General features: G+C 67.4%; 103 protein-coding genes, 1 tRNA gene and 4 pseudogenes (2 of these 108 cut by a window edge). 44 read left to right on the top strand and 64 right to left on the bottom strand.

Translation table 11 applies throughout. The annotated features are described in order from the left end of the window. A protein-coding gene (locus tag MXA07_RS01530) for a DUF7344 domain-containing protein (protein ID WP_247730290.1) crosses the window boundary here: on the top strand, positions 1-150 show its final stretch. 192 nt of this gene lie to the left of the window's left edge; 150 of the gene's 342 nt are visible here — the last part of the coding sequence; its start codon lies beyond the left edge, outside the window; it ends in the stop codon at positions 148-150. A 556-nt stretch (positions 151-706) separates the two neighbouring features. Here MXA07_RS01530 and MXA07_RS01525 read toward each other — a convergent pair. The 3 genes from MXA07_RS01525 to MXA07_RS01515 form a co-directional block, all read right to left on the bottom strand. Then, positions 707-1,564 carry a ribose-phosphate diphosphokinase gene (locus MXA07_RS01525; protein ID WP_247730289.1) on the bottom strand — a complete coding sequence of 286 codons (858 nt, stop codon included), beginning with the start codon at positions 1,562-1,564 and terminating at the stop codon, positions 707-709. A gap of 101 nt (positions 1,565-1,665) precedes the next feature. Further along, positions 1,666-2,208 carry a hypothetical protein gene (locus tag MXA07_RS01520; protein WP_247730288.1) on the bottom strand — a complete coding sequence of 181 codons (543 nt, stop codon included), beginning with the start codon at positions 2,206-2,208 and terminating at the stop codon, positions 1,666-1,668. Between the two features lie 90 nt (positions 2,209-2,298). Beyond that, entirely contained in the window at positions 2,299-3,501 is a 1,203-nt protein-coding gene (locus tag MXA07_RS01515; RefSeq protein ID WP_247730287.1) for an HVO_0234 family beta-propeller protein, read from the bottom strand. 114 nt (positions 3,502-3,615) lie between these two features. On the opposite strand from MXA07_RS01515, the gene glmM reads away from it, so the two are divergent. The 3 genes from glmM (at position 3,616) to MXA07_RS01500 (ending at position 9,300) form a co-directional block, all read left to right on the top strand. After that, positions 3,616-4,977: a phosphoglucosamine mutase gene (glmM, locus tag MXA07_RS01510; RefSeq protein WP_247730286.1), complete on the top strand. Its 1,362-nt coding sequence runs from the start codon at positions 3,616-3,618 to the stop codon at positions 4,975-4,977. Positions 4,978-5,484: 507 nt separating this feature from the next. Beyond that, a complete protein-coding gene (locus MXA07_RS01505) occupies positions 5,485-8,016 on the top strand; it encodes a carbohydrate-binding protein (protein ID WP_247730285.1) in 2,532 nt (843 codons plus the stop codon). A 258-nt stretch (positions 8,017-8,274) separates the two neighbouring features. Then, on the top strand, positions 8,275-9,300 hold the full coding sequence (locus MXA07_RS01500; RefSeq protein WP_247730284.1) for a DUF7972 family membrane protein: 1,026 nt from the start codon (positions 8,275-8,277) through the stop codon (positions 9,298-9,300). Between the two features lie 42 nt (positions 9,301-9,342). Here MXA07_RS01500 and MXA07_RS01495 read toward each other — a convergent pair whose 3' ends face one another. Both MXA07_RS01495 and MXA07_RS01490 read right to left on the bottom strand, forming a co-directional pair. Further along, positions 9,343-9,852, bottom strand: a complete 510-nt coding sequence (locus tag MXA07_RS01495) for an HPP family protein (RefSeq protein ID WP_247730283.1) — start codon at positions 9,850-9,852, stop codon at positions 9,343-9,345. Positions 9,853-9,952: 100 nt separating this feature from the next. Then, on the bottom strand, positions 9,953-10,909 hold the full coding sequence (locus MXA07_RS01490) for an SDR family NAD(P)-dependent oxidoreductase (RefSeq protein WP_247730282.1): 957 nt from the start codon (positions 10,907-10,909) through the stop codon (positions 9,953-9,955). Between the two features lie 163 nt (positions 10,910-11,072). On the opposite strand from MXA07_RS01490, the gene MXA07_RS01485 reads away from it, so the two are divergent. The 4 genes from MXA07_RS01485 (at position 11,073) to MXA07_RS01465 (ending at position 13,410) form a co-directional block, all read left to right on the top strand. After that, a complete protein-coding gene (locus tag MXA07_RS01485; RefSeq protein WP_247730281.1) occupies positions 11,073-11,399 on the top strand; it encodes a DUF7317 family protein in 327 nt (108 codons plus the stop codon). Beyond that, positions 11,399-11,902: a PIN domain-containing protein gene (locus tag MXA07_RS01480; protein WP_484496859.1), complete on the top strand. Its 504-nt coding sequence runs from the start codon at positions 11,399-11,401 to the stop codon at positions 11,900-11,902. Before MXA07_RS01485 ends, MXA07_RS01480 begins: the two co-directional genes overlap by 1 nt. An 870-nt stretch (positions 11,903-12,772) precedes the next feature. Further along, positions 12,773-13,018 carry an antitoxin VapB family protein gene (locus MXA07_RS01470; protein WP_247730278.1) on the top strand — a complete coding sequence of 82 codons (246 nt, stop codon included), beginning with the start codon at positions 12,773-12,775 and terminating at the stop codon, positions 13,016-13,018. Continuing rightward, complete coding sequence (locus MXA07_RS01465; protein ID WP_247730277.1) at positions 13,015-13,410, top strand: PIN domain-containing protein; 396 nt, start codon at positions 13,015-13,017, stop codon at positions 13,408-13,410. Before MXA07_RS01470 ends, MXA07_RS01465 begins: the two co-directional genes overlap by 4 nt. Before the next feature lie 44 nt (positions 13,411-13,454). Here MXA07_RS01465 and MXA07_RS01460 read toward each other — a convergent pair whose 3' ends face one another. The 6 genes from MXA07_RS01460 to MXA07_RS01435 form a co-directional block, all read right to left on the bottom strand. Next, complete coding sequence (locus MXA07_RS01460; RefSeq protein ID WP_247730276.1) at positions 13,455-13,874, bottom strand: universal stress protein; 420 nt, start codon at positions 13,872-13,874, stop codon at positions 13,455-13,457. 63 nt (positions 13,875-13,937) lie between these two features. Beyond that, positions 13,938-15,149 (bottom strand): DUF7118 family protein, encoded by a 1,212-nt coding sequence (locus tag MXA07_RS01455; protein ID WP_247730275.1) that lies wholly within the window; start codon positions 15,147-15,149, stop codon positions 13,938-13,940. Between the two features lies 1 nt (position 15,150). Then, positions 15,151-15,516 (bottom strand): phosphoribosyl-AMP cyclohydrolase, encoded by a 366-nt coding sequence (hisI, locus tag MXA07_RS01450; RefSeq protein WP_247730274.1) that lies wholly within the window; start codon positions 15,514-15,516, stop codon positions 15,151-15,153. 296 nt (positions 15,517-15,812) lie between these two features. After that, the gene (locus tag MXA07_RS01445) at positions 15,813-16,889 is read right to left on the bottom strand and encodes an aminopeptidase (protein ID WP_247730273.1); all 1,077 of its coding nucleotides are present in this window, start codon (positions 16,887-16,889) and stop codon (positions 15,813-15,815) included. Between the two features lie 495 nt (positions 16,890-17,384). Beyond that, positions 17,385-17,458: transfer RNA gene (locus tag MXA07_RS01440), tRNA-Lys, on the bottom strand. After that, entirely contained in the window at positions 17,449-18,213 is a 765-nt protein-coding gene (locus tag MXA07_RS01435; RefSeq protein WP_247730272.1) for a DUF7119 family protein, read from the bottom strand. Before MXA07_RS01435 ends, MXA07_RS01440 begins: the two co-directional genes overlap by 10 nt. Positions 18,214-18,339: 126 nt before the next feature. Here MXA07_RS01435 and MXA07_RS01430 point away from each other — a divergent pair, with 126 nt between their 5' ends. Continuing rightward, the gene (locus MXA07_RS01430; RefSeq protein WP_247730271.1) at positions 18,340-18,810 is read left to right on the top strand and encodes a hypothetical protein; all 471 of its coding nucleotides are present in this window, start codon (positions 18,340-18,342) and stop codon (positions 18,808-18,810) included. A gap of 196 nt (positions 18,811-19,006) precedes the next feature. Here the strand turns inward: MXA07_RS01430 and MXA07_RS01425 are convergent, their stop codons facing one another. Further along, the gene (locus MXA07_RS01425) at positions 19,007-20,635 is read right to left on the bottom strand and encodes a tryptophan--tRNA ligase (protein WP_247730270.1); all 1,629 of its coding nucleotides are present in this window, start codon (positions 20,633-20,635) and stop codon (positions 19,007-19,009) included. Positions 20,636-20,792: 157 nt separating this feature from the next. On the opposite strand from MXA07_RS01425, the gene MXA07_RS01420 reads away from it, so the two are divergent. Beyond that, entirely contained in the window at positions 20,793-22,442 is a 1,650-nt protein-coding gene (locus MXA07_RS01420) for a hypothetical protein (RefSeq protein ID WP_247730269.1), read from the top strand. Positions 22,443-22,486: 44 nt separating this feature from the next. On the opposite strand, the gene MXA07_RS01415 is transcribed toward MXA07_RS01420, so the two are convergent. Then, complete coding sequence (locus tag MXA07_RS01415) at positions 22,487-22,750, bottom strand: hypothetical protein (protein WP_247730268.1); 264 nt, start codon at positions 22,748-22,750, stop codon at positions 22,487-22,489. Between the two features lie 413 nt (positions 22,751-23,163). On the opposite strand from MXA07_RS01415, the gene MXA07_RS01410 reads away from it, so the two are divergent. Next, the gene (locus tag MXA07_RS01410; protein WP_247730267.1) at positions 23,164-23,580 is read left to right on the top strand and encodes a thiol-disulfide oxidoreductase DCC family protein; all 417 of its coding nucleotides are present in this window, start codon (positions 23,164-23,166) and stop codon (positions 23,578-23,580) included. Positions 23,581-23,629: 49 nt separating this feature from the next. On the opposite strand, the gene MXA07_RS01405 is transcribed toward MXA07_RS01410, so the two are convergent. From MXA07_RS01405 to MXA07_RS01395, 3 genes are read right to left on the bottom strand one after another with little or no spacing between them, the layout of a single operon-like run. Then, complete coding sequence (locus MXA07_RS01405) at positions 23,630-24,214, bottom strand: hypothetical protein (protein WP_247730266.1); 585 nt, start codon at positions 24,212-24,214, stop codon at positions 23,630-23,632. A gap of 5 nt (positions 24,215-24,219) precedes the next feature. Then, positions 24,220-25,128 carry a hypothetical protein gene (locus MXA07_RS01400; protein WP_247730265.1) on the bottom strand — a complete coding sequence of 303 codons (909 nt, stop codon included), beginning with the start codon at positions 25,126-25,128 and terminating at the stop codon, positions 24,220-24,222. Beyond that, positions 25,115-25,693 (bottom strand): hypothetical protein, encoded by a 579-nt coding sequence (locus MXA07_RS01395; RefSeq protein WP_247730264.1) that lies wholly within the window; start codon positions 25,691-25,693, stop codon positions 25,115-25,117. Before MXA07_RS01395 ends, MXA07_RS01400 begins: the two co-directional genes overlap by 14 nt. Positions 25,694-25,810: 117 nt before the next feature. Between MXA07_RS01395 and MXA07_RS01390 the strand changes: the two are divergent. Further along, positions 25,811-26,137 (top strand): annotated as a pseudogene (locus MXA07_RS01390) (thiol-disulfide oxidoreductase DCC family protein); the annotation flags it as partial. A 347-nt stretch (positions 26,138-26,484) separates the two neighbouring features. Here the strand turns inward: MXA07_RS01390 and MXA07_RS01385 are convergent. Then, entirely contained in the window at positions 26,485-26,637 is a 153-nt protein-coding gene (locus MXA07_RS01385) for a hypothetical protein (protein WP_247730263.1), read from the bottom strand. 94 nt (positions 26,638-26,731) lie between these two features. Here MXA07_RS01385 and MXA07_RS01380 point away from each other — a divergent pair, with 94 nt between their 5' ends. Further along, on the top strand, positions 26,732-26,884 hold the full coding sequence (locus MXA07_RS01380) for a hypothetical protein (RefSeq protein WP_247730262.1): 153 nt from the start codon (positions 26,732-26,734) through the stop codon (positions 26,882-26,884). After that, the gene (locus MXA07_RS01375; RefSeq protein WP_247730261.1) at positions 26,881-27,270 is read left to right on the top strand and encodes a type II toxin-antitoxin system VapC family toxin; all 390 of its coding nucleotides are present in this window, start codon (positions 26,881-26,883) and stop codon (positions 27,268-27,270) included. The genes MXA07_RS01380 and MXA07_RS01375 overlap by 4 nt, the downstream gene beginning before the upstream one ends. A gap of 49 nt (positions 27,271-27,319) precedes the next feature. Here the strand turns inward: MXA07_RS01375 and MXA07_RS01370 are convergent, their stop codons facing one another. The 4 genes from MXA07_RS01370 to MXA07_RS01355 form a co-directional block, all read right to left on the bottom strand. After that, a complete protein-coding gene (locus MXA07_RS01370) occupies positions 27,320-29,395 on the bottom strand; it encodes a helix-hairpin-helix domain-containing protein (protein ID WP_247730260.1) in 2,076 nt (691 codons plus the stop codon). Between the two features lie 659 nt (positions 29,396-30,054). After that, positions 30,055-30,828 (bottom strand): methyltransferase domain-containing protein, encoded by a 774-nt coding sequence (locus tag MXA07_RS01365; RefSeq protein WP_247731690.1) that lies wholly within the window; start codon positions 30,826-30,828, stop codon positions 30,055-30,057. Positions 30,829-30,834: 6 nt separating this feature from the next. Then, entirely contained in the window at positions 30,835-31,440 is a 606-nt protein-coding gene (locus MXA07_RS01360; RefSeq protein WP_247730259.1) for an OsmC family protein, read from the bottom strand. 117 nt (positions 31,441-31,557) lie between these two features. Next, positions 31,558-32,382, bottom strand: a complete 825-nt coding sequence (locus MXA07_RS01355) for a helix-turn-helix transcriptional regulator (protein WP_247730258.1) — start codon at positions 32,380-32,382, stop codon at positions 31,558-31,560. 244 nt (positions 32,383-32,626) lie between these two features. Between MXA07_RS01355 and MXA07_RS01350 the strand changes: the two genes are divergently transcribed. Then, entirely contained in the window at positions 32,627-32,902 is a 276-nt protein-coding gene (locus MXA07_RS01350; protein WP_247730257.1) for a HalOD1 output domain-containing protein, read from the top strand. Between the two features lie 36 nt (positions 32,903-32,938). On the opposite strand, the gene MXA07_RS01345 is transcribed toward MXA07_RS01350, so the two are convergent. Then, the gene (locus MXA07_RS01345) at positions 32,939-33,754 is read right to left on the bottom strand and encodes a TrmB family transcriptional regulator (protein WP_247730256.1); all 816 of its coding nucleotides are present in this window, start codon (positions 33,752-33,754) and stop codon (positions 32,939-32,941) included. Positions 33,755-34,146: 392 nt separating this feature from the next. Further along, entirely contained in the window at positions 34,147-34,446 is a 300-nt protein-coding gene (locus MXA07_RS01340; protein WP_247730255.1) for a DUF7344 domain-containing protein, read from the bottom strand. A gap of 205 nt (positions 34,447-34,651) precedes the next feature. On the opposite strand from MXA07_RS01340, the gene MXA07_RS01335 reads away from it, so the two are divergent. Then, positions 34,652-35,689 carry an ABC transporter substrate-binding protein gene (locus MXA07_RS01335; RefSeq protein WP_247730254.1) on the top strand — a complete coding sequence of 346 codons (1,038 nt, stop codon included), beginning with the start codon at positions 34,652-34,654 and terminating at the stop codon, positions 35,687-35,689. 76 nt (positions 35,690-35,765) lie between these two features. Next, positions 35,766-36,050: a HalOD1 output domain-containing protein gene (locus MXA07_RS01330; protein ID WP_247730253.1), complete on the top strand. Its 285-nt coding sequence runs from the start codon at positions 35,766-35,768 to the stop codon at positions 36,048-36,050. Between the two features lie 31 nt (positions 36,051-36,081). Here the strand turns inward: MXA07_RS01330 and MXA07_RS01325 are convergent, their stop codons facing one another. Beyond that, on the bottom strand, positions 36,082-36,999 hold the full coding sequence (locus tag MXA07_RS01325; RefSeq protein ID WP_247730252.1) for a HesA/MoeB/ThiF family protein: 918 nt from the start codon (positions 36,997-36,999) through the stop codon (positions 36,082-36,084). Positions 37,000-37,190: 191 nt separating this feature from the next. Here MXA07_RS01325 and MXA07_RS01320 point away from each other — a divergent pair, with 191 nt between their 5' ends. The 4 genes from MXA07_RS01320 to MXA07_RS01305 all read left to right on the top strand — a co-directional run bounded on the left by MXA07_RS01320 (position 37,191) and on the right by MXA07_RS01305 (position 41,068). After that, entirely contained in the window at positions 37,191-37,373 is a 183-nt protein-coding gene (locus tag MXA07_RS01320; protein ID WP_247730251.1) for an HVO_0416 family zinc finger protein, read from the top strand. 185 nt (positions 37,374-37,558) lie between these two features. Next, the gene (locus MXA07_RS01315) at positions 37,559-37,717 is read left to right on the top strand and encodes a DUF7563 family protein (protein ID WP_247730250.1); all 159 of its coding nucleotides are present in this window, start codon (positions 37,559-37,561) and stop codon (positions 37,715-37,717) included. A 331-nt stretch (positions 37,718-38,048) separates the two neighbouring features. Beyond that, positions 38,049-39,926 (top strand): UvrD-helicase domain-containing protein, encoded by a 1,878-nt coding sequence (locus tag MXA07_RS01310; protein ID WP_247730249.1) that lies wholly within the window; start codon positions 38,049-38,051, stop codon positions 39,924-39,926. After that, positions 39,923-41,068, top strand: coding sequence for a M24 family metallopeptidase (locus MXA07_RS01305; RefSeq protein ID WP_247730248.1), 1,146 nt, complete (start codon positions 39,923-39,925; stop codon positions 41,066-41,068). Before MXA07_RS01310 ends, MXA07_RS01305 begins: the two co-directional genes overlap by 4 nt. A gap of 48 nt (positions 41,069-41,116) precedes the next feature. Here the strand turns inward: MXA07_RS01305 and MXA07_RS01300 are convergent, their stop codons facing one another. Beyond that, a complete protein-coding gene (locus tag MXA07_RS01300; RefSeq protein ID WP_247730247.1) occupies positions 41,117-41,362 on the bottom strand; it encodes a DUF7533 family protein in 246 nt (81 codons plus the stop codon). A 164-nt stretch (positions 41,363-41,526) separates the two neighbouring features. On the opposite strand from MXA07_RS01300, the gene MXA07_RS01295 reads away from it, so the two are divergent. Beyond that, positions 41,527-42,159 (top strand): riboflavin synthase, encoded by a 633-nt coding sequence (locus tag MXA07_RS01295; RefSeq protein ID WP_247730246.1) that lies wholly within the window; start codon positions 41,527-41,529, stop codon positions 42,157-42,159. A gap of 30 nt (positions 42,160-42,189) precedes the next feature. Here MXA07_RS01295 and MXA07_RS01290 read toward each other — a convergent pair whose 3' ends face one another. Next, a complete protein-coding gene (locus tag MXA07_RS01290; protein ID WP_247730245.1) occupies positions 42,190-42,849 on the bottom strand; it encodes a DUF6517 family protein in 660 nt (219 codons plus the stop codon). A 221-nt stretch (positions 42,850-43,070) separates the two neighbouring features. Between MXA07_RS01290 and MXA07_RS01285 the strand changes: the two genes are divergently transcribed. The 3 genes from MXA07_RS01285 to MXA07_RS01275 all read left to right on the top strand — a co-directional run bounded on the left by MXA07_RS01285 (position 43,071) and on the right by MXA07_RS01275 (position 46,824). After that, positions 43,071-44,588, top strand: a complete 1,518-nt coding sequence (locus MXA07_RS01285) for a ribonuclease FAU-1 family protein (RefSeq protein WP_247730244.1) — start codon at positions 43,071-43,073, stop codon at positions 44,586-44,588. An 80-nt stretch (positions 44,589-44,668) separates the two neighbouring features. After that, the gene (locus MXA07_RS01280; protein WP_247730243.1) at positions 44,669-45,466 is read left to right on the top strand and encodes an ABC transporter ATP-binding protein; all 798 of its coding nucleotides are present in this window, start codon (positions 44,669-44,671) and stop codon (positions 45,464-45,466) included. Beyond that, complete coding sequence (locus MXA07_RS01275) at positions 45,463-46,824, top strand: ABC transporter permease (RefSeq protein WP_247730242.1); 1,362 nt, start codon at positions 45,463-45,465, stop codon at positions 46,822-46,824. Before MXA07_RS01280 ends, MXA07_RS01275 begins: the two co-directional genes overlap by 4 nt. A 43-nt stretch (positions 46,825-46,867) precedes the next feature. Here the strand turns inward: MXA07_RS01275 and MXA07_RS01270 are convergent, their stop codons facing one another. Continuing rightward, entirely contained in the window at positions 46,868-47,527 is a 660-nt protein-coding gene (locus tag MXA07_RS01270) for an NUDIX hydrolase (RefSeq protein WP_247730241.1), read from the bottom strand. A gap of 139 nt (positions 47,528-47,666) precedes the next feature. Here MXA07_RS01270 and MXA07_RS01265 point away from each other — a divergent pair, with 139 nt between their 5' ends. Continuing rightward, on the top strand, positions 47,667-48,617 hold the full coding sequence (locus tag MXA07_RS01265; RefSeq protein WP_247730240.1) for an acyltransferase: 951 nt from the start codon (positions 47,667-47,669) through the stop codon (positions 48,615-48,617). A 190-nt stretch (positions 48,618-48,807) separates the two neighbouring features. Further along, entirely contained in the window at positions 48,808-49,119 is a 312-nt protein-coding gene (locus tag MXA07_RS01260; protein ID WP_247730239.1) for a DUF7577 domain-containing protein, read from the top strand. A gap of 12 nt (positions 49,120-49,131) precedes the next feature. Here the strand turns inward: MXA07_RS01260 and MXA07_RS01255 are convergent, their stop codons facing one another. The 4 genes from MXA07_RS01255 to MXA07_RS01240 form a co-directional block, all read right to left on the bottom strand. Then, complete coding sequence (locus tag MXA07_RS01255) at positions 49,132-49,869, bottom strand: hypothetical protein (protein WP_247730238.1); 738 nt, start codon at positions 49,867-49,869, stop codon at positions 49,132-49,134. 129 nt (positions 49,870-49,998) lie between these two features. Beyond that, positions 49,999-51,186, bottom strand: coding sequence for a cupredoxin domain-containing protein (locus tag MXA07_RS01250; protein ID WP_247730237.1), 1,188 nt, complete (start codon positions 51,184-51,186; stop codon positions 49,999-50,001). Positions 51,187-51,451: 265 nt separating this feature from the next. Further along, positions 51,452-52,306 (bottom strand): ATP phosphoribosyltransferase, encoded by an 855-nt coding sequence (gene hisG / locus MXA07_RS01245; protein ID WP_247730236.1) that lies wholly within the window; start codon positions 52,304-52,306, stop codon positions 51,452-51,454. A 93-nt stretch (positions 52,307-52,399) separates the two neighbouring features. Further along, on the bottom strand, positions 52,400-52,666 hold the full coding sequence (locus MXA07_RS01240) for a hypothetical protein (protein ID WP_247730235.1): 267 nt from the start codon (positions 52,664-52,666) through the stop codon (positions 52,400-52,402). A 156-nt stretch (positions 52,667-52,822) separates the two neighbouring features. Between MXA07_RS01240 and MXA07_RS01235 the strand changes: the two genes are divergently transcribed. Together MXA07_RS01235 and MXA07_RS01230 are read left to right on the top strand one after the other, a co-directional pair. Further along, on the top strand, positions 52,823-53,368 hold the full coding sequence (locus tag MXA07_RS01235) for a DUF7342 family protein (RefSeq protein ID WP_247730234.1): 546 nt from the start codon (positions 52,823-52,825) through the stop codon (positions 53,366-53,368). Continuing rightward, positions 53,358-53,810: a toxin-antitoxin system TumE family protein gene (locus MXA07_RS01230; protein WP_247730233.1), complete on the top strand. Its 453-nt coding sequence runs from the start codon at positions 53,358-53,360 to the stop codon at positions 53,808-53,810. The genes MXA07_RS01235 and MXA07_RS01230 overlap by 11 nt, the downstream gene beginning before the upstream one ends. Before the next feature lie 3 nt (positions 53,811-53,813). Here the strand turns inward: MXA07_RS01230 and MXA07_RS01225 are convergent, their stop codons facing one another. Next, positions 53,814-55,022, bottom strand: a complete 1,209-nt coding sequence (locus MXA07_RS01225) for a stage II sporulation protein M (RefSeq protein ID WP_247730232.1) — start codon at positions 55,020-55,022, stop codon at positions 53,814-53,816. Between the two features lie 199 nt (positions 55,023-55,221). Here MXA07_RS01225 and MXA07_RS01220 point away from each other — a divergent pair. Further along, positions 55,222-55,472, top strand: a pseudogene (locus tag MXA07_RS01220) (IS5/IS1182 family transposase); the annotation flags it as partial. Between the two features lie 138 nt (positions 55,473-55,610). Here MXA07_RS01220 and MXA07_RS01215 read toward each other — a convergent pair. Continuing rightward, positions 55,611-56,486 (bottom strand): DUF4382 domain-containing protein, encoded by an 876-nt coding sequence (locus MXA07_RS01215; protein ID WP_247730231.1) that lies wholly within the window; start codon positions 56,484-56,486, stop codon positions 55,611-55,613. Between the two features lie 258 nt (positions 56,487-56,744). Here MXA07_RS01215 and MXA07_RS01210 point away from each other — a divergent pair, with 258 nt between their 5' ends. Then, entirely contained in the window at positions 56,745-58,037 is a 1,293-nt protein-coding gene (locus MXA07_RS01210; protein WP_247730230.1) for an amidohydrolase, read from the top strand. A gap of 183 nt (positions 58,038-58,220) precedes the next feature. After that, a complete protein-coding gene (locus MXA07_RS01205) occupies positions 58,221-59,156 on the top strand; it encodes a hypothetical protein (RefSeq protein WP_247730229.1) in 936 nt (311 codons plus the stop codon). A 193-nt stretch (positions 59,157-59,349) separates the two neighbouring features. On the opposite strand, the gene MXA07_RS01200 is transcribed toward MXA07_RS01205, so the two are convergent. Next, complete coding sequence (locus MXA07_RS01200) at positions 59,350-60,006, bottom strand: helix-turn-helix domain-containing protein (protein WP_247730228.1); 657 nt, start codon at positions 60,004-60,006, stop codon at positions 59,350-59,352. Positions 60,007-60,090: 84 nt separating this feature from the next. On the opposite strand from MXA07_RS01200, the gene MXA07_RS01195 reads away from it, so the two are divergent. After that, the gene (locus MXA07_RS01195) at positions 60,091-61,407 is read left to right on the top strand and encodes an FAD-dependent oxidoreductase (protein ID WP_247730227.1); all 1,317 of its coding nucleotides are present in this window, start codon (positions 60,091-60,093) and stop codon (positions 61,405-61,407) included. Positions 61,408-61,434: 27 nt separating this feature from the next. Here the strand turns inward: MXA07_RS01195 and MXA07_RS01190 are convergent, their stop codons facing one another. From MXA07_RS01190 to MXA07_RS01180, 3 genes are all read right to left on the bottom strand, one after another. Then, a complete protein-coding gene (locus MXA07_RS01190) occupies positions 61,435-63,939 on the bottom strand; it encodes an OmpL47-type beta-barrel domain-containing protein (protein WP_247730226.1) in 2,505 nt (834 codons plus the stop codon). A gap of 158 nt (positions 63,940-64,097) precedes the next feature. Next, on the bottom strand, positions 64,098-68,759 hold the full coding sequence (locus MXA07_RS01185) for a S8 family serine peptidase (protein ID WP_247730225.1): 4,662 nt from the start codon (positions 68,757-68,759) through the stop codon (positions 64,098-64,100). A gap of 106 nt (positions 68,760-68,865) precedes the next feature. Then, positions 68,866-73,059, bottom strand: coding sequence for a carboxypeptidase regulatory-like domain-containing protein (locus MXA07_RS01180; RefSeq protein WP_247730224.1), 4,194 nt, complete (start codon positions 73,057-73,059; stop codon positions 68,866-68,868). Between the two features lie 1,350 nt (positions 73,060-74,409). Between MXA07_RS01180 and MXA07_RS01175 the strand changes: the two genes are divergently transcribed. Next, on the top strand, positions 74,410-75,588 hold the full coding sequence (locus tag MXA07_RS01175; RefSeq protein WP_247730223.1) for a sensor histidine kinase: 1,179 nt from the start codon (positions 74,410-74,412) through the stop codon (positions 75,586-75,588). Between the two features lie 267 nt (positions 75,589-75,855). Here MXA07_RS01175 and MXA07_RS01170 read toward each other — a convergent pair whose 3' ends face one another. Together MXA07_RS01170 and MXA07_RS01165 are read right to left on the bottom strand one after the other, a co-directional pair. Then, complete coding sequence (locus tag MXA07_RS01170) at positions 75,856-76,134, bottom strand: DUF378 domain-containing protein (protein WP_247730222.1); 279 nt, start codon at positions 76,132-76,134, stop codon at positions 75,856-75,858. Between the two features lie 91 nt (positions 76,135-76,225). Further along, positions 76,226-76,432 (bottom strand): hypothetical protein, encoded by a 207-nt coding sequence (locus tag MXA07_RS01165; RefSeq protein ID WP_247730221.1) that lies wholly within the window; start codon positions 76,430-76,432, stop codon positions 76,226-76,228. A 167-nt stretch (positions 76,433-76,599) separates the two neighbouring features. On the opposite strand from MXA07_RS01165, the gene MXA07_RS01160 reads away from it, so the two are divergent. Further along, positions 76,600-77,730: an ORC1-type DNA replication protein gene (locus tag MXA07_RS01160; protein ID WP_247730220.1), complete on the top strand. Its 1,131-nt coding sequence runs from the start codon at positions 76,600-76,602 to the stop codon at positions 77,728-77,730. Positions 77,731-77,777: 47 nt separating this feature from the next. Here the strand turns inward: MXA07_RS01160 and MXA07_RS01155 are convergent, their stop codons facing one another. From MXA07_RS01155 to MXA07_RS01115, 9 genes are all read right to left on the bottom strand, one after another. Next, on the bottom strand, positions 77,778-78,638 hold the full coding sequence (locus MXA07_RS01155) for a DUF2182 domain-containing protein (RefSeq protein ID WP_247730219.1): 861 nt from the start codon (positions 78,636-78,638) through the stop codon (positions 77,778-77,780). A 101-nt stretch (positions 78,639-78,739) separates the two neighbouring features. Continuing rightward, the gene (locus MXA07_RS01150) at positions 78,740-80,068 is read right to left on the bottom strand and encodes a beta propeller repeat protein (protein WP_247730218.1); all 1,329 of its coding nucleotides are present in this window, start codon (positions 80,066-80,068) and stop codon (positions 78,740-78,742) included. Beyond that, positions 80,065-81,342 carry a Glu/Leu/Phe/Val family dehydrogenase gene (locus MXA07_RS01145; RefSeq protein WP_247730217.1) on the bottom strand — a complete coding sequence of 426 codons (1,278 nt, stop codon included), beginning with the start codon at positions 81,340-81,342 and terminating at the stop codon, positions 80,065-80,067. Before MXA07_RS01145 ends, MXA07_RS01150 begins: the two co-directional genes overlap by 4 nt. Before the next feature lie 56 nt (positions 81,343-81,398). Next, positions 81,399-81,761, bottom strand: coding sequence for a helix-turn-helix transcriptional regulator (locus MXA07_RS01140; protein ID WP_247730216.1), 363 nt, complete (start codon positions 81,759-81,761; stop codon positions 81,399-81,401). 80 nt (positions 81,762-81,841) lie between these two features. Further along, positions 81,842-82,168: a hypothetical protein gene (locus MXA07_RS01135; RefSeq protein WP_247730215.1), complete on the bottom strand. Its 327-nt coding sequence runs from the start codon at positions 82,166-82,168 to the stop codon at positions 81,842-81,844. Between the two features lie 155 nt (positions 82,169-82,323). Beyond that, a complete protein-coding gene (locus tag MXA07_RS01130) occupies positions 82,324-83,925 on the bottom strand; it encodes a cytochrome c oxidase subunit I (protein ID WP_247730214.1) in 1,602 nt (533 codons plus the stop codon). Further along, positions 83,922-85,376, bottom strand: a complete 1,455-nt coding sequence (locus MXA07_RS01125) for a transporter (RefSeq protein WP_247730213.1) — start codon at positions 85,374-85,376, stop codon at positions 83,922-83,924. The genes MXA07_RS01130 and MXA07_RS01125 overlap by 4 nt, the downstream gene beginning before the upstream one ends. A 165-nt stretch (positions 85,377-85,541) precedes the next feature. Next, a complete protein-coding gene (locus MXA07_RS01120) occupies positions 85,542-87,179 on the bottom strand; it encodes a permease (RefSeq protein WP_247730212.1) in 1,638 nt (545 codons plus the stop codon). A 267-nt stretch (positions 87,180-87,446) separates the two neighbouring features. Further along, positions 87,447-87,890 carry a hypothetical protein gene (locus MXA07_RS01115; RefSeq protein WP_247730211.1) on the bottom strand — a complete coding sequence of 148 codons (444 nt, stop codon included), beginning with the start codon at positions 87,888-87,890 and terminating at the stop codon, positions 87,447-87,449. Between the two features lie 203 nt (positions 87,891-88,093). Here MXA07_RS01115 and MXA07_RS01110 point away from each other — a divergent pair, with 203 nt between their 5' ends. Genes MXA07_RS01110 through MXA07_RS01090 form a run of 5 tightly spaced genes read left to right on the top strand, consistent with a single transcriptional unit; the run spans position 88,094 to position 93,093 of the window. Further along, a complete protein-coding gene (locus MXA07_RS01110; protein WP_247730210.1) occupies positions 88,094-88,660 on the top strand; it encodes a hypothetical protein in 567 nt (188 codons plus the stop codon). After that, positions 88,657-89,703: a TIGR00341 family protein gene (locus MXA07_RS01105; protein ID WP_247730209.1), complete on the top strand. Its 1,047-nt coding sequence runs from the start codon at positions 88,657-88,659 to the stop codon at positions 89,701-89,703. Before MXA07_RS01110 ends, MXA07_RS01105 begins: the two co-directional genes overlap by 4 nt. A gap of 25 nt (positions 89,704-89,728) precedes the next feature. Beyond that, positions 89,729-91,240 carry a DUF7972 family membrane protein gene (locus MXA07_RS01100; protein WP_247730208.1) on the top strand — a complete coding sequence of 504 codons (1,512 nt, stop codon included), beginning with the start codon at positions 89,729-89,731 and terminating at the stop codon, positions 91,238-91,240. Next, entirely contained in the window at positions 91,237-92,211 is a 975-nt protein-coding gene (locus MXA07_RS01095) for a WD40/YVTN/BNR-like repeat-containing protein (protein ID WP_247730207.1), read from the top strand. The genes MXA07_RS01100 and MXA07_RS01095 overlap by 4 nt, the downstream gene beginning before the upstream one ends. A 3-nt stretch (positions 92,212-92,214) precedes the next feature. Then, positions 92,215-93,093, top strand: coding sequence for a cytochrome c oxidase subunit II (locus MXA07_RS01090; protein ID WP_247730206.1), 879 nt, complete (start codon positions 92,215-92,217; stop codon positions 93,091-93,093). Positions 93,094-93,298: 205 nt separating this feature from the next. Here MXA07_RS01090 and MXA07_RS01085 read toward each other — a convergent pair whose 3' ends face one another. Then, positions 93,299-93,475, bottom strand: a complete 177-nt coding sequence (locus MXA07_RS01085; protein WP_247730205.1) for a hypothetical protein — start codon at positions 93,473-93,475, stop codon at positions 93,299-93,301. Between the two features lie 142 nt (positions 93,476-93,617). Between MXA07_RS01085 and MXA07_RS01080 the strand changes: the two genes are divergently transcribed. Continuing rightward, the gene (locus MXA07_RS01080) at positions 93,618-94,127 is read left to right on the top strand and encodes a universal stress protein (RefSeq protein WP_247730204.1); all 510 of its coding nucleotides are present in this window, start codon (positions 93,618-93,620) and stop codon (positions 94,125-94,127) included. A gap of 151 nt (positions 94,128-94,278) precedes the next feature. On the opposite strand, the gene MXA07_RS01075 is transcribed toward MXA07_RS01080, so the two are convergent. Beyond that, positions 94,279-94,551: a DUF7553 family protein gene (locus tag MXA07_RS01075; RefSeq protein ID WP_247730203.1), complete on the bottom strand. Its 273-nt coding sequence runs from the start codon at positions 94,549-94,551 to the stop codon at positions 94,279-94,281. 107 nt (positions 94,552-94,658) lie between these two features. Continuing rightward, positions 94,659-95,144 (bottom strand): hypothetical protein, encoded by a 486-nt coding sequence (locus tag MXA07_RS01070; protein WP_247730202.1) that lies wholly within the window; start codon positions 95,142-95,144, stop codon positions 94,659-94,661. A 188-nt stretch (positions 95,145-95,332) separates the two neighbouring features. Between MXA07_RS01070 and uvrB the strand changes: the two genes are divergently transcribed. Both uvrB and MXA07_RS01060 read left to right on the top strand, forming a co-directional pair. After that, positions 95,333-97,399: an excinuclease ABC subunit UvrB gene (gene uvrB, locus MXA07_RS01065; RefSeq protein ID WP_247730201.1), complete on the top strand. Its 2,067-nt coding sequence runs from the start codon at positions 95,333-95,335 to the stop codon at positions 97,397-97,399. Between the two features lie 151 nt (positions 97,400-97,550). Next, on the top strand, positions 97,551-98,015 hold the full coding sequence (locus tag MXA07_RS01060) for a hypothetical protein (RefSeq protein WP_247730200.1): 465 nt from the start codon (positions 97,551-97,553) through the stop codon (positions 98,013-98,015). A gap of 256 nt (positions 98,016-98,271) precedes the next feature. On the opposite strand, the gene MXA07_RS01055 is transcribed toward MXA07_RS01060, so the two are convergent. The 12 genes and pseudogenes from MXA07_RS01055 to MXA07_RS01000 all read right to left on the bottom strand — a co-directional run bounded on the left by MXA07_RS01055 (position 98,272) and on the right by MXA07_RS01000 (position 110,048). Beyond that, the gene (locus tag MXA07_RS01055) at positions 98,272-98,979 is read right to left on the bottom strand and encodes a class I SAM-dependent methyltransferase (protein WP_247730199.1); all 708 of its coding nucleotides are present in this window, start codon (positions 98,977-98,979) and stop codon (positions 98,272-98,274) included. Positions 98,980-99,204: 225 nt separating this feature from the next. Continuing rightward, complete coding sequence (locus tag MXA07_RS01050; protein WP_247730198.1) at positions 99,205-100,140, bottom strand: hypothetical protein; 936 nt, start codon at positions 100,138-100,140, stop codon at positions 99,205-99,207. Between the two features lie 229 nt (positions 100,141-100,369). Continuing rightward, positions 100,370-100,666, bottom strand: a pseudogene (locus MXA07_RS01045) (DUF5615 family PIN-like protein); the annotation flags it as partial. A 51-nt stretch (positions 100,667-100,717) separates the two neighbouring features. After that, positions 100,718-101,011, bottom strand: a complete 294-nt coding sequence (locus tag MXA07_RS01040; RefSeq protein WP_247730197.1) for a DUF433 domain-containing protein — start codon at positions 101,009-101,011, stop codon at positions 100,718-100,720. An 87-nt stretch (positions 101,012-101,098) separates the two neighbouring features. Beyond that, the gene (locus tag MXA07_RS01035; RefSeq protein ID WP_247730196.1) at positions 101,099-102,328 is read right to left on the bottom strand and encodes a putative manganese transporter; all 1,230 of its coding nucleotides are present in this window, start codon (positions 102,326-102,328) and stop codon (positions 101,099-101,101) included. 364 nt (positions 102,329-102,692) lie between these two features. Further along, positions 102,693-104,405, bottom strand: a complete 1,713-nt coding sequence (locus tag MXA07_RS01030) for a Na+/H+ antiporter NhaC family protein (protein WP_247730195.1) — start codon at positions 104,403-104,405, stop codon at positions 102,693-102,695. A 319-nt stretch (positions 104,406-104,724) separates the two neighbouring features. Beyond that, positions 104,725-105,250, bottom strand: a pseudogene (locus MXA07_RS18255) (PLP-dependent transferase); the annotation flags it as partial. 53 nt (positions 105,251-105,303) lie between these two features. After that, complete coding sequence (locus MXA07_RS01020; RefSeq protein WP_247731688.1) at positions 105,304-105,786, bottom strand: GNAT family N-acetyltransferase; 483 nt, start codon at positions 105,784-105,786, stop codon at positions 105,304-105,306. Positions 105,787-106,022: 236 nt separating this feature from the next. After that, on the bottom strand, positions 106,023-106,541 hold the full coding sequence (locus MXA07_RS01015; RefSeq protein ID WP_247730194.1) for a hypothetical protein: 519 nt from the start codon (positions 106,539-106,541) through the stop codon (positions 106,023-106,025). 214 nt (positions 106,542-106,755) lie between these two features. Beyond that, positions 106,756-108,159: an outer membrane protein assembly factor BamB family protein gene (locus MXA07_RS01010; protein WP_247730193.1), complete on the bottom strand. Its 1,404-nt coding sequence runs from the start codon at positions 108,157-108,159 to the stop codon at positions 106,756-106,758. 5 nt (positions 108,160-108,164) lie between these two features. Further along, on the bottom strand, positions 108,165-109,505 hold the full coding sequence (locus MXA07_RS01005) for a hypothetical protein (RefSeq protein WP_247730192.1): 1,341 nt from the start codon (positions 109,503-109,505) through the stop codon (positions 108,165-108,167). A gap of 246 nt (positions 109,506-109,751) precedes the next feature. After that, on the bottom strand, positions 109,752-110,048 hold the full coding sequence (locus MXA07_RS01000; protein WP_247730191.1) for an SUI1 family translation initiation factor: 297 nt from the start codon (positions 110,046-110,048) through the stop codon (positions 109,752-109,754). A gap of 556 nt (positions 110,049-110,604) precedes the next feature. Between MXA07_RS01000 and MXA07_RS00995 the strand changes: the two genes are divergently transcribed. Then, positions 110,605-111,705 carry a hypothetical protein gene (locus tag MXA07_RS00995; RefSeq protein WP_247730190.1) on the top strand — a complete coding sequence of 367 codons (1,101 nt, stop codon included), beginning with the start codon at positions 110,605-110,607 and terminating at the stop codon, positions 111,703-111,705. Positions 111,706-111,777: 72 nt separating this feature from the next. On the opposite strand, the gene MXA07_RS00990 is transcribed toward MXA07_RS00995, so the two are convergent. Beyond that, positions 111,778-111,997, bottom strand: partial view of a hypothetical protein gene (locus MXA07_RS00990; RefSeq protein ID WP_247730189.1) — the 3' portion only. Its footprint extends 122 nt past the window's final position; 220 of the gene's 342 nt are visible here — the last part of the coding sequence; its start codon lies beyond the right edge, outside the window — the gene reads right to left on this strand; its stop codon occupies positions 111,778-111,780.

Raw genomic sequence — 111,997 nt, 5'->3', positions numbered from 1 at the left:
CCGGACGCCGACCCGGACCGGATCGCGATCGAACTCCACCACGTCCACCTCCCGAAGCTGGCCGACGCGGGCGTCATCGAGTACGACCCGACGGCCCGACTGGTCGCGGTCCCGGACGAGTCGATCGAATCGATCCGCGACGGGGCGTAGCCGCTGCGATGGGTGATCACCGGGGACTGCCGTCGTCCGACGTCCGAACGGCGCGGCGACGAGATCGTCGACAGCAGCGCTGACGGCCGTTCCGCCGCGTCGAGAATCGAAGTAGCCCTCGGTTACGACCGATCACCACCCCGGTATGGGCGGGTGCGAACCCGGCCGTGTTCGCACTCTACCGATTCCGATCGAATACCGTCCGGCGAGCGGAATCACCACGCGGTCTGTCGTCCCGGACCGCTCACCGTCCGCGACCGGTCCGAATCCCGAGGTCATCGAACGAGGGCGTTCGTTCGACCGGTTCGCTGCAGCGAGGACAGTCGTCCATCTCCTCCGAGATGTACGTCTCCCCGCACGAGTGACACGTAAAGAGCGAAGTCGACGTGGCGTTCCCGTCGGCGCACCCGCCGCCGTCGAGCGGTGGCGTTTGCGGCGAAACGTAGTCCCGGATTCCATCGATCAAGCGAGATACCATCAGTGTGCAGTGTCCGTCCACAATGGACGTCCCCATAAACGCACGGTCCGGTCGCGGTCCGTGCGCCGCCGCGCCCGCTCACTCGAGCGCGTCCGCCAGGATCGGCGCGACGGAGACGGCGCTCGCGGGCCCCTCGATCGTATCCGTGCCGTAGATCGCTTCGACGCCGGCGCGCGAGAGGCGGGTGTAGGCCGCGCCGGCGAGCAGCGGGTGGACGCAGCCGACGAACGTGCGGGCGGCGCCGCGCGATTCGAGGACGGCGACGGCCTCGCTCATCGTCCCGCCGGTGGCGATGATGTCGTCGACGACGACCACGTCGCGATCGGCCACGGCGACGTCGCTCGGGGCGATCTCGACCTCGGTCCCCGAGCGACGGGTCTTCTCGAAGTAGTCGACGGTCCCGCCGCCGTGGGCGTCGCGGACGGCCTCGGCGATGTCGACCGCGCCCGCGTCGGGGGAGAGGAAGACGGGGTCGTCGAGGTCGGCCGGCAGCGGCTCCGCGAGGGCGGGCGCCGCGTCCACGGCCGTCGCGGGCGGGTCGAAGAAGTCGCAGACGGCCCGCTCGTGGGGGTTCACCGTCAGGACCCGGTCGGTCCCCGTCGAGACGGCGCGGGCGACGGCGCGCGCCGACACGGGCTGGCCGGCCTCGAACGCCCGATCCTGTCGGGCGTAGCCCATGTACGGCAGGACCGTGACGACCTCACCGACGCCGGCTTCGCGCGCGGCGTCCTGCAACTGGAGGAGTTCGAGGTGGTCGTCGCTCGAGACGGTCGCGGCCACGATCACCGCGCGCTCGACCGACGCGAGCCCGTCCTCGATCGCGGCGAGGAGTTCGCCGTCCGGAAAGTGCGACACCGAGACGTCCGCGAGCGGTTCGGACAGCGCCGCGGCGAGGCTCGCGGCGAGGGACTGCGAGGAAGAGCCACTGACGATCATACCCGACATCTGCGGCGGCGGGTACGAACCGGTTTCGGTTGTGGGACGCGATCGGTTGGTTGGAGTCGAGGCCGGCTCCGAGACGACCCGGACTCCGACGCCTACTCGGCGCAGTAGCCGCCGGTCGTGTCGCCGGCGACGTTGAGCGAGCCGGACGCGTCGATCACGACGACGAGGTTGACGCAGGCCGGGTCGTTCCACTGGTCCGGTCGGACGTCGCGGAACTGGCCGCCGTCCATTCGGACGCGGACCATGAACGGCTCGCCGCTGTCCGGCCACTCCCGTTCGAGCGTCGTCGTGCTGGGACCCGCTTCGAGGATCGGTTCCGGCCACGTCCGCGTCTCGCCGCCGATCTCGACCATGACGGAGAGTTCGTGTTCCTGCTCGTGGAGGTTGTGAATCGAAATGTCGCCGAGGACGGTCCCCGCCGGCTCGGGCGACTCGTCGCTCCCGTCGTCGTCGCCGCTATCGTCGCCATCTCCGCTACCCTCGCCGTCGGTCGTGTTCCCGTCGGTGCCGTCCTCGCCGTCGCTCCCGTCGGACGTCCCCTCGTCCGGCTCGTCGCCGCCGAGACAGCCGGCGACGGCGCCGACGCTCGCGGCGCCGGCGACGCCGAGCAGCCGTCTTCGTGTCGGTCGGGTCATACCCGGCAATTCGTCTAGGGTGGGATAACACTTTGTCAGACATTCATCGGAGAAGCATCACGAGGCGGTCGGTCCCGATTCCCGCGTCGATCACGCGGTCGGCGCGTCGACCGACCGCGGGTCGACGATGCCGAGCGGGTGGCTCCGGGCGTCGATCGAGTCGGCGTCCGCATCGCGACAATCGAGCACGAGTATCGACCCGTCGGCCGCGAGCGCCCAGACGTGGCCCGACGCGACGCTCGTCAGGTCGACGACGGGCGCCTCGGCGGTCGCGACGGGAGTCCACGACTCGCTATCGGTCGTCGACCCCTCGGTCGCGGCGTACAGTTCGCGCCCGCTGGCCAGGACCGCCGACGCACCGACCGTCGGCGCCCCGTTCCGCCCCGTCGCGGCCGACGACGCGGACTCGACGCGAGTGACGGCATCGACCGGTCCGTCGAACCGTCGCAGCCAGCCGTTTCCGAGGGCGTAGAGGCCCGCGGTCGTTCCAACCAGCGGCGCGTCGGCGCTCGCCACCGTCCGGACCGCCTCGAGGCCGGCCGGGCGGAGCGAGTCCCCGCCGAGTCGGTAGACGCCGCGGTCGGTTCCGACGAGGGGCGGGGCGACGGCCGTGACCCGCTCGCCGTCGGAATCGCCCGCCGTCTCCGGGTTATCGTGCGCGTCGATCGTCGCCGACTCCGGGGCGTCACCCGTTTTCCAGTCGTCGGGCGTGTCGATCGACTCCCAGCTTTCGGGATCGTCGCCCGGCTCCCGGTCACCGTTCGTCACCGACCCAGGGCGCTCGTATTCGAGTCGCCGAAGTTCACCCGCCGGCGAGGCGGCGACGATCCCGTTCGGTCCGATCCCGACGGCGACGGCGGGCCCGAAGCCGGTCGCCGCCAGCGCCGGGTCGGTCGGCGAATCACCGGCGTCCCCGTCCGGAGCGGCGGCTCGGTCCGAAGCGGGAGTCCCGACCACGACGTCGTCGGCCGTCGCGACGACGAGCAGCGATCGGGCGGATCCGGACGCCGACTCGGGGGCCGATTCCGAAGCATCGGCCGCCGTCCTCGCGTCGGCCGACCCCCCGTCCACCGTCGTCGCGGCGGTCGGATCGCCGGCCGCCCTCGCCCCGTCAACCGTCGGCCCGGTCCGTGTGAGTGCAACGTCGCGGGCCGGGCGGCGATCGACGAGCGAGAACTCGCCGACGCTCGTCCCGGTGACGCGAACCGCGACGAGGCCGGTTTCGCACGCGACGTAACCCGTCCGCGCGCCGACGCGGTCGTCGTAGACGCGCTTCTCGGAGAGCGTCTGCATGGGGGAAGCGTCGGCCAGCCGGGAGGAAAGTGTTCCCAATCGAGGTCGACCGGCCGCGAGCGGCGGGGAACCGTGTCGGAATTTCTTTGGGGTGGGCGGTCGGAGTATCCGGTAATGGACGTATTCGGGTCGAGCGGGGCTCGCGGCGTGGCGAACGAGGAGCTGACGCCGGCGTTCGTCCTACGGGTGGCGAAAGCCGCCGGCACGGCCTGGGACGTCCCCCGCGTCGCCATCGCGCGCGACACCCGGAAGACCGGCCGGATGCTCGTCGACGCGGCGACGAGCGGACTGGCGAGCGTCGGGACGGACGTAGATCGGCTGGGGATCGTCCCGACGCCGGGCGCCCAGGCCTACGCCGAGCGCGAGGGCGTCCCGGCCATCGTCGTCACCGCCTCGCACAACCCGCCGGAGTACAACGGCGTGAAGCTGATCGGCGCCGACGGCGTCGAACTCGCGGTGACCGACCTGGAGCGCATCGAGGAGACGCTACTCGCGGAGGCGTTCGTCGACGCGCCCTGGGACGAGATCGGTCGCGTCCGCGAGGTCGACGGCGCCCGCCGACGCTACGTCGAGGCGGTGCGCTCGGCCGTCGATCGCGAGCGGATCGCCGACGCCGACCTCACCGTCGCCCTCGACCCCGGCCACGGCGCCGGCTCGCTGACCAACCCGGAACTCTTCCGGTCGCTGGGCTGTCGCGTCGTCACCGTCAACGCCCAGCCCGACGGCCGCTTCCCGGGTCGCGATCCGGAACCGGTCGCGGAGAACCTCGGGGATCTGGGCCGGCTGGTGCGGGCGGCCGACGCCGACGTCGGTATCGCCCACGACGGCGACGCCGATCGCGCCATCTTCTTCGACGAATCCGGAACGTACCTCGAAGGCGACGCCACCTTCGCCGCCCTCGCCGCGGCGGAACTCGAGGCGGGCGACGCGCTCGTCTCGGCGGTCAACGTCTCCCAGCGCCTGGTCGACGTCGCGACCGAGGTCGGCGCCGACGTCGAACTCACGCCGATCGGCTCGACCAACATCATCACGCGCATCCGCGACCTGCAGCGGGCCGGCCGACACGTCCCGATCGCGGGCGAGGGCAACGGGGGGATCTTCTTTCCCGACTACCGCCTGGCCCGCGACGGCGCCTACATCGCCGCGCGCTTTCTCGAACTCGTCGTCGAGACGCCGCCGAGCGACCTCGTCGCGCCCTACGACGGCTACGCCAACGTCCGTCGGAACGTCGAGTACGACTCGTCAGCCGAACGCGACGCCATGCTCGACGCCGCGGCCAACCACGCCCGCACCGCCGACGCCGAACTCAACACCCGCGACGGCTACCGCCTCGACTACGGCGACGCCTGGGTCCTCGCTCGCCCCTCGGGCACCGAACCGCTGGTCCGCATCTACGCCGAGGCGCGCGACGCCGACCGCGCGGCGTCGCTCGCCGACGAGCTCTACGACGTGTTGGTCGCCGCCGTCGACGGGTAAGGCGAGGCGGTTCGTCTCGCTCACCGCCTCCGGATCGCGAACGAATCGCGGGTAGCCGCGGGCGACACCGCCGCAGCCCGCATCCCGACGCGCGAACGAGACGCATCGCACGCCGGTCGACGTCGGCATCGCGTACCCGGTTGCTGTCCGCCAGAAACACGGATCGATCAGCGTCGGTCACCGGTCCGGTTCCGCGAGTCGACGACCCGGGGGTCGCCCGTTCGAGGGAATTCTAGACGGAATTTGGAGATAATTTCTACAAATATTGAAAAATACTCTTCAATTGATTTCTCTTCTTCTCCCGCGTATGGAACCCAGACTTCAGCAGACGAGGCCCGGCGGTCCCGGCTGCCGCCGATCGACCGCATCGTCGAATCGTCGAACGACCGGCTCGCCGTGGGACGAACCCGTTCGTCCGCGGAACGTCGAGCCCTCTGCGAGCGTCGAGGAATCGGCTCCTGAACGCGCGCCCACCGGCCGCGAGGTATCGGCCGACTCCCAACAACCATGAAACGCGCACACACGCTCGCGGCCGGCATCGGGCTCGCGATCGCCCTGGTCCTCGGTACGGTCGCAGTCGGTGCGCTGACCGTCGGCGCCGCGGACGTCCGGGAGGACCGCGATCCCGAGGTCTCGCTATCGGGATCCGGCGACATCACGGACGAGGGATCCTATGACCTCGCGAGGCTTCAGTTCGAACTGACGGCCGAGACGGCAGCCGACGATCCCGTCCTCGAGCTCGACGTCCCCGACGGCGCCGAGATCTGGTCGGTCAACGGCATCGGCAACGCGCGGGGCCAGGTGGAGTACGACGAGGAGGCGGGTCGGGTACACCTGCCGAACGTCGAGGCGGGTGAGTCGGCGGCGGTCTCGATCAAGTCCTACTCCGAGGACGCCGGCGAGTACGAGTTCGCCGCGGAGGCGCTCGTCGAAGGCGAGGTCCGCGACGTCGCGAGCGCCGACCTCGCCGTCTACGACCTGGCGGTGGGTGCCGGTGCTGGCGAGGTGTATGCCGGCGAGGAGGCGACGATCGAGGCGAACGTCTCCGGGATGGCGGGCGTCGACGACCCCGAGCTCTGGCTCAATGTGCCCGACGACACCGAGTTCGTCTCGGCCGACGGGCCCGGCGAGGGCGAGCTCTTCGGGGCCGACGAGGGCCGGACCAACAGCGCGGAGTACCGCTGGGCGTTCTCCGGATTCGAGACCAACGACACGCGCGAGGTCGAGATGACGGTCCGGGCCGACGAGCCGATCGAGCGGGACATCGCGAGATACTCCACGGCGTCCGCGGTCGTCGACGGGGAGCTGGCGGAGTACAACCACTCGATCCTGCACGTCCGTCCCGAGCGCCCCGACACGGCACTGGCCCTCGAGACGTCCCAGGGGCCCTCCTACGAGGACGTCGAGGCGGGCGAGCAGGCGTGGATCGAGTTCGAGGTCCGGGGCGGCGAGCGAGTCGCCGAGCCCGAGGTCGACGTGGAGCTAGACGAGGATCTGAAGCTGCTCGACGAGCGGAGCTACGATGGCACCTTCCACGAGGATGAGGTGCGCTGGGCGTTCCACGAAGTCGACCTGGGCGAGTACCGCGACGGCCGGCTCTACGTGACCGCCGACCGGGCGGGCGAGTACGAGTTCAGCGCCGACGCGATCGCGGATGGCGAGGTGGTGGACGAGACGAGCGGGACGGTGTCCTTCGAACCCAACTCGTCCACCCCCGCGCCCGAAGACGCGCTGTCGATCGACGCGACCGGCGACACCGTCGAGGTCGGCGAGGAGGCGACGGTGACCGTCGCGCTGTCGAGCCTCGCCGACGTCGTCGGCCCCGAGGCCGACGTGGCGGTAGCCGACGGGCTCGAGGTCGTCGATGTCTCCGCCAAAGCCCAGTACGACGGCGATCTCGACCGATGGCGCTACGTGACGATCGACCAGGGCGAGACGCTCGCTGCCGAACTCACCGTGGTGGCGGACGAGCCCGGCGAGTACGAGGTCGGCACCGACGCGCTGGTCCGGGGCGACCCGGTCGAGAGCGCGAACGCGACGGTCAACGTCCGCGAGGAGGGGACGGTCCCGGACGAGGCGCTCTCCGTCGACGTCTCCGTCCCCGAGCACTACGAGCGCGGGGAGGGAGCGATCACCTTCGAGGTGAGTGCGACCGAGGACGTCGCCGACGCGACGGTGACCGCCGAGCTCACCGAGGACCTCCAGATCCTCGACGTCGGCGGCGACGGCACGTTCGACGAGGACGCCCGCGAGTGGGAGCTCACCCAGTTGACGGCCGGCGAGACGGCCAGCACCGAGGTCACCGTCTGGAACAGGGACCGGGGCGACATTCCGGTGGGAGCGACCGCCGCCGTCGACGGTAACCCGGTCGACGCGAGCGCGTCCGTGCTCCGGACCGGTCCGAACGCCCCGCCACAGGAGCGCCTCAGCGCGGCGGCTGGTGCTGGCGAGGCCGTGGTCGGCGAAGAGACGACCGTTATCCTGGAGCTCCGCGGCGAGACCGACGTGGGCAGCCCCGCGATGGTCGTCGAGATGCCCGAGAACCTCCAGGTCGTCGACGTCGACGCCGACGGCACCTTCCACGAGGAGGAGCTGTGGTGGCGCGGGACGAGCGTCGACGCACGCGAGACTATCTTCGCCGAGTTGACCGTGATCCCCGAAGAGCCCGGCGACCACGAGATCGAGGCGACCGCCGTCTGGCTGCCGCCGACCGGTGACATCGAGGACGGCGTCCCCGCGGACAACGCCAGCGCGTCGGTCCCGGCAGACGACTCCTCCGCGATGCTCACGGTCACCGAGGACGACGGCGGGGAGCTCGACTACCCCGCCTGGGACGAGAGGGTGATGTACTTTACCGGCGACCGGGTCGTCCACGACGGCGACGCCTGGGAGGCCAGCTCGTGGACCCGCGGCGACGAGCCCGGCGCGTCCCGGGAGAGCCCCTGGGAGCGCATCGAGGACGAGTCAGCGGGCGGCGACGACTGGTCCGAGGGCGAGTACCCTGCCGTGGGACACGTCCCCCTCGTACGAGCCCGGTGACCGGGTGGCCCACGACCGCGATGGCTGGGAGGCGCTCGAACCGTCGGTGACCGCCGTACTCGAAGCCGCCGCGGACTACGCCGAGCGCCGACCCACTCGTCGGGGACGTCTACGAGTCGCCGATCGCGGCGACGGATGGGCGTGCGAGCGATCGGACGGTTCGGATCCGCTCGTTCGGTACCGAGTCGCCACGCGCCGGCGTCACAGCGCGTGCGAGCGGAACGTGGGCTTATTCGCCGACGCGTTGAGGCGGTTCGTGTGTCGGCCGATCAGCCGATCGACGACGCGACGACTCGCAGCGATCTGGTTCATGAGCGCCTTCGCGAGTCACCGCTGCGCCGGTGGGTTCTCCTCGACGGGAATCGCTACGTCCTCGCGGGGATCCTCTCGGTCGCGGTGTTCGCGACGACGCTCGGACTCGGCCTCGCCGGGTACGTTCCGGTTGCCGACCCCGATACGGCGACCACCCTCGTCGCCGCCATCGTCGGCGGGACGCTCCCGTTCATCACCATCGTCCTCGCGATCAACCAGCTCGTCCTCTCGCAGGAACTCGGCTGGCCCGGCGACCTGGCCGAGCGGTTCGACGGCATGGCCGACTTCCGGCGGACGGTCGAGGGCGTGACGGACGACCCCGTGAGCCCGGCCGCGCCCGCCGACTTCCTCCAGCACCTGGTCGAGGCCGTCGACGACCGGGCGAACGCGCTCCGGCCTGTCGCTGAGGGGGGCGACGCCGGTCCGGCCGCCGACCCGCTCGGTAACCTCGTCGAGTCGGTCACCGAGGAGAGCGCGATCGTCATCGAGGCGCTCGAGGAGGCCGACTTCGGCACGTTCGACGCGCTCTCGGCCGTCCTCGGCCACTTCAACGGCGCACACCGTCACGCGGCCCGGACGATCGGGGCCCACCACGCGGACGACCTCCCCGCTACGACCGTCGAGACGCTCGAGGAGCTGATCGACGTCCTCGGCCACCTCGCGGTCGCCCGCCAGGCGTTCAAGACGATGTACATGCAACACGAGCTGGCCCACCTCTCGAAACTCCTGCTGTACGTCGGCTTTCCGACGCTGTTCGGCGGCGGGCTGTTCATGATGAGCTATCCGGAACTCATCGCGACCGTCGACGACCGAACCGGCCTCGTGCTGCTCGTCAGCGCCGTGGTGACGCTCGTCTTCCTGCCCTTCATCGTGCTGCTGGTCTACACGTTCCGGATCGCGACGATCGCGAGTCGCACCGCCGACTTCGGGCCGTTCGTCCCGCGGGTCGATTTCGAGGAAGGTGAGGAGTGACGGTGAGGAGAGGCGACGGGTCGCGCGTGCAGTCCGGGCCGTTCAGCCGAGCCACGACGGGCCGTACACCTCGCCGAGGCGCTCGGTCGCGAGCAGGAGGTGGTGGGCGAGCACGAGGACGATCACCGCCGCGACGATGACGGCCCCCTCGACTGGCGTCGAGAGCAGGCCGAGCGCGACGATGAGCGTGGTCGCGCAGGCGGGCGGGTGCCGGGTGTCCGTCGCGAGCATCCCGCCCGCGGTGAGCGTCGTCGCCACGACGGCGCTTGCGCCCAGGCGAAGCCCCGCGATCGATCCTGGCGCCGGCGTGCTCGTCATGTCGACGCCGCCCGACAGGAGGGTGTAGGCGATCAATCCGGCGACGACCCCGATGACGTGCCCGCCGATCACCCGCCGCGGACTCGCCGCGTCGCCCCGCTGGAAGAGCGCGAGGACGAACGCCGACGGCCCGAGACTCGGAAAGAGCATCGGAAGTCCGGAGAGCCACGCGAGCACCGCCGTCGTCGACAGCAGGAGGCTCGTGTGCACCGTCGTCCCCACCCGGTCGTCCATTGCCCTGTCGTGGCCGCTACGCCGGCATAGACCCGGCGGTTTGGGCCGGGTCGGCGTCTCGATCGGCGGGCGTGGGACGTGGGCGAGTTGGCGCGGGTACTCAAACCCACTCCGGCGAGACGTCGACGAGGTCGGCGCAGGTGTTCCAGAGGGCGAGCCGGTACGTCGGATCGCGAACGCGCGAATCGGGTTCGGCCCGTTCGGTCCCGTCGAAGTACGCGCCCGTGACGTCGCCGGCGTCGTCGACGAGGGTGACGATGGGCGTCGCGCCGTCGGCCACGCTCGTCCCGACGAACGGCAGCCAGTTCGCGAGGGTGACGATCGTGCCGAGGGGAAACCCCACGTCGCGGTAGAGGCCGCTGCCGGGAACGAACCCCGGGTGGAACGCGTTGACCGGTATCTCCGGGACGCGCTCGGCGAGTTCGACCGCGAAACAGCAGTTCGCGAGTTTGGAGCGGGCGTAGGCGTCGAAGGCCTCGTAGTCGTCGGTGCAGGTCAACTGCGCGGTGTCGAGCCGCGGGGCGGCCTCGCCATCGGCCGCCAGCCCGTCGGCTCGCTCACCGTTCGACGGGCCGCCGTCGCTCGCCCGTTCGGCGATCTGCAGGTCACCCCGGGCGTGGATCGCCGAGGCGGTGACGACGATCCGACCGTGGGGCGCGGCCCGGACGCGATCCAGCAGTTCGTGAGCGAGGAGGTACGGCGCGAGCTGATTGACGGCGAAGGTCAGCTCGACGCCGCCCCAGCCCTCGGCACACTCGGACCGGCTGAGGGCCGCGTTCAGGACGAGCGCGTCGAGTTCGTCGACCCGGTCGCGGACCGCGTCGGCCAGGGCGCGAACGCCCGCGGGATCGGCGAAGTCGGCGCGGATGAAGGCGGCCTCGTTCCCCGCGTCTCGGATGTCCCCGACGAGATCCTCGCCGCGCTCGCGATTTCTCCCGTGGACGAGGACGTCCCAGCCGCGAGCCGCGAGGCGTTTCGCGGCGTTCGCACCGATCCCGGCCGTCGCACCCGTGATCAGGACCGTCGGCGGGGCCCCGGATGCTGGCTCGTCGGTCATTGGCGCGTCGTTGTGGCGGGCGGTGGGTATGTCTTGTTGCAGGCGCCGGTCACCGGTGCTGGAACTACCGCTTCGTCCGTGTGGACGGCGGTGTGAAGAGGTGCGTTACTGCGCCACCGTGCCCTAATTCATATTATATGAACGCCACCCAGGGAGTGTAACGATGTCCCGAACCACCGCTACCATCCCCGAGGACCTGACCGACCTCATGGAGGGTGCCGTCCGAGCGGGAATCTTCGAGAACAAGAGCGACGCGATTCGGCACGTCCTCCGCGAGTACTTCGAGGCGAATCAGGAGGCCCGGATCGCCGCCGCGGTGTCGCTGTACAGCGACGGGGAGATCACCTTAGGGACCGCCGCCCGCCTCGCCGGCGTGAACCGGTTCGAGATGCGCGACGTGTTGCGAGAGGAGGGCGTCGAGCTTCGCGTCGGCCCCGAGGACGTGGCCGCGGCGCGAGAGGAGATCGACGCCGCTCGCAATCTGGACTGATGGAACCGCCCCACCGCGCGACAGTTCTCGACACCTCTGTGTTGTCCAACTTTGCACACGTGGACCGCGTCGGACTGCTCCTCACCCTCCCCCGGCTCGCAACCGTGGATGCCGTCCGTGACGAACTGGAGCGCGGCGTCGAAACCCATCCGTACATCGAGCGAGCGGTAACGGTACTCGAGGCGGATATTCCAGTCTCCACACCGTCGTCGGCTGCGGAACGATCGGAGACGGAGCTGCTGAAAACGCTGGATCCCGGTGAGGTGCAGGCGCTGGCCGTGGTGGAAGCGGTCGACGGAACGCTCGTCACCGACGATGGCGACGCGCGTGCCACCGCGAAACAGCGCGGCGTGACAGTTACCGGATCGATCGGGCTCCTCGCGCGGATCGTCGAAGACGGACAAATTTCTGCGGACGAGGCAGACACGTTCCGCAAACGATGGATCGACGAGGCCGGTTTTCGGTCGCCCGCGCGTGAGTTCGGCGTCTTTCTCGAAGTGTGAATGTCGGCCAGCAGTACCTTCAAGAGTTACGAGTTGTATGGTCTGACCGACAAGAGGGATCGGCTTCGTGGAAGCAGCGGTCGCCGATTCGCAAATCGACTTTTCGACGCTCCTGGTTCGAAGCGGGGATTGTACTACCGCTGCTCGCCGCGTCCTTTCCACCCCTCCGAAAACTCCGAGAGATTCATTCCGGCGGCGCAGTCGACACAACAGTATCGAACCGACTCCCGATACCGCCCAGAGATCGCGGCCGATGGCTCGACAGTGATCTCGAACAGGTGCGATGGTTCTTCGTTCCGATCGCACCGATAACACTCCCGGTCGGCCTGCGACTCGATCACTTCGCCGTGCGATTGCTCGACGGATTTCATCCGAGGTTCCTCCGGTCTGACGACGCGGACCAGTCGGTGGCCTTCGGTCCTCCATCCTCGAAACCAAAAGTCGACGTTGGATAGCGATTCGGCTCCCGGTGCCGCAGGCGTGCGAGACCTTTTTGTCTCAGTGGGGTGTTGCGTAACATGGCTACTGAAAACCGCCCTTGGTTTTCGGAAGCCACGTCTCGGGTGCCCTACCACCCGGGGCATTTCTGCCCCTCTCTGGGTCCGTGGCTTCCAGTCGGGATATTGACTCGTACCGTATTATATATACTGGTGAGACGAAAAACTAACACCAAAAATAGACATCCAAATGCTGCCCAAGACGGGCCTCAGTTTGGATATCAAATACGGGATTGTGCAAACAGAACCGCACTCGTTCACCCCTCATACCTTGGACATCGAACCTGCGCCTGTTCGGCCCGTTCCCTCGAGTTTCAGCTACGACGGACCGATCAGCGAAAGATTGACTGACTCGCGTATACGACGTATACACATGGCCACGAAGTCCGTTCGGCTCGAGGAGGACGTCTACGAGCGCATCAAAGCGAAAAAGCGGGAAGACGAGACGTTTTCGGCGGCGATCGATCGACTAACGACGGAGTATTCGCTGCTCGACTTCGCGGGTGGCTACACCGACGAGGAGGCGGCGGACCACCGGGCCCTGCTCGAGCGTTCCGACGAGACCGGCGTCGCAGATCACCGCGAACTTCTCGAGCGGATGGACGCGGACGACGAATGATTCTCGATACCGACTTTCTCATCTCGCTCCGGGCCGACGACGAGGCCGCGCTCGAACTCGGCGCAGAACTCGAAGCGGCCGGTGTTCCGACGCGCGTTCCGACCACCGTCATCGAAGAACTCTACGTCGGGGTTGGAGCAGGGGTCACGCCGGCGGAGAACGCCCGCGCGTACGACGCGCTCGTGACCAACAAGCCAGTCGTTTCGATCGACGAGCGCATCGCCCGCCGGGCCGGGAGGCTCGAGGGTGACCACCTGGCGAGCGACTCGAAACCCGACCTCGGACCGGGGGACGCGATCGTGGCGGCGACCGGGCTCGTCCACGAGGAAGCTGTCGTCACGAACGACGGGGACTTCGAGCGGGTCGACGGGCTCGCCGTCGAATCGTACTGACGCCGCCGGCTACCCTCGCGAACACGAATCCCGCTCCCCGATGCTCACTCCGTTCGATCGCCGCCGGGCACGATCGTCACGGGCACCGACGACTGTCGCGTCACGGCTTCGGCGACGCTCCCGAGGAGCACCCGCGAGACGCCCGATCGTCCCTCGCTTCCCATCACAACGGCGTCGACGCTCGCCTCCGAGACGTACTCGAGGATCGTTTCGGCGGCCGTTCCCTCGCGGACGACCGTCTCGACCGCGCCGTCGTGTTCGGCCGCGAGGTCGCGCACGTCCGCGAAGAAGTCGGGTTCGCCGTCGATAACCGCCGGCGACTCGTCACCGCCGTAAGCCGCACCGAGCGGGTCGACGACGTGCAGGACGGTGATCTCGCTATCCGGGTGGACCGCGAGCGCGTGTTCGAGGGCGGCTCGGGCGCGATCCGAGTCGTCCATCGGGACGAGGAGTTGCCGGGTCATGGGTTGTCGCAGGGCGGCTGCAGGTACAAACGTTCGGGCTCGAACCGCCAGGGACGCGCGAACTCACGTCAGGTCGTCGGTCCGCTCCAGCGCATCTTCCAGGCGCTCGCGCTCGCGTTCGAGCGCGTCGATCTCGTCCTCGACGCGACCGTCTTCGATCCGCTCGCGTTCGCGATCGCTCACCTCCTCGCGGGCGGTCGCGGCCGTCTGAAGGCGGTCGTACGCGTCGTCGTACGTCAGTTGCGCCAGCCCCCGGAGCGACTCGCGCAGGTCGACGTCGGGCGCGACGGCCGCGTCGTCGATCCGCCCGACCAGCGGGCGGCGTTCCCGGACCTGGTATCGAAGCTCGGCGGCCGGCGCCGGCGGCCACGGGATCGTCAGCGGCCCGGCGTCGAGGCGACGCAGGTAGGTCTGCTGAGTGGCGACCTGGCGCTTGAGCTCGTCCGGATCGTCGACGTGGTGGGCGAGCTTCGAGCGCGAGTACTCGGCGTACTCGAGGAGCTCCGGGATGGTCGATTCACCCGCCGAGTTCGTCTCGACGAACGCGCGGAGGTCGGCCGGCGGCCGGTCGAAATCGACGAGGGGATAGAGGCGACTGCGTTCGAGCAGGGCGAAGACCTCGCGGGCCGAAACCGAGGAGAGGAACGCCGAAAACGCCGCCTCCACGGCGTCGTTGTACGCCTCGATCGGCTCGCGGATCCGGTCGACGGGCGCGTCGAGGTCGACGGCGGCGAGTTCCTCGAGTCGATCGAGCCGGTCGAGTTCGTCCGCGATCTCGCCGAGGCGCCGATTGGCCGCCGTGCGCGCCTCGTACAGATCGGCCGCCGCGGCCTCGCGCTCGTCGAGCAGGTCGACGTAGCGCTCGGCCGGTTCGAGCGCCGCCTTCGCCCGCTCGAAGTCCTCGTCGTAGAGGCGGCGCTTGTCGATGGCCTCGTAGGCCGCCTCGAACGCCTCGTACTCCGCGAGGTCCGAATCTAGGTCCTCGACGAGGTCGTCGAATTGGGCCTCGAACTGGACGTAGGCGGCGAACGCCTCGCGACCGGTGCCGACCGCGCGCTCGTCGTTGCGCTCGAGGAGGTCCCGCGCCCGTCGATAGGCGTCGGCGCCCCGCTCGACCTCGTCTTCGCCGAGGGCCTCGATCCGCGACTCGACCGACTCGACGCGATCGATCGCGGCCTCGAGTTCCGCGAGGGCCGCGTCGTCCCCGTCGGAGCCGATCCCCGCCTCCGACGCGCCGCCACCGTGACGGGTTCCCGCCCGGGTACTGTCCGTCATATCACTCGTAGACCGTCTCCGGGTCGAAGACTCGCTCGCCGACGTGCTCGCCGTCGACCGTCCGGTAGAAACACGACCGGTGGCCGGTGTGGCAGGCGCCGCCCTCCTGCTCGACCAGATAGAGCAGGGTGTCGGCGTCGCAATCCACGCGAACCTCCCGGACGCGCTGGACGTGCCCGCTCGATTCCCCTTTCTGCCAGAGTTCCTCCCGGCTACGCGAGTAGTAGTGTGCCAGTCCGGTCTCCCGCGTCCGGTCGAGCGCCGCCGGCGTGACGTACGCCAGCATCAACACGTCGCCGGAATCCGCGTCCTGGGCGACGGCGGGGACCAGGCCGTCGTCGCCGAAATCGACCTCGAGGTCGGTCATACCAGACAGGTGGGTTGGGTCGCCGATAGGTCTTTCCCCCTGGGCCAGTGTCGCGGCGGCCCACTCCCGCCTGCCACCGGACCGGATTCGGCACAGACGGCGTTCGACCATCCGTTCGCCTATCCGAGGCGGTCACTTCGTTCCCGCCGCGCTCTCGCTCCGAATTTCGCTGCTCGCGGGTCGTTCCTCCCGCTCGCTATTTCGCGGTTTTCGGCCTGACGGCCTCAAACCGCGCTACTCACGGCTGCGCCGTTCGCGCGTCCGAGATTCTCGCGCCTCCGGCGCTCCGAATCTCGCTACTCGAAGACGAACGTCCCGTCCTCCTGGATCCGCTCGCCGTCGACCTCGATGAACGAGTCCTCGCTCATGTCGACGATCATGTCCATGTGGACGACGCTGTCGTTGCCCTCGTTCTCGTCGCCGACGGTGTCGTCGTAGGCCCGTCCGAGCGCCATGTGGACGGTGTCGCCCATCTTCTCGTCGAAGAGCATGTTGTAGGTGAACTGGTCGATATCGCGGTTCATCCCGATGCCGAGTTCGCCCAGGCGCTTCGCGCCGGGGTCCGTGTCCAGCACGGAGTCGAGCACCGCCTCGTTCTTCCCCGCGGAGTACTCGACGACCTCGCCGTCCTCGAATCGGAGCGAGACGTCGCGAATCTCGCGGCCCTGGGCCATCAGCGGCTTGTCGAAGTGGACCGTCCCCTCGACGCTGTCGGCGATCGGCGCCGTGAACACCTCGCCGCCGGGCAGGTTCTTCTCCCCGAAATCGTTCTGCGTCGGGTTGCCCGCGATCGACATCGTGACGTCCGTCTCGTCGCCGGAGACGACGTGGACCTGGTCGGCCGGGTCGAGGATCTCGACCAGCTGGGACTGGTACTCGCGGACGTCGTCCCAGTCCTTGTTAACCGCACCCCAGACGAAGTCCTCGTAGGCCGCCGTGCTCATCTCGGCGGCCTGGGCGTTCCCCGGCGCGGGGTACTGCGTGCCCACCCACCGCGTCTCGAGCATCGCGTCCTGAACCGCTTCGTTCGCCCGCGCGAACGCCGCGTTGATCGCCGGATCGACGTCGCTCGACTCGAACGTGTTCTCGTCGGCCCGAACCCGAATCACCACGTCGGCCGCCTCGATCGACGCCAGCGAGACGGCCGACTCCGAGACGTTCTCGGCGTCGATCGCCCGTTGATACGCGCTTCTGGCCCGATCGCCGTTCATCCGGATCGCGAGATTCGCACCCCGTTCGCCGCACAGCCTCGCCACTTCGGTGACGAGGTCCGACGCCCGCGGATGCCCGCTGAGGATGACTTCGTCGCCCGCCGAGACGTCGGTCGAGTGATCGACGATGATCCGTGCGTGCTCGCGTACGCGCTCGTCCATGCCACCACTCCGGCCACCGCCCACTTTTACTTTTTGAGATTATACGTCCTTTTTCATTGACTATCGTACTAGAGTCCGGGAGACATTTTGCAAATCCGTTCCGTATCCGCACGGGTAGGCCGACCCGACGGATCGGTGCCGATCGGGAACGGCGCCTTTCAACCCCGGTGGTCCGTCGCCGTCGTGGGTCGAACGCACCGGTACCGTCACCAGGAAAACCGATATCGATCGCTCTCTTTCGGACCCCCGCAGAAGCGGGCCGGGCGCGATTTGAACCGAAGCCAGACGGTCCTGCTCGGGCCGCTGGCCCTGCGCGGGCTGCGACTGGCAGGGCTCAAATCGCTGGTGACCGCTTGCTCCCCACGTCCGTTCGTCACAAAAGCGGGCCGGGCGCGATTTGAACCACGCCCAGAAATGCTCGCTTCGCTGCGCCTTTCTGGTCTCCTTCAAATCGCTGGTTGCCGCTTTGCTCCTCACGTCCGTTCGTCACAAAAGCGGGCCGGGCGCGATTTGAACACGCGACCGTCTGGTTAAAAGCCAGACGCTCTGCCGGACTGAGCTACCGGCCCTTCCGTGATAGTTCCGGTGAGTTGCGGTTAAACGTTTCTGTCTCGGCGTCGGTGAGTGCCTCCGCGACGACGGCGCCGGGGTCGACGCCGGCGAGTGAGGCCCTGCGGCGAAGGTCGATGTACGCGTCCGGCGGCAGATTCACCTCGAACCGACCGACCGTCGCGCCGACGTCGGCCAGCGCGGCGTCGAGCGAGTCGCCGTCGAGGACGCGACTGGCGACCGACCGAATCTCCCTGACCGAGAGATCGGCGTCGATGGCCGCCCAGGCGAGGACGTGTCGATCGCGCCCGCCCAGCCGGGCGATGTGCTTGGCGGCGCTGGGGACTAACTCGCCGCGAGCGACGGCCAGGCGGACCGATCGCGGGAGGTCGTGCACCCGTCCCCACTTTCGGACGAAGGAGACGGTCACCTCGCCGCCGGCGCGCTCGACCGCGTCGGTGTAGGAGCCGACGCCGCGAACCAGCGCCGCGCACGCGGCCGCGCCGCGCAGCATCTCGATCTGGTTGGCGTCGAGACCACCCGTGGCGAACGCCCGCACGGTCTCGGCCGCCTCGGCGACGCTCGCCGGGTCGTCGGGGTCGAAGCCGACGGCCTCGTCCGCGTGATCGCCGGTGATCGTCTCGTCGCCGCGGATCACCGGCGCGCCGACGGGCGATTCTCGCCCCGTCGGAATCGATTCGGGATCCGGTGTCGCAGCCTCGCCCCGGTTGAGCTCCGTACCGTCCCCATCGATATCCTCGCCCGATTCGTCCATAGATTACGTGAGCGCTCACGGAGGGTAAAACCCCCGATCGGCGCCAAATTTCTCCAGCGCTGATTTGACACGCGGCCGGACGGAGCGAAACAAAACCCGTTTCCGTGTCGGTAGCTAATCGAGGCTATGGACGACGCCCTCTCCCGACGCCGCCTGGTCCAGGTCGGCGCGACGGGAACCGCCCTGACGATCGCCGGCTGCCAGTTCCAGCAGGACGACGGCGCCGACGGCAACGAAACTGACGACACCGATGGGGAACCGACTGTCGACGGGTCGGTCACGGTCGCGGTCGTCCCCTACTTCGATCAGGCCGAATTACAATCGACCCGACAGGAGATCCAGCAGGAGGTCCAGTCTGGCAACATGACCCAGCAGGAAGCGCAGTCGGAACTGCAATCCGCGCAGGACGAACTCGTCTCGACGGCCCTCGACGACCTCCAGTCGAGACTCGAGACGGAGACGAACCTCTCCGTCACGGACACGTCGACGAAGCTCGGTCTCGCGCTCGTCGCCGGCGACCCGACGGGTCTCATCGCGTCCCTCGAACTCGAGGCCGTCTCCGGGATCATCCCTCAATCCCGGTTCCAGTCGGAGTGACGGAATCGCTCCGGTATCGGACGGCCTAGACGTCGGTCAGGCCGATGTGCGTTCCTCGGACGACGATGAGTCGCTCGGCCGGTCGGTAACGGAACCACCCGCCTGGGCCCTGTTTCGGTGCCACCCAACCGACGTCGACGGGTATCGAGCCCGGCCGAGCGTTCGGGGCGGGAGCAGAGGACGGAACCGGCTCCACTCACCCCTTCCGGGGCGATTCGAGTTCGATGTCGGCCGCCTCGAGAAGGCCTTCGACCTCCTCGCGCTTTTCCTGGTGCGCTTCGAGGAACTCCTTCATCAACCCCGCGGCCTGCTCCTTGCAGTCGCCGCAGAGGCGCTCGCCGCCGACGCACTCGTCGTAGACCCGGGTGGCGAACTCGTCGTCGTCACCCGCGAGCAGGTAGGCGTAGAGTTCGTAGACCGGACACTCGTCGGCCTCGCCGCCGAGCTCGCGCTGGAGCTCGGCGGTCTCGCGCCCGCCCGTCGTCGCCGCCTTCACCTTGTCGTAACCGTCCTCGGGGTCGTCCAGCAGGGAGATGTGGCTCGCCGGGATCGAGGAGGACATCTTGCCGCCGGTCAACCCGGTCATGAAGCGGTGGTAGATCGACGACGGGGGCAGGAAGCCGTAGCCGCCCTGCTCGACCTCGACCTCGCGGGCGAGCTCCTCGGCCGTCTCGCGATCGAGGTCGAACGCGTCGACGTGGGCCTCGAAGACGCGCTTCTCGCCGTCGACGGCGTCGATCAGCGCCTCGAAGGCCGCGTCGTCGCCGCGGCGGTTGACGATCCGGGTGCGCGGGCGCAGCGGTTCCATGCCGGCGTTCTCGAGCGACTCCGCGGCGCGGTCGAGCGCGCCTTCGTCCTCCGGGACGTCGAGCCGTGCGCCGCCCTCGCCGCGCAGCCAGTCGGCCGCCTCGGTACACCGGGGCTGGTCGGGATCCTCGGCGTACTTTTCGCGGGCGTCGTAAGCCTGGGCGATGACGGCGAGTTCCCCCGGGTCGGCCTCGAAGCTGGCGTAGGCCTCCGTGACGCCGAAGTAGCGCATCCGCGAGGCCAGGTCCCTGGCCAGCCGGACGTGGGGATCCTGGTCGGGCCCGACGGGGATGACGGTCGGTTTGGGGTCGTCGAGCTGGGGATAGAGGATGTCGGCCATCTGGGTGACGACGCTCTGCATGTGCGAGACGTCGGTCTCGCCGTCGAAGCCGTAGATCGCGCCGAGTTCGGAGAAGTTGGCCTCGACGCCGAGTTCGAACGCCAGGTCCTGGACCTCGCGGTTGGTCGACTGCCGGTAGAGGTCGCCCTCCTCCGGGTCGAACCCGAGCGCGAGCAGCGAGAGGAGGTAGTTGCGCGCGTGCTCATCGATCTCGTCCCAGGAGAGGCCGCGTGCGGCGTGGGCCTCGAGGTCGGCGATCAGGCCGTAGGCGTCGGCGCCGCGCTCCTGGTGCCAGATGATCTCGTCGAAGACGAGTTTGTGGCCGATGTGGGGGTCGCCGGTCGGCATGAATCCCGAGAGGACGGCCGCGTCCTCGCCCTCGCGCAACGCGTCGGCCACGGGCCGGTAGTCGCGCTGGCCGAAGATCACGCCGCGGCGCATCAGGTAGTGAGGCTCTGGTACCTCGGAGAGGACGTCGTCGAACTCCTCGATGCCGAACTCCTCGAAGAGCTTGCGGTAGTCGGAGACGTTCGCGGCGCCCCAGGGATCGAGCACCACGTCGTCGACGTCCTCGGCCTCGACGCCGCCGTCGGTCCTCGCTCGCCTACGCGTGCCGACCGGCGGATCGACGGGGTCGGATTCGCCCTCGCCGCGGGTCGAGTGCTCGTCGTCGGTCATTACGTTTCCCGCCGGCCCGACGCACGAAAAAGCCTTCGTGTCCCGCTATGCGGGGCGACGGCGGTCGGAACGCGCTGTCGGGGTTGGTTCGGTGATCGACCCCGGCCACCGATCGACGACAGAAGAGCTATGTGAGGCGATTGGAACCTCCAAACGAATGGCCACTCGCTCGTCGAGCCGCGCGAGTATTCGATCGGCCCTCGGGCGCCGCCTCGGGATGGACGGCCGCGCGATCGCGGCGTTTCGCGTCCTTCTGGGACTAACGCTGCTGTTCGACGTCGGCCATCGCGCGACCGACCTGCGGGCGTTCTACACGGACGCGGGCGTCTTGCCGCGCTCGCTGCTGGACGCGAATTCGGGGCTCACCGCCGACCTCTCGCTGCACGCGCTCTCCGGCGGTGCGTGGTCGCAGGCCCTCCTGTTCGCGTTCACCGGCCTCCTCGCGATCGCGCTCGTCGTCGGCTACCGGCCGCGCCTCGCCGCGGCGCTCGCGGCCGTCCTCGTCTTCTCGCTCCACTGGCGAAACCCGCACGTCCTCAACGCGGGTGATCGCCTCTTTCGGGAACTCCTCGTGCTCGCCGTCTTCCTGCCGCTGGCCGATCGCTGGGCGGTCCGGTCGACCGCCCGGGGCGCTCCCGAAGACGAGCCCGTCGACGATACACCGGGCGCGAACTGGCTCGACCGGGTTCGTTGGCGGGGTGGGTCGCGAATCGCGACGCCGGCGACGGCGGCCGCGATGATCCACGTCGTCACGCTCTTTTTCAGCAACGCGGGCGAGAAACTCGCCGGCGACACCTGGCCCACGGGCGAGGCGCTCGACTACGCGTTCCGGCAGGATCACATGACGATCCTGCTCGGCGAGGTCCTGGTCGAGTACCCCGTCCTGCTCGAACTCGGCACCTACGGCTGGTTCGGCCTGCTCTGCTCGGCGCCGGTGTTGCTCCTCACCGCCGACCGGCTTCGGCTAGTCCACTGTCTGGCGTTTCTGGGGGCGATTTCGGGCCTCGCTCTCACGATGGCCATCGGACTCTTCCCACCGTCGCTGGCCGCCGGCGTCGTCATGTTTCTGCCACCGCGATTCTGGAATGCAGCCGAACGGATGGGGACACGACTCCGACGCTCGGTCGCAACCCGTCGTGAGGCCTGGGACGCTTCGATTTCGGCCGGCGTCGGCGATTCGATCGCCCGTCTCCGTCGGGGCGCGCGCCGCTTCGGTAAGCCGCTCGCGCGATTCGACCGCGAGCTGGACGCGGCCGCCGCTCGGGTCGTCACCCCGACCGCTCGCACGCTGGCCGACCGGGGATGGACGATCTCGCTGGTCCTGCTCCTCTGTGTGGTCGCCGTCCTCTCGGTCGGCCTGCTCGGCTGGGCCCAGCCCGTCGAACCGGTCGCCGACGTCTCGCTCGAAGACTACGCCTGGGACGTCTACGCGCCGGATCCGGGCGACGACTTCGGCTACCTGACCGTCACGGCCGAACGCGCTGACAGAGAGGCGGTCGACGTGCTCCGCGGGACTTCCCTGTCGGCCCCGCCACCGCCGGACCCCTCGGATCGAATCCCGAGCTTCCGGTGGCGCAAGTACACCGTCGCCCTCTTCGGGACGGACGCGGAGCCCTATCGCGAGGCCTACGCGGAGTACATGTGCACCCGCGCGGACGAGCGGTTCGACGGGACGGTGACGTCGATCCGGATCACGTACACGCGCCACGAGTTCGCCCTTCCCGGTGCCGAGACCGGGATCGAACCCGGCTCGAACGGTGCGTCCGACTCGACCACGTTCGAGGTGGCGACCCGAGCCTGTCGATAGACCGGGCGAGCCGTCGTCGCCGCGTCGCCTCGGCTGGTGCGGTGTCACTCGCCGATCGACCGGGCCGGCTGCGGGCGACCGGCTTCCGCGGTCCCGGATCTGCCGTCGGATTCCCGCTCCTCGAACTCCAGCATCCCGAGCGCGGCGACGCAGTCGCCGCAGACGTACCGCTCGACGTCCCGATAGCGATTCGAACGCGCCCCTTCGTGACGCGCGACGAGTCGAACGCTGTGTTCCAGCCCGAGTCCCTGCCCGCAGCGCTCGCACGAGCGACTGGTCGACGGCTCGCCGTACTCGTAACGTCCCATCAGGCGCCCTCCAGCGACCCGGCGACGGACTCGCGGCTCGCTTTCGAAACCGAACCGAAATCGGGACGGAGCATTCGCTGACTGTACCGCAGGCGTGCGAGACCTTTTTGTCTCGGTAGTGTGTTCGCAATCATGGCAGACAAATCCTCCTCGGATTTGGAAGCCACGTCTCGGGTGGTCCTAACACCCGGGACATTCTCGGTGACTGTCCCCACGACAACGCGGAGCGCGGCTTCCGTTCAACCAATCATTAGTATCGATTATATAAATACCAGAGATGGATGAATAGAACGGTCGTGGAACCGCCTCGAATCGCAATCGAACCGGCGAGTTGTCCGTCGGATATCCGTCTCTGTCGAATTCCCCTCCGACCGACCGGAACGCCTTACTGTCGGCCACGCCAACGCTCTCGCATGGAGTCGTCGGTTCCCGAGGACGCGCCGATCGTCCTCTTCGACGGTGTCTGCAACCTCTGTAACGGGTTCGTGCAGTTCATCGCGCCGCGGGACGACGAGGAGCGGTTCTACTTCGCCTCGCTGCAGTCCGAGGTGGGCCAGGAGTTGCTCGAAGAACACGGTCTGCCCACCGAGGAGTTCGACTCGATCGTCCTCGTCGAGGGGGAGTCGGTCTACGTCAAGTCCGGCGCGGTCATCCGTATCGCCACGATTCTCGGCGGGGTCTACCGCCTGCTCTCGCCCACTCGGTACGTGCCGCGCGTCGTCCGAGACGCCGTCTACGACCTCGTTGCGACCAATCGCTATCGCGTCTTCGGCAAGAAGGATCGCTGCGAGATTCCCGAGGGCGACGTCGGCGCGCGGTTTCTGGAGTAAGTCTATGACAGACTCGTCTGACTATGAGCGGAATCGACGGATTGCTCGATCAGTTCTCTTGCTCGATTCGGAGGAGTAGGGCGATGACGTTCCCGTCGTACTCGACACAGGGAACCGTCTCGCTCGACAGAGATGCGTCACTCGCCGCCGCCGCTTCCCGCAGATAGCTGTCGGGAACGCCGTCGGAAACACCCGCTGTATCCTCGAACACTGACCGATAGACGGTAGCCGCTTCCGATCCAGCCGGCGTGTCAGCCCCGACTGTTCCTCCAATCCGTTCCGTTCCGGGCTCGGCTCCTTCGACCCACGTCGACGGCGGATTACTCCGAAGATCGTCGAACCCTTCTTCGAACAGTTTGACGCCCGCAAAGTGATCGTCGTCGATGGAGTAACATGCCCCATCGTCGGCCGTGTTAGGGTCGACCAGGTAGAACACGAGATCCATGTACGTCGATGGACCTTCGCTCGGATCCCCGTCCCCATTTACTGTCTCGTTCTCCCCTTTCGTTGGATCTTCGTCGCTCGTACCGGACTCATCGCCAGGCTCGTCCGACACGGCCGAATCGCCGTCAATACAGCCAGCTGTTGTAACGAGTGCGACCGTGATCACGCTGCGGCGAGTGAGATCGTTCATTCTAATCACATCGAACTGATATTCATGTTATTCTCAACCCATTCCATAGCCATTCCTATACCAACCATAACATCGATCCAACCAAAGTCCGGATGGTATATCTGTGTCTGTGTGGAAGCACGGTGCATACCTGCCACGAGGAACTCTCCGTCATCTTCCACGAAGTATGGGGATCCTGAGTCCCCGTTCGTGTCGTGGTAATCTCCATCGTGTTCCAGCCTGAACCGACTCCCAGAACTATTGATTTCATCAATGGGTGTTCCACATCGACCAGTACGTTGACCCTGCCGAATAAGGTCCGTCCCAGCTTCTAGATCCTTGAGCTGATCGACTGAATATGTGCCATGGCCGATGTCGAACGCTTCATCTACACCTTGCCCATTCTGTTCGCCGACGGATCTTATTGGATAAAGATCCTCGTCGGGTTTGATTACTGCTACATCTAAATATGTTGGTGAATCCTCGTCGGTGTAATGGTAGCTACCCCGTGAAACGGTACCAATTTGGTGCGATGAACCACCCGGTTGAGCGATTGCTCTTCCGATTGCATCATCGGAGTGTGAATCAGGATTCTTCCAGTCCGGTTTTCCTCCATCGTACTGGAGTGTGGTGTGAGCTGTAATTGTGAATCGATATTCCATATCTTCGTGGTCCCAAACGCGTGGTCCTAAGGTGCCCACCGACCAATCATATTCATCTTCATTGGGCCACTCTTTCGGCCGATATGCTCCTGCTCGGATACCGTATGGAACCTCAGAATCTCTTACTTCAGAAATTCTATAAGGACGATCGTAATATCGATCACTACCATTGTTCCCACACGCAGCTGACTCTGTTTCGGTACCAATCGTATATTGTATTGGAATGTCTTCGACAGCTGTTGCTGGTGAGTTTGATATCTCACTGGCGCTCACAACCGACGGATCTGTCTCCTTTGCTGCATCTCCATATGCTTCGTCTGGCAATCTCCTTCAATGAATCAACTAGCTCGTCTCTTTCACGGTTGCTATATATCCCACTCTGTGTGCCGTGAACCCTTTTAAGCCCGACTCTCACGGCATATTGCTCGTGTTGACCGAACACCTCTCGTGTTACTCCGGTAGTAACAGCATCTATCTTTGAATTTGAATCAAATTGTGAACTTACTTTTCTCTTAATCCGTTCGGATGCATCGTATGCTGACTCCATTCGAACCCATTTGTCTCGAGGGATGGTCGTATACTCCGTCTCAAATTGAGGCTCTCTTTCTGGGAATGGGGGGGCTTCCCATTTATCGGGATTTTTCAGCCGAATTGCTTTTGCTCTGGGGACCCTATCTGTTGGGTCATCAGTCAAATCCAACAATTTTTCTTTTGTCATTCCAGAAACTGTACTCGCGGAGAGGCCTATCGCGGTGAGTGTTTCAATAAACCGACGCCGCCCCATCAACGCTAATTCGCGTGTGGATATTGTCAAAAGCGACGTCATCAGATCATCCACAAATGTATTAAATCTATATCAAGTAAAAATATATGATATTTATTAGGGAATGCGAGTTACGCTACCAGGTATATTAGTTTATTTGGACGAATTGTCAGTTCTTAGAATAGGCCCTCTCGGGGTATCAAGGAGCAATTAAACCTCGCTTCGCTGCAGTCCGAGGTTGGCCAGGAGTTGCTCGACGAACACGGTCTGCCCACCGAGGAGTTCGACTCGATCGTCCTCGTCAAGGGGGAGTCGGTCTACGTCAAGTCCGGCGCCGTCATCCGCATCGCCACCATCCTCGGCGGCGTCTACCGCCTGCTCTCGCCGTTTCGCTACGTGCCGCGCGTCGTCCGGGACGCCGTCTACGACCTCATGGCGAACAATCGGTATCGCGTCTTCGGCAAGAAGGATCGCTGCGAGATTCCCGAGGGTGACGTGGGCGCGCGGTTTCTGGAGTAGATCCACCACTTCGACCCGGTGCTACTCTTGCTCATTCGGGCGACTTATCGCTGAAACGCTAGCTGTAGTATCACCGTCGCCGTCACCCGCGGTCTCTATATGATGTCCACAGTTCGTACGGTCGTATGTCAGAAGCTGCGCCTAACGATGGCGATCCCGAGATCGAACGGATCGCCCTCCGAATCTCGCGGTCGTTTCGGGGAGGTGACCGACGAACCCTGGCGAAACCGGATTCAGAAATCACGATTTCGGAAATCGTAATTTCCAAAATCGTACGTTCCGCTCCCCCTATACGAACTGGTTCGAGCGTGAGACGAGGGCAACCGAGCCGTCACGAATCCCAGCCCTCACTCGAACTTCGCCAGCAACCGCTCGTAGAACGTATCCGCCCCGCCGTCCGCGCTAGCGTCGCCCGCCCATCCGTCGCTCCTCGCTGCGGCCTCAGTGGCCAGTTTCCCGCCGACCGGGTCCGGGAGGGATGCGATGCTGGCGGTCCCCATTCGACGGTCGCGTTGACGAGACAGCCATCGTCCGAGCCACGGTGCGGCGTACTCACCAGCAAGTTTTTTACAAACTGCTGACCAACGTGTCAACATGAGTCTCACGACCGAAGACTTCGCCGAGTTCATGGTCGAGGATCCAGCGGACGATCCAGACACGCCGCTCGGTGACGCGCTCGCAGAACTTGCGGTGGACGTCGAACTCGATTCGGTCGATGCCGTCCGCGACGTTCGCGAGCGGCTATGACGTATCTTCTCGATACGAACGTACTCGTTGCCGCCGTTACGGTCGACACGGATCGATCGGAGACGGCAATTCACGCCCTCAACGAACTCGACGAGACGTACACGTCGGTGTTGAACCTCATGGAATTGCGTACCGTATTGACGAAAAAGAAGCGGTTCGAACGAGACCGCGTTACACAAATTGAACAACGAGTTCGGTCGCGGACGAACGTCACGTTCCCCAGTGCGGCAGATACAATCGAAGCGAGCCGACTGCAGGAGGAGACGCTTCTGTATCCGATGGACGCCCTCGTTCTGGCTTCAGCGGCCGCCGTCGATGCGACGCTGGTCTCTTTCGACGCCGAATTACGCGAACACGGGGCGATCTCCCCGGCTGAACTCGTGTGATGGGGTCTCCTCCGTTGGTCCGCGACTGCATCCGTCCGCCCCTTTTCTCTCACTCGAACTTCGTCAGCAACCGCTCGTAGAACGTATCCGCCCCGCCGTCCGCGCTGGCGCCCGTTTCGCCGTCACTCCCCGCGGCGGCCTCGGTGGCCAGCTTCTCGACGATCAACTCCGGCGTCGAGCGCGCGAGGTGGTCCGGGACGGGCGAGCGGTTCACCTCGAGTTCGCCGTCGACGAGGCCGACGGCCTCGATGCCGTCGACGGGGACGTCGTACCCCGCCGTCTCGCGGATCTCGTCGGCCAGGTGGGAGACGAAGACGGCCGTCGCGTCGCGCTCGGCCAGGGCTTCCAGGATGCCGGCGATTATCTTCGCGCTCGCGCCGGGTTCGGTGATGCTCTCGAGTTCGTCGACCAGCACCAGCCCGCCGTCGTTGCCCGTCGCCAGGTCGGCGAAGCCGCGCACGGTCGCCTCGAACGCGCCCGCGTCGAGGGTACCCTGGGTCTTCGCGTGGTAGTGCAGCCCGTCGAAGCGACGCAGGCGCACCCGGTCGGCGGGGACCGGCAGGCCCATGTGGGCGAGGACGACCACGCTCGCGACGAGGTCGAGCGTCGAGGTCTTGCCCCCGCTGTTGACCCCGGAGAGCAGGCGCACGCCGTCGATCGCGTAGTCGACCGGATCGATCCGCTCCGGCGGCTCGTCGAGTAACGGCGAGCGCCCGCCCTCGATGTCGACGTCGGGCGCGTCACCCTCTGCGTCCGCACCCGCCTCTGCCCCCGCGTCGGTCGCTTCGCCGCCCCAGACGAATTCGGGCATCGTACAGTCGTAGTCGGCGGCGAAGCGCGCGATGGCCAGTTCGACGTCGAGTTCGAGCGCCTGCCGGACGAGCGTCTCCGCGTCCGCGCGCAGGTCGGCGAGGTCGCTCGCGAGCTCCTGCTTTCGCTTGCTCGCCCGGCGGTCCATCGCGGTCCGGAGGCTCTCTCGCAGGCGGGCGACGACCTCGTCCTCGCGCGTGACCGGGACGGTCGGCTCGTCGGGGAACGCGCGTCTGGCGAGCTCGGCCTCGTCGTCCGCCAGGTCGAGGTCGGCGATCAGGCGCTCGCGGGCCGCCGCGACCGCCGCGTCGTACTCGTCGCCGAGCTCGCGCGAGAGGAGGCTGTCCGCCCCCGCCCCGCGCTCGACCAGCGAGAGCAGGTCGGATCCCTCGATCGTGACGTCTCGCTCCGCGATCGCCTCCTTCAGCCGGTCGGTGGCCAGCGACTCCGCCGCGTCGACGGCGGCGTCGAGGTCGTCGAGCGCGCGTTCGAGTCGATCCAGCTCGTCGTCGCCGGCGACCGTCCCGTCCGATTCCAGCCGTTCGAGGCCCGCCTCGAGGTCGTCGAGGTCGCACGGCGGTTCGAGGTCGCTCTCGCGGTGCACTCCGATCGCGGCGCGGAGCCGATCGCGGTTGTGCGAGAAGAACGCGAGCGGGCGTTCGGGGACGATCTCGACGGGCGCGTCGAACGCGTCGGGGCGAACGCGGACGTCGCCTTCGACGTCCACCCCCGCGAAGCGCTCGTCGAGGGCGACCACCGTCGCGTACCCCCGCGCGAGTTCGGCTAGCCCCCTGGCGTCCTCGACGAGTTCGACCGAGAGTTCCGGGAACGACTCGCGCGCCCGCGAGTAGCGCTCGGCGTCGACCGTCGCCAGACAGCGCTCGCGGACGCGGACGTCGCCGGGCTCGGCGACCGGCTCGACGCCGTCGAGCGCCTCGCGAACGGCCTCGTTCGGGTCGCGATCGAGCGCCGCCGCGGTCACCTCGCGGGCCTCCTCGATCCGCGAGCGGCGCCGACTCGGGTAGAACGTCTCGAGTCGGCGGGTGGCGTAGTCGGTGACGGCGCGAGCCTGCACCGCCTCGAGCAACTCGCGGTAGATCTCCCGCGCCCGGTCGGTCGCGCAAAATCCGCCGGGATCGTCGTGCTCGGCCCGGATTGCGCCGCGCGCGATGTGAGCGGCCCGGCCCGGTTCGATGCCGGGCGCGCTCGCGAGCTCGGCCACGTCGCCCGCCGCGAGCGCCGCCTCGGGATCCTCGAGCTCGGCCAGCGCTTCGGCCGTCTTCGCGCCGACGCCCGGGATCGACTCGAGTTCCATCTGCCCGGACATACGCAGGAATCAGGAAAAGCGTATTGGGTCCGCTGGTGGTCGCGCCGGCGCGGGTCGGCCGATGGCGGGCGCCCGAAGCCGCGTCGCGGGCGCCCGCCGCTCAGCACATCGAATAGGCCGATATCGTGTGGCCACCGCCGATCTCGAACACGATCGTCGGTTCGTGACAGATGAACCGCTCCATATCGTGTTCGACTTCCCGGTCTCCAAAATCGAATTGTCGCCGTATACCTGCCGCCGCCTGCGACGTTACGTCGAAGTAGCGAACTGCCGCCGCTGATATCGAAGGTTTCCTCGAACACGTAGCCGCCGTCAAGTGTCGAAATGGTCAGGACGACCCGCTTGCGCTCGTCTGTAAGATTTTGCACGTGAACCGCCAGATTGCTCCGGGTGTGGCGCCAAAGGAGGCCGCCAACCGTGATGGTCCCGGCAACTATCCCTCCGCCAGCGAGGAACTCTCGGCGTTCCATTGTCGCTTCATACGAAATTTCAGTCTAAAATATTTTCTATTAAATTAATACGCACGTACCCGTCTCTCATATCAACCCCTTACCCTTCGACGGTGTCTATCGGCTTTTCGTTCGAAGTAGTGCCGAAACAGGACCAAAATACCGATATTCTCACGTGCGCTCGTCGGTGGCGGTCCCCTACGCCTCCATCCGGGCGCATAGCGAGACGCTTCGCACACCGTACGTCTGGCAGGCGTTTTCCGCCCGATCGGAGGTGAAGGCGTACTCGTCGTTCGCGCGGATCGCGTCCACCTCGAAGCCCGCGGCCTCGATCAGGTCGGTGTAGCGATCGACCTGCTCGGCGCCGCCGATGCAGGCGGCCCAGAGGTCCGCGTCGGTCTTGATGCGCTCGGGCAACTGGGCCTCGCTGACGATGTCCGAGATGGCGAGTCGACCGCCGGGCCGAAGCACCCGCGCGGCCTCCTCGAACACCCGCCCCTTCTCGGGCGAGAGGTTGATCACGCCGTTCGAGAGCACCGCGTCGAACGCGTCGTCGTCGAACGGGAGCGACTCGATGCGTTCCTCGCGAAATTCGACGGTGTGGAAGCCGCCGTCGGCCGCGAGATCGCGGGCCTTGGCGACCTGCTCCGGCGTCATGTCCACGCCGGCGACCGACCCGGTCTCGGTGACCCGGAGCGCGGCGACGAACGCGTCCGTGCCCGACCCGCTTCCCAGGTCGAGGACCGACTCGCCCGGTTCGAGCGCCGCCAGGTCGAAGGCGTTGCCGACGCCCGCGAACGAGTCGATCGCCGCGTCGGGCACGAACTGGAGGTCGGCGGCGTCGTAGCCGAGTCGCTCGGCGAGGTCCCGGCCCGTCTCGAAGTGTCGCTCCGCGTCGGCGGCCGTCGCGACGTCGCGGTACATCGCCGTGACCTCGCGTTCGAGCTTCTGGGTATCGAGTGCGTCCATCAGGTCACCTCAGTCGTCGCCCGCGACCTCGGCGGGCGTCTGGACGGTCAGTTCGACGTCCTGGGCGAGCGAGACGAGCGTGTAGACCGGGGCTCTGCGGGCCCACTCGTCGACTCGTTCGGGATCGACGTCGCCGCCCTCGATCTCGATCGTCGCCTGCAGGTTCCCGTAGACGGAGTCGGCCGTCTCGAGGTCCGCGAGGCTGAACAGGACCGCCGGATCGAAGTCGGTACGGACGCTCGTCCGGAGCTCGTCGAACGCGACGCCCTCGGCCGCCGCGTTGATCGAGATGCCGACGTTGATGCAGGCCGCGAGCGCGGAGAGGGCGGCCTCGACGGGCTCGATGCGGTCGGTCGCGCCGACCCATCCGCCGGCCTCGAGCACCTCCTTCCAGGCGCCGTAGGGAATCGTGTACTCGCGCGTCTCCCGGTCGATGGTCTCGCCGCCGAGGTCGTAGCTGTCGATCTTCGCCAGGCTGTGGGCGGCGGTCCCCTCGTACGTCGCCGACGCCCCGAGGCCGAGCTGGACGGCGTCGGGCTCGGCCGACGCGTGCTCTGCGAACGCGGCCATCGCCTCGCGGTCGATACCGTGTGCCAGTTGCTGATCGTCTGTCATGGTGTCTCCCCCGCAAGAATACGGACGCTTCCGGCCGTATTGTAGCCATTCCGTGACGGGTCGGCGGGGACTGCCGGATGTCCACCGCTTGCGATCGCGTCACCGCCTGCGCTCGGCTCACTCGCCGATCGGCCGGGGATCGAAGCGCCTGGCATCGGCGCGGTGGCGGTCGAAGACCGACGTCGCCCACTCGCGGACCGGCGGCGCGTCGGTGTCGATCACCGCCGCGACCGCCCCGCTACCCGGTTCGTAGCAGCTGATGACGGTGCGATCGTCGAGCAGACCGACCCCGTACGGCGGGAGGTCGTCGTGTTCGAGTACCGAAAAGGCCTCGCGCTCGAGCAGCGCGGCGCAGCGCTCCGGGTACGTCGAGACGAAGTACGCGTGGCAGTTCGGCCGGTCGATCACGGTGATCTCGCCGCCTGCGTCGAGCAGCGAGGGGAGCGTCTCGAAGCACGGCTCCATGAGGGCGACCTCGGGGCGGAGGTATCGCAACTCGCTGGTCCCCGAGAGCAGCGATTCGAACCGGCTCACCGGTCGGTAGGGGGCGTCCGGGTCGGCGACGGTGACCGTCATCGCCGCCCAGGTCTCGACGGAGAACTCGCCCACCGCCTCGGGCAGCCACCGCCAGACGGCGCGAAGCGTTCGCTCCGTCTCTAGTCGGTCGAGCAGCGTCTCCATCCCGTCCGCGACCGTCTCCCCCAGTCGAGTCGCGACGAACTGGTAGCCGTCCTTGCGGATCCAGGTCCGCGCCTCGAACCCGTCGAGCGTCCGCCGGATAGTCGAGGATGAGACCCCGGTCAGCTCGCAGAGCTCGGCCCGGCTGCGCGGTCGCTCGGACAGCGCGACGAGCGCCGGGATGCGGTGGTCCGCCCGCGAGAGGTACGCGACGTCGGCCGTCGGCGAGTCGCCCGGAGAACGTTTCACGTCACCGCTGGCCATGGTGAACCTTCGCAATGAGTCCGTAAAACGGTTGCTCCGGCGCGGTTGTGAGTACGGTCGAGCCCGACGATGCCGTATGCGTTGCGGATCCGAACCGACGTCCCGGACGCCAAACCGAACGTCGAGGTGACGGAGTCGGTTCCGTTCCGATCCGCGACCGAGAGGCGAACGCGTGCGGGCCATCCGCCAACTGTCACCCGGATCGTCACACAATCCTTATCCCCATCGATTGCCACACTGTATCATGGATCACGATGACACGGTCGGTGCGGTCTCGCACAACCGCTACGACTGGTCGGTCACTCCTCCGAGTTTCGCGATCATCGAGGCCATCTCCGCCGTCGAAAACACGGAGCCGGTGCGCCTCGCGCGGGCGCTCGATACGACGTTGTTCGACCACGTGGATCCGGAGGCGCTCGACACGCTCGTTTCCGGTACCGAGCGCGTCGCCCTCTCGTTCGTCATGGGCGAGTACGCGGTCGAGATCGACGGGAACGAGGTAACGATCGTCTGCGAGTGACCGACGGTCGCCGTTCGCTGAGCGACCGTCCGACGGTCAGTCGCTGGGCTCCTCGCGACGGGACAATCCCGCCGAGATCAGTCGGCGAAGGAGGACGACGACCCCGTTCTCGAGGCCGGTGGCGTAGATCGCCTGTTCCGTGCCCCCGTCGTCGGAACCGGGATAGTACGATCCGATCAACAGCGTCTCCCGGTCGACCAGCAGGATCCGACTGATCGCCACTTCGTGGTCCTCCCACGGTCCGGTGAGCCAGTCCAGCTCCGTCTCGAAGGTGGTGACGTTCGGGAGCTCCGTCCCCAGCCGCGACCTGATCTGTTCCGTCTGGCCGCCGATCACGACGGAGCGGTCTCCTTCCGCGGCCTCGCGCAGTCGATCGAAGAGCGCGTTAGACAGGAGCGACTCGTCCACGACGAGCAGCGCGACCTCCGATTCCGCGCCGTCGACGAGGTCGACCGTCCGGGAATCGATCGCGTCGTTCCCGGACAGCGACCACACCTCCTGAACCCGATCTCGATCGGATTCGGCGTTGCGCTGCTCGACCGATTCGAGGTACGATAGCAGCGTGTCGATCCGGTCGGAGTACTTCTGCCGGAGCGTGCGCGTCGCCTCGTCGATGCCGACCGCCCGGTACTCCTGCGGGCTGGAGTGGCGGACTTCGACCAGCCCCTGCGATTCGAGGACGCGAATGGCGTCGTACACACGCGTCCGCGGAACCTCGGAGATTTCGTGGACCTCTTTGGCCGTTCCGCTCGATAATTGCGTCAACGCCAGAAAGCAGCGCGCTTCGTACTCCTGGAGCCCGAGTTCTTGCAACAGACTCACCGCTTCGTTGGTAATCGTGTCTTCTGTCATGGCCCAACCACGCGTCCGGCGTTCCGAACGTGAGGACTATCGCCCGTGGACGGGAAAAGGTTCCTGTTATCGAGCCGTCGTAATCCGCTGAATCGGCTGTATTCCGCCGGGGGAGAGTTTTCACTCGGATTATCACACAAGCTACTTCAGTACGCAACGGTTGTTCACGAGTGGCGCGCCCTATTACGGCCCAACCACGATGGGGCGCGCCATATCCGATCTTCTGGCGGCCGCAACCGACGCGAGACGGCGAGCACGCTGTCGGTGACGCGACTCCTGACGGACACCGGTCTTCAGCGGCCGCTACGCTCGAAGGCTGCGGTGCCGGTGAGCGGACGCGACGGAGAAGACGCGACGGCTGTAACACTGATCGGCGTTCGACCGCAGCGGTGTCACTCGCACTCGTCCCGGAGGAACTCGAGCAGCGGCCGAACCTCGTCGAACTGCGGCCCTTTCGTGACGACATCTGCCTCCCGATCCCACTCCACGTACCCGTACTCGGCCAGCTTCGGAAGGTGGACGTGATGGGTTCTGATCCGGGCCGGCTCTCGTTCGACAGCCGCTTGCTGTGTCCCCGACCCCGTCGCTTCGTCGCTCGTGTACGTCAGCTCTCGCGGGTTGTGGTCGAGCAATTCCAGCAGCAGCCGGCGCCGTTCGGTGTGGGTCAGCGCGTCGAAGGTTCTATCATTCATTTTATTTCACTAGGAAATAGATGGCTAGCTACGGAGATAAAGTGTTATCATTTTCATCAAATTACGTTGTTGTGATAAACTGAGTGAACGGGTCCCCGCGGTTGCGGGCGGCGACGCGCGTGGACTGTCGCCCAGGTATCCCACGCCGGCGGCCCGACCCCGTCCGTCCCGCACCCTTTTCGTCGCCCCGCCTGTACGACCGGATATGCGCGTCGTGACGACCCTCCCGTCGGCCACCGAACTCGTCGCCGCCCTCGGGATCGACCCCGTCGGCGTCTCCCACGAGTGCGATTACCCGCCGCACTTCGCGTCGCGACCGAGCGTGACGCGATCGCGGATCGACGCCGATGCTTCGACCGACGAGATCGACCGGCAGGTCCGCGAGGCGAGCGTCGGCGGAGGCGACGACGGAGCGGCCGACGGCGGCGTCTTCGACGTCGACGTCGAGACGATCGAGCGGCTCGACCCGGACGTGATCGTCACCCAGGGCGTCTGCGACGTCTGCGCGGTCGATACCGCGGCCGTCGCGGACGCGGTCGAGGGGATCGACGCGGAGCCGGAGCTCGTCACCATCGACGCCCACACGATCGACGAGGTCTTCGACGATCTGGAGCGCCTCGGCCGCGTGCTGGGTCGCGAGGATCGCGCCCGGGACGTTCGTTCCGACCTCGACGCCCGCCTCGACGCGCTCCGCGAACGCGCGCCGGCCGATCCCGACGCCCGGCCCCGCGTCGCGATCTTCGACTGGACGGACCCGCTCATGGTGGCGGCCCACTGGGTACCGGAGCTGGTCGAGATCGCGGGCGGGCGCTACGCCCTCGCGTCGTCCGGGGAGCGCGCCCGACCCCGGGAGTGGGCCGAGATCCGCGACTACGACCCAGAGGTGGTCGTGGTCGCCCCGTGCGGCTACGACCTGGCCCAGACCGCCGCGAACCTCGCGGACCTCACCGATCGCGCGGGGTGGCGCGACCTCGCAGCCGTCGACGCGGGCCGCGCCTGGGCAATGGACGGCCACCACTACCTCAACCGACCGGGTCCGCGACTGGTCGACGCCGCGGAAGCGCTCGCGGCGATGCTTCAGCCCGAGGCGACGGCGGACGCGGTCGACGCCGATCGGCGGCGGTCCGGAGCTTACGGCTCGCGCCGCGATTCCGAGTCCGTCCGCGTCGACGGCGATGAGGCGCGTCCGGTCGCGGACGTCGCCGTCCCGCTGTCGGAACTCGAATCCCGGCCGCCGTCGTGAGCCCCACGTCGCGGCCAGTCGATCGCACGCCTCCGTCGGTGGTCTACTTACGGCTGCGGATGGTGAGCAACCCAGTATGAGCGCTCGGACCCCCGGCGATTCCTCCGGCGACGCCGTCACCAGACAGTTCGACACCGAGAAAACCGATCCGAACGTCGAGGTCGTGTCGGTCATCGCCGACATCGAGGACGTCCCGATCGAGGAGCTGCCGCCGCTCTACGACTGCATCGACCACGTCCTCGAACACCTGTACACGAATCCGCCCGGCGACGAGGCGGACGCCGAGGTCTCGTTCACCTACTACGGCTACCGGGTCACGGTGACGCAGGACGGCGGCGCGCGATTCGAACCCCGCGTGTGAGGCCGGCACCGCTCGGGCACGGAGGCCGGCGCTACTCGGTCCGGATCGCACACCGCGCCCCGTAGGAGACGTCGTCGACGGACTCGACGGCCGGCTCCTCGCCGCAGACGGGACAGTCCGGATCCCGGCGGACGTCGACGGTCTCGACCGACATCCCGGACGCGTCGTAGACGAGGAGTCGACCGGCCAGCGTCTCGCCGATACCGGTCAGCAGCTTCACCACTTCCGTCGCCTGGATGCAACCGATCGTGCCGGGAAGGACGCCAAGGACGCCCGTCGTGGCGCAGTCGGGGACGGTGCCCGGCTCTGGCGCCTCGGGAAAGAGACAGCGATAACAGGGGCCGGCCGCTCCCGAGTCCCCGGCCGCTGCCCCCTCGCCCGTCGAGTCCGTCGCCGACGACCCGGACGACGCCGTCGACTCCGTCTCCGTCGCCGCTGCGCCCGCCGGGTCGATCGTCGTAACCTGCCCCTCGAAGCGGTAGATGGCGCCGTGGGAGAGCGGCGTGTCGGTGAGGGTGCAGTAGTCGTTACAGAGGTACCGCGTCGCGAAGTTGTCGCTGGCGTCGCAGACGACGTCGTAGCCCGCCGCGATCTCGTCGATCGAGTCGGCGTCGAGCCGCGTCTCGTAGGGCTCGACCGCGACGTCCGGGTTCAGCCGCTCGACGTAGTCGGCCGCGCTCGCGACCTTCGGGCGACCGACGTCGGCGTCGGCGTGGACGATCTGGCGCTGGAGGTTTGAGCGCTCGACGACGTCGTCGTCGACGATGCCCAGCCGACCGACACCCGCCGCCGCGAGGTACTGGATGGCCGGCGAGCCGAGGCCGCCCGCCCCCACGACGAGGACCGACCCGTCGAGCAGCGCCGCCTGCCCCTCGGGACCCACCTCGTCCATGATGACGTGACGCGAGTAGCGATCGAGCTGCGTCGCGTCGAGCGAGAGGTCTGCCATGCCCGTCGTTGGGGCGTCGAGGCCAAAAATCCGCGGATGCGTCCCGGAACCCCGGCCTTCGTCCTGTCGCCCGGACGAGGGTCTCGCTGCCGGGGCCGGTCGTCGGCCAGCGTGCCGTTCAGATCGGGGCCCGTCCCGGTCGGCGGCAGTCGACCCAACGATTTATTATCGTGTGATGGTATTGCATACCTATGGGAGCTACTCCCGACGGTACGGACGACGTGTTCGACCAGTTCCTGTCCAATCGCGGTCACACCACCGAGCCGGTCGGCTGGGAACACGATCGCCGGAAGAAGCAGTGTCCGGAGTGCGGTGGCCTCCACGACGACGGGGCCACGGCCTGTACCGTTTGCGGGTGGGCGCCCGGCCGCTAGTCCGCCGGGCGCCAGCGGTCCGGCGACTCGAACCATTTTCGGACTGACGATCGGAAAGTGACAGCGGCGCTCCCGGCGATCTCGTCGCCCGCCACCAGATGCCTAATCACCGATCGGCACTGCCGATCGTTCGAATAGGAACATTCATTATCGCAAGCAAGCGAACCGACGAGACGAGAGAAGAAATGCCGGAATGTCAGAACTGTGGATCGTTCGTCACCGACGCGTACGTCAGAGTGTTCACGCCGCCTACCGTGGACGAACCGCGCGTCTGTCCGGACTGTCCGGACAAGATCCGCGACGGGGCCGACGTGCGGACCGCCAGATCGCCCCGCGGCGACTGAGCGAGGGCTGCGGCGGGCCCCGGTCGTCGCCCCGGATCGCTCGCATCACGCTGCCCCTCGCCGACCGGCGACGACAGTTCGTGATTCGTCGCTTCTTCGCTCGCGCCCGTCTCGTCGTTCCGGCACTCGCTGCGGTCGGGTCTCCGTCCGCTACGATCCGATCGAGTGACGCGTTCGGTCACCACGCCCGCGTTCGACGCAGCGGGTCGGGCCGACCGTGGGGCGTGCCGCCTGCCGATCCGAATCGCTCGCTGCGACCTCGCGATTCAGCGGTCGGACCGTCGAAGGAAACCCACGCCACTTATGAGGGGTGCGCCCCTGTACGGTGACAATGACCACCAGTGACACCGCGGTGACTCGTCTCTTCGGCGGGCCCGGGAGCGGGAAGACGACGGCGCTTCTCGACCACGTCGAGGAGATTCTCGAGGACGAGAGCGTCTCGTTCCGCGACGTGCTCGTCGTCTCGTACACGCGGGCGGCCGCCCAGGAGGTTCGCGAGCGCCTGGCCGAACGCCTCGACATCAACCCGCGATCCCTGCAGGGCAACGTCTGTACCATGCACGCGAAGGCCTACGAGTTGCTCGACCTCTCACGCGGGGACGTCATCGGCGAGTCCGACAAGGAGGACTTCTGCGAGGACTACGGCATCGAGTACGAGGACGAGTACTCGGGGGCGGGCCGGCGGACGGCGCGATCGACGACGATCGGCAACAAGATCATCGCGACCAGCCAGTGGCTCCAGCGGACCAGCCGCGACGTCGCCGACTGGTACGACGTGCCCTTCCAGTGGGACGTCGACGAGGTCCGCCTGCCGCCGGAGATTGATCCCAACGCCCAGGAGGGCAACAAGTACACGCCGACGTGGCCCTCGGACGACGACCGGATCGACGTCCCAGAGGTCATCCGCGCCTGGCGCAACTACAAGGGCGAGGAGGGCAAGGTCGGCTTCGCGGACATGCTCGAGCGGGTCAAGCAGCGCTCGCTCGTCCCGAACGTCGACTACCTGGTGATCGACGAGTTTCAGGACATCACGACCCTGCAGTACGACGTCTACGACGAGTGGAAACCCCACGTCGAGCGGGTGCTGATCGCCGGCGACGACGACCAGGTCGTCTACTCCTGGCAGGGTGCCGACCCCGCGCTCCTGCTCGATGAAGAGGTCGACGACGACGTCGTCCTCCCGAACTCCTACCGCCTGCCCTCGAACGTGCTCCACGCCGTCAACCGCGAGATCCGCCACATCGACGTCCGCCAGGACAAGGACCTCAACCCGCGCAAGGAGGGCGGCGTCGTCGAGGCCGAGGCGAACAAGTCGATGCTCGACGTGGTTCGGATGGTCCGCCGGACGCTCGTCGAGGGCGACGGCACCATCATGCTGCTCTTTCGGGCGCGCTACCAGATGTTCCAGTTCGTCGACGAGTTCATCACCGAGGGCGTCCCCTTCACCGCGCTGACCGACCAGCGCATGTGGACCGACCGCCTGACTCAGTACGTCCGCGCGGTCGAAGCGATCGACGCGGGCGAGGACGTCGACGGCCTGCAGGCCCGCCGGCTGGCCGACATGCTGCAGGATTCGGCGTTCGGGACGAACGAGCGCGACGCGCTCTTCGACGCCATCGACGATCTGGAGGAGGAAGCGGGCGTCGACGATCTGGTGGATCTGACCGTCCCCGCGTCGGTGATCGAGGAGCACGTCCCCTTCATGCCGGGGACGAACTCCGCGGCGGACATGCTGCGGAAGGTCACCAGCTTCCAGAAGAAGTCCGTCAAGGCCTACTTCAACATCGGCGAGTACCGGGGGATGGCGACCGACCGCGTCCGCGTCGGCACCATCCACTCCGCGAAGGGTCGCGAGGCCGACCACGTCTTCGTCGCGACCGACCTCACCGAGAAGGTCGTCGAGCAGATGGTCGCGACGATCGACGATCGCTCCGGCGACGGCGAGGGCGGCGTCACCGACGTCCCCGGCGTCGAGGAGTTCACCAAGACGACGTCGCCGGTGCCGGTGCTGACCGATAACGAGCGCCGGGTGTTCTACGTCGGCATGTCCCGGGCCCGGGAACGACTCGTCCTGCTCGAGAACCTCGTCGACGGGGCCCCGACACTGCCGATCGACGTCCTGCTCAACAACGAACTCACGGGTACCGACCTCGACGATCTCGTCGCCGAACTGCAGGAACCGGACGAACTCGAAGCCGGTCCAGCGTGAGTCGGGTCCTCGACGCGATCCGGACCGCGATCGACGAGCGGGACGCCCTCGGCTTCGTCCACGTCGGTCGGTGCCGATCGCCCGCGACCCGATTTCTCGCGGCGGCTCTCGACGAGCCTGCGGCGAACGCGACCGTCGAACAGATGCCAACCGAACGAGTTCGAACCGATCCGCGGGCCTACGGGATCACGCCGGACGCGACGCTCGTCGAATCCTCGGCGTCCGACCACGCCGCGCAGCGCCTCGTCGCCCGCCTCGGCGAGCGCGCCGACACCGGGACGCTCCTGGTCCCGCCGTCGATCCCCCACGACGCCGCGCTGCATCTCGATTCGGCGGGCTTCGACCTGGCCTCGAGCGACGCCCTCGCGGTCGCCAGGAGCCGGAAATCGACGGCCGAGCGCGACGCGATCCGATCGGCCCGGGCGGCGGCCGCGGCCGGCCTGCGACGCGCCGCGACGCTCGCCGCCGACCCGGTCGACGGGGAGCCGCGATCCGACTCGGGCCCGACGGTCGGGGAGCTGCGCCGCGAGATCGACGCCGCGGTCGTCACCGCGGGCGGATCTCCGGGGGCGCGCACGAGGATCGTCACGCCCGAGGGCGCTACCAGGCGCGCGTCCGGCTCGCCGCCGATCGCCGACGCGTCCGGGTCAGCACCCGCAGCGTCGGCGTTCGACGCCCGGATCGAGTCCGGCGACCCGATCGTCGTGGACCTCACGGCCTGCGGGCGGGCGGGCTATCACGCCCGCCTCGTCCGGACGCTGGTGCCCGGCACCGACGGCGGGTGGGAGCGACGCGCCCACGTCGCTGTCGAGAGCGCGCTGCGATCGGCGCGGGTGCTGCTCCGGACGGACGCGCCGAGCGTCGGCGACGTCGAGGCCGAACTCGTCGCGGAGATCGGCTCCTTCGGCTTCGCCGGGACGGCGACGGGGACGGCGGTCGGGATCGGTCGCGACCCCGTCGAACGACCGCTCCGGCCGGGCGCCGAGATCCGTCCGGGGTCGGTGGTGACGCTCGAGGCCGGCGTCGAACGCGACGACGGCGCGGCGGTCCGGATCGCCGAGCCGGTCGTGGTGACCGAGGACGAGGTGCGCTGGGTCGGCGACCCGAACTGGTCGCTCGAGCCGTCGGCGTACACCGTGTGACAACGCGGCAGGAGGCTGTCGGAGCGCTACTCGTTCTCGCCGTTCGAATCACTCGTTCTCGTCGTCCGGATCGACCGCGACGGCGCCCCCGACTCGTTCGGCCGCCTCCGCCGGCACGTCGGTCGGGAGGCTGAGGTACCGCTCGAAGGCGACGAGCGCCAGGGCGGCGACGACGAGCCCGCCGCCGATCACCGGCTCGCCCCCGCGGACGAGCAGGTCCAGACCGGCCAGCCCCGCCGGAATGGCGAAGATCAGCGTCCCGGCGAGTTTGAACGTCTCGAGGATTCCAGCCATTGCGACCCGCTTTGGCCCCTGGCGGCAAAAACGTCTCGCCACCGCTTCGGGCCGTCCGTCCCCCTCTCGCGGCCGTCGCATCACACCCTGGACGATACCATAACACATGCGTTATGCATTCCTGTTTCGGAAACCTTATTCGGGGTCGGGGGTGACTCCCTCGTATGTTCACCGGGATCGTCGAGGAGACGGGCGAGATCCGCGATCGCGAGGCAACGTCTGATGGGGTTCGACTGCGAATTGGGGCCGACGAGGTGGCGAGCGACCTCGCCCACGGCGCGAGTATCAGCGTCAGCGGGGTCTGTCTCACGGTCGAGCGCTTCGAGCGGGACGCGTGGTTCGAGGTGTTTCTCGCCGACGAGACGGTCGAGCGGACCTACCTCGGCGATCTCGCCGTCGGCGACGCCGTCAACCTCGAACGGGCGATGCCCGCCGACGGCCGGTTCGACGGCCACGTCGTCCAGGGCCACGTCGACGCCGTCGCCACCGTGGGCGAGATCGAGTCCGTCGGCGAGGACTGGTACTTCGAGTTCGAGTTGCCGCCGGGGTACGCCCAGTACGTCGTCGAGAAAGGATCGATCACGCTCGACGGGATCAGTCTCACGGTCGCCGCGCTCGACGGCGATCGGGTGACGGTCGCGATCGTCCCGACCACGTACGACCTGACGACGCTCTCGGCGAAGGACCCGGGCGATCCCGTCCACCTCGAAGTGGACGTGCTGGCGAAGTACGTCGAGTCGGTCCTCGAGGCGGCGCCGGCGGCGGACGAGTCGGAGTTGGCGCGGCCCGCGAAGTGAGAGCCGGTCGATCCGACTCTGGTCGGCGGTTCACTCGCTCCGGACGTCGACGCTCGGGTCGATCGACGAAAGCAGCGTTTCGACGTTCGTCCGCTCCTGACTCGCGAGCGCGGTCGGGTAGACGCCGACGCCGACGACGAGATCCTCGTCCGTCGCGGCCGCCTCGGTGACGTGGAGGTTCACGTCGATGTCCTGATTCCCCCCGAACGTGGCCTGGGCCTGGAAGGTGGACGTGGTCACGGATTCGCCGAGGATCGAAACCGTCGCGTCTTCGACGTGCTGGACGCCGCTGACCCCCTCGTAATTGGCCGCGAGTCTCTGTACCAGTTCGCCCGTCTCCATGTCCTTGATGGGATTGACCTCCTGGCCGGCGATCGAAATCTGGGGGGTCGAGAGGACGGCGAAGACCGCCGCGCGCTGGTCGATCAGCGGTCCGACCGTGATCGCCTTCTCGTGTTCGACCACGTAGTTCGTCACCGTGATCGACTCGCTCCAGAGCCCCAGGTCGACGGACTTATCGATGACGATGTCGTCGATCCGCGACTGCTGGTAACCGGTTTCGTTTCGGGTTTCGGCGGCGACGCCGACCGGGTTCGACTCGTGCTTGTCGAGTCCGAGAAGCCCGGTGCAGCCGGCCAACCCGGCGAGTGCGGCCGTTCCAGCTCCGGCGAGGTACGTGCGGCGCTTCATCACCCCAACCGGGGTCCCCCAACGATAAGTGCTTGTTGTGTCGACTATCCGACTTCGACACTGGTCGGGCTGGCAACCGGTTCGTCGGCAAGCTGCCAGCCGGTCCTGCGGCGAGCGGCCGATCCGGCTCGCAGTCGGCAGGAACAAGTCCCTCCCGAGCGGAGGCCGACGCATGACTGTCGTGACGGAACCAGTGAGCGTCTCGGGCGGGTGGTGATACCGTGCCGTCGGAACACGCGGTCGACGAGGAGTCGGACGCGGCGACCGATCCCGTTCGCGTCCGGATTCGCGGCATCTACACCACCGCGCTCACCCGCCTGCTCGCCGACGCGGGCCACGAGATCGTCCAGGCGTCGACGCCGATCGACCGGCGGTTCGACGCCACCTTCGAGACGCGCCCGGCCGACGTACGGATTCGGACGACCCGCGACCGACAGGGAATCGAGTGTTCGGGCGACCCGGCGGCCGTCGAGGCGCTCGCACCGGCGCTCGAATCCGTCGGCATCGACGCGTTTCGCTGGGTCGACGGGACGCCTCGTGACGTCGCCTACGACGCGGTCGTCCGCGACGCCGACGGCGGGCGCGGCGCGGTCGTCGACCTCGACGACGGACGCCGGGGGTATCTCCCCTACGACGCGGTCGACGGCTACGTCGACGCGGGCGACGCCTATCGGGTGCAGGTGACCGATCCAGCACCGCCGTGGGACGACGACCGACCCGCCGTGTCTCCCGAGATCTCCGTCGGCGGCGGGCTCTGCACGCTCACCCGCGGGCGAAGCGGCGTGCGGGCGGCGCCCTCGCGCGAGGCCGGCGAGGAACTCGTCGGACTGACCGACCTCCTCGACGCGGAGCTACCGGACGGCTGGGGCCTCCGCTGGGAGCACCCGGCCGCCGACGCCGATCTGGACGCGATGGGGGCCGCGCTCGACCGGGCGATCGAGCGTGCGACGGCGGTGGAAGCGGCGCTCGAGGCGGCGCCCGATTCGCCCGGCGAACGGAACGAACCCGTCCAGCTCGTCGCGCCGACCGCGACCGCGTGGTGCTGGTTCGGCCGCGAGTCCCGCTTTGCCCTCGACGAGGTCCGCCGGGCCGTCGAGCCGACGATGGCCGGCCACCACCGGACGAAGGCGGCCGATCGCGCGGCGAGCGCGGCCGTCGACTTCGTCGAAGCCGTCTGCGGCGATGCGAGCGCGACCGTCGGCGCGGGAACCGACGACGCCGAAACGGCCGACCTCGACTTCCCGTTCGCGGCGGTGAGCCGCCAGTTCGGCCCGCGTGAGGGCGACCGACTCGCCCTCGAACACGGAAAGCCCGACGGCCGCCTGCTCACCCTCGGCCGCGGCGAGGTGACCGCGTGGGCGCCCGACGGCTCGCTCACGCTCGAACGCTCGATGACCGGCGGCGGCGCGTACGACGGCCTCGGCGTCCCGAAGGAGGACGGCGACGTCGCCGTGACGAAGCTGCGCGAGGGCCGCTGGTGGTACCCGACGACGTACAAAACCGCCGGCGGCGACGTCAAGGGGACGTACGTCAACGTCTGTACGCCCGTCGAACTCTTCCCCGACGCCGCCCGGTACGTCGACCTCTACGTCGACGTCGTCCGCCGCCCGGACGGGTCGGTCGAGGTCGTCGACGCGGCCGAACTCGCCGACGCTCGCGCCGACGGGCTGGTGAGCGAGGAACTGGCCGAGAAGGCGTCGACCGTCGCGAGCGCCGTCGAGCGGGCGCTGGAAAGGTAGCGTTCCAAACTGGGGCCGTCGCTGAGCAACTGACCGAGACGCGGGCGTACTTTTTTCGCCCGCGGGATTGACCAGCACCCATGACCGCGGCGGAGCCGGCCGTCAGACTCGAGGCCGTCCGGCGGACCTACCAGCTGGCCGAGCCGGTCCACGCCCTCGACGGCGTCTCGCTCGAAATCCCGCGGGGATCCTTCACCGCGATCATGGGCCCGAGCGGGTCGGGCAAGTCGACGCTGATGAACCTCGTGGGGTGTCTGGATACCCCGACCGATGGCCGGGTCTTCGTCGACGGGTCGGACGTCACGCAGCTCTCGGGGCGCGAGCGGACCACGCTCCGCGGGACGGCCGTCGGCTTCGTCTTCCAGACGTTCAACCTGATGCCGCGCCTGACCGCCTTGGAGAACGTCGCCCTGCCCCAGCTCTTTCGCGGCGTCGGTCGGCGCGAGCGCCTCGACCGGGCCCGGGAGTTACTCGAACGCGTCGGATTGGGCGACCGCCTCGAGCACCTGCCGAACGAACTCTCGGGCGGTCAGCGCCAGCGGGTCGCCCTCGCCCGCGCGCTGGTGAACGACCCGGCGCTCGTGCTGGCCGACGAGCCCTCTGGCAACCTCGACACCGAGACCGAGGCGGACGTCCTCGACCTCTTCGAGGACTTTCACGACGCCGGGACGACCATCGTCGTCGTGACCCACGAGCGCCACGTCGCCGAGCGCGCCGAGCGGATCGTCCACCTGCTCGACGGGAAAATCGAGCGCATCGAGGAGCTCGACGGCGTCGGAAACGACGGGGAAATCGACGGCGTCGGGAGCGATGCGGAACCCGGCGGCGCTGGAAGCGACGATACCCACGACGACGCGGGGCGGGGTGGCCCTCGATGAGGCTGCTCTCGCTCCTCCGGCTGGCCTGGCGGTCGATCAGCGGGCACCGCTTGCGGTCGGCGCTCACGACGCTCGGCGTCGTCATCGGCATCGCGGCTGTGATCGCGTTCGTCACGCTTGGCGCGAGCCTCCAGGCCGGCATCGTCGGCGACATCAGCCCGGACGATCAGCGAAACATCTACGGTTGGGCGGCCGACCCCGGCGCCGAGGGCGGTCCGCTCGCGGGCGCCCAGCCGGTCGTCAGCGACGCCGACCTCGCCGCCATCGCGGAGCGCGACGGCGTCGATGCGGCCTACGGCTACGCCCCGCTCGGGACGCAGGCGATCGCGACCGGCGACGACCTCGTCCCGCTCGGCGACGGCGCCTTCGCCACCGGCCCGTCCTACGTCCGCGAGGCCGACCTCGCCGACGGTCGGCAGTTCGAGATGGGTGCCACCGAGGCCGTCATCAACCCCGCCATCGCCGGCGCGTTCGAGACGAACGTCAGCGTCGGCGACGATCTCACGCTCGTCTACGGGGGCGGCGAGACGGCGACGGTGACGGTCGTCGGCATCACCGAGGATTCGGAGGGGCTGAGCCCGTTCGAGGGCTTCGGCTCCTCGCCGCGGGTCTACGTCCCGACGGACCCGTTCTACAGCGAGGGCGCGGGCGGTGATGCCGGAAGCGAGTCGGGGGGCGGTGATGCCGGAAGCGAGTCGGGGGGCGGTGAGGGCGGAAACGACTCGGCAGACGCCGGTGGTGATGGCGGCGACGACGGTGCCGCAACCGTCTCTGATGGAACGCGGTACATCGCGATCGTCGTCGAGGCACCCTCCGCCGACGATGCGGCGGTCGACCGGGCGCGTGACGCTGCGCGGACCTACCTCGAGAGCGACGAGTCGGACGCGAGCGAGCTGCTCGATGCCGGCGAGCTGGAGATGGTGCTCCAGACGAGCACGCAACTGCTCTCGCAGCTGCAGGACATCCTCGGCCTGCTGCAGAACTTCATCGTCGGGGTCGCGGCCATCTCGTTGCTGGTGGGTTCGATCGGCATCGCCAACATCATGCTGGTCTCCGTGACCGAGCGCACCCGCGAGATCGGCATCATGAAGGCCGTCGGCGCGCAGAACCGCCACGTCCTCGGCCTCTTCCTCCTGGAGTCGATCGTCCTCGGCGTGATCGGCGCGATCCTCGGGACCGCGCTCGGCCTGGCGGCCGGTTACGTCGGCGCGCGGTACATCGACCTGCCGCTGGTCTACCCCGTCGAGTACGTCGCCCTCGCGATCGTGGTCGGCATTCTGGTCGGCGTGATTTCCGGGCTCTACCCGGCCTGGAAGGCCGCCCGGACGGATCCGATCGACGCGCTCCGATACGAGTGATCGGCGCGGTCGTCCCGTCCCGGTCAACTCGGCTGCGCTCCGATCACTCGTCCGTCGTCTCCGCGTGCGGATCCGGGTCGGTTTCCGCCCACCAGGGATCGACGGGATCGAACGCGTCCCACCAGTCGGCCGCGCGATACTGCGCCCAGGGGCCGAGGTCGCGCGGCGGATCGGCCAGCCACGCCGCCCCGCGGAGTTCGCCCGCCTGGATGTCGAGGTGCCCGCTCGCCCACACCGCGTCGAAGGTGACCCAAAGGGTGTGCAGGCGGATGTCGCGACCGTCGTCGGGCGCCTGGATCTCCCGGTAGCACAGGTTCGGCGCGGCCAGGTCGATTTCCAGGCCGATCTCCTCGCGCACCTCGCGGATCGTCGCGTCCTCGTACGTCTCGCCGTCTTCGCGACCGCCGCCGGGGAGTCGCCAGCGGTCCTCGTCGCCCCGGTGCTGGATCAGGCAGACGACGGGATCGCTCTCGACGGAATCGGCCGGCATGGACGGGGAGAGCGGCGGGGCGTCGGCCGGCTCGCGGACGATCCACGCGTAGCCGCCGCCGGTGTATCCCTCGTGAGCGCGTTCGAGCAACGAATCGAACCGGTCGGCCGGGACCGCCGCTTCGGTTTCGACGACGGGCACCGACTCGGACGCCGTCCGGAGACGGTCCAGCCGCGCGGCGACGTCGTCCCGGTTGACGTGCTCGGTGGGCATCTACCCTGCCAGAGTGGGTACGCCGAAATGTCGGTTGCGATCGGGACGGACCATCGCGTCACCGTCTCGCCGCGGTCGCTGCGTCACCGCTTCTTCCGCAACCGAACCCCTAATCAACGCGGCCGTCGATTGATCCGACATGACCAAGCGGCACGTCTCGCTCCCGGCCGAGGCCGAGACGGCGATGACGGCGTTCATCGACGAGGTCGACGACCGACTCGCGGGCCCGGAGGACACGTGCGACGTCGTCGAGGACGTCCTGCTCGACCTGACGGGCGACCGCGAGGCCTACGAACGCTGGCAGGCGAGCGCGTCGCAGCACGACGAGGCCGATCGAGCGCCCGAGGCGCGAGACGGCGCGGACGTCTCGGCTGCCGAACGGGTGCGCCTGCAGAGTTACGATCCGTGTAACACCACGCTCGAGAGCGAGTACTACGCCGAGAAGGACGAGGAGAAGTTCCGCCGGTCGAAGCACCTCCAGTGGCTCTGGCGGCAGTTCGACAGCCTGCCGATCGCGGACAACGTCGAGTTCGCGCTCCGATTTCGGCGGATGCTCGCGAACCACCTCTTCGAATCCTGCGGCGACGACTGCCGCTTCTTCAAGGGGATCACGTTCACCTACGGTCACAACATCTCCGTCGGGGACAACACGGTCGTCCACGACGACGTCCACCTGGACGATCGCGGGAAGCTGACCATCGGGAACCGGGCGTCGATCTCCGACGGCGTCCACCTCTACAGCCACGATCACGACATCGTCGACCAGACGGCCGTCGAGAACTACCACACGATCGTCGAAGACGACGCTCGCGTCACCTACGACGCCATGGTCCGGGCCGGTTGCCAGGTCGGCGAGAACGCCGTCGTCGGGGCCCGAGCCGTCGTCCAGGGCGATGTCCCGGCCCACCACGTCGCCGTCGGCGCCCCCGCGAAGAGCGTGAAGATCAAGCCGGGCTGGGAGGACGTCGCCGAACCGCTCGAAGCCGGCGGCGAGAACCGCCAGGCCGAACGCCGGATCGAGTACGACCTGCCCGACGACCTCGACGTCTTCGACGAGTTCGAGCGCGACCTCGAACCGCCGGGTGCGTAGTCGTTCGAACGGTTTGGAGCGGGCTTCGTCCAGACTGGCGCCCCTGCGGGGGAGTCGGCCGCGTCGTCGGTGACGAGTTCCGGCCGAATGCCGCGCGTCCGTCTGTATCTGTCGGTAACGGACCCTTACGAACCCGGACCCTGCAGGCCCGCGCCGAATACCCAAGTGCCGTGCCATCCTGTCCCACGATATGGAGCTCTGGGGCTGGCTGGCCGGCTACGTCCTCCTGTTCGCCCTGCTACACCTGGCGCTCTTTTACTACTACAGCCGTCAGGAGAGCGACGACCGCCGACCGGCCCGTGCGCTCGACGACGGCCCCCTCTCGAACGTCCGCTACGGCGCGCCGGTCGATCGATCCCACACCGGCGCGGAGCGCGCCGATCCGTCGGAGTTCGATCTCGAAATCGAGGGCGAGGCCGTCGAGTGTCCGCGCTGTGGCGCGCCCAACGAGTCCGATTCGACCTACACCTACTGCTGGAACTGCATCTCGACGCTGGGCTGAAGTGGTCGTCCGTCAACAGCCCGCGAGAGCGTCCTCGATCGGATCCAGGTGGCCGACGCCGACGACCGCGACGACGTCGCCGTCGCGACGCAGCGACCGCAACCGATCGATCATGCAGGCCTCGCGCGTCTCGTCGCGGTAGCGCTTCGATTCGCCCTCGGTCGCGCGCAGCAGCGCCCTGACGCCGGCGACGTGGCCCCGCTCGTGGTCGGCCTGCCGGTCGGGCGGATCGTCGAACTCGCACTCGTAGTCGATGCGCTCGTCGGGCGTCACGGAGACCGAGGTGACGTTCGAGAGCGTCGCGGCCAGGCGATAGGAGAGGGCGGTCCGCGTCGCGCCGCCGACGCTCTCGAGGACGCGCCGGGCGGTCCCCGGACTGACGCGGTCGGCGACGAGACGGGTCGCGAGCCGGCGGAAGAACGACAGGCTGGGGGCGTCGATCCCGGCGACGCGCGCGTCGGTCGCGGCGATGGCCGCGCTCATCTCGCCGCCGACGGGCGGGCGGTTGTCGCCCGTCGCTCTCGACGCGTAGGCTCGGTAGAGCGGGACGGCGGCACTGGGCAGTTCGAGTGCGAGCGTCTCCGGCTCGAACCGGTCGAGGACGGTCTGGACCCGTCCGACGCTCGCAGGGTGGTCGTGGACCACGCCGAGCAGGACGACGTCCCCGGCGTCGCCCGGCACGCGGCGGCAGTAGGGCGCAGTTACCCGGGGGTCCGCAAAGCGATCGGCGAAGTCGGTCGAGTCGGCCATGAAGTCGAAGAGTAATACGCGACTACCGGCATAACCTTTCTGCTCGACCCGCGAAACGTTCGGGTACGCCAACCGGTCGAGCAGGCGACCGCCTGGCTGGGGGGAACGGACAGGGCGTGGCCGCCCCGGTCAGAAGACGACGATGTCGCCCGCCATGGGCGGGTGCGGGTTACAACGGTAGCGAGCCATCTCCTCGGTGGCCTCGAATTCGAGGACCTGATTGCCATCCGGCTCGGCGGTCAGTTCGGTCGCCAGACCGTCGACGACCTCACCCGTCTCGGTTCTGATCTCGATGTTGTGGGTGGCGCCGTCGCCGTCGATCCACTCGATCGTGTACGTCCGTCCCTCGAATAGCCCGATGGCCGGATTCTGCTCGCCCTCGATGAGCGGTGGTTCGACGCCGACCCAGCCGCTGGTGTGTCCGGCGAGGATAATCTCGCTGACGTCGTCCCACTCGGCCGGATCGGGAGCCGGGGCCTCCGTCTCTTCGTCGTTCGAGTCGTCACCACTCGTTCCGTCGTCGCTCGAGTCGTCGACGTTCCCGTCGTCCGTATCGGGGGCGCGCATGACGAACGACGCGGTCGCCAGTTGTGAGTTTCCCGCGTCCCACTCGACGGCCCCAATCTCCTCGACGCGGTCATCGTAGAGCGCCTCGGCCGTGTCGACGACCTCGTCGTCTCCGGCGTCCTCGCCGAACAACACCGCGAGTTCGCCGGACCACCGCTCGGGACCGGTGTCGGTGATCGTCAGCACGATTCCCTCGGTGTGGGGGAGCTCCGGGAACGTCTCGTCGTCATGGGTGACGTCAGCCATGAGGTTCGTCATCAGTCCCGCTGGGACGGCCTCGAGCAGTGGTTCTGCGGTGGGGGATGTGGTGAGGAGCCGCTCCCCGTCGCCGGAAAGCGTCGCGATCACGGGCTCGATCACACCGTCGTCGGCTGTGGTCCTGATGAAAGCTTCGTCGGAGAACGCGACCTCGTAGTCGCTTGTCTCAGCACGGAAGACGCCGTCGGCCACCGACATCGCTTCCGCACTCCCAGCCGCTGTCGGGTGGTCGGCGAGGGACTTAGTGTCGTACGTCCCCTCGAAGACGGTCACGCTTGATTTTCCGGAGTTCACCGTCGGCATCATGACAACCTCGTCCGTCGCTTCGAGGGGCGGCCAGTGATCCGCGCCGCGGACGGTCGATTCGATCCCTTCGACGATCGGGTCCACTTCCTGCCGCTTGCTCTCGGCGTAGTCGTAGTGATACGCCCACACGGGGCCGTCCTCCAGCGCGGGGACGTGGGACCACCCGTTGAACTGGGCAGCCGACATGGCTCCCTCGACAGTCGTCGATCCGGAAGCGTCTGGCCCAGTCGAATTGGGGTCGGTGCCACTCGACGACGGTGACAATCCGTCGTCGAGGCAACCGGCTAGCAGTGCGGACGTCGTGAGGGCGAGGGCGCTCCGGCGGGGAATCCGGTCCATATTCATACGTGGCAGACTCGAGTAATAGTTATTGCGAAGACAGGTGGACGGACCTGCGTCCGGCGCCTGTGAGACGAAATCGGTAGCTCCGATCGCTTTCGGTAGCCCGAGATCACTCGACGAGCCGTTCGATCTCAGTCACGAGGATGTCGCTGGCGCCGGCGGCTTTGACCTCCGTGATCGTCTCGAAGACGTCGCGCTCGTCGACGACGGCGTGGACGGCGACCTTGTCGCCGCCGTTGGCGACGTCCATGATCGTCGGCCCGCCGAGGCCGGGGATGACGTCGCGGACCGCGTCGAGCTTTTCCTCGGGGACGTTCATCATGAGGTACCGCTTGCCGTCGGCGGCCAGCACGGAGGAGAGCGCGGTCCTGAGTTCCTGCACCTTGGGGTCGTCGGCGACATCCGCGCGGGCGAACAGGCGGACCGAACTCGCGAGCACCTCGTCGACGATCGCGAGGTTGTTGACCCGCAGCGTCGTCCCCGTACTCGTGATGTCGACGATGGCGTCGGCCATCTCGACGTGGGGCGTGAGCTCTGTCGCGCCGGTGACCTCGACGACGTCGGGATCGACGTCGGTCCCGGCGAAGAACTCGCGCGTGACGTGCGGGAACTCGGTGGCGACCGTCTTGCCGGCCAGGTCGGCGACGGTCTCGATCGTCCCGTCCTGCGGAGCCGCGAGGACGAGCCGGCACCGGCCGAAATCCAGGTCGAGCAGGTCCGTGATGACGTCGGCCTGGCCGGATTCGCGCACCTGGTCGAGGCCCGTGATCCCCATGTCCGCTGCGCCGTCGGCGATGTACTCGGGGATGTCGGCGGCGCGGGCGAAGAGGACGGTCACCTCGGGGTCGACCGTCTCGGCGTAGAGTTTCCGTTCGGCGCCGTTTTCCAGATGCAGACCCGCCCGCTCTAAGAGATCGATCGTCGGCTCGTGCAGGCGGCCCTTGTTGGGAACGGCGATTCGCATCGTGCCGGCGCTTGGAGGTCCCCAAGGAATTGTCTTTCCATCTCGGAGCGTCCTGCCGGCCGCCGTCGAGAACCGGGACCGCGGGAAATTCGCCTACGCGATCGCGAGGACGATCTCGTAGACGAGCAGCAGGTTCCAGAGGGCGACGAACGAGATGATCAGGATCACCATGGGGTGATAGTCGGGGAAGATCGGGTCCGTCTCCGCGCGGACGAACCCGACGACGGCCGTCGCCCCGAGGAGGACCGCACCGATCACCTGGGTCGACACCTCGAACGAGCCCGCGCGCACCCACGACTGCACGATCAGCAGGACGCTGACGAGGAGCGCCAGTCCCGAGAAGAGCTTCGACGGGTGCATGGCTCACTCACGGGCCGGCTGGCACGTCAACGTTTTCACTCCCGTCGGTTGTTCGACGAGGTTCCATCGGTGACTATCACTCGGTCGAACGCACGGGGCTGACCAAATATGTGAAAACTACAAAGATATATTGCGATCGAACGCCTCCATTCGACCATGGACGATTTCGACCCGGCGCCGGGCGCCGGGGACGACGGGATCGACCGGTCGCGCTGGCAGGCCGGGAGTGACACGTTCGATCGCGTCTACCGGACGCTCCTTGGGACGAGCGACCCGACGACGTACGGCGAGATCGCCGACGTCGCCTCGTGTTCACCCAACGCCGCCAGGAAGCACCTCGATCGCCTCGTCGAGATGGGGATCGCACGGGTCGAATCCGGGAGTCGCCCGGCGAGGTACGAGCGCAACGACGGCTACCTCGAGTGGCAACGGGCGAACCGGATCGCCGCGGAGCGCTCGATCGACGAGATCACCGAGCGGGTTCGCCAGCTCGAAGCCGAACGCGAGCGCTACGAGTCACGCTTCGACGCGCGTGATCCCGCTTCGGTCTCGGCGCTCGACGGCGACGATCACGAGTCGGTCCACGAGCGAATGGTCGCCATCGCCGACTGGCACGCGACGATTCGTCATATCCGTCTCTACGAACTCGCCCGACAGCTGGCCCGAAACGACGGTCGCCTCGTCCCTGCGAATGCCGGATGAGCCCACCTGGTCGACCGGCCCGCCCGATAGCGCGACGATCGAGCTTCTCGAGACCCAGTTCGACGGCGACAGGCTCGTCTCGGCCACGAGCTATCGGCCCGACCGATTCGAGCCGCGGCTCCTCGTCGTCGAGTTCGATCCATCGCTGTATCCACCGTCCATCGAGGCGTGTCGGCTCGACGTTCGCTGGTTCTCGTCCGGCGATTTCTCGATCCGCTACCTCGAACGACACGAACCCGGGACGTGGGAGTGTCGGTGGGATCGCCATCCGAACGGACACAATTCGCGCCTCCACTTCCACGAACCGCCCGATGGGACGCCCGGGGTCGACCTGAATCTCGAACCGCTGCACCCCCTCGACGTCTACGCGACCGTCACGACGGCGATCGAGCGACGGATCGAATCGTGCTGGGACGGGACGAGCGAGCACGATGGCCACTGACCGTCACGACCCGAGCAGCAGACTCGTCACGTGCGCCTCGACGATCGCCGCGAGCGCGAGGAGCAGCCAGGCCACCGCGATCAGGAGGACCGACCGGTTGAGCGCCTCGGCGGGCAGGATCGCGCGCTCTGCACCTCGGAGGCGGCCGGCGACGCGGTGCGCGAGGCGGAACCCGACGCCGGCGGCGATCGCGATCGCGGCGAGTTCGAATAGTCCGTGCGGGGCGAGGCCGGCGAGGACGTGGACGACACCCTCTTGCTGGGCCGCCAGCCAGGCCACGTTGCCGATGACGAGCCCGTTGACGACGAGGAGGTAGCCGGTGACGAGCCCGACCGTCACCCCGCCGGCGATGGCCAGGACGAACGGCGGCGAGTTGCGCCGGAGGTACCAGCCGGCCGTCTCGCCGGCGACGGGCGGGCGCTCGCCCGTTGTCTCCTGCAGGATCGACAGCACGTCGTACCCACCGGCACCGAGTGCGGCGCCGACGACGGCTCCGCCGATCAGGAGCGCGGCGGCGAACCACACGTACCGGCGCGTTTCGGCCCACGCGGCGGCGAGACCGCGGGTGATCGACGGCCGGTACCGGACGCCGAGCACGCTCAGCGATAGAAAAGCGACCCCGATGGCCGCCGCGCCCAGCGCGGCCGGCTTCGGGATCGTCCGGGTCGAGCCGTCCGCCAGGAACAGCTCCGTCGAGCCGAACCGCCACTGGAGGAAGCCGGCGAGCAGAAACGAGACCACGCCGAGCAGACTCAACAGCGCCGCCCACAGCGACGCCGCCCGGCGGCCGGGCGACGGCCGATCCGCGTCCGACGCGCGCTCTTCGGCCCCCTCACCGGCGTCCCGGTGTCGGGCGAGCGCGTCGCGGAGCTCGCTCCGCCCGCTCGGCCGGCGATCCCCCTCGACCGATGGCGGGTCGACGTCGAGCGACGGATCGACCGGGATTCGACCGGTCTCGGGATCGAGTGCGTCGGCGAGCGTCGGCGAGCCGGATTCGCCATCGGATGCGTCGACCGGACTGCTCGCGTCGTCTATCCACGTCTCGGCGTCGGCACCGCTTTTCTTCGCCTCGGTGGAACGCTCTGGAACTCGGGGGAGCGGCTCCCTCGACCCCGTTTGCGATCTCACTCCGTCGGTGTCTGTCGACCGGGGATCTCGCTCTGGGGGATCGGCTTCGTCCGAGTGCCCGTCAGCGCCCGACCGCTCGTCCATACGCCCGCTGACGGGCGAGCGCTCGTTAAATCCTCGTCTTTCCGCTCGCGGAGTCGGCACGGCTCCGTACCAGGTGGCGGTCGCGCCCGATACGATAGTGGGGCCGGAGTATTCCACGAAGTGGCTCTGGTGAATCGCTTGATAGCGTCGGCTTCGACCGTCAGAACCAGTGGAATGAAGCGGGAAACCGCCGATGCCTATGTCGAAGATCTCCTGCTTCAGAAAGAAAGCGGTTCAGTTAGCTAAAAATGCTGTCGGTGGCCGAGGCGAAGTCGCCGCCCCAAAGGGGGTGGCGGCTTCGCCGATACGCCGTCGTATCGCTCCATTGTCTTCGAGTTTACCTGGAGAGGTCCTACCGAGAGGCGTTGGATCTGCTGAGCGAGATGCCACATATTCTCGGGGGAGACCGGCCGGTTCGAGGCCGATCTCCCGCATCACTCCACGCTAGTCATTGATGTATAACCTTCATAACATGAAGCAGTTTCTGAACCCATGAAATCAAGCTACGTCTTACGATTCACCACGGCCCACGAAGTGGTCAGCTGGAGGCGGGCCGACTGCTGCGATCAACTGAGCGCGTTGTCGACGTCAGTTGCCCTCGTCGGATCGGTTGCCGCCGGAGGATCGATTCCCGTTCTCCGGGCGGCCGCCGTCCGCACGAGGCTCGGCGTCGACGTCTTCGATTTCGGCGTCGGTCCCGCTCTCGCTGATGACCGGCCGCAGGATGTACTTCCCGCTCTGACCGGCCTTGTGGGGCGCGACGTCGTAGACGAAGTCGAGTTCCTCGTCGGCGGCGACCGTAAACTCCGTTCGAATCTGGAGCCGCTCGCTCGGGAGTTTGACCCTGGTCTCGGTACCGTCGGTGAGTACCGCGTGGATGTTTGAAACGAACAGGTCGACGGCCACGTACTCGCCCGCGGGCACGTCGAGTTCGTCCAGGACCGTCGCTTTCGGCCCTTTCAGTTGGGTGAGGTCGACGGTCGGATCGTCGAGGTCGTACGTCTCCCAGCCGCTGCGGTCCGTCGAGTCGTCGCCGTCGTCGCCGTCTTCTTTGCCGTCATCCTCGCCGGCTCCGGACCCACCCTCGCCATCGGATCCGTCGTCGTCCCCGGATCCGTCGTCGGGGGACGCATTCTCCCCGTCGGTCGTCGAGCTATTCTCAGCATCGGCGTGGGCGTCCTCCTCGTCTGCAGTCTCGTTCCCGCCGTCGGGTTCGTCACCCTCGTCGGCGTCATCGCCCGCGGGTTTGAACGCCACCTGCGAGATCGTCACGTCGAGTCGCTCGAAGTCGTCGATCTGGTTGGGTTCGTCGCTCACGTAGAACCGAACGGTTCCGCGTTCGGTCGCGCCCGAACTACCAGTCCCGGGTTCGTTCGCGTCCGACCCGTCGAGGGCGGCCGTGCAGCCAGCCGTCAGCGCGATCGTGCCGGTTGCCGCTCCGGTCAGGAAGGTTCGTCGTTTCATGCACCCTGACGGTCCCGCCGAGGGGAGTAAAACGGCCCACACCGTCCGCGCCGTTCGGACCGTTTTGAACCGTTTCCGGGTTTCCTCGTGCGATTCGTTCCCACGCCAGCGCCGTTTTTCGGCCCTGGCCCCGCGCCGATCCCCCGCTGGACCGTTCTGAACGACGGTAAACGGTGTCAGACAAATTCTTCCGGACTGGCACGATCGGTCGTGACGCGGATCGATACGCTAAGGCGGCCCCTCGTCCAACGCGGGTGTATGCCCACGCTCGCCATCACCGGCGGTCGGGTGCTCCGGCCGGACCTGACCGTCGAGCGCGCCGACGTGCTGGTCGACCAGGCCGAGGGAACGATCCTCGAAGTCGGTTCGAATCTCGACGCCGACGAGACGCTCGACGCGACGGACTCGCTCGTCACGCCCGGCTTCGTCAACGGCCACTGCCACGTCGCGATGACGCTCCTTCGCGGTTACGCCGACGACAAACCGCTCGACGCCTGGTTGCGGGAGGCCATCTGGCCGGCCGAGGCGGAACTCACCCCGGAGGCGATCGAGGCCGGCGCCGAGCTGGGCCTGCTGGAGATGATTCGGGCGGGGATCACCGGCTTCGCCGATATGTACTTCGAGATGGAGCGGGTCGCAGAGGCCGTCGACCGCGCGGGCGTTCGCGCCCGGCTCGGCCACGGCGTCATCTCCGTCGGGAAGGACCACGAAGACGCGCGGACGGACGCCGAAACCGGACTCGAATTCGCCCGCGCGTACGACGGCGCCGCCGACGGGCGCGTGCGGACGGCCTTCATGCCCCACTCGCTCACCACCGTGAGCGCGGAGATATACGAGGAATTCGTGCCGAAGGCGCGCGAGGCGGACCTTCCCGTTCACACCCACGCGAACGAGACCGAAGACGAGGTGACGCCTATCGTCGAGGAACGCGGCGTCCGACCGCTCGAGTACGCTCGCGATCTCGGCTTGCTCGAACCCGATGACTTCCTCGCCCACGGCGTCCACCTCGACGAAACGGAGATCGAGCTGTTGGCGGAGACGGGCGCGGGCGTGATCCACTGCCCGGCCTCGAACATGAAGCTCGCGAGCGGGATGGCGCCCGTTCAGGCCCTGCTCGACGCGGGCGTGACCGTCGGACTCGGCACCGACGGCGCCGGGTCGAACAACGACCTCTCGCTGCTCGACGAGGCGCGCGACGCGGCCATGCTCGGCAAGCTCGCGGCCGACGACGCCGCGGCCGTCCCCGCCGAGGCGGTCGTCGAGCTGGCGACCGCCGGGAGCGCCGCGGCGATCGGCTTGCCGGTCGGCCGTCTCGAGAAGGGCGGCGTCGCAGACCTCGCCGTGATCGGCCTCGCGACGCCGCACCTCACGCCCGCTCACGACCTCGTGAGCCACCTGGCCTACGCCGCCGCGGCGAGCGACGTCCGCCACACGATCTGTGACGGACGGGTGCTCATGCGCGATCGCGAGGTGACGACGCTCGAAGCCGACCGCGTCCGCGAACGCGCGGCGGCCGAGGCGGCGGCGCTCGTCGAGCGCGCCCGGGCCTGAGCCGGCCGACCGGCGCGGGACGCCCCGTGACGGAGCCCTCCGCCGCCCGCCAATTCACGCAGAGTTAAACGTTCAGATTCCGTTTTAAACGCTCTAACTGAATTTCGTCGCTTCCTGTACGACGGCGAACGGAACGAACCGCTTGGGGGCTTTATCCGGTGATCCGGCGATGCACCGAGTGCAATGAATCGTACCACCACATCCATCGCCGTCGTGCTGGCCGGCATGCTGGTCCTTTCGGCACTGGCACCGGTCGGGGCGGCCGTTTCGCAGGATACGGACGACCTGTCGGTCTCGGTTTCGAACCCGGCCGATCCGGTCGTGACGGTCACGGCGAACGACACGCCGGCCGACAACGCGACGGTCGACGTGTCGCTCGCGGACGACGCGGGCGATGACGACAACGAGTCGGACGACGAGGATGACGAGAGCGACGACGGCGACGAGGAGGAGAGCGACGACAACGAATCGACCGACGCCGAGCCCGCCGCAGGCGACGAGTCGGACGACGGGGACGAAGCGGACGGTGGCGACGACACCGAAAGCGACGATGATGACGAGGCGGACGACGATGACGAAGACGAAAGCGACGACGAGGACGCGGACGACGGCGACGATGAAGCAGACGATGACGGGGAAGACGACGTGAGTTACGCCGGCGTCGGCACGTACACGACCGACGAGAACGGCACGGTCGACCTCCCGGCCCCGAGCGAGGAGGTGACGATCGTGGTCACGGCCACCGTCGAGAACACCTCGGTCTCGACGACGGTCGAAATCGGTGCTGACGAATCGGAGAACGCCTTCGGTCAGCTCCTCTCGCAGTTCATCCACGATAACAAAGACGACGTCGACGGCCCCTTCGGCCTCGCCGTCGCCAACTTCATCTTCGAGCACGGTCCCGGTAACGCGCCAGACCACGCCGGACCGTCGGGTGACGCGGGCCCGCCGAGTGACGGCGACCAGGGACCGCCGGACCACGCCGGTCCGCCGGATGACGCCGACGACGGAGACGACGAGGACGCCGACGACGAAGACGAGACGGACGACGAGACCGGAGACGACGATGGGCAGGACGACGACGCCGGCAACGGACCGCCGGATCGCGCCGGGCCCTGACGACCTGCGATAACGCACCCACCTGGCATCACGTGCGAGCCCGCCACGCCTGTCAGCAGCTCACCCCACTACAATCGAGATGTCGGCTCCGAACGGGCCGATGCAGTCAGTTCCGATTTTTGCGTCTGTTCGGACCGACGTCCTGAATAGCGTACGCACTCGGCCCGAACCGCGTCACTCGTCCCGTGTTGCATCAGCGAACCAGCTCGGCGAAGACCCGCGCCTCGATCTTCCGAAGGTGTTCGCCGGCCGTCGAGGGGGTGACGTCGAGTTCGCGGGCCACCTCGGCCAGGCTGGCGGCGCGCGGTTCGCGGTAGTACCCCGCCTCCACCGCCGCCGTCAGGACCTCCCGCTGGCGGTCGGTCAGCACCCCGAGCAGTTCCGCCTCGTCGGGATCGTACGAACCCGTTTCGAGGACGTCGACGGAGAGCGCGTCACCGGCCGCGGCGGTCCGGTACAGCCGCCGGATCCCTCCGTCGCTTCCCAGGACAGTCACCCGTAGCGACCCGTCGTCGCCGATTCGGATCGGGTACTCGACGCTGAGGTTCGATTCGCGCGGCAGTGTCAGCAGGCGCTCGACCGCGTCCGTCGGTTCGAACCGACTCACCGCGAGCCAGCGGTCGGTCCCGGTGGCCAGCGAGTCGATCACGTGCGGCGAGGTCGCCGCGATCTCCTCGTATCGCTCGCGGTCGCCGCTCCCTTCCGCGAACAGCACCACGGTCCCGTCGTCCCGCGCGTCGACGGAGTGGATCGCCTCGCGCGTGATCGTCGGTTCCGCGGTCAGCGCCTCGCCGAGCGGGTGGAGGCCGCCGTTCTCGCTCGGATCGATTCGGACCGTCAGGTACCGCATTCGTCGCTCGGTCGCACCCAATACACTTAAAGAACCGTTTCAACGGGGCAGCATTCCCTTCGAACTGCCGACGAAACGACGAGTATGAACGAGGTCGACCGCCACGCCCGAACGGACCGGACTGCGAGCGCGACCGAACCGAGCGAGGAGCGCGAGACCGAACGGTACGACGCGAACGGACGATGCGATCCGAGCGAAGCGTCGACGACGGGACGGATCGGGGAGCCGGGAGCCGCTTCCGACGCCCTCGACGTCGCGATCGTCGGCGGCGGCATCTGCGGGTTGACGACCGCGCTCGCGCTCGAACGGCGGGGCATCGAACCGACGGTTTACGAGGCCGCGAGCGAGTACCGGCCCGTCGGCGCCGGCATCTCGCTCCAGCCGAACGCGATGCTCGTCTTCGACCGACTGGGGATCGCCGCGTCGATCCGATCGGCCGGCGTGGCGCTCGACCGCGTCACGATCCGATCCTCGAGCGGTCGCACCCTGCAGCGATTCGATGTGGCCGGCGTCGAGCGTGACGCGTTCGGCGTCGGGTTCGTCGCGATTCATCGCGGCGACCTCCTGAGAATCCTCCGCGACGCGCTCGACACTCGGGTCGAGACGGACATGCCGTGCGCGACCGTTTCGTCGACGGAGCCGCCGGTCGCCCGATTCGAAGACGGGACCACGGTTCGGCCGGACGTCCTCCTCGGCGCGGACGGCATCGACTCCGTGGTGCGCGACGCGGTCGTCGACGGAGTCGGTCGACGCCCGCTTCCGACCGTCGCCTATCGGGCCGTCGTCCCGGTCACCCTCCCGGCGCAGGCTCGAACCGCCGGTTGCGAAATCTGGGGTCAAGGCACCTACACGGGCGGCGCACCGATCGACGACGATCGCTTCTACTGGTTCGCCACCGCCCCCGACTCGCTGGTCCCGGTCGACGCGGATCCTGCGACGCGTCTGGCCGCCCTCCGAGATCGCCACGCGGCCGCTCCCGAACCGATACCGACCGTGCTGGACGCGCTCGAACCGGACGACGTCATCCGGTCGGCGCTCGCCGACCTCCCGACGCTCGAGCGCTGGCACCGCGATCGGGTCGCGCTCGCCGGCGACGCCGCCCACGCGATGTGTCCCTTCGCCGGGCAGGGCGCCGCCCAGGGCATCGAGGACGCCCTCGTTCTCGCCGATACCCTCGCGACCGGAGACGACACCGAATCGGCGCTGGCGGCCTACGAACGCGAGCGAAAGCCCCGTGCCGATCGGGCCCGGGCCGAATCCCGGCGGCTGGGATCGCTGGCGACGATCGAGTCGCGGGCCGGCGCGACAGCCCGGAACCTGCTCGCCGCGATGGTGCCGACTCGGCTTGTCGACCGCATGCGGCGGCGTCGCGTGGCGAACGCGTCGCTCCCCGGGGACTAACGACCCACGAAGTCGCCGGAACGGCCGTCAACGGCGACGAGCGAGGGCGCTCGTGAGAACGAGCGCGACGAGGGCGGCCACGGGCGAAAAGCCGGGCACGCCGTCGCCGCCAGCGGTCGCGTCCGCTGCCGACTCGTCGTCGGTGGAGCCGTCGCCCGGATCGACCGACGACGTCGACTCGTTGGCGCCCGGTCCACCGTCGCCAACCTCGTCCGTCCCGTCAGCCCCGTCTCTCCCCGTCCCATCGCCCCCGTCGTCCGGCGCCGGCTCGGCGACCGTCACGGTCCCGACCACGTCGGCGCCGACGGCGACCTCGTACTCGCCGGGCTCGTCGACCGTGTGGCTGAGGGTCGCTTCGACCGTTTCGCCGGCCGGGACCGAGACCGCGGCGGTCGCGACCACCTCGCCGTCGAGGGCGAGTTCGAGGGTGCGTTCGCCCGTCGCGTCGCCGTCGTTTGCGACCGTGACGCTGACCGCGACCGACTCGCCAACTTCGAGTTCGGCCGCGTCGAGGTCGACCGACGCGATCGAGAGCGCCGGTTCCGGGTCCGGCGGGGGAGGTAACGCTGGGCCACCGCCGCCACCGTCGTCCTCGGTGACCGAGACGGTGAGCGATTCGGATACCGCGTTGCCCGCGCGGTCGAACGCGGTGATCGGCATCGTGTGATTCCCCGTCGTATCGGGTGCTTGCAGCGTCGCCGTCCAGTTCCCGCCCGATCGCCGGAGCGGGGTCGACCCGACGTCGACGGTCCCAACCCCGCTCGTCTCGTCCGACGCGTCGACGGTGAGATCGAAGGCCTCGCCGGGTTCGAGGTCGGTGCGTTGCGACGCGGTCACCGTCGCGATCGCGGGCGCCTCGCGGTCGATACCGACGGTCGCGTTCGTGACCGACTCCGCGTTCTGGAGTTCGTCGGTGCTGTAGTAGGAGATGGTGTGCGTTCCGTTCGCCGACAGGGTGATCGGCCCGCTGTAGGTGCTGTAGGCCTGCCCGTCGACACTGACGAGGGTTTCGGTGACGTTCGTCGTCGCATCGGTCGCATCGAGAGCGATCTCGACCGACCCGTTGGTCCAGCCGTCGGACAGCGAGCGATTCGTCGCGAGCGTGGTCTCGGGTGCTGTGGTGTCGACCGTGACGGTCCGGCGACTGTCGGTCGACGTATCGTCGTCCGCATCGCGCACGTAGGTGGTCAGGGTGTGCGTACCGTCGGACAGGGTGCGGTTCGTCTCGAACCGGCCGTCTCCATCGGCGGTCGTGCCGTCACAGCCGAGCGCTCGGAACTGGCCGCCGTCCACCGAGAGGTAGGCCCGGTACGACGCGTCGTACGGACTCGCCGCCTCGATCGTGAGCGGAACCGTGCTCTCGTTGGTGAGCGCGGTCCCGTCGGCGAAGTCGGCCGTTATCCCGGTGGGGACCACGTCGGCGAAGGCGTCGCCGGTGATGTCGACGAAGGTATCGTTGTAGGAGGCGTTCCGAGCGGTGAACGTCCCCGAGTCGTCGTGGTGGACTCGCTGCGCGGGTTCGATCTGGGTGCCCTCGTGGTACTCGTTCCACGTCTGGACCAGGAGGTGCGAGAGCCCGGTGTCGACGAGGTCGGTGATGGCGGTCTCGTATTCCGTCGCGTTCCGTTTGAGAAACGGCGCGCCTTCGGGGTGGGGTTTCGTGAACCCGGGTGAGACGTAACCCGAGGTCGGCTGGGTTCCCCACCGATTTGCCGGGGCGTACTGGTGCCAGCCGTCGATCCCCGGCTCCGTCGCGGCCATGTCCCCGTTGACTTTGAGGACGACGTGGACGTCGGTCTGGTTCTTCACGCGCCGCCAGCGCTCCGGGTAGGTGGTGTTCTCTCCCGCCTGGAGGTCGCCGTCGTCGGTCAGTTCACCGTAGACGTACACCACCGGCGAGCCGTTGATGGTGTAGTAGTACGGACTGTCGGCGTAGTTCGCTTTGATGTACTCGATGTCGTCGACGATTTCGTCCACCGGCGGATCGTCGTAGTTGTCGAAGCCGTTGTATCCCGGTCCCTCTTTCTCGTAATACAGTGCCCACTGAAGATTCCGGTGCGGGTTCGTCGTGCCGGGCATGATCTCGTCGATGATGGTGTCGAAGCGCTCGTCCGTCGGCGAGCCCTGCCCCCACCACGACGAGATTGCGACCTCGATGTTCGCCCGCCGCATCTTCTCGAACTGCCACCGTTTGACGCTTCGATTACTGCTGTTGTACAACTCCACCCCGGGATCGAATCCCGGGACGAGATCCGGGGTGTAGTTCGCGTACCACGTATCGGGCGGCGAGTGGCCCTGATCGCTCCAGTGTGCCTCGTCGCCGTACCACGGATAGAAGAACGTCGCCGCGGTCTGGTCCGGTTTCGTCAGCGTCGCGGACGCGTTCTGGCACGTTGCAACTTGCGACTGGACCGAACCCTGATCGATGGTCGGTGACGGGGGAGCGTCGCCCGCCGTGACCGCCGGGGCGACGATGCCGATCGAAAGGAGCGTCACGACGATCAGACAGACGATCGATCGTGAGAATGCCATTACACAGCACTTCACACGATCGTCGCAAATAGATTGTCGATGCTTTCAACCGGATCGAAGTACATAGAAGCGGTCGCTCTCGCCGGTCGCGATAGTGGCAATCGAGGGCGACTGGACGGACGGAACGGTTGCACCGATCCGCGTGCCCGTTCACCTCGCTACCGACGCCGAGCGAGGGCGCTCGCGAGCACGATCGCGACGAGGGCGGCCACGGGCGAGAAGCCGGGCACGCCGTCGCCGCCAGCGGTCGCGTCCGCTGCCGACTCGTCGTCGGTGGAGCCGTCGTCCGACGACCCGGATGCGTTCCCGTCCGATCCCCCGTCACCGACCCCGTCCGAGCCGCCAGTCCCGTCTTCGCTGGTCCCGTCCTCGCCGTCGGATTCGCCGTCCGGCGACCCCGGCTCTGAGACCGTCACGGTCGCGACGACCTCGCCGGCGACCGCGAGGTCGTACTCGCCGGGTTCCTCGATGACGTGTGAGAGCGTCGCCGTGGTTTCCTCCCCGGCCGGCACCGAGAGCTCGGTCGTCGCGACGACCGAACCGTCGAGCGCGAGTTCGAGCGTCCGCTCCCCGGCGGCGTCACCGTCGTTCGCGACGACGACGGAGACGGCAACGGCCTCACCGGCTTCGATCTCCGCGGCGTCGAGGTCCACCGACGCGATCGAGAGCGACGGCTCCGACTCCGGCGGCGGTGGCGGCAATGCCGGGCCGCCACCGCCCGATTCCTCGACGGTGACGGTCGCGTTCGCCGTCTCGTTCGGGGTGGCGACGGTGTAGGTCAGATTCCCGGCCGAGTCGGGTTCGTGGCTGAAGGTGACCGTGGTGTTCTCGTTCCGCTGCACGGAGTCGGTGGCGTTCAGTGAGACGTTTCGGCTCGTCGCCTCGGACCCGTCGACCAGCAGTGACACGGTTTCGTTCCAGTCCTCGGAGCCGGGGTTCGAGACGGTCGCCGAGAGCCCGACCGTATCGCCCGCGTCGACGCTCCCCGGCGCCGACAGGTTGGCGAGGGCGAAGTAGTGCGCCCGCTGGGTGAGGGTCGCGTTCACGTCCGCGACCGATCCGGACACGTTCGCGACCGTGGTCTCGTTCGCGGCGAACCCGGCCCGTTCGAACGAGACCGCGTACGTTCGGTTCGCGCCGCGGACGGCGTCGAACCGGTAGTCGCCGCCCTCGCCCGTCTCGGTCTCGTACGCGAGGCCGGTCCCGTCGGCCGCGTCGATGCGGACCCCTGGAAGCGACTCGCCCGCGGCGGTTTCGACGCAGCCCCCAAGCGATGCCGTCCCCGGTAGCGAGAGGGGATCGAGCGTGACGTTGGTTTCGTCGACCGAGACGGTCCGGTTCGCGCGCTCGTAGCCGGTCGCGTCGACGGCGATCGAGTACGACGCCCCGGCGGCCGGGATCGAATCGATGACGACAGCGCCGGTGGCGTTCGCCGTCACGTTCGCCAGGGGCGTCTCAGTACCGCTGGCGCTGACGGTGAGGGTCGCGTTCGCGATCGCGTCCGCCGCGGCGGCGTCGATCACGCGTCCCTCGATCGTGGCGCTCCCCTTCAGGGTCGCGTTCACCGTCGCGGTGGCGCCGTTCGCGAGATCGACCGTCCGGGTGACGGTCTCGTAGCCCGGCGCGTCGATCGTGACGCTGTACTCGCCCGGGAACCGCTCGTCGATCCGGAAGGTACCGTCACTGCCTGTCTCGGCGGTGACCGTACCGTAGGGGCCGCTCGCGGCGACCGTCGCGTTCGAGATCATGGCGTTCGTCCGGTCGCCGATGACCGTGCCCGCGACCGACGCGTTGCCCGTCACCGTCAGGTTCAGCTCGGTCGAGGCACCCTGCCGCCACGTCGCATTTTCACCGGCGACCATCCCGTCGACCTCGAAGGCGATCCGCTTCCCCTCGGTGCTCGGACCGCCGGCGACGGCCAGGCCGCCGTCGGTGCCGTACTCGCCGGGACTCGTCACCGTCGTCGTTCCCCTGACCTCGCCGTCGATCAGGGCCTCGACGGTCGTTCCTTCGGGGGCCGGACTTCCGCCGATCTCGACTGTTCCCGAGAACGCCGGATCTTCGGGCTCGACCGCCGACACCGCGTTCGCGAGCAGCTTTGCTCCTTCGGTTGTGTAGCTTCCGAACTCCGTGTCAGGACCCAGGCCGAGTGAGGCTGCGAGGATGGTGTTGGTGTTTTCGTCTATGGCGAGTCCGCTTCCGAGTGAACTCTCGGACTCGGTTGCGACTGTCGCGAGCACGTTCATCGAGGTGTTGTCGAAGGCGCTATAACTACCCCATCCATCTGCGACGGGAACACGCGACCCGACATCGTACCCGGAAAACAGTTCGTGCTCGGATCGGACGACGTAGGAGACCGTCTCCACCGTCTCATTCGTCCACCCAGCCATGGTATCTTCCGGATCATTGGTCACGTCGGCGTACTTCTTGATCCCGTTCGCGCCCCAGTACTGATCCAGATAGACGACGCCGATGTCCGACTCGTTCGTCGCGTTGATGAACGGTTCCGCGGTGCCGTCGCCGAGTTTCTGAACCACGTAGACGTCCACTGGACGCGACGAGTGGTCTACGTCGGCACGTACGGTCGGTCGGATGGCCGCATTCGCCGGAAGCTGGTCTTCGATCGCGCGGGAGACCACACCACCGTACGTTCTGTCGGTGTCGACGACCGCGATCGACGTGAACTCCGCTTTGACCGCAGTTGGCCCGGTAGCGACTGCCAATGTCTCGCCGTTTCCGCGGAATGTGTGATCGAGGCGGAGCTCGCCGGTCTGGTCGTAGGGCGTCTCGACGGTGATAGTCACCGTCTCGGCACCGTTCGGAATGGAAACCGGCTGGCCGAACGATGCCGATTCGCCGCCGACGACGAGGTCGAGTCCGTCTTCGGCGAGCGATCCGGTCGCGTTGACAACGAGTTCGGTCGCCGCATTGACGTCCACCGTCGCGGTAACGTTCGCGCCGGCCTCCACCGCTTCGGGCTGTGATTCGGACACGGCGGCGTCGAAGCCACTTTCGAGCGCGAAGTCGACCGACAACGACGTGTTCTCGGCCACATCGACGTCGGTCGAATTCGTCCCGTGGCCGAACGCCTCGGCCGTCAGCGTTCGATTCCCGCTCGTCGCGAAGAGCTCGTACTGTCCCGTCGCGTTGGTGGTGACGCTACGGACCGTCTCACCGTCGTCCACGGCGACCGTCGCGTCTGGAAGCGGATCCCCCTCGGGTCCGGTGACCGTTCCCGTCACCGTGCTCCCGTTGACCACTGCGTCGACGGCCGCGTAGGCGTCGATGATCCCGTGGCCGTATCGGATATCCTTCTCGTCGGGTGCGTCGTCCGGCTTCCAGGCGGAGGCGATCAGGGCCTCCCTGTAGTCTGCGGGATCGAGGTCCTCCTCGGTGACCGACTGCATGAGGGCCACCACGCCGGCGACGTGTGGCGTGGCCATGCTCGTCCCCCAGAGCTTTTCGTACCCGCCGCCTGCGGCCGTACTCACGACGGCCGAACCGGGGGCGGCGACGTCCGGGACGATCCACGAGTCCGGCCATCCGGTCGGCGCGTCGTGGAAGTTCGATTTCTGCACCGTTTCGCCGCCGGAGAACCCGGCGATGTCCGCCGATCGGTCGGACGCACCCACCGCGAGCGTGTTGTAGAGGTTACCCGGTGAGCCCGAGGTCCCCTCTCCCTCGTTCATCGACGCGGCGACGACGATGATCCCGACGTCGTTGGCGTTGCGAATGGGCTCGATAAGGTCGCTCCGATAGGCGTTATCCTGGCCCATGCTCAGGGAGATCGCGTCGACACCGCTCTCGTGGGTCGTCGCCCACTGCATGGCTTCGACCCACACGTCCCAGGTACCGCTACCGTCGGCACCCAGCACTTTCCCGTGGAGTAATTCCACGTCCGGCGCGACGCCGTAGTGCGTTCCGGTCCACTTCGCGTGGCCGCCGACCGTCCCGGTCACGTGCGTGCCGTGGCCGTTGTCGTCGTAGGGCTCGCCACGGTGGTTGATCGGATCGTACCATCCTGCGAGTTCCAGTTCCGGGTGATTCTCGACGTCGACGCCGCTGTCGAGAATCGCCACCGTCGCCCCCTCGCCCTGCGTGTCGAACTCGTCCCAGGCTTGCGGGACGTTTATCTGGTCTAGCCCGTAGGTCGTGCCGCCGTCGTGCGTGGCCGTCGGCGTCGCCGACGCGTCCCCACCTGAGGAAGCCGCCGGACCGGTTCCCTCGCCGATCGGCCCCGGCGGCGTCGCCTTCGATTCGCTCCCGATCGCACTGGCTCCTTCGAGTACGTAGTTCCGGTGAATCCGTTCGACGCCGTCGATCGTCGCCAAGGATTCGAGCGCGACCCGGTCGGTGTCGACGGTCACCAGCGCGGCGTTGGCGAGCCAGAACGACTTCTCGACCGAGACGCCTTCGGTACGAGCGGCCACCGTCTCGAACGGCGCCTGCGTCTCGCTGGCCGCCCGCTCGAGGGTCGCCGCGGCGTCGTCGCTCGCCTGCACCCTCGCCCGGTCGGCCGACTCGAAGCGCACGATCACCTCGATCTCGCCCGTCGCGTTGCGGACGGACTCGTCGATCGCGCTCGTCACGGTACCGCCCGTCTCGTCGACGGCGGTCGTGGCGATTTTCGTCGGACCGTCACCGTCGCCGGTCGTTTGCAGCGCCGTCCGGACGTCGCCGCTCGCCCCGTCGGACGTCGGCTCGCCGCTCGCCTGGTCCGACGGGACCGAAAGGCCCGCGCCGACGCCAGCGCCGACGCTCAGCAGGACCGCCGCGACCAAAACTATCAAAAATAATCGACGGTTTAACGCAAAATACATTGATATATGACCGTCACAATTCCAGGAACTAATGATTTTCCGAACCAACCGGTATTTGCATAACGATCCGGCGTTGCGATCGGCGGTGATCTCGGCCCCGACGCGGTTAGTCGTCTCGACGACGGGTGTGGGCGATAATCACGCAGAACGCCATCAGCGCGACGAGGGCGGCCACGGGCGAGAAGCCTGGAATCCCGTCGTCGCCAGGGGCGTCCGGTGAATCCGCACCGGGATCATCGCCTCCGCCGTCGGACCCGTCCGTCGCGTTCTCCGGGTCCGTCTCGGCCGACGCTTCGCCGCTGGCTCCCTCGTCGCTCGCCGCGCCCGCCGATTCCGCGCCACTCGATTCGGGGTCGACGACGGTGACCCTCCCCGCGCTTTCGCCGTCGACTGCGAGATCGTACTCGCCCGGTTCGTCGATGCCGTGTTCGAGCGTCGTCTTGGTCTTCTCGCCGGCGGGGACCGACACGTCCGTCGTCGCGACCGCGTCGCCGTCGAGTTCGAGGGTGAGCGTCCTGGAACCATCAGCGTCGCCGGTGTTTGCGACCGTCACGACAACGGTCGCCACGCCGCCGGCCTCTATCTCGTCGGTCGCGAGGGTCGCGTCGACGACGGAGAGCGACGGCTCGGATTCCGGCGGTGGCGGAAGCGGGAGGCCACCGCCGCCGGACTCCTCGACGGTGACGGTCGCACTCGCCGTCTCGTTGGCGACGACGTCGTAGGTTACCGCCCCCGCCGCTTCCGGCGTGTGCGAGAAGGCGACGGTGGTCCGGTTGGCCGTCCGCCAGGTGTCGGTCGCGTTCAGCGAGACGTTTTTGCTACTGACTTCGGTCTCGTTGGCCAGCAGCCTGACCGATTGGTTCCAGTCGGCAGTCCCGAGGTTCGAGACGGTCGCCGCGATCTCGACGGTGTCGCCGACGGTGACGGTCTCCGGGGCCGAGACGTTCTCGACCCCGAAGTAGTACGCGTGCTGCGTCAGGGTTACGTTGTAGTCGACGACGTCGGTCGAGACGGACTCGGTTCGCGACTCGTTCTCGAAGACCCGGTGGCCGAACGCGACTTCGTACGACACGCCAGTGCCCGGGATCTGTGCGAGGTGGTAGGTCCCATCCCCGGCGGTCGTCGTTCGGTAGGTTCCCCCCTTCGCCGCGGCCGCGACGGAGACGTTCTCGATCCGTTCACCGGTGGTGGTGTTCACGGTCCCGGCGATCGACGCGTTGCCCGCCATCGAGAGGCCGCCGATCGAGTGCTCGGTCCCTTCGACCGAGACCGTTTGGGAGACGTTCTCGTAGCCGGGTGCGCTCGCGTTGACCGCGTAGGACGCGCCCGTCCCGGGGACGTGTTCGAGCGTGAACGCACCCGACTCGGAAGTCACGTTCGCGTCGATCTCGATCTCCCTGTCGGGGATGGACACGGTCACCGACGCATTCTCGATTCCGCGGTCGGTCACGGTGTCGACCACCGTCCCGTCGATTGCCGCGCCGCCCTGGAGTGCGACGTCGACTGATGGGGTGGATCCGGAGTCGACCGTCACCGTCTCCGAAATTGCCTCGTAGCCCGGCGCTTCGATCGACACGTTGTACTCCGAACCGGTCCCGGGAACGTTCGGCACGTGGACGTGACCGGATTCGTTCGCCCCCGTCGGCCCGATCACGAGATCGCCGTCGGGTCCGGTGACGGTCACCGACGCGTTGGCGAGCGCGTCGCCGGTCAGCGCGGCCGTGACGCTCGCGTTGATCGCCGCATCGCCGGCGAGTTCTCGGTCGAAGTCGACGGTTTCGGATTCTCGGACCGTGATCGGTTCCTCGAGCGGTACGTAACCGGTGGCGGTCACGTTGACGGTGTAGTCCGAGCCGTCGCCGGGAATTCCGTCGACGCGGAACCAACCGTCACCGTCGGTCCGATTCGGCTTGGTCTCGGTCACCCCGTCGGGGTAGGTGACCGTCACGTTCGCGCCGGAGACCGGTGCAGTCGAACCCGCGCTCGTCCCGGCCGAGGCCGCGTCGATGATGGTCCCCTCGACGACGCCGTCACCGTCGACCTGCACCGCCCCGACGTCGTTGTCACCGCCTGTTAGTTCCGTCAACTCGGTCAGCCGCGTCTCGTTGGCTCGGTAGCCGGCGGCGTCGACGACGAGGGTGTACTCGTAGCCGCTCGAAACGTTCGAAAGGTTGTAACCACCAGTACCGTCGCCGGTTCCCGCGTACGTTCCGAGTGAGTCGTTGCGCAATTCGACCGCTGCACCGTCGACGGGGGCGTTCGAGTACCGGTCCTCGACGGTAAGGGAGAGGTTCGCGTCGCCGGTGATCGGGATGGAGTCGAGGTCGACGGCGCCGTCATCCGGAACGGCAATCGATTCGTTCGTCGCCGTCCGGTAGCCGGAGACGTCGATCGTCAGGTCGACCGTCGAATCGCCGGCGACCTTCGAGAGAGCGAAATTCCCGTCCGCGTCGGTCGTGGTCGACGTCGAGAACGCGGAGCCGTCGGCGAACGTGACGGTGACGTCGGCCGAGGTGGTCGCGACGGCCGCGTTCGATTGTTCGGTCGCGTCGACGAGCGTCCCGGAGAGCGTCGCGTTGCCGTCGAGCGCGAGGTCTTCCGTCACGGACCCTTGCTGGACGGGCGTCGTTTGGACGGCCGATTGCTCGTATCCAGTGGCGGTCACGGTCACCGTATAGTCGCGCACCGCAGGCACGTCCCGGAACTCGTAGGTTCCGCTCGCGTCGGTCTGGGTGGTCGCACGCCAATCGTCGTCGACCCCCTCGATCGTCACGGTGGCTCCGTCGATCACCTCGCCGGTTGCGTTGTCCGTGACGGTGCCGGTGACCGATCCCGACGCGACGGATTGCGTCGCCGCGAACGCGTCGACGATGCCGTGTCCGTAGCGCGTGTCCTGGGAGTCGGGTGCATCCGCAGGCTTCCGGGCAGTTTCCTCGAGTGCGGTCGTGATTTCCGCTGGCGTGAGGTCGCGGTCCGTTGCCGATTCCATTAGCGAAACGACCCCCGAGACGTGGGGTGTTGCCATCGACGTGCCGGGTTTCGTGTCGTATCCGCCGCCAGGCACCGAACTTTTGATCGATACTCCTGGAGCCGCGACGTCTGGCACGATGTACTCGGCCGGCCAATCACTCGGCGCGTCGCTTCCCCAGTCGACGTCCGTGTCGACCGTTTCGCCGCTCGAAAAGGAGGCGATATTTTCGTTCGCGTCGGAGGCTCCGATCGCGAACGAATCGTAAATGTTCCCCGGCGTTCCCGACGTCCCTTCGCCGTCGTTCCCGGCCGCAGCTACGACTAAACTCCCCGCTGCCTGGGCGTTGCGAACGGGATCGATAAGCTGTGAGTAGTACCCTTCCGCCCCGAGGCTCATGCTGATTACGTCTGCGTCGTTGGTCACCGCCCACTCCATCCCGGCCGAAATCTGGGCGAACGATCCGGAGCCGCCGGAGAGTACCAGCCCGTGCATCACGTTCGTCTCCGGTGCGACGCCGATCCACTTCCCGCTGTTGTCCGCGCCGCTGACCGTTCCAGTGACGTGCGTCCCGTGATCGCCCGAATCGTACGGCGTCGAACCCGATATCCGATCGCCGTACCCATCGAATTCGGCCCAGCCGCCCGGATACGTCGGATCACTCGAATCCGTTGTGTAGAGGTCGATATCGGGGTGATCAGGGTCGACACCCGTGTCGAGTACGGCCACCTTGACGCCGCTTCCTTTCGTCCCGTATTCATCCCAGACTTGCGGCGCGTTGACCTGCTCCAGTCCGTACGTATAGTCGTTCGAATCCGACGTGGCGTCCGATCCACTGATTCCGACGACGGTGTCTGAGTGGACCGACTCAGATTGGACCTCCACCTCGAAGTTTTCGTGAACCTGGTCGACGCCGTCGATCCTCCCGATCGCCGCCAGCGGCACCCGCTCCGTATCCACCGTCACGAGCGCCGCGTTGGTAATCCAGAACTCGTTCTCGACGGTCACGCCGTCCGTTCGCGCGGCGAATCGGTGGAGCGGACCCTGCGACGCGCTCGCTTTGGTCTTGAGCGTCTCGACGGCGTTCTCGCTCGCCTGCACGGTCGCCCGATCGACCGGCTCGAACCGGACGATCACTTCGACCTCGCCCTCGGCGTCCTGCAGGGCTCGATCGATCTCGACGTCGGTCGTCGACTCGCTCTCGTTCGCCACCGCACCGTCCGAAACAGCGAGATCGGCGCCGGCGACTGCGCCTCCTGTCAGCGAAACGACCGCCAGAACGACCACTAGACTGGCGGTCGCCGCCGATAGTTTCTCCATCGTGAATTCCATCAATGGCGAACAGTCTCGATCACAGAATCTTAGAACTATTGCCCGAGTTGTGGCACACTAATCGGACAGTAGGTACATTAATTTTATATCATCGATCTGGTAACGGCGCTACGGGTCGGTAGCCACCCGTAACCTGTGTCGCTGTGTGCTGGTGGTCGATGGGCTCGGCTAGATCGATCCTGCCTCGCGTCTCCTCGGCTGCAGCATCGCCACCCTGCGAGTGTCCCCCAGCGTGCGCCAACCCGCCCTCACGCCTGATGGATCCCGATTCCACCGCGATCTCGCCCCTGCTCGCCGGGGTGGACTCGGCGGAAACGACCGAACGCCGTCGCTCTCGGTCGGCGTGCCGTCCGCGTGCCCTTCGGCGCCGGGACGCGATCGAGTCTAAAACTATTAGATTGCGAATATGCTCGGTGGATATGATAGACACTACTCCGTAGCCTTCGCTGGAAGCCGGCGTCTTCGGCAGTCGCAGGGGACTGCGTTCAGGAAATGTCCCGGGTGGAACCAGCACCCGAGACGCGTGGCTTCCAGACCCGATTGGAGGGTTTTGGTCGCCATGTTACGCAACACACCACCGAGACAAAAAGCTCTCGCCCGCCTGTGGTCCGAAGAGTCGAATCGCTCTCCGTCGACGATTTCAGATTCCGGGGCGCTAGGGTCGATCGTTACCGACCGGTTCGCCCAACCGGCCCGGAGGACGGTGGGATGAAATCCGTCGAGCGATCGAGCGGCGGAACCGGCGCTACCGTCTCGGCTCGCGTGTCGCTTCGCTCCCGCTCGCGTTTCCGAGGGCTCGCTTGCGCTCGCCCTCGTGGCCCACGACCGCGAGTGTGTTCGGTGTGATCGGGACGTGGCGACCGCGACTCTCTTCCGAGTGTCGATTCAGCCGCCAACGGGGTCCTCGGACCGATTCGCCGACGCCGACCGCTTCTGTTGCTCCGACTGCGTGGCGAGGACGGGAATGCTGGAGTTTACCGATCGATGGTCGGACCGCACACCAGACGCCTGGGCGGTCGTCGTAGCGCGAACGACCGGGTGGCCGGACGGCAGCCCAGACCTGCGTCCGGTCGCCGATCTGGTCTCCTTCCATCGTCGAACGGAACTTCCGTCGTGTACGCGGTGACAACCGAGTGCTTCCCCGTCTCGAACCACCTCGTGTGGCCGACGCCGGAGCTGATCGTGGAGAAACTGGCAACAAAGTGGGTGATTGGGGCGAATCGGCCGGGACGAGCGCGGACGGCGGAACGGACGCCGACGCGTTCCACGCGGCTGCCACCGAAGTTCGAGCGAGGATCGGGTCGTCGAAGGCCAGAAGCCCTAAGCGAAATCGGCCCCATCGACGATACTGTGAATTTGCGCTCCGGCTATTCGTCTCTGTCAAAAACTTCGGGGGTTCTCATCATCCGCGCCCTCGGACTGCTGTTCGCATTCGGCTTGGTCGCCGAATTCTGTCTCTTCTACGCTCTCGGATCGTCGTTCATCTTCACCGGCAGCTACATCGTCGGGATCGTCTCGATGCTCCCGTTTCTGATCGGGATCCTGTATGCACCGTTCTGGTTGCGCCGGTCCGACTTGTCTTCAGCTCGCTACCCGCGACTCATCGGGTGGCTGTTCGGTGGGCTCGTGACGTTCCTGGCCATGAACCTGGCGGTGCTTCCGACCAGACCACCCGAGTCGCCGGAAATGCTCGTCTCGTGGCTTCGCTGGGCGACCGTTATCGGCACCGCCGTCGGCCTGATGATCGGGATTATCGAAGCGCGAGCGATCGAACGCGCGACGGTCGCCGAGCGAGAGGCCGTTCGAACCGAACAGCTCGAAGAACAGCGAAACCTGCTCGATTACCTGAACAGCATTCTCCGCCACGAAATCCTGAATTCGGCGGCGATTATCGACGGCTACGCGTGCCGGCTTCGCGACGACGCGGACCCGCTGAGCGACGCGGGACGGGAGTGGGCGACCGTCATCCACGAGGAGGCCGGCGAACTCGAAGCCGTCATCGACGACGTTCGCTTCCTGCTTGCGACGGCCGCCGGCGACCACGAGCTGGAAGCGGTCGAACTCACGGCGGTGCTGCAGGAGGAGGTGACCAAACTGAATCGGGCGCACGAGGACGTCTCGATCGAAACCGCGATGCCGTCGTCGGTCCGCGTCCGCGGCGACGAATTGCTCGGCCGCGTGTTCGGCAACATCCTCTCGAACGCCGTCGTACACAACGACGACCCGAACCCACACGTTTCGATCGCCGTGGAAGAGCGAGGGGAAACCGTCCGCGTCGAGATCGAAGACGACGGTCCGGGGATCCCGGCCGAGAAACGCGAGACGCTCTTCGAACGGGATACGAACCACGCGAGCACGCACGGCCTCGGCCTCTATCTCGTCGACTCACTGGTCTCCCAGTACGGCGGAGAGGTGTCCCTGACCGAGACCGGCCCCGAGGGAAGTCAGTTCACCGTGGAGCTCCTGCGCGCCTCGACGGACGCCGAACGGGCCGTGCCGGACGAACCGGAAGCGCCCCAACGCTCGTAGACCCTCGCCCGGTCGTCGGTGCGGTGTCCACTTGCGGCGGTGGATCGGCGCGACATCTCGGGAGAGCGCTCGGGAGCGCAGCACACCCGACCACGATCAGTCCGTTCCACCACTGACTGCGGTTGGGAATCGGTATGGACCTGTGGAACGTTTTATCCCTGAAGTGGCGACGAACTGAGCGTCACCCGAAACCCAGTTCATCGAAGGTGTTGACAGCCAGCGCACCCGTCTCCGTCGCGACACCCGGTCGCCGATCAAAAACGAGGGTTATCTGGCGGTACCGGACGCGCCGATCTCGGGTTCGTCAGCGCGGTGGCGGTAGCGCCGGGTCGCGACGGCGACCATCGCGAGGCCGGCGAGGCCGACCAGGAGGTAGATCGCCGCTTCGAGCGCGGGCATCGAACCGAAGACGAGGTCGACGACGTTCAGGTTGCCGCCGACGAACTCGGCGAGGCCGACGAGGCCCCAGTTGAGTGCGCCGATGGTCACGAGGACCATGGCGAGCCATTCGATCGAACTGAATCGGGACGTGGTGGACGTAGACATTGGATTCACCGCATCTACATAGGCTGTCAGCGGAGATAAATGTCTCTCACGAACCGTCTGACTGTCCGTACATCGGGCTGCTCCGACCTGTTCACGAACTCCACTGGCCGAAACAGATGACCGTCAGTCCCGAAAGTGCGAGGAGGCCGATGGTCCCTGCGGCCATCCACGCTGGTTCCTCGACCGAATCGAGGGCGGCACCCGCGAGAGCGAGCATCCATCCGACGACGAACAGGGCGAGGGCGGCGCAAAACCGGTGCTGGGTGGCCGCCGATCGCGACGGTGCGTCTCGCGTCATGATTCCTGGGTGATGATCGAGCGATAGCCGGGTGAACCGGCCGTCGTCGCACCTTCCATCCCGGCCGCACGTATTTCCATCGGTCACCGGCAACGATCGCCCGCAAACGTCGCCGTGGCTCCCGCTCGCCGAAACACTGACGTAGCTCCGAGAGCGAGGTGAAAGTGATGGAACGGGACCCCGACGAGGGGATGCTGGGCTGGGACGAGACGGTGTTTCGCAACGAGTCCGTCTTCGAGATCGACTACCTTCCGGAGACGTTCAAGCACCGCGACTCCCAGATGGAGAGTCTCACGTACGCGCTGCGCCCGGCCGTTCGCGGGTCGCGCCCGCTCAACGTCCTCGTTCGCGGGCCGCCGGGGACCGGCAAGACGACGGCGATCCAGCGCCTCTACGACGAGATCGGCGCCGAGACCCGCGACGTCCGGACGATCCGGGTCAACTGCCAGGTCAACTCCACGCGCTACGCCGTCTTCTCTCGCCTGTTCGAGGGCACCTTCGACTACGAGCCGCCGTCGTCGGGCATCTCGTTCAAGAAACTGTTCGGCCAGATCGCCGAGCAACTCGTCGAGGACGATCGCGTCCTCGTCGTCGCGCTCGACGACGTCAACTACCTATTCTACGAGAACGAGGCCTCCGACACGCTCTACTCGCTGCTTCGCGCCCACGAAGAACACCCCGGCGCGAAGGTCGGCGTCATCGTCGTCTCCTCCGATCCCACGCTCGACGTCGTGAACGAACTCGACGCGCGCGTCCAGAGCGTCTTCCGACCGGAGGACATCTACTTCCCGGTCTACGACGAGGGCGAGATCGTCGATATCCTCCGCGAACGCGTCGATCGCGGGTTCAACGAGGGCGTCGTCACCGCGCCGGTCCTCGATCGCGTCGCCGAGCTCACCGCCGAGAGCGGCGACCTGCGGGTCGGCATCGACCTCTTCAAGCGCGCCGGCCTCAACGCCGAGATGCGCGGCTCGAAGACCATCTCCGAGGACGACGTCGAGTCGGCCTACGAGACCTCGAAGTACATCAGCCTCTCGCGGAGCCTGCAGGGGCTGTCCGATTCGGAGCAGGCGCTGGTCCGCGTCATCGCGGAACACGACGGCGACCAGGCCGGCGACGTCTACGAGGCCTTCCGCGACGAGACCGAGTTGGGCTACACCCGCTACTCGGAGATCGTCAACAAGCTCGACCAGCTCGACCTGATCGACGCCGACTACGCCGAGATCGAGGGTCGCGGGCGCTCGCGATCGCTGTCGCTGTCCTACGAGACGGACGCCGTGCTCGAACGCCTGGAGTGACTCGGTCCGCCGGCGTCACCGTCCTGTGCGCGCGAGGGCGTCTCACTTCAGTACGGAACGCCGAGGGTCAGCGCGACGGCAGCGGCGCCGAACAGCACGACGCCCCAGGCGCGGGCCAGGTCGTCGCTCCGCGGCGCGATTCGCTCGACGACCACGACGAGCGTCACGCCCGCCATGGCGACCACGTTCATCGAGCCCATCGCGACCAGCGCGGCGAACAGGGGCCAGGTGCAGCCGACGCAGTTCGCGGCGTACCGGAGACCGTCGCGAAACATGCAGGTGACAGACGGGCGGTGCGGAACCGGTCGTCCGCAAGCGCACAGGGCCAGGAGGTCCCGCTTCAACCCGGTAAACTGGTAGGCGCCCGCGAACGCGAGCAGGCCGCCGAGGAGGAGTCGACCGGCGTCCATCCCGAAGACGGACCCGGTCAACAGATCGCGAAGCCCCAGGAGCGTCGCGACCGACAGCGGCACGGTCCCGACGAGCGTCCAGACGAGGCCGTAGGCCAGCAGGAAGGCGGCGACGGACCGGCCGAGGATCCGGGGCGTGGGACAGACCGCCTCGCGAATTCGGCGAGCGACGGAGACCAGCGACGGCAGCATCATCGCCAGCATCATCGTCCCCCACATGAGGAGGTACGCGAGCGCGCCATCGAGCCCGTTCGACGTCGCCATCGCTTCGGGCACGCCGGGCGCGGCCATGGGCGCGCCGACCCGCGCCGGCGGCGGGCCGAGATCGGGGAGCCAGCCCGCGAGCAGGACGAGCCACAGGAGGGCGGCGAGCGAGAGGACGAGCGTGTCGGGAATCGGGGGTGCGAGGGCGTCGAAGCGGTCCCCCAGGCGGCGCACGAGGCGGTGATCGGTGACGGCGACTCGATCGAGCGAGGAACGGAGTTTGTCGGGAATCATCGGAGTGAAACGGAACGCATGGTCGGACGTCGGGATGAATCGGACCGCGGAATGGACGGTCGAACGGCGGTGTCCGTCGGCTCATCGACGCGGACGGGGTCTCAACCGCCATCTGACGGGTGCTCCCGTTCGAGAATCGCGCCGCTTTCGCCGACGACGACGTCGACCGGCGTCGTGGCCAGGCCCGCCTCGACCGTCTCGCCGGATCGAGCGAGGGCGAGTCCGGCCAGCGACGCTTCGGTCGAGACGTCCGGCTCGTCCCAGCGAACGCCCTCGTCGCGTTCGTAGAGCCGGCCGCCGGTCGCGGCCGCGATTCGCTCGGCCCCTCGCGTGCGGATCGCCCGGAGCGACCCGTCGCCGACGTACAGTGGCGTCCAGTTCTCGCACTCGGGGTCGTACCGGTAGGCGATCCCGTCGCCGCCGGCGACGAAGACGGTCGACCCGGTCGCCCAGACGTCGTGGAAGTTCACCTGCGCGTTCTCGACGCCGATGCGTTCCCAGCGGTCGGCCGCGTCGGCGCTCGCGGACGGTCCGCCCTCGCTGGGCGTGGGTCCGTCCTCGATCGCCGAGCCGTTGTCACCACCTGGTGCGGTCGACGAGTCACCGTCATCGGTGGCGCCCTCGCGGCTCGCGGGTCGCTCTCGCTCCCCGCTCGCGGTTCCGAGGCCTCGCTGCCGCTCGGCCGAAGCCTCCAGTCGGTCGGCCTCGCGGCTCGCGGTTCCGAGGCCTCGCTGCCGCTCGGCCTCGCGATATACCCCGCCGCTGGTGTCGACGGCGTAGAAATCTCCCGAGCCGACGGTGAGCGCGTTGATCGTCGAACCGCCACCGGGCTTGACGACCTCGCCCCAGGTCGGACAGCCGTCCTCGACGGTGCAGTCGAGGACCTCGCCGGAGCCGTTCGCGATCCGGACGCGCTCCTCGCCGGTCTTGCCGGCCACGGCGATCGCCTCCCACGTGCTGGTCTTTTCCATCGGGGCGGAGTAATCGCTCTTGCGGCCGTCGGCCACGTCGAAGTAGCCGAGTGCGCCGCTGTCGCCGGCGAACCACACCCGACAGCCGTCGGCCGTCGCGGCGACGTCGCGGAGGGTGTTCTTCGCCACGCCGGGGCCACGTTCGAAGACGATTCGCCAGCCGTCGGTCCCGCGACGGAGCACCATCCCACCTTCACCCACGGCGTACGCGCCGTCCTGGCCGTGGACGACGCCGTGGAGCGCCCGCGAGGTCGGTCCGTCGACGGTGCGCCACGCGCCAGTCCCCTCGCTCGCACCGCGACCATTCTCACCGGTCGCACCGCGCTGACCGGCGGAGGCGTCTGCCGCTTCGGCGTCGGCGGCAGTGCCTCCGTCGGTCCTGGGCCCGTCGCCGTTCCGTTCGACGCGCCGGAGCCACGCGAGCGCGTCCGTGACCGACTCGTCGAGTCGATCGATCACGCGACCACCTCGTGGGCGGCGGCGATACGACTGCAGCCGACGCCGTAGGCGGCCTCGCGCCAGCGCAGTCCGCAGCGCTCGCGGCGCTCTCGCACGTCGTCGATCGCGCTCGTGACCGCGTACTCGAACTCGGTGGCGACGCGGGCGTCGCTCGACCGGTCGCGACCGACGCTGCGGTGCCACTCGAGGGACGCGGCGATCATCCGCCCGGTCGAGGCGAGCGCGGCGGGAACGACGGGGACGTCGCGTTCCCCGAGGACCTGCGCTCCGCCGGGCGTCACCGCGCCGACGCTCGCTTCGACGACCAGGTCGGCGCGGATGGCCTCCGCGTTCGCCTCGGTGACCGTCGCCGCGGGCGAGGCGACCACCAGCGCGTCGGCGTCGCGTTCGAGGACGTTCTCCGTCCCGGTCACCTCACCGCCCTCGTAGGACGGGGCGGTCTTCGGTCGCTGGAGGTGGCTCGCGGCGACGCTCGGGTCGAGCCCGCCGTCGTCGGTCGCGAGGCCGACGCGCTCGCCGCTCATCGCGACGACGGTGCCGTCCCAGAAGTCGAGCAACCGCGCCGTCGTGTCGCCGACGACGGTGGCGCCCGAGACGGCGATCGTGGCCTCCGTCAGCGGCCGGCCGAGGTCCGTCTCCAGGACGTCCCGGGTCGCGTGGGCTGCGCCGTAGCCGCCCGCGGGCTCGACGGATCGGACCCCGCCGAGCGCCGGCGGTTTGCCGACGACGGCGCCCCGTTCAGGGGCACCGGCGCTGCCCGAAACGGCGTCAGCGATCCGGGCGACGGTTCGCTCGTCGGCGCCGGCGCCCGGCAGGAGGACGTCGTCGCTCGTCCCCACGCCGCAAACGCGGGTCGCGTAGGATCGCGTCAGCCGCGCGCGTTCCTCGCGAGAGAGCTCGGACGGGTCGATCGCGACGCCGCCCGCGGCGCCGCCGAAGGGGACGTCGGCGATCGCGGCGCTGATCGAGGCGGCGACGGCGAGCCCGGCGAACTCGTCGCCGTCGAGGCCCGCCTGATACCGGTGCGGTCCGAGGCACGGGCCGCGCACCCGGTCGTGGCGGACGCGATAGCCCTCGCGGACCGCGACGGTGCCGTCGTCGCGCCCGAAGGGCACCGACACGCGCTGGCGTCGGTCGACGTGGTGCAGGTGATGGCCGATCTCGTCCGGGACGTCGAGCCGACGCGTGGCGTTCGACACGTACGTCCGCGGCGCGCAGAGATCGGGCGCTGTGCTGTCGGGTCCGTCGGTGGATGGATCTCGAGTGGTCGTCATCGTGGAATCATCGTGCCGTCGGCGGTCGGCGACGTCGACCGCCGACGGCTGACCGGTCAGTGTTCGATGCGGAGACAGCGTCGCTGCCACTCGTGGTGGGAGTCGAGGCGCTCGGTGGCACCGTCGGTGGGCCGGTAGGCGTTGGTTCGGCCGTCGATCGGGCGCTTCTCGACGTAGCCGTCCTCGACGAGTTCGCCGAGATTCTTGTAAAAGCGCGCCTGGTTGATCTCTTCTTCGTAGTAGCCGTTCAGTTCGTCCTTGATGACGAGCCCGTGCGGATCGCGATCGGCCAGCTTTCGGATGACGAACAGCTGGTCTCGTTTGAAGCCCGTCAGCTCGGAGAGCGGACGGGGCTCCGTCGGGCCGTCGCCGAGCGATTCGTCGTCATCGTCTGCGTCGGGGTGCATGCGGTTTGCCATCGGTGCGTCATCGGCGGGACGTCCGCCGATACCACGCGCGGGGATCGAACCCGAGGCCGGCCGGAACCGGGCGTGGCGATTCAGGGGCCGAATTCCTTCCGGTGTTCCCGATAGAGGACGGCGATGAACGCCCCCAGCGGGAGGAGCCCGACGATCACGAGCAGGAGACCCGCGGTGATCGTATTGGGGAGCTGCAATTTCACGACGAAGTACGACAGGAGGGCGATCGCGGCCGCGATCAGCGACGCGATACACGAGCCGACGAGCCCGAAGCTCAGCTTTCGGAACCGCCACTTCAGGTTGTCCGACCGGCGCAACTGCTTGACCAGCACGACGGTCGAGGGAATCGTTATCGCGATCAGTTGGACGAGCATCAGCGCGACGTCGGTGTGTTCCGTTGATGGCATGGGTGAGTGGTGGTGTAATTCGGTCGTTACGGATCGTAGTGTCTACCGACAATTCGACTAGCCGGCGACCGGGGATGGGTTCGTCGTCGGCCGCGATCGTGGTCGACGCGGCGTCGGGACCGGGTCGCGGCGCGTATCGGATCGTGGGCGAGGCCCTACCCGCTGCCGTCGGTGCGATCGCCCTCGGCGCGACGGCGCGCATTCTCGGTATCGCGACGCCACTCGCGGGCGTGTGCCGGCGCGTCAGCGAGGCTCCACGGGTCCGCCGGCGCGGGGTCGGCCCGCCGGAGCGATCGGGCGAGCGTCGCCAGGAAGGCGAGCTGGGCGGCGGCGATAACGTACGCACCGGCCGTGGCGAGCTGCTGGAGTGGGACGTACGCGCCGCGGTAGGTCGCGACGCGGCGGGGCTGGGCGGCGATGCCGGCGAGCAGCAGGGCGCCGAACGCGACGGCGACGCCGACGACCGTGAGCCGGACGTGCAGGCGGGCAAGGCCGCGGTGGTACCGGTAGCCGGTCGCCAGCGGATACCAGTAGTACACGCCGGAGAGGAGCCCCAACCCGACGAAGCCGGGGAGCAGCAGGTGAAAGTGCGCGACGACGAAGTAGGTGCCGTTGAACCGGACGGCGATCGGCGGGACGGCGAGGGCAACGCCGGTCACGCCGCCGGCGACGAAACAGCCGACGGCGGCGACGGCGGCGAGCATCGGCGCGGTGAGGCGGACCGACCCGCCCCAGAGCGTCGCCAGCCAGGTGAAGAGCTTGGCCGAACTCGGCAGCGCCACCGCCAGCGTCACCGCCATGAAGGCGAGGCGGGCCGACGGGCCGATCCCCGCGACGAACAGGTGGTGGCCCCAGACGCCGAAGGAGACGACGCCGATCGCGAGCGTCGAGTAGACCGCCGAGCGACGACCGACCAGCCGGCGGCCGGAAAAGCGCGGGAGGACGTGGCTGACGATCCCCATCGGCGGCAACACGAGCACGTAGACGAGCGGGTGGGCGAAGAACCAGAACAGGTGCAGCCAGTCCGTCGGGCCCCCGCCGGCGGCGAACACGGCCGTCCCGAGCGTCCGATCGGCGAGCAGCAACGCCGCGGCGAGCGCGAGAACCGGAAACGCGACCACCGCCATCGCGGCGCTCGTCAGCACCGTCCAGGCGAACGCGTCGACCTGGGTCCACGGCACGGACCGGCCGCGAACGATCGTGGCGACGAGGTTCACCCCGGTCAGCGTGGTCCCGACGGCGACGAGCAGGAGGCCCACGAGCAACGTGTCGACGGCGGGGTTCGCGGACGCCGCGCTCAGCGGCGCGTACAGCGTCCAGCCCGTCGCCACCGGCTCGAAGCGCCCGAACTCGAGGATGGAGCCCACCGTACCGGCGCGGATCGACGCCGCCGCGGGCAGCAAGAGTGCGAAGCCGAGGACGCCGAGTCGGGGACGGGCCTGCCCGTCCGCGCCGACCAGCGGCGGGATCGCGGCGTAGGCGATCCCCCAGATCGCCGGCAGGGCGAACAGGAAGAGCATCGTCACCCCGTGGGTCGTGAAGAAGGCGTTGTAGGTGCGCGCGCTCCAGCGAGCCAGCCACGGCGTGACCAGCGCGGTCCGGAGCAACAGCGCGTCGAGTCCGCCCCAGAGGCCGAACGCGAGCGCGTAGCCGAGATACCACCGCGCCAGCCGCCGGTGACCGACCGCGAACGTCCCGCCGCGGAGCCGACGGATCGCCCGGCCGAGCGTGCGAAGGGGGGTCGACCGCCGGCTCATCGTCCCGCCCCGAAGTCGAACGCCCGACTCAGTTCGCGGACGCCGAGCACCCCGGTCGTCGTCGCGGCGGTGAACGCGAGCAGCGGATCGATCGCGTACAGGACGCCGGCGACCAGCGGCGCGGGCACGAGGGCGAGGCGGAGCGCCGAGCGGAGGTCGGGCGGGGGCGGCGATTCGAGGACCGGGACGGCCCGCCCGTCGATACCGACGGCCGGCCGCAACGGCTCGATCGCGGTCCGGAACCCGAAGAGGCCGAACGCGGCCGCGACGAGCGCGGGGCGGGCCGCGATCGCGACGAACGCCGTCGGCACCAGCGAGAGGATCACGAGCCCGCCCGCCAGCGCGGCCCGTCGACCGAGCCGCGCAGCGAGCGACTCCGACGCGAGCGCCCCCAGAATCGCGCCCGCCGCCTCGGCGAGCACGAAGAGCGCGAAGGCGCCGGCTGGCTCGAGCGAGAGCGGGCCGACCGAGAGGCCGATCCCCCGATCGACGACGAGGAGTACCAGGAACGGGGCGATCCCGGCGACCGCGAACCGGACGAGCGCGTCGCCGACGATCGCCGGTCGGTCGGCGCCCGAACGGCCCGACCACGCGGTCCGAACGCGCTCGATCGACGAGTCGCCCCGCCGTTGCGATCCGACACTGCTGGATGCGATGGACCGGTTGCTCGCTCCGTCTCGAACGTCCTCGTCGGCGTTCGGCCGCCGACCCGCTTCCCGTCCGTCGCGCTCGCCCTCGCTCGTCCCGAGCGCCACCGCGGCGACGAGCGCGACCGCGGCCCCGGCCGTCGCGAGGAGGGTGATCCCGGCGACGAGCTCCTCGGCGCTCGCGACGGCGGCCGTCGCGACGATCGCGGCGACGGCGACCGAGACGCCGCCGACCACGACGCCGGTCCCCCGGATCGACCGCGACTCGCTCGACGTGGATCGCCGATCGCGGCCGGACGGAATCGACGGCACGAGCGTCTCGAACGGCCAGAGCGAGCGCGTCGGCCCGCTCGCGTGCCACGGCTGGAGCGCCGCGACGGCGACGGCGAGCCATCCCAGCGCGGAGAGCGGGGTGCCGAGCAGCGCGTCCAACGTCGTGGCCCCGGCGACGACGCACAGACCGGCGGCGGCCAGCAGCGACGTGCGCAGTGGGGCCGCCGGCCCGATCGACGCGGCGGGGTGAGCCGCCTCGCTCGCACTCGCGTCGGCCCCGCTCGATTCCGCGCCGCTGGGCACGTCCCGACCCGACGCAGTCCCGCGTTCGGCGACGACGGCGCTGGCGCCGAACCCGACCGTCGCCAGGCCGCCGACGACGATCGGTCCGTACCCGAGTTCGACCACGTACGCGGGCAGGTACCGTTCGGTCAGGCGAACGAGGCCGTGCGTCGCCGCGAGCGCGACGAGACAGACGACGCCCACGGGGTCGGTCCGGTCGAGGACGGCGGCGAGCGGGTGTTGGATCATGGGTGAGCGGAGAACGGATCGGTGACGCGAGGGCGGATCAGTGCGACCGTCCCCGGTCGGCGGAACGGACGACGGAGCGGCGAGGCCGGGCGGATCGTTTGGATCGACGGCTGCGGCCGGGCGGACCGTCTGGATCGACGGCTCACGCCCGGTTCGTCGGTCCGATCACCGCCGCTCCTCGATCGCGGACGCGAGTCGCCCGAGAGCGAGCGACGCCCGGATGTAGAGTCCGGCGACGACCGGGGCGAGTCGGTCGCCGAGCCGGACCCGTTCGGCCGGATCGAGGGTGACGAGGTACTGGACGACGAGGACGGGGAGCGCGAGGACGTTGAGGAGCGTGACGATCGATCCCGGAACCGTCCCGCCGACGTCGGTCACGGGCGGGACGAGGCCCAGCCCGCCGAAGAGCACCTCGACGGCGAGCCCGGCGGTCGCGGCCGCGAGGAAGAACGCGACGGCGACTACGCCGGCCATCCGGGGGCCGTAGTAGCGGTGGTAGGTGCGGACGAGCGGCGGGATCAGGAGGTCCGCGAAGACGAACGCGAGGACGCCGCCGAACGAGACGCCGTTCTGCCAGAGGACGACGGCGAAGGGGACGTTCCCCACCGAGCAGAGGAACGTCGCCGCGCCGACGAGGGCGCCGAGGACGACGTTCGAGAGGAGTCGAACGGCGCTCCCCTCGGCGCCGACGCCGAAGACGGCGGTCCACCAGGCCGCGGGAACCAGCGCGGCCAGCAGGCCCGCGACGGCGAACCCGAAGACGATGTCGCGCCAGAGCATGTCCCACTCGGCCATCGCCTTGGCCGTCGCCGACCGCCAGCGGTCGCCCGAGAGGAGTTCGGGTCCGGCGGTCACCGCGTCCCGGTCGGTCTCGGGTTCGTAGGCGCCGCGACAGCCGTCGCCGCAGAAGTACCGCACGTCTCCGTCGACCCGTTCGACGACCGTTCCCTCGTCGTCGGGCGCGACTCCCATTCCGCACGCCGCACACTCGGGTGCGTCGAGCGCGCGGGCGTGGCTCCGCGCCCGTTCGATCCACGCGTCGGGCACGAACCGTCGGTAGACGATGCCGAGGACGACGACGGCGACGAGGCCGCCGAGCAGCTCGGCGACGGCGAACTGCCAGCCGAGCAGCAACAGCACGACGAGGAAGAGTTCCACCACGAGGTCCGTACTCGCGAACTGGAACGCCCCCAGGCTCGCGGCGGCCGACGCCCCCTTCGTAAAGAGCGTCCGGGTCGTCGCGACGGCGGAGAACGAACAGCTCGACGAGGAGGCGCCGAAGAGCGCCCCGTAGCCGATCGAGCGCCAGTCGTCGTCGCCGAGGTAGTCGGTGAGGGCGGCCGCGGAGACGAACTCCCTGACGGCGCCGGTGACCGTGAAGCCGAACACGAGCGCCCACCACGTCTCCCACGCCATCTCGAAGGCGATCAGGAATCCCTCGACGATCCCCGCCAGGAGCGAGCCGAGCAGGGCGAGGAGTCTGATCGCGAGTGCGAGGCCGAGCGCTAGCGAGGCCTCGGAACCGCGAGCGGGGAGGAACGACCCGCGAGCCGCGAGGCCGACCGACTGGAGGCTTCGGCCGAGCGCTAGCGAGGCCTCGGAACCGCGAGCGGGGAGGAACGACCCGCGAGCCGCGAGGCCACCGTCCCCGCCGTGCGAGGGGACGACTTTCGGGCCCACTATCGCAGCGTCCGGGGACCGCACCGCGAGTTCGAGCCCCGTCCGCGTAGAGGCGGCGATCGATCCGGCCGCGCCGGCGACCGCGCTACTGGATTCTACGAGCGGGTTGATCACGGAGAGCATGGGAGTCGTGGGGATCGGGCGGCGAGAGCCTCGCGGCTGGTCGGTACGGCCAGGAGGTCATCCGCGCCGAGGGCGCGTCATCCGGGCCTGCCACCGGCTACAACCAGTGGTTGCGCACCTAAAAGTGGTGGCGAATCCTAGAGAACGTGGAACGACGGGCGGATCGATCACCCCGATTGCAGCCGAACCGATCGCCGCGAGCGATGCATTTTGCCCCCGAGCGATCCGATCGCTGGCCGCGACCTGGCCGATTCGATCGCCGCGGGGTCATCGGGTCGCCAATCCGACGGTCCGGTGGCGGTTGAAGAGGTAGACGACGCAGACGGTCACCGTCGCGAGGAGGAACGCGACGAGCGCGATGGCGATCGCGACGCCGACGCCGGCGAGCAGGCCGGAGAGCAGCCCGAGCCCCGCCGGGACGGCGATCGCCGAACCCACGTATACGTCGCGGTCGGGCGTCCACGCCTCGGTTTCACGCGTGACGAACTCGATATCCCGCCAGAGCGCGGGAATCGCGACGACGCCGGCGGCGGTGACGAGGATCAGGATGGTCAGGCTCGCGAGACTCGACGCGAGGATCGACCCGCCGCCGGCGAGCCGGGCGATCGCGACGATCCCGAGCAGGTTCAACGCCGGGTAGGCGATCAGGACGTACCAGTACCACCGGTCGGCGGCGGACGCATCGGTCGGAGCGAGATCACCGGGTGCCATGGTGCAGCCGCCGTTCGAACCCGGCACGGATAAGGGCCCCAAATTTGTTACATTTTTTGACGAAACATCTGTACAATTCCGATAGCAACCTCGAAAGCCACGATTCCTTATTTCAGATCCGTCCAGTATGTCGGTTCCTTATGGGCGATGGGCCGCTACGCTGGGTCCCGGTCGACCGCGTCGTCGGTTCGACCGCACTACCCATGATCGGTGAACACGCGTTCTGTCCGCACAGCGGTGCGTCTCTCTCGCGAGAGGCCCACTACGACGCACGGGGTCGCCCCGAGCGGGCGCCACAGCCCGCCGATCGCGCGACCAGTGCGGCCCTCGATGCCCCGCTCACGACCGGCGCCGTCCGGTCGTCGAAACGAGCGCTGACGGCGTACTTTCGTCGCTGTCACGGTCGTCACGGCGAGCCCGACGAGGCGCTCTACAGACGCGGCGCGCTCGCTCTCGGTCGGCTCAAAGAGGCCGCGTCCGGACGGGACGCGCGCGACGAGATCGTCTGGTATGCCCTCGGCGAGCGCCTCGCACGCTCGGACTTCGACGTCGAGTGGATGGCCGCCCACGCCGAGCCCCGGTGTCCGGGGTGTAACGGCCGCCTCGCGTACGTCGAGGGGCCGAACGGGCCGATCGGTCGCTGCGGCGGGTCGTGTCGCCCCGCCGACGGCGATCGACTCGAAACGGTTCGCACCCTCGTCAGGTCGCTGTTCGAGCGAACATTCCCCGACGTCGCGCCACCAGATACCGATGACCTCGCGCTACTGTGATCCCCCTCGGTCGGGATCGTACGGACGACCGGCGGTCCACGACCCGGCTGCTGACGGTACTGACGGACGCGTCGACGGCCCGCGACGTCCGGACGGTCCTCGACCGACACGACCTCGAGTACGGCCTCGCCGACTGCAGCGACGGCGAGGGGTGGACGATCACGGCGCCGGTGCCGGAACACGCCGTCGAACCGCTGGAGGACGAACTGGCTCGCCTCCCGGGCGACCTCACCCTCGTGGTCGAGGCGCCGATGGCGGTCGTCGACCCGAGTCCGTCGTGGCCGACGCGGCAGGAGTGGCTCTCGTTCGAGCGGGTCTCGCGAAGCGAACTGCGCTCGAAGGCGCGCTCGCAGTTGCTACCGTCGGTCATCTTCGCGGCTATGACCGCGATCAGCGGGATCGTCGCCACGGCCGGCGTGTTGCTGAACTCGGTCGCGGTGCTGGTCGGCTCGATGGTGATCGCGCCGCTTCTCGGCCCGGCGATGGCCTCGAGCGTCGCGACCGTCCTCGACGAGCGACGGCTGTTCGGCCGCGGCGTCGAGTTGCAACTCCTCGGCATCGGCGTCGCGACCGCGAGCGCGCTCTCCTTCGCGACGCTCGCGCGGACCTCGACGGTCGTCTCCGCGGCCGTGAACCTGGAGGCGAGCCTCGGCCTCGGCAGTCACGGCCTGCCGCCCTCGCTGCTCGTGACCGTGGCGCTCTGCTCGGGGATCGCCGGCGGCCTCGGCATGGCGACGACCGGCATCGCCGACCTCATCGGCGTGATGATCGCCGCCGCGATCATGCCCCCGATCGGCGTCGTCGGCGTGAGCGTCGCCTGGGGCGAACCGACGATCGCGCTCGGGTCGTTCGTCGTCGTCGCGGTGAACCTCGTCGCGATCAACGTCGGCGCGATCGTCGCCCTGTGGATCGTCGGCTACCACCCGTCCGAGCGCACTCGGACCCGCACGGTGCGCGGCGCGATCCTCAGACGGGTGGGCGTGCTGTTCGCCCTCCTGCTGGTCACGCTGCGGCTGCTCGGCACGGTTTCGGGCCGACTGTGAGGCGACGGGCCGGACGGAGGGAACTGTGACCGACGAGCCCGCCGGCCCCCGGTCGGACCGTTCTTCGGCCGACACCGGCGACGCCGACCGACCGCTCGCAGGGGACGCCGATCCGCGAGTCGGGCCCGACGGCGAACGGACGACCGACCGTCGGACCGGCGACGCCTCAGAAACCACCGAGGACCGCCATCTCGACGGCGACCGATCCGATACCCCCGACGGACGCGGCCGGGACGCGACCGAACGCGATCCCGAGGGCGACGAACCCGATACCACCGACAGTGGGGTCGGCTGGTCAGCCCTCCGGTACGCGCTCGAACTGACGGTCGCCCTCGTCGGGATCGGCCTGCGAATCCTCTGGACCGGGATCCGGATCGCCGCCCGGCTGCTGTCCGACTCGACGAAACGACGGCGCTGGCGGCGCTGGCTCCTGTTAGAGGCCGATCGGATGGTCGTCGTCGGCGGCTTCGTCGCCGGCATCTTCGTCCTCGCGATGGCGCTCGGGCTGAGCGACGTCATCGGCGTTCGCGAGAGCCGATTCGTGACGACCATGTTCTCGACGATGATCGCCGGCCTGTTCTCGTTCATCCCGATCGTCGTCGCGGTGAACCAGCTCATCATCTCGCGGCTGTTCGGCACGCCGGATCGACTCACCGAGCGCATCGACGGCGTCCAGGAGTTCCGTCGCCGGGTCGAGTCCCAGACGGACGGCGACGGCGTCAGCCCGACCGATCCCGCGCCGTTTCTCGCCAGACTCGCCGGCTCGCTCGGCACGCGGGCGGGGGCGCTGGTGACCGCCTGTTCGAGCGGCGAGCGGGTCGACGAGGACGCGGACGAGGGCGACGCGAACGCCGTCCTGGGCGGCGGGTCCCCGCGCCGGTCGGACGCCTCGACCGACGGACGCGAGTCGATCTGCGGCTTCGGCGCGCGAACGCGCGAGCACGCCGAGTCCCTGTCGGCCCGCCTCACGGGCGAGGTCTCGTCGGTGTTCGACGTCGTCTTGCCGACGCTCGACCACGACTACGCCGGCGCCGCGAACGAGGCCCGTCGCCTCGCCGACCGGTTCGACGCGAACCTCGACGACCGGTCGGCCGCCCTGCTCGCAGACCTCCGGGAGCTGTTCGTCGCGGCCGACGCGACGCGCCAGTACTTCACGACGATCTACCTCCAGCGCGAGCTCGCCCGGCTCTCGCGCCTGATCACCTACAGCGGCACCGCCGCGATCTTGCTCTCGTCGCTCGTCATCATGATCTACGCGAGCGGCTACCCGCCCGTCGCCTTCGAGGGGTGGCTACTCGGCCTCGTGAGCCTGGCGCTGGCGGTCGCGTTCAGCCCGCTGGCCGTCCTCTTCGCCTACGTCGTCCGCGTCTCGACCATCCTCAGACGGACCTCCGCCCCCGGCGCGTTCACGCCGACCAGCGAGTACCACCGCACGAACGCCACCGACGCCGTCGACGATCTCCGGCCGGAGACGACCCTCGACGCCACCGACCCGGCGATCGCCGACGGGGACGACGCGGGGGCGACCGACGGATGACCGACCGACCCACGACCTCGCGCCGACGGCTGCTCGCGGCGGTCGGAACCGCAGGCGCCTCGACGGCGATCGCCGGCTGTCACGACGACGAGCCCCGGTGGGTCGCCGCCGACGTCCCCACCGACGCCGCGCTGTACGACGTCGTGACCGCCGCGGACGGCGCGTACGCGGTCGGCGAGGACGGAACCGTCATCGCGCGAGACGACGGCGACTGGACCGTTCGACTCGAGAGCGGGATCGGCGGAGCCGGCGACGGCCTCCGGAGCGCGGCGGTGACGAGCACCGGGCGGTCGATCTGGGTCGCCGGGGACGGCGGCGCGCTCGGCTACTACGACGCCGTCGCCGACCACGCCGTCGATCTCTCCGCCCCGAATGAGAAGACGAGTTCCTGGAGCGCGGTCGCGGCCGCTGGCGTCGACGGCGCCGAACGGCTCCTCGTCGTCAACACGTCCGGCGAACTGCTCGCCGGGCGGCGCGACGGTGCGACAGTCGCGTGGGCCGACGTCGTCGAACCCGGGAGCGGCTCGACGCTCGCGGACATCGACCTCTCGGCGCCGGCCGGCGCCTACGCGATCGACACCGACGGCGGCGTCTTCGCATCGACCGACGGCGGTCGCACCTGGGACCGGATCGGGATCGCCGACGCCGAAGTCGACTTCGCGGCCGTCGCGGCCGTCGACGACGGGCACGTCTCCGTCGCCGGCGGCAACGGGACCGTCTTCAGCTACGACGGCGAGGAGTGGACGCGCTCGCGGCTCGGCGAGCAACCGGTCGGCGCGCTCGTCCGTGACCGGTACGACGCCCTGGCGGTCGCGGTCGACGGCACGGTCTACGAGCGACGGTACGGCGAGTGGACCGACCCCGACCGGTTGCCCTCTGGAAACGAACTGCACGCCGTCACGCTCGGCACGGCCCGCTCCCCGCCCGTCGTCGTCGGCGAGTCGGGGACCGCGTTCGAGCGCCGGTACTGACCCGTGGGCCGATCCGCCGATTCGGACGGCGGCGCCGCCCGCATCGTCCGGGCGGCGATCCTCTCGGTCGCGCGACTGGGCTGGCGGCTGCTCAGCCGGCAGCTCCGGGCCAGTAACGGTCGGTCGATCTGGTGGCTGGTCGCCTCGATAGTCGGGCTGTCGATCTGTGCGGCACCCGTCGTCGCCCAATCGGCGAATCGTGATCGCATCGACGGCCTCGCCGTCGAGTTGCTGGTCGTCGCGCTGCCGCTCACGGCGGGCCTGTTTGCCCTGCTCGTCTACGGGACCGCTCGAGAGGGAACCCCGGCGAACCGGAGCGACGAACGACCGGTCCTCGAGGTGGCGTGGGTGGTCGCGTCGGCGCTGGTTCTCGTCTTCGCCGGCGTCGCGGCCTACCCCGTCCTCGCCACGCCCTACTTCACACCCGCGCCGGCCGGGGCGGTCGGCGGCGACGCAGCGATCGGTGGCGACGGTGGACTGGCGCCCGACGATACCGCCGCCGCGGCCGACGTCGAGATCCTCGCCGCCCAGTGGGAGTGGCGCTTCAGGTATCCGACGGCGAACGTGACGACGCGCGGCGAACTCGTCCTGCCCGCCGACGAGGAGGTCCGCCTCCTCGCGACGAGTCGCGACGTGCTCCACGCGTTTTCGGTACCCGCGCTCGGCCTCAAGCGGACGGTCTACCCCGGTCGCGAGACCGCGTTGCGGACGAACGTCACCGAACCCGGCGCGTACCGCGCTCGCTGCACGGAGTTCTGCGGGACCGGCCACGCCACCATGCGGGCGACCGTGACGGTCGTCGATCAGGATACCTTCCAGACGTGGCTCGCGACTCACGCGGGGCGGTCGAACGTGACCGAACCGCCGGAACCGACCGGGTGAGGTACGCCAGGTAGGATCGATCCGTTCTACTACTCCGTTCGGACCGACGAATGGAGCGTCTGGTGTTGGTGGCGGATTCTGACGGCGGTCACGGCGCCGATTAGGCGGCGACGAACTGACTGCACTGGTCCTCCAGAGGCGGATCGCCGGACGCTCACGTACGTCGAACCTGTCCACCACGGGTCCCTCGTGACAGATCCGCCGTTCATTCGAATATCGCGAACACCACTCCGACGAAGCTGGTGAGCAGCCCACCGACGAATAGTATAGCGTATCCTCCCATAGTGGCTGCAATAATCGATAGCTGAAAGCCAAACAAGATTAGCGCTAGTGCTTTCCCGATGATCGTGAGCGATTGCATCGCCGAATCACTTTCACCCATAATTACTGTCAAAACTCAGGATTGAAATAACTGTCTCTCCGTTCCGGAGATTCTCGAGACGAAAAGTGTCGGGCTGACCGTCGATTACTACCTGCGTGGAACGAACCCGGACTGTTTTAGTTATACTGATCAATGTGGCTCTATGACACTGGTCGTTCCGTTCGATGGGTCTGCACTCGCCGAAGCAGCCCTCGTTCGCGCCACCGAGTTCGGGAACGTCTTCGAGGAAGACGTGTTGGCCGTCAGCGTGATCCCGAAGGGGAACGCGGACTACGCCCGGGATCGCGGCTGGATCGAAGGGGATGATGCGTTCGAGCTGGAAGCCGTCGTGTCGACGTTACACCAGCAGGTGACCAGGTTGTGTCCGAGTGCGAACTTCCGGCACATCGTCGTCGATCGGTACGCGTCGTCCGGCTCGATAGCGAACCGACTGCGGCAGCTGGCGCGGACGGAGGACGCTTCGATGGTCTTCATCGGCAGTGAAAACGCCGGTCACCTCGTCACCGCATTGAGCAGTGTCGGTGGAACCGTTGCGGCGGATTCGTCCTACGACGTCGTCATCGTTCGAGATCGAACGCCTGCCAAGATCGCCGCGCTCAGGGACGAATCTCCGTACGAGTCACCGAAATCTGATTTCTATCTTCCCGGTTGAATTCCAACTCCGTTGGCGAACGGGTGCGGCGGTCGTCCCCGTTTCGCGGGGCGTTGGAGACCAGCCGGTCCGCGTCCTCGAGCTGTCGTCGAATCCTGATACTCGCTCGTCTCAGCCAGACCCCCGATCGACGGGCACGGTGCCGATCGTTTCAGGCGTTCTCCAGTCCGTCGCGATACGCCGAGAGCGCCTCGATCGCCGCGTCGATGTCGCTCTCCACGTCGTCGCCAACCTCCTGCTTGGACTGGCGCAACTGGTTCAGGTAGCCGTCGACGACGGCGTGGTCGGCCGGCTGGTCGTCCCGTTCGATCGCGGCGAGCTCGGCGGCCAGATTGCGCAGGTCGTCCCTGCTCCCGCCGTCGGCTCGATCGACGGCTCCCTCGAGTTCGCGCCGAGCCTGCTGGAGGTGCGTGTCGTCGGGCATACAGCTCGGTACCACGAGGACGTAGAAGAGGGTGTGGGAGACCCGAGTCGCCGACCGGGCGTTCGATCGGGCCGCCGCTTGGTCACCGGAGGACGCTTCGAACGCGCTCAGTTATCGGCTTCCGAACTCGTCGCCTCGACGGCCGCGCCCGTCGATTCGGCCGTCGAGCGGTTCTGATAGCCCGTGACGCCGCCGGCGGCGACGATCAGACCCCCGAGAACGGTCACGTAGAGCCCGATCTCGGGACTGGCAATCGACCCGGCCATTTCGCGCTCGGCGTCCGACATGTCCGCCCCCATCAACGGGTCGGAAATATACAGCAATCCGAGCAGGGCTGCGAGCCCGCCGAGCACTACGACGCCACCGGCCGTGAGCGCACTCCACTCGCGTACGTAGGCCACCGCCATCGCCACGGCGGCGAGGATGAGCGTGAGCAGTCCGTCGTCGCCGTCGATGCCGCTCACCGACTCGGAGAACGGCCCAAGTTCGATCGAAATCCAGGGGAGAAACGCCGCGACGATCGTCACGGCGCCGCCCACCAGGACGAGTTTCGTGGCCGTATCCATTCCGTCGAATGTGCTACCTGTTTCCATCGACTGTCCCTGTCTGGACCGAATCCTAAAGTGTACCGGCCGAACGCCGTCACTGCTACCGGTATTGGAATCGGAAAGTGCACCGCGACCGAATTCCGAAGCTCGATCCGGTCGATTCTCGAAGCGCGGTCCGATTCGAGATCCGAGACCGCACGGGTCAAGGTGGTCCAGTTCGTACGGCGCTCACTATGAGCGAGACGCACTCGGGGCCCCTCCAGCCCGACCGACCGGACGCCGACGCTCCGTTTCGGGTCGACGCCCCCTTCGACCCCGCGGGCGACCAGCCCGAGGCCATCCAGGAGCTGGTCGAGGGCTACGAGTCCGGCGCTGACAAGCAGACGCTGCTGGGCGTGACGGGTTCGGGCAAGACCAACACCGTCTCCTGGACCGTCGAACAGCTCGAACAGCCCACCCTCGTCATCGCGCACAACAAGACGCTGGCCGCCCAGCTCTACGAGGAGTTCCGGAATCTCTTTCCGAACAACGCCGTCGAGTACTTCGTCTCCTACTACGACTACTACCAGCCCGAGGCCTACGTCGAACAGACCGACACCTACATCGACAAGGACGCCTCGATCAACGACGAGATCGACCGCCTGCGCCACTCCGCGACCCGATCCTTACTGACCCGCGACGACGTCATCGTCGTCGCCTCGGTCTCGGCGATCTACGGCCTCGGTGACCCGCGCAACTACGAGGGGATGGCGATGCGACTCGAGGTCGGCGACGAGGTCGGGCGCGACGACCTCCTCAAACGCCTCGTGGACCTGAACTACGAGCGAAACGACGTCGACTTCACGCAGGGCACGTTCCGCGTCCGCGGCGACACCCTCGAGATCTTCCCGATGTACGGCCGCTACGCCGTCCGCGTCGAACTCTGGGGCGACGAGATCGACCGCATGGTGAAGGTCGACCCGCTCGAGGGCGAGGCCAAGGGCGAGCAGGAGGCCGTCCTCGTCCACCCCGCGGAGCACTACTCGATCCCCGAATCCCAGCTCGAGCAGGCCATCGCGGAGATCCGTTCCGACCTGGACTCGCGGATCTCGTACTTCGAGCGCCAGGGCGACCTCGTCGCCGCTCAGCGCATCGAGGAGCGAACCACCTTCGACCTCGAGATGATGGAGGAGACGGGCTACTGTTCGGGCATCGAGAACTACTCGGTCTACTTCTCCGAGCGCGAGGTGGGCGACGCGCCCTTCACTCTGCTCGACTACTTCCCCGACGACTTCCTGACCGTCATCGACGAGTCCCACCAGACGATCCCCCAGATCAAGGGCCAGTACGCCGGCGACAAGTCCCGAAAGGACTCGCTCGTCGAGAACGGCTTCCGCCTGCCGACGGCCTACGACAACCGGCCGCTCACCTTCGAGGAGTTCGAGGAGAAAACCGACCGCACGCTGTACGTCTCCGCGACGCCGAGCGACTACGAGCGGGAACACTCCGACAACATCGTCGAGCAGATCGTTCGACCCACGCACCTCGTCGATCCGAAGGTCGAGGTCGCCGACGCCACCGGGCAGGTCGACGACCTCATGGATCGCATCGACGAGCGCATCGACAGGGGCGAGCGCACCCTCGTCACGACCCTCACCAAGCGCATGGCCGAAGACCTCACGGAGTACCTGGAGGAGGCCGGCGTCGACGTCGCCTACATGCACGACGAGACGGACACCCTGGAACGCCACGAGATCATCCGCTCGCTGCGCCTCGGCGAGATCGACGTCCTCGTCGGTATCAACCTCCTCCGGGAGGGCCTGGACATCCCGGAGGTCTCCCTCGTCGCCATCCTGGACGCCGACCAGGAGGGCTTCCTCCGCAGCGAGACCACGCTCGTCCAGACGATGGGCCGGGCGGCGCGAAACGTCAACGGCGAGGTCGTCCTCTACGCCGATTCCCCGTCGAACGCCATGGAGTCCGCGATCGAGGAGACCCAGCGCCGTCGAGAGATCCAGCAAGCGTACAACGAGGAGCACGGCTTCGAACCGACCACGATCGAGAAGGAAGTCGGCGAGACCAACCTGCCCGGCAGCAAGACCGAGACGAAGACCATCTCCGGTCGGGAACTCGACGACGAGGACGAGGCCGCCAGGTACGTCGAGGAACTCGAAGACCGGATGGACGACGCCGCGGCCAACCTGGAGTTCGAACTGGCGGCCGACATTCGCGACCGCATCATCGAGGTCCGCGAGGAGTTCGGCCTGGACGGTCACGGCGACGACGAGGAAGGGATCGCGCCGCCCGTCGAGGATTTCTAACCGCCATATTTTCTTAAGTGGAAATGAACTAGAATAGTGTACAACGGCGATTCAAACGTCGCTCTGGCGACGTACATTGGCGAGATCGAACGCGAGTTTGGCGTGATTGTCTGACCAACAATCATCACCCTACACAACCAACGACCTACCAATGTCCCCTCGATCGATTCCCGCCCTCACAGTCGTCGCGCTCGTCCTCCTCGGGGGCTGCCTGAACGGCGCCCCGATAGGCGACACGCCCTCGTCAGATGGGGGTCCCGAGCCTGCACCAGCCGGCCTTCCTCACCACGGCCAGATCGTCGTCGACGAAGCCGACGATCCGCCCGCCGACGCAGTCCACTACACCAACGAGACGATACAGTCGACCGAACCCCTTCAGACCGCCCTGGAGCGGTACCGCCACGGTGAAAACGGGACCGTGGTCACCGTCGACGACGACCGGTACAACGCCACGATCGCGGCGCTGCAGTCGCTAATCGACCGGTCCGCGCCGACGCGGACCGACCAGCCTGGCCCGAACACGTACGTCGAACTCGAAGACGATATCGTCTATGTTGGCGTCACCGCGAACGGGTCGATTTCCGGCCGGGTGGTTCCGTCGACCCCCTCCGACTGATTCCACGAACGGAACGCGCCTCGATCACGTTGTACTCCGCGCGCTGACACACTATTCAAAACCGTCGATGAAAAACACCGGAAGAGCTTGCTCTTCCGAACCCTCACTCGCTTCGCTCGCGAGGATGCCGTAAGCGCCACCGCCACTCGCGGATGCGGCTCTCGAATCGACCACGACAGCCAACATCCTAGTTCCCCTCGAGTGGAGAGTGGGGCTCGACATCGAAGTGGATTATCGTATTCGAGCGCCCCGTCTCTCACGCGCTGAGAAGCGCCAGCCGTTGCTCCGTCGTCCGGAGTGCCTCGTCCGTCCCGTACGTCCGTTCGACCGGCTTTCCGCGAATTTCGACGAGTTCCATGCCGAGTAGCGAGGCGTACGTCTCCGGCGTTCGGCCCCACACCGTCGGCCCGTCGTTTGCTCGCATCGAGTTCTCCGCGAGGAGCAGATAGCCCCCGTCGGCGAGACACCGCGATAGCTCGGCGCACGCTCGCTCGATGGTTTCCGGGGGGACGTGCATGAGTACCGTCCACGAGAGGGCGAAGCCGAACGAATCGTCGCGAAACGGCAGCGCGTCGACCGACGCCGCGTTGAAGTCGACCTCCGGGTGGAGGTACTGCGCCTTCGCCAGCGGCGCCGCGTTGACGTCGACGCCGACGACCCGGGTCGAAAACTCCGTGAGCCAGGGCGAGAGGCGCCCGTAACCGCAGCCGATCTCGAGCGCGCGCTCGATCGTCGACGGCCGAACGTGCTCGGACAGTATCGCACGAATGTCGGCCACTTCGCGATACAGTTTCGAACTGAACTCCGGTCTGTCGGCCGGACTGGAAACGAACCCGCCCTCCTCGAACGTGACGACGCCGGGTCGCTCGATCGGATCGGTACGGAACAGGCGTCGGTGAAGGTACGGCGGTATCTTCCGCGGGTTGGCGATCGCCTTCGCGAGCATGGTACGAGGTGAGGCCATGGTGGATCGGAATCGGTGGCCGGTCCGGCGGGGGTCCGTGCGACGCTGGCCGACCGGGGTCCCTGCGTATGGACCCCGACAGCGCCTAAGTAATCCGCCCGTACAGGACTACTTTCCGCGTTGCGTACGGGATGGACGGATTCCGTTCGCACGGGTCGAGCGTCCGTTTTTCGTACCAGACGGGCCCAATCCTCGGCTACAGTGGGTTCCGGGGGCGCGAGTCGGTCACGCGTAGCCGAGCGATTCGAGGCGATCACGGACGACGTCGGTCTCGATCGACGCTCGCTCGACCGGCGCCTCGGCCGTGACCGCTCTCGGCTCGCCGTCGAACCGGACCCACGGGACTCGCAGGAGATCGGGGTGTGGAAAATCGACGGGGTGGCCGTACAGCCGGATCGGAACGGGAAACCCACGCTCGCCGATCAGATTGGCGTGATCCGCGGTGACGACCGTCCGTCCCGGGAGGCGCTCGACGAGCGCGCGCACGTTCGGGAGGACTACCCGGTGATTCTCGCGATAGGCCCGGCGGAGCCGCTCCCGGCCGACGCCGCGTCCCTCGCTCTGGGCCTGCCACGGGTGCGGACTCTCCCGGTCGTCGATTCGCGTGCCGATCCCCGCCGGCACCGTCCGCCCGACCGGTCCGATGAACGGGAAGTGCGGCTGCATGAAGTGGACGACGAGCCGTTTGTCGGGATAGGTCTCGAAGGCCGCCAGCCCGGCGCTCGTCACGGCCTCCGGCGGGACCGTCTCGAGATCCTCGTCCCAGTGGGTTTCGAGGAGGTTCTCGATCGCGTGGAACACGCCATCTTCGACGTCGTGTACGTGCGGGTTCGCCGTGACGTAGACCGTATCGTGGAGTTGCCGTCCGTTGAATTGGCGCTCCATGAACTGTTTACTGTAGCTACCCGGGGAGTACCGGTCTTCGATCGGCGCGTCGAACGGATCCAGGTCGCGAAGGATGTCCGGCCGGGCCGCGTCCATGATGACGAGGGTGTCCCAGTCGGCGTCGACGAACTCGTCGCCCAGGTGGCCGTAGCGCCGGTGGTACCACCGTCTGTCCAGGGCCATCGCGAACGCCCGCGGATCCTCGCGCGCCAGGGCGATCGCGTTCCGGACGAGCGCGCCCGAGGAACGGAGGCGTCGGGGATGGAGATCGGGCATGGAACCGGTACAGACAGCACGCGGCGGTCCATCGGAGTACGGGTTACACCTGCAGGCCGCTCACTATCAGGCACGCCGACGCCGAACGCCGGCATGCCGAAGACGGGTTCCCAGAGGACGAACAGCGCCACGCCGACGACGAGCGCCGGAACGGCGAGTTAGCCCGCACGAATGGGAACAGACGCCACCCAACCGAACGCCGGCGTTGCGGGGCTCGCCTCCACACTGGCTAGCGAATCCAGGCGCCCAGTTCTTCCCGATTGCCGAAGGCGTCCCGCGATCCGTACGCGTCGATCATCGCGAGGAGCCCACTGGCTATCCGGTATGCAGGCGTCGTATCGTCGTACAGGAGCACGATGCCGGCGTGGGCGTCGTCTGCGAGCCCGCCGAAATCCGAGACGTCGCTCGTCACGACGATCAGGTTCTGCGCTCGGGCGTACGGAAGGACGTCCGACTCGTCGTCCGCGCCCTGCCACAGGGAATCGCGGACGTGTTCCGCACCGACGGCCTCCTTCGCCAGATACGTCCGGACCTTGGGGCCGTATTATCGTCGAGAAGAAACTGCCAGCCGTCCATCTCACGCCTCGTCGGGGGCCACACCGTCCGGGCGGTCGATCGATTCCCGGAACTCGTCCATCGCTTCCGATCGATCGCGTTCGACGGCGTTCATTTCGCGCAGGTGATCGTGGTAGTACGCCAGCGCGTGGTACACGTCGGCGACGTCGAGGTCGTACCGGTCCGCGACGGTTTCCGGATCGACACCGCGCTCTTCGACGAGCGCGTACACTTGCCGGACCGAGATGCGACGGCCCTGAACGTGGGGTTCGCCCATGAGATCGTCCGCGATACGGTGGGCCTCGCTGGTCGCCATACGTCTCCATTGGACCCGCTCGTGCAAAAATATACTGTCCCGGCCGAACCGGAACGCACAATTCCAGCGTGACCGACGAGCTCCTCTTTACGCCACGCCGAAGCCGAACTCGGGCATGCCGAAGACGGGTTCCCAGAGGACGAACAGCGCCACGCCGACGACGAGCGCCGGCAGGGCGTTGTAGATCGTCGCCACGATCGCGGCCTTCGGGTCGATCGCGAGCAGCGGGAACAGTGCGTCGCCGTCCTGGGCGATCGCGTTGGACGCGAGCGCGGAGAACGGCAGCGCGCCCTCGGCGTAGACGCTGGCGAGCAGGATCTGCGGGCCGCAACCGGGGATCAGTCCGACCGCCACCCCGCCGATGGGCGCGAGCACGCCGGCCGTCGCGGCGATGGCGGCGACGTCCAGTCCCGAGAGGAGGACGACGTACTCGTAGCCGGCCAGGGCGACGATCACCCAGAGGGTGACGAAACTCGTCTCCATCGCCGCGTGGGTCAGCGTGTCGTAGACCGAGCCGAACGAGTCGCGGGCGCGGGCGACCTGGCCCTCCCCGACGTAGTGCCGGCCCACGGCGTAGAGGTACAGCGAGAGGACGCCGCCCGCGAGGCCGACGACGGTGAAGGCGCCGGCGAAGTTCGCGCCGACCGAGAGGGCGAGTTCGGGCCCGCCGCGAAGCAGGTAGGTGGTCCCGAGCACGAGCCCGGCGACGGCCGCGAGCCACCAGGCGACGTGGGCCGCGTGCGAGAGCGGCGTGAGGATCGGCGAGGAGCGGTCGGGGCCGGCCTCGTGGGAGTGCGTCGGCGACCCGGACGGGTAGTCGTGGGCGGGGTTCGGCCCGATGCGCTCGTTGACGACGGTGCCGCCGTCGGTGGCGGTTGCGCCGGGTGCGATCCGGGTGACGGCCGCGTCCACCCGGCCGACGCCGATCCCGTACGTGTCGACGAGGTAGCCCGTGGCCACGGAGGCGACGAGGGCGATGCTGTAGGCGTAGAGGGCGGCTTCGGGCGCCAGCGCGAGGATAACGAACGCGGAGTCGCCGGCCGTCGCCCCCAGCGTGGCCACGACGGTGCCGAAGCTGACCGACCCCCGCACGTACAGCGGCATGACCACGATCGCGCCGCCGCAGCCGGGCGTCAGGCCGAGTAACCCGCCGAAGAGTGGCTGCAGTCGCTCGTTGTCCTCGAGCCTGCGGAGCAACGCGCCGTCCGTCCGGTACTGGGCGAGGCCGAACAGGAGGACGGTGACCGCGACGAAGACGCTCACCTGGACGTAACTGTCTCGCAGCGATTCGAGCAGGATCGTCACGGACTCGGTCACGAGCACCCCCTCCGACCCGATGCGGCGACGAATCGCGGAGAGCTGGTATGGATTAGATCCATCTAAACTTCGATTTAGCACACTATGGTAAATAGGTTTCGTCGGCACGACGAGGCGGCGGCTCGAAACGAGGAACCGGGACTGCCCGCTCGAACACAGGCGCCACGCGGTCGAGAACCGGGACGAACGGGGAGCAGACGCGCCCCGTCGATCGGGAGGTTGGAGTGACGATCGGCCTATCGACGACCGGACACGGTGTTTGCGAATCGACGTCCGGTTGGGATCGGGCCTTCGTCGGCCGGGGCCCGGCGGTACGTCAGTCGCCCGGGGTACGGTTCGGCACTCGTCCCCGGTGGGCCGGTCGTCAGTCGTCGCTCGGTGACTCGCGAGCGCCGACGCTCGCAAACGGCTGGGCGGCGACGCCCTTTCGGCCCGCGTCGAGCTCCGAGAGGAGGTAGACCAGCGCGACGAGGAGGGCCCCGCCGAGCGGGACGAGCAGGAACGGCGTGACGCCGGTGAACCCGTAGACGAGGTAGACGACGACGGCGACGGCCAGCACCGTCACCGCGTAGTAGATCTGCGTGCGGACGTGGTCGATGTGGTCCGACCCGGCGAACGTCGAGGAGAGGATCGTCGTGTCGGAGATGGGCGAGCAGTGGTCGCCGAAGATCGATCCGGAGAAGACGGCACCGACGGCGACCGACAGCAACTCCGGCGAGCCGTTGCCGATCGCGTACGCCATCGGGATCGCGATCGGCGTGATGATCGCCATCGTCCCCCACGAGGAGCCGATGGAGAACGCGACGGCGCCCGCCGTGAGGACGATGACGACCGGTAGCAGCGTCGGCGTGACGTAGTCCGCGGTGAGGTAGGTCACGTGCTCGCCGGTCTGGAGGGCGCCCGCGACGGCGCCGATCGACCACGCGAGCACCAGGATCGTCACGGCGGTGAGCATGATGCCGAAGCCGTCGAGGACGGTCTCCATCCCCTCTTCGAGGTCGAACACGCCGTCTCGCAGCCCCATCAGGAGCGCGGTGGCGACCATCCCGAACGAGCCCCAGACGAGCGCGCCGGTGAAGTCGACGTTTTTGACGAGTTCGAGGAGCGCGTCGAGATTGATGAGATCGAAGAACACGTCGCCGTCCGTAACCAGGCCGGACGGTGTCACGTCACCTGCGTTGAACCCGGAGATCACCGCGCCGACGATGACGACCACGACGAGCACGGCGATCGGCAGGAGGAACGTTCGTAGCTTCGGGTCGTCGACGGCCGGTTCACCGAGGTCTTCCTTCATGCTCTGCAGCGGCGTCGCCCCCTCGCGGATGACGTTCCCCGTCCGCTTTGCGCGCGTCTCCGCGTCGAGCATCTCCCCGAAGTCCCGGCGGGTGAGGACGATGATGAGCACCATCACTAGCGCCAGGAGGCAGTAGACGTTGAAGGGGATCGACCAGAGGAACGTCACGATCACCGACGGCGTCTCGCCGCCGATCTTCTCGTACTCCGTCCTGATGAGGCTCATCTCGTAGGCGACCCAGCTCGAGATGCCGAAGGTCGCGACGGGGGCGGCCGTCGAGTCGAGGATGTACGCGAGTTTCTCGCGGGACATCCGCATCTCGTCGGAGAGGTCCTTGACCGCCGAGCCGACGATGGCCGTGTTGGCGTAGTCGTCGAAGAACCACACGAGGCCGAACAGCCACGCGGCCAGTCCGACCCGTCTGTGGGAATCGACGCGACTCGCCGCCGCATTCGCGAGCGCGACAGAGCCGCCCATCCGCCAGATCAGGGCGATGCCCGCTCCCAGCAGGAACGTGAACGTGATGATCTCGGCGTGGAACGTGCTCTCCCCGAACGAAGCGACGATCCACCCGAACGATTCGACGACGGCGTCGAACGGGACGGCCAGGTACTCGAATTTCGAGTCGACCCGCTCCGCGACGACGATCGCGCCGCCCGCCCAGACGCCGATGAACAGCGACAGTAGCGCTCGGCGGGTGATAATCGCCAGCGCGATCGCGAGCAGCGGCGGGACGAGTGACAGTGCGCCGTACGGTGATGCCGAGACGAGGTCGGTCGTCATAGCTTCGTACTGTCATCTACGTCTTTAGATATTAGTGTTTCCCACTATTCAACTTTCGACGGTATCGGTGACGGCGATCGGCTGGCGAATGAACATCGACCGTACTGGCCGGTCCGATGCGTATCGTTCACGCACGGCTGTGCCGACCGGTGCTCGACTCGCCTTCCACCCCTGTATTTTCCGATTCGCGCGCGAACGTGCGATCTCGATCGTCCCCGCCCGCGACCGACTCGACCGCTGAAACGCGCTCGAGCCCGCGTTCCAGATCGGTTCGAAGGCCGTCGACGGCCTCAACGCCGACGAACATCCGGACGAACGCGTCGGTAATTCCGAGGGCCTCGCGCTGGGCCGATCGAGCGGTTCGTGGGTCATCGCCGCGGGGAGTTCGACCAGCGACTCGACGCCGCCGAGGCTGACTGCGAGCGTGAATTCCTCGAGCGATTCGAGGACGGCGATCGCGTCGTCCTGCGTGCCAGCCAGTTCGAACGCGAGGACGCCGCCGGCGGTGATCCCCTGGGTCAGTTCGAGTTCCTCGGCCAGCGCCGCGCCGTCGGTGACGACCGCCCCGCCGATCGAGTCGCTGTGGCCGTTCAGGTACGTCGTCGTGCTGTGGGCGACGAGGTCCGCGCCGAGATCGAGCGGTCGCTGGAAGTACGGACTGAGGATGGCGTTGTCGACGCCGACCAGCGCGCCGTGCTCGCGGGCGGGTCGGCGATCGCCGAGACGTCGCAGAGCCGGATCAGCGGGCTCGTCGGCGTCTCGAGCCAGACCAGTTTCGTCCGGTCGTCGACGGCCGCCTCGACCGCGTCGAGATCGGTCGCGTCGACGACGCCAACCGCCGGACCATCCGTGGACGTTCCGTACGCGTCGAATCGGATGCGACGGCCCGGCGAACGAGTTACAGCTCCAGCGTGTAGACGACCTCTCTCCGGGTTTCGCCGCCAATTTCGACCTCGCCCTCGCCGCTCTGTTCGTACCCGAGCTGCTCGTAGAACCGCCGACCGCCCTCGTTCGTCGCGAGGTCGATCGCGCGCATGCGATTCATGTGGAAGTCCTCCAGCGCCGTCCGGAGCCGCTCGTGCAGCGCCGTCCCGATGCCTTCTCGCTGGTGGTCCGGATGGACGTACATCCGGAGGATATCGCCCTCGTCCTCGCTCACGACGCCGTGGGCGAACCCGACGACCTCTCCCTCGGATTCGGCGACGAGAACCGCAGTCCCAGGCGTTTCGAGCGCCTCGGCGAAGGATTCGTCGTCGTACCAATCCGCGACCGTCTCGGCGATCGTCTCAGGATCGAGTTCGTCGTAGGTGTCGTGCCAGGTGTCCCTGGCGACCTCGCGGATCGCCTCTCGATCGGCCGTCGTCGCCGGTCTGATTGATATGTTACGTTGTCCCATAGGTCCGACTTCACCGACGAGGGATAAAGTGGTTCCATCAAGCGAATTTGGACGGCTGCAGGTGGAGTTGGACGGGACCGGTCGCCTCCCGAACACGGAGCTGGTATTCGGTCGATCGTGGTTTCACGAATCCGGATAGAACTGCAGTCCCTCGGAGATGAGTGTACGACGCCAACCCGGATGCAGCCGTCTCCGTCACGACGAAGCGCCGTCGAACGGTATCACGTTACCCAGACCACCGATTCTCTCGGAAGTATCCTGTGCGTGACGATCGGTTGGCGATTCTCGAGATTTTTCAGATCGCGCACGACGCACTGCCAATGTTCGGTCGACGGATGAAACGTTATCGGGGTGAGTAGTTCCTCGTTCTCGTTCGGTAGCTCCCTGAATTCGATCCCATCGTCGTACCGTACTCGCTCGAACTCCGAGTCGCCGAATTCTCGTTGGGCCTCCAGCGTACTGTATCGGAGATAGCCGATGACGACGTAGACCCGTTCACGGGGGACCAGCGTCGGGCAGATTTCGTCTCCGCTTGCGGTCTCCTGTCGCCGTTCGACGTACCAGTGACCGGTACTTGGGCGGTAACTGATCGCCTCCGGGCCCCTTGATTCATAGTCGCGCGTTAGCGGTATGTGCTCCGTTTCGAGATGGTCGTCTTCGTACGCAATTTCTATCCCTGTCAGGCGTTCGTACTGGCCCCACGGCCAGTTATCGACCGCCTCGTCCTTCCCGCTCTCCATAGTATACGATACGACCATTTGGAAAATAATCCTCTGGGGGACTCTGTTTATCGATCTTTCTCCGAGCTATAGCACTGGCTATGTTAGGCCTGCACCGCGAAACCCGATCACGAAGCAGGCCCGGGGCCGCTCGCCACCGATCGATGCCGGGGGCTGGGTTCGGGGATGACTGGATCGGACACCGACCCGACAACAAATCGCCGACTGCGTGCGCTCAGGAGATGGCGAAGTACGTCCCGTCGCGCCCGACCGTCACCAGCAGATCGTCTGCCAGTGCACAACCGTCGGCCCGTCCCCACTCCATGCCTTCTTCGTCCAGGGTCCATACGACCGTGCCATCGGCTGGATCGATTGCCGACGCCGCGCCGCCCTGGTGGGCCACGTAAACCCGGTCGGATGTGCTAGCTAAGTATGCCGCCGGAATACGATTCTCACGAATGGTCGTCGCCCAGCGTCGGTCGCCGGTTGCGCGATCGAGACCGACGAACCCTGGGCCGCGGAAGTCGTCGACGACGACGATATCGTCGAATACGGCGACCCACCCGCCGCCGATCGATCGATCTTCGGGCCGGTATTCCCAGCGGGTTTTTAGGGTTGACCAATCGATCGACACCAGGCCCCCTTCGTTCGATCCGTACAACTCCCCGTCCCGGAGGACGGGATAGTAGATCGGCATGGGGAGCATCGCGGCCGGTGTCATCTCATCGACTGAACGAACGAGTGGGGTGTCGGGATAAAATGTACACCCGTCGGCAATGATCGGGAGTCTCGGTTGGGAACCGCCGCCACCGTCGCCAGCGGCCTCCCACAGAATCGTTCCATCCGCAGCGTCGAGAACGAACAGTTGCGGGAGCGGTTCCCACTCCGGATAAGAGTACATCTGTTCCTGATCGAGCGCGACGAGTACGTCTCCGACCACACGGATCGACGATGGATACACCAGTACGTCGTCCGTTCGCCACCGAAACCGCTCCTCCTGAAGGTCGTAGGCCACGACGCCCCCACCCACCGCGGCGTAGACGATGTCGTCGACGATCGTCGGGCGCGTAATCCGCCCATCTAACTCGAAAACCGTCTCCGACTCGCCGGTCTCGGCGTCGACCGCTACGAACTGGGCCCCTCGATTTTTCTCCGGGTCGCTCGAACCAGACGACGATGTAGCGCCATCTCGCTCCTGGATGACGTACACAGTTCCGTCGACGATGAGTGGATGGTGATTAAATCCTGCGAGCGGATCGTTTATGCCCTGAACCGTCCACCGCACCTGGGGGTCGTCCGATGGGCCGTCGGCGTGGGGATTGTGAAACGTGCTCCCGGTATCGTGACCGAGCAATCGCCAGTTCGGATCGTCGCGATACGTGATCTCGCCGGTCGGGTCGACGCCTTGCCAGCCATCCGCGGGTTCAAGGGTTGGTTCGTCCGCTTCGGGATCCGATTCGGATTCGTCGCCCGTTGATTCGTTCCCTGACCGATCGATGGGACCATTCTCGGAACCGTCGACTGATCCGCTCTGGCCGTTGTTCGAGGATTCCGTACAGCCGGCGATTCCCAGCAGACTCGCAAGCGTCCCGACTCGGAGCGCTTCGCGTCGGTCCCAGGTCGATCGGCCACCATCCATCGTCGTTAGACCTCAACCCCGAATTTGTCTTCGATTACGTGAACAGCAGTCGCGTTGGTATTCTTGTTCACGTCGGACCAACTGTGAATGCCGGCAATATACGAGAACGTTCCCATGTTCATATCAACATTCTCCGCCGGGACAAATCCGTCTATTTTTCGAATCGGAGCATCATTGAGAAGGTGAACGGGACCGCCGGAATCCCCTGTCTGAACTTCGTCGTGATCGCGATCCGTTCGGAACGAGTTGTCGTTCACCTCTTCGATTCCGAATCCGCCTCCTTCTCCCGTTCGTGCGCCCTGTTGCCGCAACATTTCGTAGTAGCCCGTCCCGTGATCTTCGATATCTTTGAGTCGGTCCGCCGAGAGACTGCCGAAGATATCGCCTTTCGTCCCGCCGCCGAGCGTCGCGAACTCGTACTCGACGTTCGAAGCGTTGATGAGATTTAGCGACGCTCCGTCCAAGACGTCGTAACCCGATCCAGAAAATTCTGCTCGATCGGTACCAAAATCCGCATCGATGAAACCATTCTCTGGAGGTTCTTCCAATAAACCGATCGGAGTATTGTCATCGTCATCGTTCGGGGTCGTTTTTAGAATGTTGTGACCAGCCGTGAGCATTTTCTTCGTCCCGTTATCGTCTACCGGAGTGCAAAGGGTGCCCATTCCTGCATTCTCAAAATCGTCCGCGTTCATCGAATCGACGAACATGCATGCAGCACCGGCTGGGACACGGAACCAATCTCGCCAGTAGTAGAAATCGTCGGGGTCGGGACCGTTCAGAAGCGGTACCGGATCGACAGGTTCCGGACTCGGTTTCGCCGCTTTTTCCTTCGTCACAGTGACCGGGATCTCGCGTGCATTGCTCTGGGCTTTCGTATTCCTTCCAGCCACGCCATCTACGGTGGTTGGAATACGGGATTCGACCCGCTGAAACGCCCTCGTTGACATCGAACCCTCGTCTATTACCTCGATTTTAACCATCTTTTCGTCGCTTTCGTTCGTCGTCACCCATGCAGAACAGTTCACACCCCGTTCGGCAAGTTCGGCCTCAAGTTGCCGTCGAGCGTCGTGCGCTGCTTCGATCCGTTCCCACCGATACCGCGGTATTTTGTAGTAGACGGGCGTCCGTTTCGGGCTAGCTCCCCGCTTGACGGCCTCGTGATTCGTGTGAACGTACCCGGCTTGCCGAACCACCTCGCGGCTCGGATCGAGGTCGAGCTCGGCCACTACATCCGACGATAGGCCGTGTAACGCGCTGACAGAAACGCCAAGTCCGGCGAGAGTGCTCAGGAATCGACGCCTACCCATCCGTGAAAACTTCCGAACCGCATTGTTGTTCGACATGGCAATAAGTAATCTCCCCAAGCATATTATAAAACTTTTTATTTTAGAATATTGAATATTTGTACTGTATATCTATTTTCCTATTAGATATCTATGCAGATTTTATTGTAATGCACATATATTCGATCTATTGAACGAAATATGGGGGAAAACAACCTGAAGAGGTTGTACTCATTTTATATGTAAGATATCCTTAAGGTCTCACCGAACGCAAAAGTGACATCGGCGCGATTGCCCGGGAGACGGCTATTCTCGCACCGCGAAGCCCCGGTCGCGGAGCATGTCCGGCACCCGATCCCGGTGATCGCCCTGCAGTTCGATCCGGCCCTCGTCGACGGTGCCGCCGGTCCCCATCGCGCTCTTCAAGTCCGACGCGAGGGACTCGATCTCCGATTTGGGCAGGTCGAACCCCTCGACGATCGTCACCGGTTTGTCGTACCGCCGGCTCTCCGTCCGGATCCGCAACACTTGCTCCGCCGCGTCGAGATCGCCGTGCGTGTCGAGTTCGTCGAGCAGGTCGTCGAGGCCGTCGTCGTTAGACACACCCTGTGGTACGGTCCCGAGCGGCATAGGTCTGCGGCAGACGTGTTCCGGCACCGGGTGGCGGGCGCCGGTCGTGCGAGACGTCCCGATGCGGTCTGTCGCGCGAATAATTAAATGGTCGTCTTTGAGTTCAGCCGGACGCCCGGGCCGAGAATCGTTGTAGAGCGCGGCCTCAAAGCCTCATTCTTCGAACCGATTCAGCCAGTTATACACGATCTGTCGACCCCAGCAGAACTTTGCTTCGATCTTACCGGGGAAAGACCTTAGGTATTCAAAGGCAGCAATAAGGCATTTTGATCGCCTTCGGATCAGTCTCGTCCTCGAGTTGCTTACGGACATGACTCTTGGCGAGGTAGGAAACTTTGTCCCCTTCCTTGGTCGCACATTTTGTCTCTGGAGAGTTTCCCGATTTCCGACTAACGGTAAACAACCGCCGGCCGCATCAAGCGATATACGGCCACACGCCAGCGGAACTATAGATGGGGATACTTATCGAAGCAAATAAGTAGCAGTTGTAATTAATTCTATTTGCGCAATGGTTCAAAGACGCGACTTTATGCGAAAACTCGGCGCGGCAGGTATCACGCTCTCACCACCAATCGTTGGTCAGTCACGAGCGACTATTGATGGTAGAAAACTTCTAGAAGATACTTCCTCGACGACTGCAGGCGGGGTAGATAGTAAAAGTGACGCGGTAACTACGTATGAGGAGAACGAACACAAAGCATTCCCTTTCAACAATCAGGCGTCGGCCTTGACGATCCGCGAGATCTATCATACCGACATCTACGGGTGGGAGGCCCGAGTCGGGTTGACGTCGACCGCCATCGGGGCCATGGACCACAGGAGTGGTGACATCCGCACCGACGACCAGTTGGGCGCGACGACATTCAGATTCACCAATTCTTCGGACGCGCCCAACGACTTCAACCTCCCCGACCCCGACGAGGGCTTCCGTGGGTTCACCGACAGTGCCAGTACCAATGGCGAACCGGGTCTTCCCGGCTGGGTCGAACCCGTCTTCGATACGACAGTGACGGCGATGATATCTCTGAGTGCCAGCAACCCATGGACAGGGATCGTCGCCGGAGCAGCACTCTCTGCCGACGATATCCTGCAATCCCTGAAGAAAGACGAGGGGAAGACGCAGTTGGATCGCGGGTTCAAGTATCGACACCACTACAAGGAGGAGGGTTGGTTCGGCCCAGTCCGGCGATCGACGGACAAGCTATCACACTACCAGCGGGCGACACTGAAGATGGGTGAGACGCCGTGGAAGGGACACGTCAACGTCAATGCAAGCTTCGACGATTTGCCGTCCACCGAAATCTCCTTCGAGGTAAACATCGGTACGTGCGATGGGTGTGGCATCGTCGACGAGAATACGTCGGGCTACACCACCTCGAACGACAAGTTCGTCGACATGTCGAACCCGACGACGTCGCAGAAGGAACGCTTCGGGATCGTCTCAGTTTCCGATGGAAAGGTGGACGACGAGGACGTCAGAACGAAAGCGAGCCTGAATCGGCGAGTCGAACGGATCGCGAATTCTGTCGAGGGGCGTGAGGTCACCAAGGTTGCACTCAACCCGCCGACCGCGATCGAGTCCACGGCACATTCACGACGGGTTGGCCAGCACGAATCCTACGACAACTAAAACGAGTTGACTCGAACGCAGCGCCGCGGTCCCACCGCAGGTCCTCCAAACCTGACGGCGATCGAGACGGCGTCACTCCGGCAGGTCACACGCTGGGTAGAGTTCGTGAGAGTACGCGACAGTAACGGCAGGATCATTGATAATGTAGTGGAGCACCAGACAGGCGTCGCCATCGTACTCTCTCGTGATACTCTCGACGATTTTCGTCCCGCTGATATCGTGTTCCAGTTCGCCGTCGATCGCGAGTGCGTAATCGTAATCGGAGACGCTCGGTCTGGAATCTGGCCGATAG

It is taken from the genome of Halovivax limisalsi (genome assembly GCF_023093535.1).
Taxonomy (GTDB): Archaea; Halobacteriota; Halobacteria; order Halobacteriales; family Natrialbaceae; genus Halovivax; species Halovivax limisalsi.
Note: the sequence above shows the minus strand (reverse complement) of the source record. Positions and strands in the feature narration are given on the sequence as shown.

What these genes read in the sequence shown, in the direction of transcription:
- MXA07_RS01525 (WP_247730289.1), bottom strand. Translation starts at nt 1,564, where the DNA reads ATGATCGTCAGTGGCTCTTCCTCGCAGTCCCTCGCCGCGAGCCTCGCC.
- MXA07_RS01520 (WP_247730288.1), bottom strand. Translation starts at nt 2,208, where the DNA reads ATGACCCGACCGACACGAAGACGGCTGCTCGGCGTCGCCGGCGCCGCG.
- MXA07_RS01515 (WP_247730287.1), bottom strand. Translation starts at nt 3,501, where the DNA reads ATGCAGACGCTCTCCGAGAAGCGCGTCTACGACGACCGCGTCGGCGCG.
- glmM (WP_247730286.1), top strand. Translation starts at nt 3,616, where the DNA reads ATGGACGTATTCGGGTCGAGCGGGGCTCGCGGCGTGGCGAACGAGGAG.
- MXA07_RS01505 (WP_247730285.1), top strand. Translation starts at nt 5,485, where the DNA reads ATGAAACGCGCACACACGCTCGCGGCCGGCATCGGGCTCGCGATCGCC.
- MXA07_RS01495 (WP_247730283.1), bottom strand. Translation starts at nt 9,852, where the DNA reads ATGGACGACCGGGTGGGGACGACGGTGCACACGAGCCTCCTGCTGTCG.
- MXA07_RS01490 (WP_247730282.1), bottom strand. Translation starts at nt 10,909, where the DNA reads ATGACCGACGAGCCAGCATCCGGGGCCCCGCCGACGGTCCTGATCACG.
- MXA07_RS01485 (WP_247730281.1), top strand. Translation starts at nt 11,073, where the DNA reads ATGTCCCGAACCACCGCTACCATCCCCGAGGACCTGACCGACCTCATG.
- MXA07_RS01480 (WP_484496859.1), top strand. Translation starts at nt 11,399, where the DNA reads ATGGAACCGCCCCACCGCGCGACAGTTCTCGACACCTCTGTGTTGTCC.
- MXA07_RS01470 (WP_247730278.1), top strand. Translation starts at nt 12,773, where the DNA reads ATGGCCACGAAGTCCGTTCGGCTCGAGGAGGACGTCTACGAGCGCATC.
- MXA07_RS01465 (WP_247730277.1), top strand. Translation starts at nt 13,015, where the DNA reads ATGATTCTCGATACCGACTTTCTCATCTCGCTCCGGGCCGACGACGAG.
- MXA07_RS01460 (WP_247730276.1), bottom strand. Translation starts at nt 13,874, where the DNA reads ATGACCCGGCAACTCCTCGTCCCGATGGACGACTCGGATCGCGCCCGA.
- MXA07_RS01455 (WP_247730275.1), bottom strand. Translation starts at nt 15,149, where the DNA reads ATGACGGACAGTACCCGGGCGGGAACCCGTCACGGTGGCGGCGCGTCG.
- hisI (WP_247730274.1), bottom strand. Translation starts at nt 15,516, where the DNA reads ATGACCGACCTCGAGGTCGATTTCGGCGACGACGGCCTGGTCCCCGCC.
- MXA07_RS01445 (WP_247730273.1), bottom strand. Translation starts at nt 16,889, where the DNA reads ATGGACGAGCGCGTACGCGAGCACGCACGGATCATCGTCGATCACTCG.
- MXA07_RS01435 (WP_247730272.1), bottom strand. Translation starts at nt 18,213, where the DNA reads ATGGACGAATCGGGCGAGGATATCGATGGGGACGGTACGGAGCTCAAC.
- MXA07_RS01430 (WP_247730271.1), top strand. Translation starts at nt 18,340, where the DNA reads ATGGACGACGCCCTCTCCCGACGCCGCCTGGTCCAGGTCGGCGCGACG.
- MXA07_RS01425 (WP_247730270.1), bottom strand. Translation starts at nt 20,635, where the DNA reads ATGACCGACGACGAGCACTCGACCCGCGGCGAGGGCGAATCCGACCCC.
- MXA07_RS01420 (WP_247730269.1), top strand. Translation starts at nt 20,793, where the DNA reads ATGGCCACTCGCTCGTCGAGCCGCGCGAGTATTCGATCGGCCCTCGGG.
- MXA07_RS01415 (WP_247730268.1), bottom strand. Translation starts at nt 22,750, where the DNA reads ATGGGACGTTACGAGTACGGCGAGCCGTCGACCAGTCGCTCGTGCGAG.
- MXA07_RS01410 (WP_247730267.1), top strand. Translation starts at nt 23,164, where the DNA reads ATGGAGTCGTCGGTTCCCGAGGACGCGCCGATCGTCCTCTTCGACGGT.
- MXA07_RS01405 (WP_247730266.1), bottom strand. Translation starts at nt 24,214, where the DNA reads ATGAACGATCTCACTCGCCGCAGCGTGATCACGGTCGCACTCGTTACA.
- MXA07_RS01385 (WP_247730263.1), bottom strand. Translation starts at nt 26,637, where the DNA reads ATGGGGACCGCCAGCATCGCATCCCTCCCGGACCCGGTCGGCGGGAAA.
- MXA07_RS01380 (WP_247730262.1), top strand. Translation starts at nt 26,732, where the DNA reads ATGAGTCTCACGACCGAAGACTTCGCCGAGTTCATGGTCGAGGATCCA.
- MXA07_RS01375 (WP_247730261.1), top strand. Translation starts at nt 26,881, where the DNA reads ATGACGTATCTTCTCGATACGAACGTACTCGTTGCCGCCGTTACGGTC.
- MXA07_RS01370 (WP_247730260.1), bottom strand. Translation starts at nt 29,395, where the DNA reads ATGGAACTCGAGTCGATCCCGGGCGTCGGCGCGAAGACGGCCGAAGCG.
- MXA07_RS01360 (WP_247730259.1), bottom strand. Translation starts at nt 31,440, where the DNA reads ATGACAGACGATCAGCAACTGGCACACGGTATCGACCGCGAGGCGATG.
- MXA07_RS01355 (WP_247730258.1), bottom strand. Translation starts at nt 32,382, where the DNA reads ATGGCCAGCGGTGACGTGAAACGTTCTCCGGGCGACTCGCCGACGGCC.
- MXA07_RS01350 (WP_247730257.1), top strand. Translation starts at nt 32,627, where the DNA reads ATGGATCACGATGACACGGTCGGTGCGGTCTCGCACAACCGCTACGAC.
- MXA07_RS01345 (WP_247730256.1), bottom strand. Translation starts at nt 33,754, where the DNA reads ATGACAGAAGACACGATTACCAACGAAGCGGTGAGTCTGTTGCAAGAA.
- MXA07_RS01340 (WP_247730255.1), bottom strand. Translation starts at nt 34,446, where the DNA reads ATGAATGATAGAACCTTCGACGCGCTGACCCACACCGAACGGCGCCGG.
- MXA07_RS01335 (WP_247730254.1), top strand. Translation starts at nt 34,652, where the DNA reads ATGCGCGTCGTGACGACCCTCCCGTCGGCCACCGAACTCGTCGCCGCC.
- MXA07_RS01330 (WP_247730253.1), top strand. Translation starts at nt 35,766, where the DNA reads ATGAGCGCTCGGACCCCCGGCGATTCCTCCGGCGACGCCGTCACCAGA.
- MXA07_RS01325 (WP_247730252.1), bottom strand. Translation starts at nt 36,999, where the DNA reads ATGGCAGACCTCTCGCTCGACGCGACGCAGCTCGATCGCTACTCGCGT.
- MXA07_RS01320 (WP_247730251.1), top strand. Translation starts at nt 37,191, where the DNA reads ATGGGAGCTACTCCCGACGGTACGGACGACGTGTTCGACCAGTTCCTG.
- MXA07_RS01315 (WP_247730250.1), top strand. Translation starts at nt 37,559, where the DNA reads ATGCCGGAATGTCAGAACTGTGGATCGTTCGTCACCGACGCGTACGTC.
- MXA07_RS01310 (WP_247730249.1), top strand. Translation starts at nt 38,049, where the DNA reads ATGACCACCAGTGACACCGCGGTGACTCGTCTCTTCGGCGGGCCCGGG.
- MXA07_RS01300 (WP_247730247.1), bottom strand. Translation starts at nt 41,362, where the DNA reads ATGGCTGGAATCCTCGAGACGTTCAAACTCGCCGGGACGCTGATCTTC.
- MXA07_RS01295 (WP_247730246.1), top strand. Translation starts at nt 41,527, where the DNA reads ATGTTCACCGGGATCGTCGAGGAGACGGGCGAGATCCGCGATCGCGAG.
- MXA07_RS01290 (WP_247730245.1), bottom strand. Translation starts at nt 42,849, where the DNA reads ATGAAGCGCCGCACGTACCTCGCCGGAGCTGGAACGGCCGCACTCGCC.
- MXA07_RS01280 (WP_247730243.1), top strand. Translation starts at nt 44,669, where the DNA reads ATGACCGCGGCGGAGCCGGCCGTCAGACTCGAGGCCGTCCGGCGGACC.
- MXA07_RS01275 (WP_247730242.1), top strand. Translation starts at nt 45,463, where the DNA reads ATGAGGCTGCTCTCGCTCCTCCGGCTGGCCTGGCGGTCGATCAGCGGG.
- MXA07_RS01270 (WP_247730241.1), bottom strand. Translation starts at nt 47,527, where the DNA reads ATGCCCACCGAGCACGTCAACCGGGACGACGTCGCCGCGCGGCTGGAC.
- MXA07_RS01265 (WP_247730240.1), top strand. Translation starts at nt 47,667, where the DNA reads ATGACCAAGCGGCACGTCTCGCTCCCGGCCGAGGCCGAGACGGCGATG.
- MXA07_RS01260 (WP_247730239.1), top strand. Translation starts at nt 48,808, where the DNA reads ATGGAGCTCTGGGGCTGGCTGGCCGGCTACGTCCTCCTGTTCGCCCTG.
- MXA07_RS01255 (WP_247730238.1), bottom strand. Translation starts at nt 49,869, where the DNA reads ATGGCCGACTCGACCGACTTCGCCGATCGCTTTGCGGACCCCCGGGTA.
- MXA07_RS01250 (WP_247730237.1), bottom strand. Translation starts at nt 51,186, where the DNA reads ATGTCGGCTGCCCAGTTCAACGGGTGGTCCCACGTCCCCGCGCTGGAG.
- hisG (WP_247730236.1), bottom strand. Translation starts at nt 52,306, where the DNA reads ATGCGAATCGCCGTTCCCAACAAGGGCCGCCTGCACGAGCCGACGATC.
- MXA07_RS01240 (WP_247730235.1), bottom strand. Translation starts at nt 52,666, where the DNA reads ATGCACCCGTCGAAGCTCTTCTCGGGACTGGCGCTCCTCGTCAGCGTC.
- MXA07_RS01235 (WP_247730234.1), top strand. Translation starts at nt 52,823, where the DNA reads ATGGACGATTTCGACCCGGCGCCGGGCGCCGGGGACGACGGGATCGAC.
- MXA07_RS01230 (WP_247730233.1), top strand. Translation starts at nt 53,358, where the DNA reads ATGCCGGATGAGCCCACCTGGTCGACCGGCCCGCCCGATAGCGCGACG.
- MXA07_RS01225 (WP_247730232.1), bottom strand. Translation starts at nt 55,022, where the DNA reads ATGGACGAGCGGTCGGGCGCTGACGGGCACTCGGACGAAGCCGATCCC.
- MXA07_RS01215 (WP_247730231.1), bottom strand. Translation starts at nt 56,486, where the DNA reads ATGAAACGACGAACCTTCCTGACCGGAGCGGCAACCGGCACGATCGCG.
- MXA07_RS01210 (WP_247730230.1), top strand. Translation starts at nt 56,745, where the DNA reads ATGCCCACGCTCGCCATCACCGGCGGTCGGGTGCTCCGGCCGGACCTG.
- MXA07_RS01205 (WP_247730229.1), top strand. Translation starts at nt 58,221, where the DNA reads ATGAATCGTACCACCACATCCATCGCCGTCGTGCTGGCCGGCATGCTG.
- MXA07_RS01200 (WP_247730228.1), bottom strand. Translation starts at nt 60,006, where the DNA reads ATGCGGTACCTGACGGTCCGAATCGATCCGAGCGAGAACGGCGGCCTC.
- MXA07_RS01195 (WP_247730227.1), top strand. Translation starts at nt 60,091, where the DNA reads ATGAACGAGGTCGACCGCCACGCCCGAACGGACCGGACTGCGAGCGCG.
- MXA07_RS01190 (WP_247730226.1), bottom strand. Translation starts at nt 63,939, where the DNA reads ATGGCATTCTCACGATCGATCGTCTGTCTGATCGTCGTGACGCTCCTT.
- MXA07_RS01185 (WP_247730225.1), bottom strand. Translation starts at nt 68,759, where the DNA reads ATGTATTTTGCGTTAAACCGTCGATTATTTTTGATAGTTTTGGTCGCG.
- MXA07_RS01180 (WP_247730224.1), bottom strand. Translation starts at nt 73,059, where the DNA reads ATGGAATTCACGATGGAGAAACTATCGGCGGCGACCGCCAGTCTAGTG.
- MXA07_RS01170 (WP_247730222.1), bottom strand. Translation starts at nt 76,134, where the DNA reads ATGTCTACGTCCACCACGTCCCGATTCAGTTCGATCGAATGGCTCGCC.
- MXA07_RS01165 (WP_247730221.1), bottom strand. Translation starts at nt 76,432, where the DNA reads ATGACGCGAGACGCACCGTCGCGATCGGCGGCCACCCAGCACCGGTTT.
- MXA07_RS01160 (WP_247730220.1), top strand. Translation starts at nt 76,600, where the DNA reads ATGGAACGGGACCCCGACGAGGGGATGCTGGGCTGGGACGAGACGGTG.
- MXA07_RS01155 (WP_247730219.1), bottom strand. Translation starts at nt 78,638, where the DNA reads ATGATTCCCGACAAACTCCGTTCCTCGCTCGATCGAGTCGCCGTCACC.
- MXA07_RS01145 (WP_247730217.1), bottom strand. Translation starts at nt 81,342, where the DNA reads ATGACGACCACTCGAGATCCATCCACCGACGGACCCGACAGCACAGCG.
- MXA07_RS01140 (WP_247730216.1), bottom strand. Translation starts at nt 81,761, where the DNA reads ATGGCAAACCGCATGCACCCCGACGCAGACGATGACGACGAATCGCTC.
- MXA07_RS01135 (WP_247730215.1), bottom strand. Translation starts at nt 82,168, where the DNA reads ATGCCATCAACGGAACACACCGACGTCGCGCTGATGCTCGTCCAACTG.
- MXA07_RS01130 (WP_247730214.1), bottom strand. Translation starts at nt 83,925, where the DNA reads ATGAGCCGGCGGTCGACCCCCCTTCGCACGCTCGGCCGGGCGATCCGT.
- MXA07_RS01125 (WP_247730213.1), bottom strand. Translation starts at nt 85,376, where the DNA reads ATGATCCAACACCCGCTCGCCGCCGTCCTCGACCGGACCGACCCCGTG.
- MXA07_RS01120 (WP_247730212.1), bottom strand. Translation starts at nt 87,179, where the DNA reads ATGCTCTCCGTGATCAACCCGCTCGTAGAATCCAGTAGCGCGGTCGCC.
- MXA07_RS01115 (WP_247730211.1), bottom strand. Translation starts at nt 87,890, where the DNA reads ATGGCACCCGGTGATCTCGCTCCGACCGATGCGTCCGCCGCCGACCGG.
- MXA07_RS01110 (WP_247730210.1), top strand. Translation starts at nt 88,094, where the DNA reads ATGATCGGTGAACACGCGTTCTGTCCGCACAGCGGTGCGTCTCTCTCG.
- MXA07_RS01095 (WP_247730207.1), top strand. Translation starts at nt 91,237, where the DNA reads ATGACCGACCGACCCACGACCTCGCGCCGACGGCTGCTCGCGGCGGTC.
- MXA07_RS01085 (WP_247730205.1), bottom strand. Translation starts at nt 93,475, where the DNA reads ATGGGTGAAAGTGATTCGGCGATGCAATCGCTCACGATCATCGGGAAA.
- MXA07_RS01080 (WP_247730204.1), top strand. Translation starts at nt 93,618, where the DNA reads ATGACACTGGTCGTTCCGTTCGATGGGTCTGCACTCGCCGAAGCAGCC.
- MXA07_RS01075 (WP_247730203.1), bottom strand. Translation starts at nt 94,551, where the DNA reads ATGCCCGACGACACGCACCTCCAGCAGGCTCGGCGCGAACTCGAGGGA.
- MXA07_RS01070 (WP_247730202.1), bottom strand. Translation starts at nt 95,144, where the DNA reads ATGGAAACAGGTAGCACATTCGACGGAATGGATACGGCCACGAAACTC.
- uvrB (WP_247730201.1), top strand. Translation starts at nt 95,333, where the DNA reads ATGAGCGAGACGCACTCGGGGCCCCTCCAGCCCGACCGACCGGACGCC.
- MXA07_RS01060 (WP_247730200.1), top strand. Translation starts at nt 97,551, where the DNA reads ATGTCCCCTCGATCGATTCCCGCCCTCACAGTCGTCGCGCTCGTCCTC.
- MXA07_RS01055 (WP_247730199.1), bottom strand. Translation starts at nt 98,979, where the DNA reads ATGGCCTCACCTCGTACCATGCTCGCGAAGGCGATCGCCAACCCGCGG.
- MXA07_RS01050 (WP_247730198.1), bottom strand. Translation starts at nt 100,140, where the DNA reads ATGCCCGATCTCCATCCCCGACGCCTCCGTTCCTCGGGCGCGCTCGTC.
- MXA07_RS01040 (WP_247730197.1), bottom strand. Translation starts at nt 101,011, where the DNA reads ATGGCGACCAGCGAGGCCCACCGTATCGCGGACGATCTCATGGGCGAA.
- MXA07_RS01030 (WP_247730195.1), bottom strand. Translation starts at nt 104,405, where the DNA reads ATGACGACCGACCTCGTCTCGGCATCACCGTACGGCGCACTGTCACTC.
- MXA07_RS01015 (WP_247730194.1), bottom strand. Translation starts at nt 106,541, where the DNA reads ATGGAGAGCGGGAAGGACGAGGCGGTCGATAACTGGCCGTGGGGCCAG.
- MXA07_RS01010 (WP_247730193.1), bottom strand. Translation starts at nt 108,159, where the DNA reads ATGGATGGTGGCCGATCGACCTGGGACCGACGCGAAGCGCTCCGAGTC.
- MXA07_RS01005 (WP_247730192.1), bottom strand. Translation starts at nt 109,505, where the DNA reads ATGTCGAACAACAATGCGGTTCGGAAGTTTTCACGGATGGGTAGGCGT.
- MXA07_RS00995 (WP_247730190.1), top strand. Translation starts at nt 110,605, where the DNA reads ATGCGAAAACTCGGCGCGGCAGGTATCACGCTCTCACCACCAATCGTT.